Below are 108,144 nucleotides of genomic sequence, written 5' to 3'. Positions count from 1 at the left end.
CGCCCCCCCCCGCCCGCCGCCGGGGGGGGGGGGGGGCCCCGCCCGCCGGCGCACGCGGCGCGGATGAGGACGTCGAGTCTCAGCCGACCTTGAGGACGCGGGTGTCCGCGAGCTGGTCGTGCCACCCGCGACGGCCCACGGTGTCGTTGCTGATGGTCACCGCGATCATGATCACGGCGGCCAGTTGAGCCAGGCCGCCCAGGAACGTGCCGACGAACGGCACGATGAAGGCGAGCTGGATCAGGTAGAAGCAGTTTCGCTTCACCGACTGCTCAGCGGTGATGAGACCGTCGCCGTCGGCCCGGGTGACCTGCAGCTTGAGTGCCTTCTTGCCGATGGTCGCACCCTGGCTCGACTCCAGGTAGGCGAAGTAGCCGATGGTGAGCCCGACGTTCACCGCCGAGACGAAGATCCAGTAGAGGAACCACTCGCCGGTGCTGTAGCGGAACCCGTGCAGGAACAGCACGTTCCCGATCGTGCTGATCACGAAGAAGGGGACGGCCAGGATCAGGCCGTCGATCAGGCGGGCCAGGAACCGGTCGAGCAGCTCAGCCGGACGGGGCAGGCCCGGGGCCGGCGGCGGAGGGGGCGGGGGATAGGACTCGGTCATGCCGACAGCCTGACGTAGTTCGGTCGGTCGTCGGGGCTGTTTCGTCGCAGATCGCGCAACTCCGGTTCCGCGATCAGGCAGCGGCCTTCTTGCGCGCCCGACGCGACGGCTTCTTCTTCACGCGCAGCCCCAGCAGGCCCGAGACGACAGCGCTGACGGCGACACCGGCGGAGGCGAGCCCGGCGTTGCGGGTGAGCGCCTTCTGCTCCACACCCTGGTAGGCCGTCACGGCGTCGGCGGCGTCGACGGCCATGCCGATCAGGACCAGGTTGCGACGGGACGAGCCGCTGCTCACCAGCGTCGCCAGACCGAGCGCGATCTCCCGGTGACCGAACCACTGGTGGAGAAGCTCCGCGTTCGACCGGATGCCGAGCGGACCGGTAAGGACGTCGGGCTTCGCGATCGCGATGGCACCGACGGCGATGCGTCCGAGTGAGAGGCTCGTCACGGGATTCATGCCGGGAACCTAGCGCATATCCGGTCCCGCGCCGGGGACTCTCACTCGAGGTACGCGCCGAGCCATCGGCCGAGTTCGGCGTGGGCGCGTGCGCGCACACGGGGTTCGGAGAGGAAGACGTCGTGGAGCGCTCCCTCGACGGCGACGTAGGTGACGTGGCGCCCGACGCTGGTCGCCCAGCGGCGGATCTGCCCGACGTCGAGCACGATGTCGGTGCTGTGGACCTCGGGTCCCATCTCCCGCGGCCACGAGCTCTCCGCGGAGGACAGCACGAGAACCGGGACGTCGACGTCGAGCCCGGCCTGGAGGCGGAGGTGGCCCTGCCGGATCGCCCGCAACCAGCCGACCCGCACCGGGAAGGACTCGATCGGCTTCCATGCGAGGTCGAAGTCCCACTCGCCGTCGTGGTCGCGATGCAGGCTCCGGCCGTAGAAGCCCGAGACCGAGCGCGGGATCTCGCGCATCGGTGTGCGCCGGCCGACCCGGTCGACGAGCGCGTTCGCGCCGGCGCTGCGCAGGACCGGAGGTCCCTGCATGTCGAACCAGGGTGCGTTCAGCACGAGCGCACTCAACTGCGACGGCCGACGGACGTCCGCCCACAGGGCCGCTGTCAGGCCACCGGTCGAGTGCGCCGACACCGCGATGGAGTCGTGACGGTCGCGCGTCGCGATCCGCCACCACACGACGTCGAGATCGACGAAGTACGCGGCCAGGTCGTCGACGTAGGTGGGCGACTGATGCGGGAGCAGGGAGCGCCCGTACTTGCGCAGGTCCACCGCGTAGAAGTCGTAGCCGCGGTCCAGCCACCACTGTGCGTACTCGACCTGGAAGAAGTAGTCGGTAAAGCCGTGGACGTGGAGCACGGCCCTTCCGTTCGGTCGTGGAGCCCGACGGCTGACCAGAGTGGTGACGACGGGCCCCTCCGCGTCCGGGGGCAGGGTGATCTGCTCCGCCACCCAGGGTTCGCCGAGAAGATCGGTCGTGAAGGAGGACACGTCACCAGTCTGGCAGTGCCGACCGGTGCAGCGACTGATCGTCGTGCCGACGTGGTCCTCGCCGCGAGCGCACGTCCGCTCGGGGTCAGATCCACGGTTCGCCCGCGCACGGATGCGTGGCTCGGTAGGTTCAGTCGGTGCCGTGGTTGCGTTCGCTCACCGACGGTTGGCGCTCGGGAACCCGGAGGAGCCAACTCGTCGTGCTCGGCCTGCTCGCGGCCGGGGTGCTCGCGACGACCGCGCTCTCCTGGGAGCAGTACGAGCTCTTCCCTCTGGCCGGCTTCTTCCTCTGGCAGGTGATCGGCGCGCAGCTGCTGCGATTCCGTCCCCTCGTGATTCACGTCGTCCTGGTGGTGGCCTGCGGCATCGCCGCGATGACCAACCAGGGTCCCCTCGCTGGGTACCGGATCGCCGCCGTGGCGATGTTCTGCCTCAACGGGGCACTGGTCGTCTTCATGGCCGGTCGACAGCGCAGCGGACTGCCGAGCCCCCTCAGCGGCGCCCTGCTGGCAGATCTGCGTGATCGGCTCAACGCCCAAGGCGCGGTGCCCGTTCTCCCGCTCGGATGGCACAGTCAGAGCGCGATGCAAGCCGCTCACGGCGTGGGCTACGCCGGCGACTTCATGGTGGCCGACCTCGACGAGGAGCAGCAGGTCCTCGACTTGGTCCTCGTCGACGTCGTCGGGAAGGGCGTGAAGGCGGCGCCTTCTGCCCTGCTCCTGGCCGGTGCTCTCGGCGGGCTGATCGGCACGGTGCGGGGAGAGGCATTGATCGAGGCGGCGAACGCCTTCCTCCTGCGACAGGACGGCGACGAGACGTTCGCGACCGCCGTTCACGTCACGATCTGCCTCCGCACGGGCAAGTACAGGATCATCAGCGCCGGCCATCCGCCCGCGCTCCGCTGGGAACCGGGCGCCGACTGGGTCGTCGACAACGCGCGAGGGCTCGCGCTCGGGGTGCTCGCGCACCCGGAGGAGCACGCCAGCGTCGGCGTCCTGCAGCCCGGTCAAGCCCTGCTCTTCTACACCGACGGCGTCGTCGAGTCGCGCGGAGTCGACATCGACGACGGCATCCGCTGGCTCCAGGAGACCGCGCGTCGCGCGTGGCTCCGGGGACCCGACGGCGCAGCCAGACGCATCATCCGTGACGTACCGCGCGGCGACGACGATCGCGCCGTGCTGATTCTCAGCCGCGAGGAGACGACGACGTGAGCGGAACGAGTCCGGAGTCGACGATGGTGCAGCTCGGAGTCGGGGCGCCCGACGCACGCGACTTCGCGATGGCCGTGCGCGTTCACCGCGCGGACTCTGCCATCGAAGCACCGGACGACGTGCCCGTGGTCGCTCTGCACGGTCTCACCGGTGCCGGCACGACGTGGGACGTCCTCGGTACGGCCCTGGCGAAGCGCGGGCGACGTACGATCGCGCCGGACCTGCGCGGGCACGCGGGAACGGACCGTCGCGGTCCTTACACCTTCGAGCAGACGACCGAGGACGTCGTGGCGCTGCTCGACCGTCTCGACGTCCCCCTGGTCGACCTCGTCGGGCACTCGCTCGGCGGGCTCCTCGCCACGCGGGTGGCGATGCAGCAGCCTGATCGCGTGCGCCGTCTGGTGGTCGAGGATCTCCCCGCACCGTGGGGCGGCCCGCCCGAACACGACGGGGACCGGGTTCGACGCTGGCGTGGCCGCAACGCCACCTTGACCGCCTACGCGCTGGCCGCCGGGGTGAAGAACCGTCAACGCCACTACCAGGTCGCGGCCGTCGACCGCCTCCTCGTGGCCTTCGGCCGGCGCGACCCGCAATGGTGGGCGGGTCTTCCGCAGATCAGGGCCTCCACCCTGGTGATCGCCGGTGGCGCCGGCAGTCACGTGCCGCAGTCGCCGATGACGACGATGGCCCGGCTCATCCCGGACGCCCACCTGGAGCTCGTCGACGTCGGTCACCGGGTGCACAGCACCGATCCGGATCGGTTCGCCGCGCTGGTGGTGCCGTTCCTGTGCGGAGAGCCGCGCGACGTCTCGCCCTGATCAGTGCCGGTAGGTGCCGTGCACCATGCCGCGAGCCAGCGTCTTGAACGCCAGGTTGAACGAGACCACGGCTGCCGAGGCGTCGGAGTCCACGCCCAGCTCGGGCACCTTGACCGCGTGGACGACGAAGAAGTAGCGGTGCACCTGGTCGCCCTCGGGTGGCGCTGCGCCCATGAACGCCTTCGAGCCGCCGTCGTTGCGGCACATGAACGCGTTGCCGGGCAGCTCGGCACCTTCGGCGCCGGCGCCGGTGTCCAGCGAGGTGACGTCGGCGGGCAGGTCGACCAGCACCCAGTGCCAGAACCCGGATGGTGTCGGGGCATCGGGGTCGAAGCAGGTGACCACGTAGCTCTGGGCGCCCTCCACGGCGTCCCAGGACAGCTGCGGCGAGGTGTCACCGAGCGCTGCGACCTGGTCGTCCTTGAGGGGAGCGCCGTCGGTCACGTCGGCACTGGTGACGTCGAAGGACGGCACCGGCGCCAGCAGGTCGTAGGGATTGGGGGAGATCGGGCGTTCGAGAGCCATGCCTGCCACGTTAACGAAGGAGCAGGCCTGGGAGGATCCCCCTCGTGAGCGAGAACCCCGTGTACCCGGTCGGTCTGCGCCTCGAGGGACGTCGGGTGGTCGTCGTCGGCGGTGGGCAGGTCGCGCAGCGCCGCATCCCCGCGCTCATCGCGGCGCGCGCCGAGATCGTCGTCGTGGCGCCGACCGTGACGCCGGCGGTCGAGGGTTTCGTCGGGGCGGGCGAGGTGACGTGGCAGTCGCGGGAGTTCGCCGACGACGATCTGGACGGCGCGTGGTACGTCATCGCGGCGACCGACGACGTCTCGGTCAACGAACGGGTCGCCATGTCGGCCGAGGAGCGACGCGTGTTCTGCGTGCGCAGCGACGACGGCTACTCCGGCTCGGCCTGGACGCCCGCGACCGGTCACTCGGACGGCGTCACCGTGGCGGTCCTGGGTCGGCGTGAGCCGCGCCGCACGTCGGCGCTGCGCGATGAGATCCTCGAGGGGCTGCGCGACGGGCGCCTGGGCCGTACGGAGGCGCCGGTGAGGGTGCCGGGCGTCACGCTCGTCGGTGGTGGCCCGGGCCACCCCGAGCTGCTCACCATCGCCGGACGTCGTGCCCTGATGGAGGCCGACGTCGTCGTAGCCGACCGACTGGCTCCCCGTGAGGCCATCGGCGACCTGCCGCCGGACGTCGAGGTGTACGACGTCGCCAAGCTCCCGCGCGGTCGATCGGCCCAGCAGGAGGAGATCAACCGGATCATCGTCGAGCAGGCGCTCGCGGGCCGTCGGGTCGTGCGCTTCAAGGGTGGCGACTCCTTCGTCTACGGCCGTGGCTACGAAGAGGTTCTGGCCTGCCGTGCCGCCGGTGTCCCGGTCACGGTGATCCCCGGCATCAGCACGCCGATCGCGGTACCCGGTATCGCGGGGATCCCCGTCACCCACCGCGGCGTGACGCACGAGTTCACCGTCGTCTCGGGGCACCTCGCGCCGGGCAACGAGCGCTCGCTGGTCGATTGGGGTGCGCTTGCGCGCATGCGCGGCACGATCCTGCTGATGATGGCGGTCGAGCACGGTCCGCAGATCGCGGCTGCGTTGGTGGAGGGTGGCCGGCCCGCCGACACCCCGGTCGCCTTCGTGTGCGACGGCTCGATGCCGACCGAGCGGGTGGTGCTGTGCACTCTCGGCGACGTCGCCGCGACGATCGAGCGGGAGGGAGTCCAGCCTCCCGCGATCATCGTCGTCGGCGACGTCGTGGCGGTCGCCCACCCCCACCACTTCGGCGGCATGCCCGCCGGCGCCGAGAACGCCTGAGGAACTGCACGGCATGGCGGAGCTGATCGAGATCGCCGACCCCGACGACCCTCGGTTGGCGGATTACCGCGACCTGCGCGACGTCTCCTTGCGCAAGCACGTCGAGACCGAGCACGGACTCTTCCTCGCCGAGGGGGAGAAGGTGGTGCGCCGCGCCGTCGCGGCCGGGTATGCAGCGCGCTCGTTCCTGATGGCACCGCGCTGGCTCGACGGCCTGGCCGATGTGGTGGAGGCGAGCGCCGCCCCCTGCTTCGTCGTCCCGGACGCCATGGTCGAGCAGATCATCGGCTTCCACCTCCATCGCGGCGCGTTGGCCTCATTCCACCGGCGCGCACTGCCGAGCGTGGACGACGTCCTCGCCGACGCTCGCTCGGTCCTGGTGATGGAGGAGATCGTCGACCACACCAACGTGGGTGCGATGTTCCGCTGCGCTGCCGCCTTGGGGTTCGACGCCGTCCTGCTCGCGCCTCGTTGCGCCGATCCGCTCTACCGTCGCTCGGTCAAGGTGGCGATGGGCACGGTCTTCGCGCTGCCGTGGACACGCCTGGAGCACTGGCGAGACGCCCTTCCGACGCTCTCGGCGTCCGGCTTCACCACCGTCGCCCTGACCCTGGCCGACGACGCGATCGAGCTCGACCAGGCGGTGGAAGGCCTGGACCGCGTGGCGCTGGTGATGGGCGCCGAGGGCAACGGTCTCTCCGCGCACTGGCAGGAGAGCGCTGACCGGCGGGCGATCATCCCGATGAGCGCGGGTGTGGACTCGCTCAACGTAGCGGCGGCAGCGGCCGTCGCGTGCTACGTCACGGCGCGGCGCTGACGCATCGGCGCGTCGGGGAGGCGATCGTGGCTGCTAGGTCGCGTCGGCGGGCCACGTCGGGGCGTAGTCGTCGGCGACCTTGGCCTGGAGCTTGTCGAGCTTCTTGCGAGCCTTCGTCGCGAGCCGGTCGCCGAACACGGTGCCGAGGGTGTGATCGGTCTCGTGCTGCAGGCAGCGAGCGAGCAGGCCGTCCCCGGCGAAGGTGACCGGCTCGCCGTCCAGTCCGGGACCGGAGACGGTCGCGAAGTCGGGCCTGGCCAGCTCGTGGAAGGCACCAGGGAAGGACAGGCAGCCCTCCTGGTCCTCGTCGAGCTCGCGCTCCTTGCCCTCGGGGAGGGTCAGCACCGGGTTGCAGACCACGCCCACCGTGCGCCGCCCGGACTCGTCGGGGCAGTCGAACACGAAGATCGCCACGTCCTCACCGATCTGGCACCCGGCCAGTCCGACGCCGTCGGCGGCGTACATGGTGGCGACCATGTCGGCGGCGAGGGCCCGCAGGGCGTCGTCGAAGACGGTGACGAGCTGCTGCGGACGATGCATGACCGGGGTTCCCCAGCGGGTGATCGGCCTGGTGGTGCCGCCGGTGGGAAGTGGTCCGTGCGGGGCGAGAGGGGCGTCGTCCGACATGGTCGAGAAGCCTACTGAGGCGTGACCCTCGGCGTGTGACCGCGCCCACGACGGTTGGTGTAGCGCCGAGTGTAACTCCGAGTTACATTATTCCCATGTCCCTGATCAACAGCCTCAAGCCGGGTGGCCGCAACGGCGTTCCGCGCTCGGAGTCGAGCGATCCGATCGGCTACCTCGTGGCCGGTCTCAACCGTCTCGCCCAGAGCGACATCCTCGACCGCGTCAAGCTCCGCAAGCCCGCCGAGCAGGCCGTCTTCACCGTCACCCGCAACGGGTTCAAGACGATGACGGCCGCCAGCCGGACGTTCGCGAAGGCGGGCAGCAAGGACAAGGCCGGCGCGCGCCCGGCCGACGCTCCGCGCCCCGGCGTCTTCGACCTCACACCGAGTGAGGACGAGCAGATGCTCGTCGACGTCGTCGGCGAGTACGCCGCGGAGGTCCTCGTGCCCGCGGCCGCCGAGGCGAACGAGACGTGCCTGGCCCCCGAGGCCGTGCTCAAGGCCAGCCTGGAGATCGGCATCCCGATCCTGGGGATCCCCGAGGCGCTCGGCGGCATCTCCGAGGAGCGCAGTGCGATGGCCGGCACCTTGGTCGCCGAGGCCCTCGCCAAGGGCGACATGGGCCTGGCCGTCGCGGTGCTCGCGCCCGGTTCGGTCGCGACCGCGCTCGGGCTGTGGGGCACCGAGGCGCAGCAGCAGACGTATCTGCCCGCCTTCTCCGACTCCGACGTACCGGCCGCCGCACTCGCCCTGAACGAGCCGAGCGTGCTGTTCGACGTCCTCTCGCCGAGCACGACCGCGACCAAGACGGCCGGGGGGTATGTGCTGAACGGCGTCAAGTCCGCGGTCGTCCGGGGCGCTGAGGCCGAGTTGTTCGTCGTCGGCGCGACGCTCGAGGGCAAGCCGGTGCTCTTCCTGGTCGAGTCCTCCACGCAGGGTCTGGCCATCGAGGGCGACCCCGGCATGGGCGTGCGGGCGGCCTCGCTCTCCACGCTGACCCTGACCGACGTCACCGTGGGATCGGACGCCGTGCTGGGCGCCACCGACGGCACGACGTACGCCGAGTGCGTCCGGCTCTCCCGCCTCGCCTGGTGCGCCCTCGCTGTCGGCACCGGTCAGGCCGTGCTCGACTACGTGACCCCCTACGTCAAGACGCGCGAGGCCTTCGGTGAACCGATCGCGCACCGCCAGTCGGTGGCGTTCATGGTCGCCAACATCGCGATCGAGCTGCAGGCGATGCGCCTGCTCACGTACAAGGCGGCATCGCGTGCCGCTGCGGGCAAGGACTTCTCCCGCGAGGTGGCGCTCGCCCGCAAGCTGTGTGCCGAAAAGGGCATGCAGATCGGCCTCGACGGCGTCCAGCTGCTCGGTGGCCACGGCTTCGTCAAGGAGCACCCGGTCGAGCGGTGGTACCGCGACCTGCGTGCCGTCGGCATCATGGAAGGAACGGTGCTCGTCTGATGGCCATCAACCTCGATGACCCGAAGAAGTTCGGCGCGCTGCGCGACCAGGCTCACCAGGTCGCGATGAACATGCTCCGCCCGATCTCCCGCAAGTACGACCAGGCCGAGCACGAGTACCCCAAGGAACTCGACATGCTCGCGGCGATGATCGACGGCCTGTCGGAGTCCGGGGCCAGCGAGGGTGCCGGCGCCGCCGGCGTCCGCCGCGAGGAGTCCGGCGACGACAAGTCCGTCAAGAACGGGTCGAACCTCGCCTCGGTCATGTCGATCGCGGAGATGTGCTGGGGCGACGTCGGGCTGTTGCTGTCCATGCCGCGACAGGGCCTGGGGAACTCCGCGATCGCCTCGGTCGCCAACGACGAGCAGCTCAAGCGTTTCGAGGGCACGTGGGCGGCCATGGCGATCACCGAGCCAGGCGTCGGGTCGGACTCCGCGAACATCTCGACCACCGCGGTGAAGGACGGCGACGAGTACGTCATCAACGGCGAAAAGATCTACGTGACCTCCGGCGAGCGCGCCGACTCCGTCGTCGTGTGGGCCACTCTCGACAAGTCCTTGGGACGCGCGGCGATCAAGTCCTTCGTCGTCCAGAAGGGCACCCCGGGCATGAAGGTGGAGAGACTCGAGCACAAGCTCGGCATCCGCGCCTCCGACACCGCGGTGATCACCTTCACCGACTGCCGGGTGCCGGCCGAGAACCTGCTCGGTTCACCCGAGGTCGACGTGAAGCAGGGCTTCGCCGGTGCGATGGCCACCTTCGACAACACCCGTCCGCTGGTGGCCTCGATGGCCGTCGGCTGCGCGAGGGCCTCGCTCGACCTCACGCGAGACCTGTTGGAGCAGGCGGGCGTGGTCGTCGACTACGACCGTCCGGCGATCAACCAGTCCGCGGCTGCGGCGAAGTTCCTCCAGATGGAGGCAGACCTCGAGGGCGCGAGGCTGTTGATGCTGCAGGCTGCCTGGATGGCCGACAACCGTCAGCCGAACTCGTTGGAGGCCTCGATGGCCAAGGCGAAGGCGGGGCGCGTGGGCTCCGACATCACGCTCTCGTGCGTGGAGCTGGCCGGTTCGCTCGGCTACAGCGAGAACGAGCTGCTCGAGAAGTGGTCGCGAGACTCCAAGATCCTCGACATCTTCGAGGGCACTCAGCAGATCCAGCAGCTGATCGTGGCGCGCCGGATCCTCGGCCTCTCCAGCGCCGAGCTCAAGTGACGCCTGCCGACCGGCGGTGATCAGCGCACCTGGTCGTCGCCGCTGATCAGGCGAGCGCCAGCGGCCGGGCTTCCTCGACGGAAGTCCGGCCGCTGCCATGTCCGGGCCGCGAACGCCCCGGAGATCGCTCGCCGCAGCCTCGGCGTGTGGTCGCGGGGGACCAGCGCGATCGCGCAGCCGCCGAAGCCGCCCCCGGTCATCCGGGCGCCGAGTGCTCCGGCAGCGAGTGCGGCGTCGACGGCGACGTCGAGCTCGTCGCACGAGACCTCGAAGTCGTCCCGCAGAGAGTGGTGCGACGCGGTCATCAGGAGACCGAAGGCCGCCCAGTCATGGTGTGCGAGCGTGTCGACGGCGTCGCGGACCCGCTCGACCTCCCGGACGACGTGGCGGGCGCGTCGCCGGGCGACGCCGTCGAGGTGCTGCGCGCCGGTGTCCCGCGAGGCGAGCTCCCCGGTCGTGAGAGCACCCAACGGCCGGGCCTGGAGGATGTGCGCTGCGCGCTCACACTCGGCTCGCCGATCTCCGTAGCCGCCATCGGCATGGGCGTGACGGACACGGGTGTCGATGACGACCAGGTCGAGGCCGGCGTCCGCGGGGTCGAACGCGACCTCGGAGATGGCGGGCTCGTCTCCGTTCGCGAAGTCGACCAGCAGCGCGTGGCCGACGCGGGCGTGCAGGACGGCTGTCTGGTCGAGTCCACCGGTCGGGGCGCCGACGACGTCGTTCTCGGCGAGGCGGCACGCACTCACCAGGACGTCGAGGGGGACGCGGCCGACGGTCGCAGCGACGGCGACGGCTGCTTCGAGCGATGCCGAGCTGGACAGACCGGAGCCCGGTGGCACGTCCGCGTCGACCGCGATCTCCAGGGCGGGGACCGCGACGTCGAGCTCGCGCAGCGCCCAGAGCGTGCCTGCGGCGTAGGCCGCCCAACCGTCGATGCGCCCGGGTGCCGCGTCGTCCAGTGATCCCTCCCACGGCTCGGCTCCCGGCATGGTGGACGAGACCCGGTAGCGACCGTCGGGGCGAGGCCGGGCGTGCGCGGTGGTGCCGGCGGGGATGGCGATCGGCAGGCAGAGGCCGCCGTTGTAGTCGGTGTGCTCGCCGATCAGGTTCACGCGTCCGGGGGCTCGCGCCGTGCTCTCCATCGCGCCGAGGCTACGAGATCGCGCGAAGAGGGCAGATGTCGGCCGGGCGCCCCTCTCCGCGCGACCTCTGACGCGGCGGCCCGGCGCCACGGCGGCGGTGGAGGTGGCAGGGTGGCGGCATGAGGAGCACCCACGTCAGTGTCGTGATCGACGCGCCGCCGCAGCGCGCCTACGACATCGCCGGTGATCCGGCGTACCTGCCACGCTGGGCGGCCGGTCTCGCGCAGTCCGACGTCGTCTGGGACGGCGAGGTGTTCGGCGTCCAGTCGCCGATGGGCGAGGTCACGGTGCGGTTCGCCGCCCGCAACGACTACGGCGTCCTCGACCACGACGTCACCCTCCCGTCGGGGGTGACGGTGAACAATCCGCTGCGGGTGCTCGCACATCCGCGTGGATCGGAGGTCGTCTTCACGATCCGCCAGCTGGATCTCAGCGACGCCGACTTCGAGCGGGACGTCGCGATGGTGCAGGAGGATCTGGAGCGGCTCCGCGATCTCGTCGAGCGCACGCAGCACTGACACCGGGCGGCACTGGAGGACCCGTGCTCGCGATCGGGCGTTGACACGACGGCCGTAGGGTCGGTGCGTGCACTTCCTCAGCGACGTCCGGCCCCCGCACGACCTGACCTACGACGATGTCTTCATGGTGCCGGGGCACAGTGATGTCGCGAGCCGCTACGACGTCGATCTCGCCACGACCGACGGCACCGGCGCGACGTTGCCCCTCGTCGTGTCGAATATGACGGCGATCGCCGGCAAGCGGATGGCAGAGACCGTCGCGCGTCGGGGCGCGATCACGGTGATCCCGCAGGACATCCCGGCCGAGGTCGTGCGCGAGGTGGTGGGCTTCGTGAAGTCACGGCACCTGGTGTTCGACACCTCGATCACGTTGCGACCCGACCAGACCGTCGCCGAGGCCTTGGCGCTCATGCCCAAGCGCGCGCACCGCGCGGCCGTGGTCGTCGCCGAGGGACGACCGGTGGGCCTCGTCTCCGAGGCGGACTGCCGCGAGGTCGACCGCTTCGCCCAGGTCGGCGACCTGATGCGCGCCCCGGCCGTCGTGATCGATGCCGATGTCGATCCGCGGACGGCCTTCGATCTGCTCGACACGGCCCGGGCACCGCTGGCGGTGGCGGTGGACGCGGGCGGCCTGCTGCTCGGAGTGCTGACCCGGACGGCGGCCCTGCGCGCCACGCTCTACACCCCGGCGGTCGACGCGCGGGGCGGCCTGCGGATCGCCGCTGCGGTCGGCGTGAACGGCGACGTCGCCGCCAAGGCGTCGGCGCTGATCGACGCCGGCGTCGACTGCTTGGTCGTCGACACCGCCCACGGCCATCAGAGTCGGATGATCGACGCGCTCCACGCCGTCCGGTCGTTGGACCCGCAGGTGCCCGTGGCGGCCGGGAACGTCGTCTCCGCCGACGGCACGAGGGCGCTCATCGAGGCCGGCGCGGACATCGTCAAGGTCGGTGTCGGTCCCGGCGCGATGTGCACGACCCGCATGATGACCGGCGTCGGCCGGCCGCAGTTCTCCGCCGTCCTCGAGTGCGCCCGGGCCGCACGTGACCTCGGTGGCCACGTCTGGGCGGATGGCGGAGTACGGCACCCCCGCGACGTCGCGCTGGCCCTGGCCGCAGGTGCTGCGTCGGTGATGATCGGGTCCTGGTTCGCCGGCACCCACGAGTCGCCGGGCGATCTCGCCCTCGACTCGGAGGGCCGCGCCTACAAGGTGTCCTTCGGGATGGCCTCGGCCCGCGCGGTCGCCCATCGCACGTCGGGCGAGTCGGCCTACGACCGGGCGCGCAAAGGTCTGTACGAGGAGGGAATCTCGTCCTCCCGGATGTATCTCGATCCGGCGCGGCCCGGCGTGGAGGACCTCATCGACCAGATCTGCTCCGGCGTGCGGTCCGCCTGCACCTACGCCGGGGCGACGTCGCTCGCCGAGCTCCACGAGCGCGCGATCGTCGGGGTCCAGTCGGCAGCCGGGTACCACGAGGGCCGGCCGCTCGCGACGAGCTGGTGAGGCCGGGTCGACCTCAGTCCCGCGAGGACCGACCGGTCCGGCCGCGGACGACGCCGACGAAGGCCTGCGTCACGTGGTCGTCGCGGTCGCGCAGCCACACCAGGGCGACGGTAGTCGGCTCCAGGTCGCCCACGACGCGCCACACGACGTCCTTGCGGGCGTGGAGGCGAGCCACCGACATCGGCACGATGGCCACGCCGGTGCCCGCTGCGACGGTCTCGATGGCCGTGGCCGGGCTCATCGCGGGCCAGACGAGCTGATCCACCCGGGGAGTCCAGCCCGAGGTGTGGGGGAGGACGAGCTGCTCCTCGGCGAGGTCGTCCACACTGATCTCGTCAGCCTCGTCGGTCGCCGCGATCAGGTGCTCGTGCGAGGCGATCACGACGGGCAGTTCTTCGTAGAGCCGCACGGAGTGGGCGCCGTCGAGTTCGACGGGAAGCCGGACGATGGCCATGTCGAGCGTCCCGTCGCGCACGCCGTCGACCAGATCGACGTCATCGAGCGGCACCAACTCCAAGGGCCCACGCCGCTGGTCGCGCCAGGCGCGAGCCCACTTGTCAGGGGTGGCGCCGGTGACGAAGCCGACCCTCAGGCAGGGGGCGGCGCCGGACGCGTTCAGTTGAGCGGCCGCATCGAGTCGGGCACGCCGCCGCCCTCGTGCACAGCCTCCACGAGCTCGGCCAACGCCGTCAGTGCGACGCGCTGGGACATCGGTCCGTAGGAGACCCGCGCGACGCCCAGCTCCTGCAACCGCGCCAGAGAGGGCGTGCCCGGCAGACCGATGGTGGTCAGCCGCTGCGGGCCGAAGGCGTCGACCAGCGTGGCGACCTGCTCCTCGCCGAGCTTGGCGGGCACGAAGACCACCGGTGCACCTGCCTCGAGGAACGCCTTGCCGCGGGCGACGGCCTCCTCCAACGCGTTGTCGACACCCTTGACGAAGGCATCGGTGCGCGCGTTGAGCACGAAGTCGGGCACACCCTCCGCCGCCGCGGCGCTCATGATCGCCTCGACCTGCGCAGCCGCCTGGTCGAGCGGCTTCATCTGATCCTCGATGTTGGCTCCGACCACCCCGACGCCGATCGCGCGACGGACCGTCTCGGCAGCGTCGCCGTAGCCGCCCTCGAGATCGGCGGTGACCGGGAGGGTCGTCGCGACGACGATCCGCCGGACCTCCTCGATCATCTCCTCGACGGGGATGTTCTCTCCGTCCTCGTAGCCGCGGGAGGCGGCGATCGAGTGGCTCGCGGTGGCCAGCGCCGTGGTGCCCGGGATGTCGGCCACCACCTGGGCCGAGATGGCGTCCCACACGTTCACCACCGTGAGGAGTGCGGGGTCGCGGTGCAGTCGGAGGAGCTCGCTTGCTGCGGTCGCTGTCATGTCGTCGAGCATGCCACGGGTCGTCGCCTACCCCGTCACCCTCAGGTGCGCGCGAGCAGTCGGCCGACACCGTTGGTGAGCCGGACGGCGTAGAAGCCGGTGGCGGTGTCGGTGAACCAGATCGCCCGCCCCGCGACGTCCCACGCCGGCTGCGCCATGACCGACGAGCCCTCGCCGGCCACCGGTGCATTGAAGTAGGCGACTTCGCGCGGTCGGCGCAGGTCGCTGATGTCGAAGACGCGCAGGCCCGAGCCGATCATCGAGCACGCGGCCAGGCGCGGGTTCTTCTGATAGGGCAGCGAGCAGTAGTGCGCGGTGTAGCCGCCGAACGGATTGGTGGCGCCGGGATCGCCGATGCTCGCTCGCCGTCCGGTGGGTTGGTGCACGTCCAGTCTGAGGTTGGAGACGACGGCAGGGCGGTCCGCGTCCTCGACGTCGATGATCCGCGCGGCGCCGACCCGCCAGTTCTCCGGACGGTCGGCGCCGACGGTCGAGAACTCGTCGACCTGGAGCACATAGGCACGCCCGTTGCGCGTGAACGGCTGAGCGACCTGGGGGATGGAGCGTTCGGGCCAGACCAGGTCGGAGACGGTCTTGAACTCAGGCCGACGTGCTCGGTCCTGGATCGAACTGACGTCGAGGATGCGGAGACCTTCGCCCGGTAGGGCGGGGCCGGTGAACTTGTTGCTGATGTTGGCGGCGTAGAGCGTGCGGCCGTCGGGAGAGAGTCGCAGGCCGTGGTAGTTCACGCCGTAGGTCTCGAGGACCTTGCGCGGGCGGCGCGGGTCGCTGACGTCGATCGCGGTGAGTGACTGTCCCCCCGAGCTGCTGGCGTAGAGCGTTCGCCCGTCGGGGGACCAGCCCGACTCATGACCGAGCAGTGCGCTGTGGGTGGTCGAGAGCAATCGGGGTCGCCGGCAGTCGGTGCCGATATCGTAGAGATCGAGGATGCCCACGTTGGCGAACGCGTTGCCGAGCACGCCGGCGAGCAGCCCGCGGCCTGGATGCACGAGCAGCGACTCGTGCGGGCTCAGCATGGCCGCGCTGGTCAGCGTCGTGGTGACCCGCGGCCGCGACGGGCGTGACATGTCGAGCACGATGACGCCGAAGCCGGTCCGCATCTGCATCGCCAGGTCGGTGGGGAAGAACCGGGTGGAGTCGTAGTACGCGCAGGTGCGGCCCGAGCGGTCGGTGTACCGGAAGACCTTGAAGCCCCCCGTGCCTGACCGGTGGGAGATCAACCGGGTGTTGCACCGGTAACCCCTCGCAGCCCGACCGCTCTCGTGATCGGCCGTCGGCACGCGGCCCTGCATGCCGGTCTCCGGCAGCGAGCCAGGCCCGCAGGTGGCCGGCGGGGTCGCGCGGACCGGAGCAGCGGGCGCGCTCGCGTCGACGCCGGGGAGGGCGAACACGCCGAGCGTGAGCGCGATCGCGGCGACGGCCACCAGAAGATGACGATGGTGCGGTGTGACCCTGCTCATACCCATGCCCGGACAACCCGCGATCGGCTGCTTGGTTACGGGGTGCGGCCTGCCAGGCTGCGTCCATGCCGATGACCGAGCCCGTGCCGGAGACCTCGTCGATCCTGATCGTCGCGGCCACACGCGCTGAGGCCGCCCACGCGCCGCCTCACCTGCCGGTGGTCATCACCGGGATCGGCAAGACCACGGCGGCGATCGCCGTGACGCGCGCGCTCGCGGCGCACCCTGATCCCTCAGGCGTTCGCGTTCTCAACATCGGCACCGCCGGCGCATTGCGTGACGGAGTCGCAGGGCTCCACCTGCCGGGGGTCGTGCTGAATCACGACGTCAACGCCGAGGCGATCCGGTCGCTCGGCTACGACCCCCGCGAGCGCTTGGACGTCGACGGGGACCCCACCGTGACGTTGGCCAGCGGCGATGTGTTCGTGGCCGACCCGCTCGTTCGTGAGCGCCTCGCTGAGACAGCTCAGCTCGTCGACATGGAGGGCTACGCCGTCGCGCTGGCGGCGGCGTCCTTCGGTGCGCGCGTGACGCTGGTCAAGCATGTCTCCGACAACGCCGACGAGACGGCGTGGGAATGGCCCGACGTGGTGGCCGCGAGCGCCGTCGTCCTGGGGGAGTGGCTGCGCGCCCACGTGGACTGAGCGTGGATCCAGGCCGAGCCTCGGCGGGCATCACCAGTCGCAGGCGATCGGCACGTACCGACGCAGAGCAGCGCGCTGGTCGTCGTCCAACGGCAGGTAGGGCGCCGCACCCTCGGGCAGCCCGCGTGCACGGAGTCGTATCGGGAACAGCGTGCCGACCTTGTCCTCGGCGAGCGCATGCGGATCGCACCGGGCCGGCACGATCTGAAGCACCAGTGACACCGGCGGATCGTCGGCGCCGAGTGGGATCGCCCGCGAAGGCACCGAGTCCGGCAGCAGGCGGAAGAGCACGGTGTCGTCGAACCCGAGCAGCGCAGCGCCCCCGTCGCCCCGCCCTGACGGCGTGATCGTGACGGGCAGGTGCAGAACGGCTGCGGAGCGATCGCCGACGACCGCCGGTGCACCGACGTCGACCGAGGCGGCCGAGTCGAGCGTCGCCTGGGCGCAGTCGCGGTCCAGGAAGAGACCGAAGGCGCCGTAGCGGTCGGCGGCGGTCGTGCTCGAGTGTCGAAGGGTCCCGTCGTCGACGCGGTAGGTCAGGCCCACCGTGACGTCGGAGCCCGTGCCGCACCGCGCCGGCGGGAGCTCGAACTCCAGGTCGATTTCGTTCCCGAAGTGTTCGGGACCCGACCAGGTGACCGAGGCGAAACGCGGCGAACTCACGGTCGCCGTCTCCACGGTGTAGGTGCTAGGGGAGCCGTCCCGTGGCTCGTGGACGAGGCGGACGAACGCCGTGCGCCCGCTGCGCTGCATCCGAGACTGGTCGATCCAGGCCGTGAGATCCCTCGGCCACGGAGTCGGCTCCGCGCTCACCACGGATGCGGACTCTCCCGGCGTCCGGGATTCGTCGTCCGGACCGCACGCGACCAGCGCCGCGACGGCGAGGATGACGACCCCCGCGGTGCGCATCATCGTCCGAGTGTGACGGATCCGCGCTGCTGCGGACAGACCACGACCCCGTGCCTGATCTGCAGGCACGGGGTCGTGGATCGATCAGACGTCGAAGCGGTCGGCGTCCATCACCTTCGCCCAGGCCGCCACGAAGTCGTGCACGAACTTCTCCGCGGCGTCGTCGCTGGCGTAGACCTCGGCGAGCGCGCGCAACTCGGAGTTCGAGCCGAACACGAGGTCGTTGCGGGTGCCGGTCCAGCGCACGGTCCCGTCGACGCTGCCCTCGAACGTCTCCGCGTCGCCGTCGACCGAGGACCAGGTCGTGCCCAGGTCGAGCAGGTTGACGAAGAAGTCGTTGCTCAGCGTGCCGACCCGGTCGGTGAGGACGCCGTGCGTGGAGCCGCCGCTGTTGGCGCCGAGCACCCGCAGGCCACCGACGAGCACGGTCATCTCGGGGGCACTCAGACCGAGCAGGTTCGCGCGGTCGACGAGGAGGAACTCCGCCGGCAGGCGCTGGCCCTTGCCCAGGAAGTTGCGGAAGCCATCGGCCTTCGGCTCGAGGTAGCTGAACGACTCGACGTCGGTCTGCTCCTGGGTCGCGTCGCCGCGACCCGGCGTGAACGGCACGGTGACGGTGACCCCACCGGCGGCTGCCGCCTGCTCGAGAGCAGCACCACCCGCGAGGACGATCAGGTCGGCGAGCGAGACCTGCGAACCGTCGCCGTTGAACGCCGTCTGGATCTCCTCCAGAGCGCCGATCACGCGCGCGATCCGGTCAGGGTCGTTGGCCTCCCATGAGCTCTGGGGCTGCAGGCGCAGCCGGGCGCCGTTGGCCCCTCCACGCAGGTCGCTGCTACGGAACGTGGACGCCGAGGCCCAGGCGGTGAAGATCAGGTCCGAGCCGTCGATACCGGCGGCGAGCACCTGCTGCTTGAGCGCGCTGATGTCGGTGTCGGTGAGCGCCGGCTGCGGAGCGGCCGGGATCGGGTCCTGCCAGATCAGCTCCTCGCTGGGGACCTCCGGGCCGAGGTAGCGCTGGATCGGGCCCATGTCGCGGTGCGTCAACTTGAACCAGGCGCGGGCGAACGCGTCGGCGAACTGCTCGGGGTGCTCGAGGAAGCGTCGCGAGATCTCCTCATAGACGGGGTCGAAGCGCAGGGCGAGGTCGGAGGTGAGCATCCGGGGCTCGCGCCTACCGTCGCCGAACGCCTCGGGCACCATGTCGGCTCCGGCGCCGTTCTTGGGCCGCCACTGGTTCGCGCCGGCGGGCGACTGGGTCAGCTCCCAGTCGTAGGCGAAGAGGATGTGGAAGAACTCGTTGTCCCAGCGAGTCGGGTGGTAGGTCCAGGTGACCTCGAGACCGCTGGTGATGGCGTCGGCGCCTGCACCGGTGCCGTAGCTGCTCTTCCAGCCCAGGCCCTGCTCGACCAGCGCGGCCGCCTCGGGCTCGGGGCCGACGTGACCGTCGGGGGTCGCGGCGCCGTGGGTCTTGCCGAAGGTGTGACCACCGGCGATGAGGGCGACGGTCTCCTCGTCGTTCATCGCCATCCGGCCGAACGTCTCGCGGATGTCGCGAGCCGAGGCGACCGGGTCCGGGTTCCCCTCGGGGCCTTCGGGGTTGACGTAGATCAGACCCATCTGGACAGCGGCGAGCGGGTTCTCCAGGTCGCGGTCGCCGGTGTAGCGCTGAGCACCGCCCTCCTCCCCGCCGAGCCACTCGGTCTCCGGGCCCCAGTAGACGTCCTCGTCGGGCTCCCAGACATCGGGGCGACCGCCGGCGAAGCCGAACGTGGTGAAGCCCATCTCCTCCAGCGCCACGTTGCCGGCGAGGATCATCAGGTCGGCCCAGGAGATCGCCTGGCCGTACTTCTTCTTGACCGGCCAGAGCAGACGGCGCGCCTTGTCGAGGTTGGCGTTGTCCGGCCAGGAGTTCAGGGGAGCGAAGCGCTGCATGCCCGCGCCCGCGCCGCCGCGGCCATCGCTCACCCGGTAGGTGCCGGCGCTGTGCCACGCCATCCGGATCATGAAGGGGCCGTAGTGACCGAAGTCGGCGGGCCACCAGTCCTGGGAGGTGCGCAGCACCTCGGCCAGGTCGCCCTTGAGCGCCGCGAGGTCGAGTGCCCCGAAGGCGGCGGAGTAGTCGAAGGTGTCGCCGAGCGGGTTCGCCACGGCGTTGTGCTTGGCGAGGATCTTCAGGTTGAGCCGGTTGGGCCACCACCCGCGGTTGCCGCCGGCGCCCTCGGTGGGGTGGGTGGCGCGGCCGGGAGCGAACGGGCAGCCGCCGTCGCTCTCGTCGTTCATCTCGCCGACGACGGCATTCGCGTGATCAGACACTGAGGGTCCTTCCGGTGGGGTGCTGGCGCAACGGGTGGGTGGGGCGTGCGATCAATCAGACAGGGAAGAGGAGCAGGTGGGGCAGGTGCCCCAGTAGATGACCTCGGCCTCGTCGATGGTGAAGCCGTGGTCGGTCGAGGCGGTGAGGCACGGCGTCTCGCCGACGGCGCAGTCGACGTCGCCGATCGCCCCGCAGCCACGACACACGACGTGGTGGTGGTTGTCACCGACGCGCGTCTCGTAGCGGGCCACCGAGCCCAGCGGCTGGATACGGCGCACGAGACCATGGACGGTCAGGGCGCGCAGGACGTCGTAGACGGCCTGGTGCGAGACGTCGTGCAGCGTGGTGCGTACCGAGCCGATGATCGTGTCGGTATCGGCGTGGGGGTTCGCAGTGACGGCGTCGAGGACGGCCAACCGCGGACGAGTGACACGCAGCCCAGCCTCGCGCAGCAGCGCTTCGCCGGAGATGGTCATGGCCCGACCCTGTCACCAGAACTGGATCGATTCAAGTTTTCGTCTCGGCAGGCGAGTCGCCGAGACCGGGCCGTCCGGAGACGGCGACAGCCCCACCCGACCTGGGTCGGATGGGGCTGTTCCTGTGTCCGAGGGGGGACTTGAACCCCCATGCCCAATAAGGGCACTAGCACCTCAAGCTAGCGCGTCTGCCAATTCCGCCACCCGGACGAGTGCGGAGGGAACACTAGCAAAGGGTGCGGTCAGGTCCCGCATCGGGCCGGTTCGCGACGGCCGGTCCGTGAGGTCGTGGTTCGCGTCGCCGCACGGGGGTTGCCGCGACGCCTCTGGATGCCACCATGGGCGCATGAGCGAGGCAGCGGCGAGGTCCGGGACGAACCGCAGCGATCCGGCGTCCGAGGTCGTCGACATCTGTCGCGACCTGATCCGCATCGACACCTCCAACTTCGGCGACGACTCGGGCCCGGGGGAGCGGAAGGCCGCAGAACACGTCGCCACGTTGCTCGACGAGGTCGGCATCGAGTCGCGCATCGTCGAGGGCGCGCCCGGGCGTGCGAACGTGATCGCCCACTGGGGTGGCGCCGACGCCTCACGCGACGACGCCCTGCTCCTCCACGGCCACCTCGACGTCGTGCCCGCGGCCGCCGAGGACTGGCAGATCGATCCCTTCGCCGGCGAGGTCCGCGACGGCTACGTCTGGGGTCGCGGGGCCGTCGACATGAAGGACTTCGACGCGATGCTGCTCGCCACCGTGCGGGCCCGTCAGCGCGACGGTCGGATGCCCGCTCGTCCCGTCGTGCTCTGCTTCACCGCCGATGAGGAGGCGGGCGGGCACCGCGGTGCGGAGATCCTGGTGCGCGACCACGCCGACGAGTTCGACGGCGTCACGGATGCGGTCGGCGAGGTCGGCGGATTCAGCACCACCGTGCGGGGTCGTCGTCTCTACTTGATCGAGGCGGCCGAGAAGGGCATGGCCTGGATGAAGCTCACTGCGCGTGGACGCGCCGGACACGGGTCGATGATCAACACCGACAACGCCGTCACCCGTCTCTCGGCCGCGGTGGCGCGGATCGGGGCACACCGGTGGCCGGTGCGACTCACACCCACGATGGAGGTGCTCCTGGCAACGGTCGCCGACCTCGCGGGAACCGAGGCGACGCCGGAGAACGCACCGGCCCTCATCGAGGAGTTCGGCGGGGCGGCTCGGATGCTCGGAGCGGTCATCCAGAACACCGTGAACCCCACGCAGCTCGGCGCCGGTTACAAGGTCAACGTCGTGCCGACCGAGGCGACTGCCCACCTCGACGGCAGGTTCCTGCCGGGGTTCGAGGAGGAGTTCTTCGACACCCTGCGAGAGCTGTGCGGCGACGGCGTCGACTGGGAGTTCCTCTCCCACCAGCAGCCCTGGGAGACGCCGTACGAGGGCGACCTGGTCGCCGCCATGAGTCGATCGATCCTCGCCGAGGACCCCGACGCGCTCGTGGCCCCGTACACGATGAGCGGTGGCACCGACGCCAAGCACTTCCGCAACCTGGGGATGAGGTCGTTCGGCTTCGCTCCGCTGCGCCTGCCCGCCGACCTCGACTTCACCGCGCTCTTCCACGGCGTCGACGAGCGGGTGCCGGTCGATGCGCTCGAGTTCGGCGCCCGCGTGTTCGACCGGTTCCTCGACGACGTCTGAGCCTCGGTCGATGCCGCGGCCGGGCCCAGCGATCGGTTGCCCGGGGGTCAGGCGGTGCGCACGGCCCGGATGATCTTGCGACGCAGGACGACGCGACGCACGCCGTCGTTGCCGATGCGTACGCGGTCGAGCTCCCAGCCGCCGTACTCGGCGCGCTCGGTGAGCAGCTTGGTGACCACGGAGCGGGAGAACTCGCGCGAGAACGCGATCGAGTCGAACTCCCACTCCACGCCGGGGCGCGGGGGACGACGCTGGATGCGGGTCACGAGAGCCTCCTCGGTGGGGTGCTGACGGTGGTCGGACGGCGCCGAGTGGGGCTCAATGTGCGCCGACGTCGCCGGAGACGTCGTCCAGTGCGGCGACGAGTTCGGGGGGCAGGGACTTGTCCTCGACGTTGAGGGAGGTTCGCAGCTGGGCAGCCGTGCGGGCGCCCAGGATCGGGGCGGTCACGCCGCGGCGGTCGCGCACCCAGACCAGCGCAACCTCGAGTGGCGTCCACCCCAGGCCGTCGGCGGCCCGGGCGACCGCCTCGACGATACGACGGCTGTCGTCGTCGAGGTAGGCGCCGACGAATCCGGCGTAGGTGCGGGACGCCGCGCGGGAGTCGGCAGGAGTTCCGCCGCGGTACTTGCCGGTCAGCACTCCACGACCCAGCGGCGACCATGGCAGCACGCCGAGCCCCAGGGCCTCGGCTGCGGGAAGCACCTCACGCTCCACGTGGCGGTTGAGCAGGGAGTACTCGACCTGCGTCGAGGCGATCGGGGTGCGCCCCGGAACGGCGCGCTGCCAGGTGGCAGCCTGCGCGGTCTGCCATCCCGAGTAGTTGGAGATGCCGACGTAGTGCGCACGTCCGGTGCCGACCGCCTGGTCGAGCGCGGCGAGCGTCTCCTCCAACGGGGCGCCGTCGGACCAGACGTGGACCTGCCACAGGTCGACGTGGTCCACGCCGAGTCGCGTCAACGAGGCATCGAGCCCGCGGAGCAGTCCTCGGCGGGAGGTGTCGACGACGCGCTCGCCTTCGCGTCGCGAGATCCCGCCCTTGGTGGCGAGCACGATCTCCTCGCGTGCGACGACGTCGCCGATCAGTGAGCCGAGCAGAGACTCGGAGTCGCCGTTGCCGTAGCCCGCCGCGGTGTCGACCAGGGTGCCGCCGGCCTCGGCGAAGGCGATGAGCTGGTCACGCGCCTCGTGCTCATCGGTTTCGCGGGCCCAGGTCATCGTGCCCAGGCCCAGCCGGGAGACGCGGAGGCCCGTGGTGCCCAACGACCGCTGCTGCATGGGCGCCACGGTAGTGGCCGGCCCCGTCACGACCACGCACGGCGCGCCCGAGACCGCGAGCCGCGCTGGCCACTATCCTCGGCACTCGTGTGGGAACTGCTTCAGGCGATCGTCCTCGGCACCATCCAGGGACTGACGGAGTTCTTGCCGATCTCCAGCAGCGCCCACCTCCGGATCTACCCGGAGATCTTCGGCTGGGAGGACCCCGGCGCGGCGTTCACCGCGGTGGTCCAGATCGGCACCGAGGTCGCGGTCCTGGTGTACTTCCGCCACGACATCTGGCGGATCGGTTCCACCTGGGTGCGTTCGCTGTTCCGCCCGGAACTGCGCGGCCACCTGGACGCCCGGATGGGCTGGTTCATCATCGTGGGATCGCTCCCCATCGTGATCTTGGGCATTGCGCTGAAGGACACCATCGAGTCCGGCTTCCGCAACCTGTGGATCGTCGCGACGATGCTGATCGTGATGGGCCTGGTGCTCGGTCTCGCCGACCGGTTCGGCGCGCACCGCAAGGAGATCAAGGACCTCACGCTCCGCGACGGCGTCCTGATGGGTCTCGCGCAGGCGATGGCGCTGATCCCGGGCGTGTCCCGGTCGGGAGCCACGCTCTCGATGGGCCGGGCCCTCGGCTATCAGCGGGAGGCGGCCACCCGCTACGCCTTCCTCCTGGCCATCCCGGCCGTGGTCGGCGCCGGCATCTTCCAGCTCAAGGAGATCCCCGGCGGCGACAACCCCTACGGCTGGACACCGACCATCGTCGCGACCGTGGTGAGCTTCATCGTCGGCTACGCCGCCATCGCGTGGCTCCTGCGCTACGTGTCGACGCGGTCCTACACGCCCTTCGTGCTGTACCGCGTGGTCCTCGGCGGCGCCACGATGATCCTCCTCGGCGCCGGCGTCCTCAGCGCGACCTGATCAGCGAGGTCCGCCGGCCGACGCCCGAGGGGTCGCTCAGAGCCAGCCGGACTTCTTGAAGAACCACCACAGCACACCGGACGACGTGCCCATCAGGGCGAGCGCGAACGGATAGCCGAGGGTCCAGTGCAGCTCGGGCATGACGTCGAAGTTCATGCCGTAGACCCCGGCGATGAGCGTCGGGACGACGACGATCGCCGCACCGGCGGAGATCTTGCGCATGTCGTCGTTCTGCTGGACCGAGATGGCGGCCAGGTGTGCGTCGAACGCCGTGGAGAGGAGTTGGTCGAGGGTGTCGACCTCCTCGGAGGCCTGGGCGAGGTGGTCGGTGACGTCGCGGAAGAACGGCGCCGTCTCCGGCGAGATGACCGGCACCATGCCCGACGCCAGGCGACGCATCGGCTCGCGCAGCGGCAGCACCGCCCGGCGCACCTCGGCGATCTCCCGCTTGAGGGTGTAGATGCGAGCAGAGTCGCGGGTGCGCTCGTCGGAGAAGACGGAGGACTCGACCTCGTCGACGTCCTGCTGCAGGGCGGTCAACACCTCGGCGTAGGCATCGACGACGGCGTCGCAGATGGCGTAGACCACCGCCGAGGGGCCGTGCGTGAGGACGTGCGCGGCGTGCTCGAGCGACGTGCGCACCTCGCGCAGGTCTCCGCCACGCCCGTGGCGGACGCTGATCAGGAAGTCCGAGCCGACGAAGACGTTGATCTCACCGGTCTCCACGGCGTCGTCCTCGTCGACGTACCAGAGCGTCTTGGGCACGAGGAAGAGATCCTCCTCATACTGCTCGAGCTTCGGACGCTGGTGGGCGCGCACCGCGTCCTCGACGGCGAGTCGGGGCAGTCCGAACGCGTCGGCGACCTCACCGAGCTCGGTGTGGCTCGGCTGGTACAGCCCGATCCAGACGAATCCGTCCTCCTGGGCGGCTCGTCGTCGCAGTTCCGCGTAGTCGTGCGCGGGGCAGTCGACCGTGAGCCGGGTACCGCCTCGGTAGACGGCGCTGTCGACGATCACCTGCTGACCGTACTGCCGATAGCGTCAGCGTCATGGCAACCGTGATCCTCGTGCGACACGGCCGCACGACGGCCAACGCCTCGGGTGTGCTCGCCGGCCGCCTCGCCGGGGTCCGACTCGACGACGTCGGCGAAGGTCAGGCGTCCCGTGCGGCGGCGAGGATCGCTGCGGTTCCGATCGCCGCGCTCGTGTCGAGCCCGCAGGAGAGATGCCAGCAGACCGCCCAGTACGTCGCCAAAGCCTCGCCCACATCGTTGTCGATCGCCACCGAGGACGGGATCGCGGAGTGCGACTACGGCGAGTGGCAGGGACGTCCGCTGAAGGACCTGGCCCAGGAGCCGCTCTGGAAGGTCGTCCAGACCCAGCCGTCGGCGGCGAGCTTCCCCGGTGGTGAGGCGATGTCGACGATGTACTCCCGCGCGGTCGCGGCGATCCGTGGTCTCGACGCCCAGATCGCCGCAGATCACGGCAAGGACGCCGTGTGGGTGGCGGTGAGTCACGGCGACATCATCAAGGCCGTGCTGGCCGACGCCCTCGGCATGCACCTGGACCTCTTCCAACGTCTCCATGTCGATCCTGCGTCGATCTCCATCGTGCGTTACACGGCGACCCGGCCCTACGTCATGGTGTCGAACTCCCACGCCGGTGATCTGGACTGGCTGGCGCCGAAGCCCGCCGACCCGGAGGCAGCAGGCGAGCCCTCGGGAGCCGACGCCGACAGCACCGCGGACGACGCCGTCGTCGGGGGTGGCGCCGGCCCTCGGAGCGGTCAATAGGGTGGGGTCCATGCCGATCGTCCATTCCTACGACCCGCCCGAGCGCTTCGTCGCCGGCACCGTGGGGGAGCCCGGTTCGCGCACCTTCTTCCTGCAGGCCCGGTCCGGCGCCCGGCTGACGAGCGTCGCACTGGAGAAGCAGCAGGTCGCCGCCCTGGCCGAGAGAGTCGACGAGCTGCTCGACGAACTGATGGTGCAGCACGGCGGCCAGGCGGCGAACGAGCCGGTGATCCCCGCCGTGGCGCCGCTCGGCCTGGACGACGCCGCGCCGCTGGAGCAGCCCATCGAGGAGGAGTTCCGCGCGGGCACCATGACCCTGTCGTGGGATCCAACCGACGCACGGATCGTGATCGAGGTCTTCCCCTTCACCGAGGCGGCCGTGGTGACTCCCGACCAGGTCGACCAGGACTTCGAGGAGCCCGAGCCCGACGAGCTGTTCGTCGTCCGACTCACACCGGCCGCGGCGCGCTCGTTCGTCAAGCGTGCCGAGCAGGTGCTCGACGCCGGGCGCCCGAGTTGCCCGTTCTGCGCGCAGCCCGTCGACCCCGACGGACATCTCTGCGTGCGTGCGAACGGCTTTCGTCGGCGCGATCCGTGACCGCCGGCCTGACGCTGCACGGTCGGGTGATGCCGGCCTCCAACGCCACGTTCGTCGGTGATCTGGACGGCGTACGGGTCGTCTACAAGCCGGTGGCGGGCGAGCAGCCGCTGTGGGACTTCCCCGACGGGACACTCGCCGGGCGGGAGGTCGCCGCCTATCTCGTCTCCGAGGCCTTCGGCTGGGACGTGGTCCCGCGCACGTGGCTCGGCGAGGGCCCGCACGGTCTCGGCATGCTGCAGGAATGGCAGGAGTCGGATCCCGAGCAGGCGGCGGTGCGCGTCGTCCGACCGGGCAAGGTCGAGCCGGGCTGGCGGGCGGTCGTCGAGGGTGTCGACGACCGTGACCGCACGGTCGTCCTGGTGCACGAGGACGGCGCTGCGCTGCGTCGCATGGCCGTGTTCGACGTCGTCACCAACAACGCCGACCGCAAGGGCGGCCACGTCCTGGAGATGCCCGGCGGGCACCGCTACGGGGTGGATCACGGTCTGACGTTCCACTACGAGCCGAAACTCCGCACCGTGCTGTGGGGGTGGCACGGTGAGAGCCTGACCGACGATGAGCGGGACGGCGTCCAACGCGTGCTCGGTGGCCTGTCCGACGGTCTGGCCGACACGCTCACCGCACATCTGACCGACCTCGAGATCGAGTGCCTGGTGAACCGGTGCGAGGACCTGCTCGATCGCGGTGTGCTGCCGGCACCCGAGGGCTCGTGGCCGGTCATCCCGTGGCCGCCGTTCTGAGCAGCAGGGTTCTCGTTAGGCTTCGAACATGCGTGCCTGGGAAGCTCCGGAGATCCCCGCCCTGCCGATGGTCGGGCCGGCGGTCCGCCTCCACGACACCGCGTCCGGCGCCCTCGTCGCGGCGACGCCGTCCGGCGACGCCGGCCGGCTCTACGTGTGCGGCATCACGCCCTACGACGCCACCCACCTGGGTCACGCGGCGACCTACCTCGGCTTCGACCTCCTCAACCGCGCCTGGCGCAACGCCGGACACGCCGTCACCTATGTGCAGAACGTCACCGACGTCGACGATCCGCTGCTGGAGCGCGCCGACAGGGTCCACGTCGACTGGATGGAGTTGGCCGAGCGGGAGACCGAGCTCTTCCGTGCCGACATGCAGGCGCTGCGAGTCGTCCCGCCAGCGCACTACATCGGTGCCGTGGAGTCGATCCCTCTGGTGGTGGAGATGATCGAGGCGCTCGACGCGGCCGGCGCGATCTACCGCGTCGAGACCGATCTCTACTACTCCGTCGCCGCCGACCCGGCGTTCGGTGACGAGTCCGGCTATGACCGCGACACCATGCTCACCCTGTTCGGCGAGCGGGGCGGCGACCCCGACCGCCCGGGCAAGCGCGACCCTCTCGACTGCGTGGTCTGGCGCGGTGAGCGTCCTGGTGAGCCGTCCTGGCCCAGTCCCTTCGGCCCGGGCCGCCCCGGATGGCACATCGAGTGTGCAGCGATCGCCCGGCAGTACCTCGGCTCAGGGTTCGACGTCCAGGGCGGCGGCAGCGACCTGGTGTTCCCCCACCACGAGATGTGTGCCGGGCACGCCCAGGTCCTCGACCGCGACGCGCCGTTCGCTCGCGTTTACAGCCACGCCGGAATGGTGGCCTACGACGGCGAGAAGATGTCGAAGTCGCGCGGCAACCTGGTCTTCGTCTCGGCACTGCGCAACAGCGACATCGATCCGATGGCGATCCGGCTCTCGCTGCTGCGGCACCACTTCCGCAGCGACTGGGAGTGGGCCGACGCCGAGGTGTTCACCGCCCTCGACGACCTCGCCGAGTGGCGTCGCGCGATCGCCCTCGGTGCGGGCGCCCCGGCCGAGCCCGTCGTCCACGAGGTGCTGGCAGCCCTGGCCGACGACCTCGATGCGCCGCGCGCGACCGCGGCCATCGATCGCTGGGTCGCGGCGACGCTCGGGGTCGACGGGCTGGCCGACAACTCCGATCCTGCTGCAGCAGCCACCATCCACCGGGTCGTCGACGCCGCACTCGGCATCGCGCTCTGACGGCCGGTCTCCCGGGCGTGGCCGGGGTCGCGCTCAGCCGCCGTCGAACCCGTCGCCGCGCCGCTTGAGGTACCGCTCGAACTCCGCGGCGATGGCGTCGCCCGAGGCCTCCGGCAGGTCGGTGGTGTCGCGCGCCTCCTCCAGCGAGCGCACGTAGTCGGCGATGTCCTCGTCCTCCTGCGCCAGTTCGTCGACGCCGCGCTCCCACGCGCGGGCGTCCTCGGGCAGATCGCCGAGCGGAATCGTGGTCTCCAGCAACTCCTCCAACTGCTGGAGCAACGCCAAGGTGGCCTTGGGACACGGTGGCTGCGCGACGTAGTGGGGGACCGCGGCCCAGTAGGAGACCGCGGGCATGTCGACGCGCACGCACGCGTCCTGCAGCACGCCGACGATGCCCGTCGGCCCTTCGTACGTCGAGGGTTCCAGCGCGAGCCGATCGACGAGGTCGGGCTCGGTCGCGGTGCCGTTGACCGGGATCGGACGGGTGTGCGGCGTGTCGGCCAACAACGCCCCGAGGGTGATGACGAGCTCCGCTCCGAGGTCGTCGCAGGTGGCGAGCAGCTCGGCGCAGAACTGTCGCCACCGCATGCTCGGCTCGATCCCGCGGATCAAGATGACGTCGCGGTCCAGATGAGGCGGCTGGGCGATCGCGATTCGGGTCGTGGGCCACGTCAGCCGGCGATGACCGTTCTCGTCGAGGCCCACCATCGGGCGGTTGACCTGGAAGTCGTAGAAGTCCTCGGGGTCGAGGGCGGCGACGATCCGGGCATCCCACACCTCGATCAGGTGATCCACGACCGACGAGGCGGCGTCGGCAGCATCGTTCCAACCTTCGAAGGCCGCAATCACCACGGGGGAGACCAATGCGGGCGCTTCCTCGACCTCGATCACTTCGCCAGCGTAGTCAGCCGGCGAGGCTCGCCAGCACAGCGCCACGGCTCCCTGAGCCGGCGGTGTCGCGTCGGTCCGCGGAATCGAGCGCGCCGGGATTTCGTTGCACGGCGAGGCCGGTGACACGATTCCGGTCTCGACGTCCACGTGATGGACGACGGTCCTGACCTGTGAGACAGCCGTCCACCAGGCTGAGCATGAGGAGCACGCGTTGCCTGATCTGCGCCCCGACGTCACCGAGGAGCTGACCGCGCTGCTGCGCGAGCGGATCGTGGTGCTCGACGGCGCAATGGGGACGGCGATCCAGCGCGACCGGCCGTCGGAGGAGGGGTACCGAGGCGAGCGGTTCGCCGACTGGCCGAGCGACCTCCAGGGCAACAACGACCTGCTCACACTGACCCAGCCCGACATCATCGCCGGCATCCACCGCGAGTACCTCGAGGCCGGCGCCGACATCATCGAGACCAATACGTTCAACGCCAACGCCGTCTCCCTCGCCGACTACGGCATGGAGGACCTCGCCTACGAACTGAACTTCGAGGCCGCGCGTCTGGCACGGCAGGTCTGCGACGAGGTCGCCGCCGCGACAGGCGTTCCGCGCTACGTCGGTGGAGCGCTGGGTCCGACGACCCGGACCGCCTCGATCTCGCCCGACGTGAACGATCCCGGCGCCCGCAATGTCTCCTGGGACGGTCTGGTCGCGGCGTACGTCGAGGCCACGAACGGGTTGGTCGACGGCGGCTCGGACCTGATCTTCATCGAGACGATCTTCGACACGCTCAACGCCAAGGCGGCGATCTTCGCTGTCGAGCAGGTCTTCGACGCGCGTGGCCGACGGTGGCCGGTGATCATCTCCGGAACCATCACCGACGCCTCGGGCCGCACGCTGTCGGGGCAGGTGACCGAGGCGTTCTGGGCAAGTGTGCGACACGCCAAGCCGCTGGCGATCGGCCTCAACTGCGCCCTGGGGGCGAAGGAGATGCGGCCCTACATCGCCGAGATGTCGCGCATCGCGGAGAGTTTCGTCTCCTGCTACCCCAACGCGGGACTGCCGAACGCCTTCGGGGAGTACGACGAGTCGCCGGAGGAGACGGCCGCCATGGTGGCCGAGTTCGCGGACGCCGGGTTCCTCAACCTGGCCGGTGGTTGCTGCGGCACCACACCCGCGCACATCGCCGCGATCGCGCGTGCCGTGGCCGACAAGCCACGTCGCGAGAACGTCGCGCTCGAGCCGGCGATGCGGCTCTCGGGCCTCGAGCCCTTCACGATCGCTGCGGGCTCGCTGTTCGTGAACGTCGGCGAGCGCACGAACATCACCGGCTCGGCCCGCTTCCGCAAGCTGATCAAGGACGGCGACTACGACACGGCGCTGTCGGTGGCCTCCCAGCAGGTCGAGAACGGCGCGCAGGTCATCGACGTCAACATGGACGAGGGCATGATCGACGGCGTCGCGGCGATGGACCGCTTCACCAAGCTCATCGCCAGCGAGCCCGACATCAGCCGGGTGCCGATCATGGTCGACTCCTCGAAGTGGGAGGTGATCGAGGCCGGTCTCAAGAACGTCCAGGGCAAGGCCATCGTGAACTCGATCTCGCTCAAGGAGGGCGAGGAGAAGTTCCGCGAGCAGGCCGCGCTGGTCAAGCGCTACGGCGCGGCGGCCGTGGTGATGGCCTTCGACGAGGACGGTCAGGCCGACAACCTCGAGCGCCGCAAGGCCATCTGCGAACGTGCGTACCGGATCCTGGTCGACGAGGTCGCGTTCGACCCCGAGGACATCATCTTCGACCCGAACGTGTTCGCGGTCGCGACGGGCATCGAGGAGCACGCGAGCTACGGCGTCGACTTCATCGAGGCCGTGCGCTGGATCAAGCAGAACCTGCCCGGCGCCAAGGTCTCCGGTGGCATCTCCAACGTGAGCTTCTCCTTCCGGGGCAACAACCCGGTGCGCGAGGCGATCCACGCTGTCTTCCTCTTCCACGCGATCGAGGCCGGGCTCGACATGGGCATCGTCAACGCGGGCGCGCTGGTGATCTACGACGAGGTTGAGCCGGAGCTACGCGAGCGGATCGAGGACGTCGTCCTCAACCGGCGTCCGGATGCCGCCGAACGACTGCTCGAGATCGCCGAGGCCCACAACCGGTCCGGCGAGCAGGTCGAGGCCACCGCCGAGGAGTGGCGCTCGCTGCCCGCAGGGGAGCGGATCACCCATGCTCTGGTGAAGGGCATCGACGCCCACGTCGAGGCCGACACCGAGGAGCTCCGCGCCGAGCTCGCCGAGCAGGGTCGCCGTCCGATCGAGGTGATCGAGGGTCCCCTCATGGACGGGATGAACGTGGTCGGCGACCTCTTCGGCGCAGGGAAGATGTTCCTTCCCCAGGTCGTGAAGTCCGCTCGGGTGATGAAGAAGGCCGTGGCCTACCTGATCCCGTTCATCGAGCAGGAGAAGCTCGACAACCCCGAGTTCGCCACCGCCAAGGAGACCAACGGCACGATCGTGATGGCGACGGTGAAGGGCGACGTGCACGACATCGGCAAGAACATCGTCGGCGTGGTGCTGCAGTGCAACAACTACGAGGTCATCGACCTCGGGGTGATGGTGCCGGCGCAGAAGATCCTCGACACGGCGGCCGAGGTCGGCGCGGACATGATCGGCCTGTCCGGCCTGATCACGCCCTCGCTCGACGAGATGGTCAACCTCGCCACCGAGATGCAGCGTCAGGGCTTCAGCATCCCGCTGCTGATCGGTGGCGCCACCACCTCGCGCGCCCACACGGCGGTCAAGGTCGATCCGAAGTACCAGGGCCCGGTCGTCTGGGTCAAGGACGCCTCCCGTTCCGTGCCCACGGCCGCGGCGCTGCTGCACGAGACCCGCCGAGACGAGCTGATGGCCGACATCGAGCTCGACTACGAGGCGCTGCGCACTCGTCACGCCGGCAAGGGCGAGCGGAAACTGCTCCCATACGAGGCGGCACGGGCGAACTCCTCGCCGATCGACTGGACCGGCTACACCGCGCCGAGCCCGAAGGAGCCCGGGCGCCACGTGCTGGAGGACTACGACCTCGCCGAGCTCCGCGACTACATCGACTGGCAGCCCTTCTTCAACGCCTGGGAGATGAAGGGCAAGTTCCCCGACATCCTCAACAGCCCCACCCAGGGCGAGGCCGCGCGGAAGCTGTACGACGACGCCCAGGCGATGCTCGACCAGATGATCGCCGAGAGATGGGTGACCGCTCGCGGTGTCTACGGGTTCTTCCCGGCTGCCGCCGACGGCGACGACACCCTGGTCTACGCGGACGACTCCCGCAGCGAGGTCGCGACGAGGTTGCACCACCTCCGTCAGCAGGGTGAGCACCGCGAGGGCATCCCGAACCGCTCGCTCGCCGACTACATCGCCCCGGTCGGCTCCGAGATCGCCGACTACGTCGGCGGTTTCGCGGTGACGGCGGGGATCGGCCTGCCCGAGCGCGTCAGCGCGTTCAAGGAGGCGCCCGACGACTACAGCGCGATCCTGCTCGAGTCGCTCGCGGACCGACTCGCGGAGGCCTTCGCGGAGCGTCTCCACCAGCGCGTCCGTACCGAGTTCTGGGGTCACGTGCCCACCGAGCAGCTCTCCAACGAAGACCTGATCGCCGAGAAGTACACCGGGATCCGCCCCGCGCCCGGCTATCCGGCCTGTCCCGACCACACCGAGAAGCTCATCCTCTGGGACCTCCTGGACGTCGAGGCCGGTACCGGCATCGAACTGACCGAGTCGATGGCGATGTGGCCCGGCGCCTCGGTCTCGGGCTGGTACTTCTCCCACCCACAGGCCCAGTACTTCGTCGTGGGCCGTCTCGGGCGCGACCAGGTCGAGGCGTACGCGGCCCGCAAGGGCTGGACGATGGCTGAGGCCGAGCGGTGGCTCTCGCCGAACCTCGGGTACGAACCGGAGGACTGACGATGCGTGCCGACGCCCGGCCGGCCGCCGTCCTGTGGGACATGGACGGCACGCTGGTCGACACCGAGCCCTACTGGATGGCGACAGAGGTCGCGCTCGCCGAGCAGCACGGCACGACCTGGACGCACGACCAGGCGATGCAGCTGGTCGGAAGCGACCTGCTCGTCTCGGGACAGATCATCCGCGACCAGATGGGTCTGGAGATGACGCCGGCCGAGATCGTCGAGTACCTCCTCGACGGTGTGACAGCTCGTGTCGAGAAGGCCGTGCCGTGGCGTCCGGGCGCGCGCGAGCTGCTGGCCGAGCTCGCCGAGAGCGGTGTGCCGACGGCCCTGGTGACGATGTCGTACCGGCGTTTCGTCGACCCGATCCTCCTCGCGCTCCGCCCGCTCGAGTTCGACGCGATCGTGACCGGCGACGCCGTCGCGCGAGGCAAGCCGTTCCCCGACCCGTACCTGGAGGCGGCGCGGCTCCTCGACGTCGACCCTGCCGCCTGCCTGGCGATCGAGGACTCGGTGACCGGGTGCGACTCGGCCGAGGCCGCAGGCTGTGTCGTCCTGGCGGTGCCGTGTCACGTCGACGTCCCGCCGAGCCCGCGACGGGTGCTGCGCGAGAGCCTCGCGGGCCTCGACGTAGCCGATCTCCCTGGCCTGATGGCGGAGGCCCCCTCGGCCTGAGCGGCCCCCGCGACCGGTGGTCGAGGAGCGAGCTCAGCGAGCGTCTCGAGACCCCGTCGGTCAGGGCAGACGCCTGGCTCACCGGGTGTCGAGACGACCCTCGTTCCTCGGGCCTCCTCAACCACCGTGACGGACCGCTAGCCGAGGAGCGCGCCAGGCCCCCATCGCTCGTGATCCGCCTGTCCGCCACCACCGGCGTACCGGAGGATCTCCGGCGCCTCCCGGCTCACGCGCCAGATCGTTGCGAGATCGCGACCCGCGGACGCCGCGACGAGGGTGGTCAGGCCCCGGAGCCGGGAGTACGTTGCCGAGATCCCTGCCCCATCGATGGAGGTATCCCTGTGATCCGAGCACGACGCGCGCTGGCCCTGACGGGCGTCGCGATCCTGGCCACCGGCCTCGCCGCTTGCGGTGAGAGCTCGCGCGACAAGAGCGACGGGGGAGGCGGCGGTGGATCGGCCAGCGGCTCCTGGACGCTCGGCACGACCGAGGTCATCACCGCGATGGATCCCGCCGGCGCGTACGACGTCGGCTCGTGGAACATGCAGTACAACATCTTCGAGCAGCTGGTCACCATCGAGGCGAACGCCGAGGAGCCGACCGGCGACGCCGCCGAGTCGTGCGAGTACACCGACGCCCAGACAGTCACCTGCACGTTGCGCGAGGGCCTGACCTTCTCCAACGGCAACGAGCTCACCTCCTCGGACGTGAAGTTCTCCTTCGAGCGCAACATCCGTATCGCCGACCCCAACGGCTCCTCGGTGCTTCTCGGCTCGATCAGCAACGGCGACGACGAGAGCCCCGCACTCGCCGAGGGCGCGATCGAGACTCCCGACGACCTCACCGTGGTGTTCAACCTCAACATCCCGGACCAGACCTTCCTGAAGGTGCTCTCGACCGCCACCGGATCGATCGTCGACGAGGAGACCTTCCCGGCCGACAAGCTGATCGGCGACGCTGACGTGATCGGCTCGGGCCCCTACACACTCGCCTCCTACGCCGACGGCGAGCAGGCGACCCTCGAGGCCAACGAGAACTACGACGGCCCCCGCGCGCCGAAGACCAAGACGATCTTCGTCCAGTACTTCAACGACCCGACGCCGTTGCGCACCGCGATCGCCTCCGAGCAGATCGACGTCGCCTGGCGCACCCTGACTCCGACCGACCTCAACTCTCTGGAGGAGGAGGGCAAGGTCGAGGTGCTCGAGGGCGAGGGCTCCGAGTTCCGCTACTGGGTCTGGCAGCTCGGCGCCGGCCCCGGCAAGGACCAGGCGGTGCGTCAGGCCGCCGCGCAGATCATCGACCGCGACGCGATCGCCGCGAACGCCTACGACGGCACCGTCACGCCGTCCTACTCGATCGTGCCGCCGGGGTTCGGGGGCCAGCGCGACTCCTTCGAGGCGCGCTACGGCGACCCGTCGTCCGACGCCGCCGCACAGATCCTTCAGGACGCCGGTATCGCCACCCCGGTGAAGATCACACTCGGCTACACCCCCACCCGTTACGGCACGAACGCCGTCGATGAGGCGACCGAGTTCGAGGAGCAGCTCGAGGCGCAGGGTCTCTTCGACGTCACGCTCGCGGACGCCGAGTGGGAGGAGTACCAGAACCTCTACAAGGAGGGTGCCTACGACCTCCACATGCTCGGCTGGTACCCCGACTTCCTCGATGCCGACAACTACCTCACTCCGTTCGTGCGCGACGGCGGCTTCTTCGCCAACGGCTACTCCAGCGACGAGGTGAACACCCTGCTCGACGCCGAGCTCGGCGAGACCGACACCGCAGCGCGCGAGGAGATCTTCGGCGAGTTGCAGGACATCGTGGCCGAGGACGTGCCGGTGATCCCGTCGTGGAACGGCCGCAACGTCGCCGTCGCCACGGACCAGATGGAGGGCGTGGCCGACACGCTCGACCCGACGTACATCTTCCGGTTCTGGATGATCAGCAAGTCCGAGTGATCCAACCGTCGCGGCGGGGCGGCGTCATGGTCGACGTCGCCCCGCCTGCGGCTGCTCGACGTCCGGGAAGGCGGGGGATATGAGCACGGTGACGGCGTCCGGCTCGCTGCCGCGCTACATCGCGGTCCGGCTGATGCTGGTCATCCCGATGATGTGGGTGCTGCTCACGATGGTCTTCGTGCTGCTCCGCATCGCTCCGGGGGATCCGGTCTCCGCGGCGGTCGGCGACAAGTTGAGCGAGGACGCGCTCGACGCGCGCCGTGCTGCGCTCGGCCTGGACCGGCCCCTCATCGTGCAGTACCTGGACTACCTCGGCGACGTGTGCCGGCTCGACTTCGGCACCACGATCAGCAACGGCAGGCCGGTGCTGGACATCATCGCCAACCAGGGCGGCGCCACGTTGACCCTCACGCTCGGGGCGTTCCTCTTCGCGCTGGTGGTCGGCCTCCCGCTGGGACGGCTCGCCGGTCGACGTCGCGACAGCGCGCTCGACGCGGGGATCCGGATCTTCGGCATCGTCACCTACGCGGCGCCGATCTTCTGGGTCGGGCTCATGCTCGTCCTCTTCGTCGTCAGGTTCGTGCCGAGCTGGCCGACCTACGACATCGCCACCGCCGAGACGAAGTACCTCGTGCCCGACCGCACCGGGATCCTGCTGCTCGACGCGGCGCTGGACAACGACTGGGTCGGCGTCCGCGACGTCCTCCAACACCATGTGCTGCCCTGTTTCACCCTCGGTCTGCTGATCTGCGGCGTGATCATCCGACTCGTCCGGGTCAACGTCATCCAGTCGCTCAAGGGCGACTACGTCGAAGCAGCGCGCGCCCGCGGCATCCCCGAGCGCCGCGTCGTCCGCTTCCACGCCTTCCGCAACGCCCTGGTCCCGGTCGTGACCGTCATCGGTCTCCAGTTCGCCCTCACCCTGTCGGGCGCGATCCTGACCGAGCGCACGTTCAACTGGCCGGGGCTGGGCACCGAGCTCGTCGCCTACGTCACCGCGCGCGACTACGTGGCGGTTCAAGGGCTGGTGACCTTCTTCGCGATCGCCGTGGTGCTGGTGAGCCTGATCGTCGACATCGTCAACGCCCTGATCGACCCGCGAGTGAGGTACTGACATGGCACGCCGAGTGCGCACGCCGCGGGTGTTCCAGACGATCTGGAACACCCAGGGGCTGGCCCGCTACCTGTTCCTGACCGGCGTCCTGATCACCGGCGTCTTCGTCGTCTTCGCGCTGCTCGCTCCGTGGATCGCGCCCTACGACTTCGCGCAGCGCTCGGTCGACGGCGTCCGGTTCCCCAAGCTCGCGGGCGCCTCCGGCGAGCATCTGCTCGGTACCAACGACCAGTTCTACGACATCTTCTCCCGGGTGATCTGGGGAGCCCGGACGGCGTTGCTCGTCGTGGGCCTCTCGATCCTGCTGTCCGCGGTGGTCGGGGTGCCGCTCGGGATCGTGTCGGGCTACACAGGGGGCTGGTTCGACCGGATCACCGTGTTCCTGATGGACGCGCTGTACTCCTTCCCCTCCCTGCTCCTGGCGATCGTGTTCTCGTTCCTGCTGCGCAACGCGATCGGCGGGGGCATCCTTGCCGCCGCGTTGTCGCTCACGGCGATCTACATCCCGCAGTACTTCCGGGTCGTGCGCAACACGACGGTCGCGGCGCGGGAGGCGACCTACGTCGAGGCGGCGCGCGCGATCGGCGCTCCGCCGGTGACCGTGATGCGCAAGTACGTCTTCGGCAACGTGGTGCAGTCGGTGCCGGTGATCGGCACCCTCAACGCCGCCGACGCACTCGGCACGCTTGCTGCGCTCGGGTTCCTGGGCCTGGGCATCCAGCCGACCGAGGCGTCGGAGTGGGGATACGACCTGAGCCGGGCCCTCGACGACGTCTCAGCCGGCGTGTTCGCCCCGGCGTTCTGGCCCGGTCTGGCGATCATCGCGCTGATCACGGGGCTCACCCTGGTCGGCGAGGGCCTGAACGAGACGCTCAACCCGGCGCTACGACGTCGACGGTTGCGTCCCGTCGTCCTCACCCCGCGGGAGGAAGCGTGATGACATCTGTTCCGGGAGATCCGAGCCAGCCACGCGAGGTGGTGCTCGAGGCCGAGGACCTCAGGGTCTGGTACGGCACCGAGCGGGGTCCGGTACGGGCCGTCGACCGCGTCAGCTTCGACGTACGACGCGGGGAGATCCTCGGCCTGGTGGGGGAGTCCGGGTGCGGCAAGTCCACCCTGGGTCGAGGGTTGCTCGGCCTGCTGCCGGACGGCGCCGCGCGCGACGGGGCGCTGCGCTTCGAGGGACAGGACATGCTGTCGATGCGTCCCCGCGACCAGTACGCCATGCGTGGCGCCCGTCTCGGGATGATCTTCCAAGAGCCGCTCACCCGGCTGAACCCGCTGATGCGGGTCAGCGACCACTTCACCGAGACGCTGCGTGCCCACGAGCAGGGACTCTCGGGAGCGGAGGTCGAACGGCGCTCGCTGGAGGCGCTCCGGGTGATGGGCATCCCGCCGACGCGCTACCGCGCCTATCCGCACGAGTTCTCCGGGGGCATGCGGCAGCGGATCATGATCGCGCTGACGTTGGTGCTCCGCCCGGCGTTCGTCGTCGCCGACGAGCCGACCACGGCTCTCGACGTCCTGGTGGAGGCGCAGATCGTGCGCACCCTGCACGACCTGCGTGCCACCTACGAGACGGCGATGCTGCTCATCACCCACAACCTCGGCATCGTCGCGGAGGCGTGCGACCGCGTCGCCGTGATGTACGCCGGGAGGATCGTGGAGATCGGCGAGGCGCGCGAGGTCTTCGCGCGGCCACGCCACTCCTACACCCGCGAGCTCCTGCGCTCCACGATCACCCTGTCCACCGAGGGCCTGGAGTTCATCGGCGGGTCGCCGCCCGACCTCTCCGAGCCGCCGCCGGGCTGCTCGTTCCATCCACGCTGTCCGGATGCGATGCAGATCTGCGCGACCCGGGCGCCGCGTGCCCGGATCACCGATGCCGGCTCGCGTGTGTCGTGCTGGGCGGCCGACATCGCGGACGGCGCCCCGGTCGCTGCCGATCTCTCGGCGGAAGACCGGTCGCCCCTGACGACCGAGGAGGTGCTGGTCGCCGATGAGGCCTGATCAGGATCCCGTCATCGAGGTCGAGGATCTCGCCGTCCACTATCGCCTCCAGGGCGGTGCGCTCGCCCGGCTGCTCGGGCTGGAGACCCGCACCGTGAAGGCGCTCGACGGCGTGAGCCTCCAGCTCGGACGGGGCGAGGTGCTCGGTGTCGTGGGGGAGTCCGGCAGCGGGAAGTCGACGCTGGGCCGCGCGATGCTCGGGCTCGCGCCCGCTACCGCGGGATCGATCCGCTATCGCGGGCACGACGACGCCGAGGCGCAGCTCGTCTCGGCGATGAGCCCTCGCGCACTCCGCGGCCTCCGCACCGACGTCCAGATGGTCTTCCAGGATCCGGGCGCCGCGCTGAACCCGTCGATGACCATCGAGCGCGCGGTCGGCGACCCACTCGTCGTGCACGGTCTCGCGTCGGGCGCGGAGCTTCGGCGCCGCGTTCACGAGGCTCTGGAGCGCGTCGGCCTCAGTCCGGTGGAGCGGTTCGCCTCGAAGCTGCCCGCTGACCTGTCGGGCGGTCAGAAGCAGCGGGCTGTGATCGCCCGGGCGATCATCATGGGACCGCAGGTGCTGGTCGCCGACGAGCCGATCTCGATGCTCGACATGAGCGTCCGCGCCAAGATCCTCCAGCTGATGCTCGACCTCAAGAGCGATCTCGGGCTGACCTACCTCTACATCACGCACGACCTCGCGAGCGCGAAGTACTTCTGCGACCGGATCGCGATCATGTATCTGGGCCGGGTCGTCGAGATCGGTCCGACCGCGGAGATCTTCGCTGCGCCTCGCCATCCCTACACGCAGGCGTTGCTCGCCGCCGTCCCCGACCCGGATCCGACGCGGATGTTGCCTCGGGACCTGCCGCGCGGCGAGGTCCCCGACGCAGCCGAACCGCCGTCGGGATGCGCATTCCACCCACGCTGCCCCGCTGCGTTCGCCCCCTGTGGGTGGGAGGCCCGCGACCTGCGTGATCAGCTCGAGCGCTACTGGGCCGGTTCCGGCCTCGCGGACTACGAATCCGACGCGCGCGTCGTCGGCGACCTCGGTGCGGTCGGTACCCACCGTGACGGGGGCTTGCGCATCTCGACCCGCGATCCGGATGCTGCGGCCGCGCTGCTCGATCGTGCGCGGGCCGCCGATGTGACGGATCCCTTCTGGCGTGGAGTCACGGGCTGGCGCACCGAGTCGGACGGCGTCAGGATCGACCTGGCGCCGGGCCAGGAGCCTCGCCTCCGCGTCGCACCGGGTGGCGAGGGCAGGGTCGAGGTGGCGTGCCACCTCCACGACCCGTCCGTCTCCCACGCAGACACCCCGGGGCCGTGAGTCGCGACGGGCGGTACTAGTACCAACGGACAACTTCCTGAGGCTTTCCTGAGACCTCGATACTGGTCCTACGCGGAGATGCGGCAGTCTCCGTGGCTAGTAGGAAGCAGGTCCACATGTCATCCCGTCGCGGGCTCATCGCCACACTCGGCATCACGCTGGGTGCAGCGGCGCTCGTCTCCCTCCCTGCGGGGGTTGCGAGTGGCGATGATCCCGGACGGGATGACTGTGCCCGCACCTCGGACTTCCGCCTGCGTATCTTCGAGGCGTCGAACAACAACTCCCGCCTCACGGTCGTCGGCGTCGTCTGGAGCGACGACAACGACGTGTGGGAATGGCGGATGAAGCATGACGGCGATGTCTCCGCCGAGGGCAAGCTCCGGGCCAAGGACGCCGACCGGTCCCTGCGTATCGAGCGATCGATGATCAATCTGCCAGGCCCCGATACCATCCTCTTCATGGCCAAGAACACCGCGACGGGCGAGGTCTGTCGCACGGAGCGGCAGTTCTGAGGGCGCTCGTCGCGAATCCGGTCGCCCGTTTCCTGGCGATCGGCGCGCTCACGCTGCTCGCCCTGAGCATCGGCACCGGTGTCGTGGCGCGTCAGGCGGCCGACCGTGAGGCTCGGGCCGAGGCGCGCTCGATCAACGAGGTGCTCGCCGAGTCGGTGGTCGCACCGGCCGTGAGGGCCGACTTCGTCGACGGCAACACCGGCGCGCTGGACCGGTTCGACCGTGCGGTGAAGTACCGGCTCGAGGTCGGGTCGGTCACGCACGTCAATATCTGGGGCCGCGGCGGCAAGTTGATCTACACCACCGCCTCCGGTGAGGCGCGGGAACGACTCCGTCTCGGAGTCAAGCTTCCGTTGACCGGTGCGCAGCAGCGCGTGCTGCGCGACGGCGGTACCGGCGAGGTCGTCCTCGGCGACGACGTCCCCTTCGCGAAGAACCCGACCGGCGCGGCGTCGGGCACGGTGCAGATCTTCACGAAGCTGATCGCCCGCAACGGCACCCCGCTGCTTTTCGAGGCCTTCTACTCCCTCGACGACCTCGAGCAGCGACGCCAGCAGATCTACCAACCGTTCCGATGGATCACCCTCTCCGCGCTGGCGCTGCTGCTCATCCTGGTCACGCCCATCATCTGGGTCCTCACCCGCGACGTCCGCCGAGCCGGCGACGAGCGCGAGCGTCTGCTCCAGACGGGCCTCGACGCCTCCGACGCCGAGAGGCGGCGCATCGCCCGAGACCTGCACGACGGCGTCGTCCAGGATCTCGCCGGCACGTCCTTCCACCTCGCGGGTCTGGCACGCGACGACTCCGTCGCTCCTCAGGTGCGTGCGCAGATGACCGCCGCCAACGACTCCCTGCGCGACTCGCTCAAGGGCCTGCGCGCGCTGCTCGCCGAGATCCATCCGCCCGAGATCCAGGCTGACGGGCTCGGGGCCGCGCTGGGCGACCTGATCGCACCCGCCGCCGCCGTCGGCGTGTCCGCATCGGTCAGCGTCATCGGCGCCGACGGCGCCTCGGACGAGATCGCCTCGCTCGTGCTCCGCGTCGCGCAGGAGGCCGTCCGCAACGCTCTCCGCCACGCCCAGGCCTCCACGTTGGCGGTCACGGTGCGCAGCGATGGGAGGATCCTCACGCTCGAGGTCGTCGACGACGGCGTCGGGTTCACCCCCACGGCTCCGCGCTCGGCCGAGCACTACGGGCTGAAGGGGATGAGCAGCCTCGTGCGCGACCGTGGCGGCGAGTTGACCGTGACATCGGCGCCGGGAGAGGGCACCGAGGTGAGACTGGAAGTGGAGCAGGATGACTGAGGAGTCGACGTCGGGGTCCGCAAGCGCGGCGATGCCGATCCGCGTGGTCCTGGTGGACGATCACGCCGTCATCCGCGCGGGTATGGGCCAGCTGCTGCGGGCCGTCGGCGACATCGAGGTCGTCGGTGAGGCCGCCGACGGCGCCCAGGCCGTCGACGTCGCGCGCACCACCCGCCCCGACGTCGTGCTGATGGATCTCCAGATGCCCGGCGTCGACGGCGTCTCCGCGACGCGGCAGATCGTCGCCGAGGGGCTCGCAGATGTGCTGGTGTTGACCTCCTTCTCCGACAGCGAGCGGATCTTCGGCGCGCTGGAGGCGGGCGCGGTCGGCTACCTGCTCAAGGACGCCGACCCCGACGACGTGCTGAACGGGATTCGTGCCGTGCACCGCGGAGAGTCCCCCATCCACCCCCGTGCGGCGCGCACGCTGATCGGGCCGCGGAGCAGCACCACGACCGTCCAGCTGACAGCGCGCGAGACCGAGATCCTGACCCTGGTGAAGGACGGTCTCACCAATCGTCTGATCGCGCGGCGCCTCAACATCAGCGAGCGCACCGTGAAGGCGCACCTGACGTCGGCCTTCGCCAGGATCGGCGTCTCCGACCGCACCCAGGCCGCGATCTGGGCTGAGCGCAACGGCCTGTGAGCTCCCGAGCCTGATCTATCCGGACTGCTGCTGGGGACGCGCAGACTCCTCGGTCCGCTCGGGCAGCGGTGGTGGTGTGCCACCCCACTCCGGACACAGCGCCTGGTGCGCGCACCAACCGCAGAGCGGACCCCGCCGCGGCTGCCACGCACCGGAGTCGCGGGCGGTCTCGATGGCCTGCCAGATCGCATGCGCCTTGCGCTCGGTCGCGCGCAGGTCCTGCTCGTCGGGGGAGTAGCGCAGCACCTCGCCACTGCCCAGATAGACGATCTGGAGCATCGCGGGGATCACGCCGTGCAGGCGCCACCACACGAGTGCGTAGAACTTGAGCTGGAAGAGCGCCTTCGCTTCGAACCCCTCGCCGGGAGCGCGGCCGGTCTTGTAGTCGACGACGCGCACAGCACCGTCGGGCGCCACGTCGACGCGATCGACGATGCCGCGCAGGAGCAGGCCGGACTCGAGCAGCGTCTCGACGTACAGCTCGCGGCCCGCGGGCTCGAGTCGGCGGGGATCTTCCAAGGAGAAGTACCGCGCGAGCACGCGATGGCACGACGTCAACCACGCCTGCTCGGCATCGGCGGCCACGGCCTCGTCCGACCCGAACATGGAGACGACGTCCGGCTCGGCTGCCCGCAGCTCCTCCCACGCGGGTTCGATCATCGCCGCGGCCCTGTCGGCGTCGCGGTCGTCCGCAGGCAGGTCGTAGAGCAGTTCCAACACCCGGTGGACGACCGTGCCGCGCACGGCGTCGCGCGACCAGGGCTCGGGCAGGCGGTCGACACTGCGGAACCGGTAGAGCAGCGGACACGCCAGGAAGTCGCCGGCGCGACTCGGGGACAGCGCCGCCAGGACGCGCTCGCCGTCGATCTCGCTGCGCTCGGGTGTGCGCTCGGGGGCGATCGGGGCGGGGGACGACATGGGGAGGACACTACGGAGCGCCACCGACAACGTTCCCAGAGCACCGCCCGACGTCCTTGCCAGGAGCGCAGGTCGCTGGTGCGGCCAGCGCCCGAGGCGACGAGGGTCGAGCACGGTTGTCCCCGTCCGACACCTCGCACACGGGCAGCCGGGACGGGATAGCGTGCGCCCGTGCCTGCGGATTCCTCTGAGTACCCGTCTCCCGAGCCGACGAGCGAGCCCCGGAGCGAGGACGTCGCCCCGCAGGCCTGGTCCGGGGTGCATCGCGGCCCGCTGCGCGTGGGTGAGTGGGTCCGCCTGACCGACGCGAAGGGTCGTCGCCACAACTTCTGCCTCGAGGCCGGCAAGCGGTTCTTCTCCAGCCGGGGTCACCTGGAGCACGACGACCTCATCGGGCGGGAGGAGGGCTTCACGGTCACCTCGTCCGCCGGCGGCGAGTACCTGGTCTTCCGGCCCCTGCTGTCGGAGTTCGTCGTCTCGATGCCCCGCGGCGCTGCCGTCGTCTACCCCAAGGACGCCGCGCAGATCGTTGCGCTGGCCGACATCTTCCCGGGCGCGGACGTCGTCGAGGCGGGCGTGGGCTCGGGGGCGCTGACCTGCTCGCTGCTGCGAGCGGTGGGACCGTTCGGACGGGTGATGTCGTTCGAGCGGCGCGAGGAGTTCGCGGATGTCGCTCGCCGCAACGTCTCCCAGTTCTTCGGCGCGCCTGACGGCGAGACGCACCCGGCATGGTCCTTGACGCTCGGGGACCTCGCCGAGGCGCTGCCGGCCTCGGGCGAACGGTGCGACCGGATCATCCTCGACATGCTCGCACCGTGGGAGTGCCTGGATGCCGCGGCAGACGCTCTGCGTCCCGGGGGGATCGTGTGTGCCTACGTGGCGACGACGACCCAGCTCTCCCGCTTCGTCGAGACGGTCCGCGTGCACGGTGGCTTCACCGAGCCCTCGCCGTGGGAGTCGCTGGTGCGGGACTGGCACGTCGAAGGTCTCGCCGTCCGCCCTGGGCACAAGATGATCGGCCACACGGCCTTCTTGGTCACGGCTCGACGGATGGCGCCGGGGCAGCGGCCGCCGTTGAAGAAGCGCCGTCCGGCCCCGGGTGCCTACGGACCGGACTACACCGGCCCCCGCCCACCGGGCGTTCCCGTCGAGGCACCCGGCGACGCCGACCCCGCACCGGTCGTCGACCATGACCGGACCGGGGACTGATCAGCACCCTGATCCGGCCGGTGACGAAAACGTGACCGACACCTGACCTGGATGCACCGTCTCCCCGCCGATGGCAGGGGTAGGGTCGTCAAGACAGGAGGTGCACCGAATGTCGAACATGAACACCGGTCCGGGCGCCGGCTCCCACGGGTGGGACGCCGAGGAGCTGATAGCGCAGGTTCGCTTCCTGGAGGGCGAGGTCGTCGACCTCCGCCGCCGACTGGCCGAGTCGCCGGCCGGCACGGGATCCCGGGGGCTCGAGTTGCGTCTCGCCGACGCGCAGCGGTCACTGGCCGCCGTGTCGTCGCAGAACGAGCGACTGGCCAGCACGCTGCGTGAGGCTCGCGATCAGATCACCAAGCTGAAGGAGGAGGTCGATCGGCTCGCCCAACCGCCGGCGGGCTTCGGGACCTTCCTGCACCGCAACGACGACGACACCGTCGACGTGTTCACCGGTGGCCGCAAGCTGCGCGTCAGCGTCAGCCCCGCCGTCGAGCTCGACGAGCTGAAGCGTGGCCAGGAGGTCATGCTCAACGAGGCTCTCAACGTCGTTGCCGCGCTCGAGTTCGAGAGTGTCGGCGAGGTCGTGATGTTCAAGGAGCTGCTCGCCGACGGCGACCGCGTCCTGGTGATCGCCAACGCCGACGAGGAGCGGGTCGTACGGCTCGCTCAGCCGTTGCGCGAGATCACCCTGCGGGCCGGCGACTCGCTGTTGCTCGACTCACGATCGGGCTACGTCTACGAGGTTGTGCCGAAGTCCGAGGTCGAGGAGCTCGTCCTCGAAGAGGTCCCCGACATCGCCTACGAGTCGATCGGCGGCCTGGGCAACCAGATCGAGATGATCCAGGACGCCGTGGAGCTCCCGTACCTGCACCCCGAGCTGTTCGCCGAGCACGAGTTGAAGCCGCCCAAGGGCATCCTCCTGTACGGCCCGCCGGGGTGCGGGAAGACGCTGATCGCCAAGGCCGTCGCGAACTCCCTGGCCAAGAAGGTCGCCGCGAAGACCGGGGCCGAGGGGAAGTCCTACTTCCTCAACATCAAAGGCCCCGAGCTGCTCAACAAGTACGTCGGTGAGACCGAGCGGCACATCCGCCTGGTGTTCCAGCGCGCTCGCGAGAAGGCGTCGCAGGGCACACCGGTCATCGTGTTCTTCGACGAGATGGACTCGTTGTTCCGCACCCGTGGATCCGGCGTCTCCTCCGACGTCGAGAACACGATCGTGCCGCAGCTGCTCAGCGAGATCGACGGCGTCGAGACGCTGGAGAACGTGCTGGTCATCGGCGCCTCGAACCGCGAGGACATGATCGACCCCGCGATCCTGCGTCCCGGCCGGCTGGACGTGAAGATCAAGATCGAGCGTCCGGACGCGGAGTCGGCGCGCGACATCTTCAGCAAGTACCTGACCTCCTCGCTGCCGCTGCACGGTCACGACGTCGCCGAGTTCGGCGGCAACCGCGACGCATGCGCGGCCGGGATGATCCAGGCCACCGTCGAGCGGATGTACTCCGAGACCGAGGAGAACCGCTTCCTCGAGGTCACCTACGCCAACGGCGACAAGGAGGTCCTCTACTTCAAGGACTTCAACTCCGGCGCGATGATCCAGAACATCGTCGACCGGGCGAAGAAGATGGCGATCAAGGACTACTTGAACTCCGGTCTCGACGACGCGCAGAAGGGCCTGCGGGTCTCGCACCTGATGCAGGCGTGTGTCGATGAGTTCAAGGAGAACGAGGATCTCCCCAACACCACCAACCCCGACGACTGGGCGCGCATCTCGGGCAAGAAGGGCGAGCGGATCGTGTTCATCCGCACCCTCATCACGGGCAAGCAGGGCACCGAGCCCGGCCGCTCGATCGACACCGTCGCGAACACAGGGCAATACCTCTGACATCGGGCCGTGGTCGCGCCGGGCGATGTGCTCGGTTCGACCACGGCTGCTCGGCCTCACCATCCAGGGGTGTGGTGGAGCACCGCGTGCGTCGCGATCATCTGGACATGCTGAAGTTCCTGATCGCGATCCTGGTCATCCTCGCCATCATCTACGTCGCCCAGATGCTGCTGAAGCGCCGCTGAATCGTCGACGCGCCGGCGGGGTGCGGCCGGGCCGTAGGCTCAGGTCATGAGCGTGCGCCGGGTGATGGGGACCGAGGTCGAGTACGGCATCTCGGTGGTGGGGCAGCCCGGCGCGAACCCCATGGTCGCCTCCTCCCAGGTCGTCAACGCCTACGCCTCCGCGACGGTACGAGACCGGCGTGCACGCTGGGACTTCGAGGAGGAGTCGCCGCTGCGTGATGCGCGCGGCTTCGACATGTCACGCCAGGTGGCCGACCCCTCGCAACTCACCGACGAGGACCTCGGTCTCGCGAACGTCATCCTCACCAACGGAGCGAGGCTCTACGTCGACCACGCTCATCCGGAGTACTCCACGCCGGAGGTGACCACCCCGCTGGACATCGTGCGGTGGGACAAGGCCGGGGAGCAGGTCATGCACGACGCCGCGCGGTGGGCGGCGCAGTTGCCGACGGCGCCGCAGATCGTGCTGTACAAGAACAACACCGACAACAAGGGCGCTTCCTACGGGGCGCACGAGAACTACCTCATGCGGCGTTCGACCCCGTTCGCCGACATCGTCCGTCACCTCACCCCGTTCTTCGTCAGCCGCCAGGTGATCTGCGGGGCGGGTCGGGTCGGTCGAGGGCAGGACGGACGGGGCGAGGGGTACCAGATCAGTCAGCGCGCCGACTTCTTCGAGGTCGAGGTCGGACTGGAGACGACGCTCAAGCGGCCGATCATCAACACGAGGGACGAGCCGCACGCCGACCCGGAGAAGCACCGACGGCTGCACGTGATCATCGGCGACGCGAACATGTCCGAGATCTCCACCTACCTCAAGATCGGCACCACGGCGCTCGTGCTCGCGATGATCGAAGAGCGCTTCATCGCTGCCGACCTCAGCGTGGACGGGCCGGTCGCCGCCCTGCGCGCGGTCTCCCACGACCCCACGCTCCGAGAGCTCATCACGCTCGCCGATGGTCGTACGCTCACCGCCGTCCAGCTGCAGCTGGAGTACCTGGACCTGGCGCGCAAGTTCGTGGAGGACCGCTACGGCTCCGACGTCGACCCGCAGACGGCCGACGTCCTGGCGCGCTGGGAGTCGGTGCTCACGCGACTCGAGCAGGATCCGTTCAGCTGCGCCCGGGAGCTCGACTGGGTCGCCAAGCTCAAGCTGCTCGAGCAGTACCGCAGTCGCGACGGCCTGGCCTGGGACGACGCCAAGTTGCAGGCCATCGACTACCAGTACACCGACATCAGGCCCGAGAAGGGCCTCTACCACCGCCTGCTGGCCGCGGGTCGGATGGATCGCCTCCTCGACGACGCCCAGATCGAGGAGGCCATGCACGAGCCGCCGGAGGACACCCGGGCGTTCTTCCGAGGGCGCTGCCTGGAGCGGTTCCCGGAGGCGATCGCGGCGGCGTCCTGGGACTCGGTGATCTTCGACCTCCCCGGCCGCGAGTCGCTCCAGCGCGTGCCGACGATCGATCCGCTGCGCGGGACTCGAGCCCACGTCGGTGACCTGATCGACCGGTCGGACACCGCCGCGGCGCTCGTGGCAGCGCTGACCGGCTGATGACGCAGGCGAAGCCGCCGAGAGTCGCTTCGCCGGACCGCCTGTCGTCCACCACCGAGGTCGTGGTCACCGGATAGGGTCGAACCATGGCCCAGGAGCAGAAGCAGCCGCGGAAGTCCTCAGAGACTGAGGAGGTCACCGAGGTCGCGCCGGAGACCGATGTCGCCGAGCGCAAGGAAGCCCTCGACGCCGAGGTCGACGACATCCTCGACGAGATCGACGAGGTGCTGGAGTCCAACGCCGAGGACTTCGTGAAGTCGTTCATCCAGAAGGGCGGTCAGTGACGCCGGTGAGCGCTCAGAACGATCCCCGACTGCCCGCTGCCTACCTGCAGCCCGGCACGTCGTCCTTCGCGGACTTCCTCGCCGCGCAGGCCCCCGACCTGCTGCCGGGACGCCGGGTCCTCCCCGAGACACCGATGGGGGCGGGCGCGCTGGCGCCGCACGCCACCACGATCGTCGCGGCCACGTTCCCCGGTGGTGTCGTGATGGCCGGTGACCGCCGGGCCACGATGGGCAACATCATCGCCCAGCGCGACATCGAGAAGGTCTTCCCCGCGGATGAGTTCTCCGCCGTCGGTATCGCCGGCACCGCCGGTCTCGCCGTCGAGATGGTGCGACTGTTCCAGACCGAGCTCGAGCACTACGAGAAGATCGAGGGCAGCACGCTCTCGATGGACGGCAAGGCCAACCGGCTCGCCGCGCTCATCCGCGGCAACCTGCCGATGGCGATGCAGGGACTCTCCGTGGTGCCGCTGTTCGCGGGATACGACCTGCGCGCCGACCAGGGCCGGATCTTCAGTTACGACGTCACTGGTGGCCGCTACGAGGAGACCGCCTTCCATTCGGTGGGCTCGGGATCGCTCTTCGCGCGAGGGGCGTTGAAGAAGCTCTACCGCGAGGACCTGTCCGCCGAACACTGCGTCGAGGTCGTGATCCAGGCGCTCTACGACGCGGCCGACGACGATTCCGCGACCGGCGGCCCCGACCTGACTCGCCGGATCTTTCCCGTCGTCCACGTGATCACCGCCGACGGCGGCGCCCGGTTGCCGGAGTCCGAGGTGGCTGCGATCGCCGACCGGGTGATCTCAGGTCGGATGCGACGGCCTGACGGACCGGCAGCGCCCGTCGAAGGAGACACCGCATGAGCACCCCACGACCTTCTTCGCCTCCTCCGCTTCGCTCCTCCGGCGAACAAGCCCGCAGGGACCCCGCATGAGCGCCCCGTTCTACGTCTCGCCCGAGCAGTTGATGAAGGACCGCGCGGACTTCGCCCGCAAGGGCATCGCGCGCGGGCGCTCGGTGGTCGCCGTCCAGTACGAGCACGGCGTGCTGTTCGTCTCGGAGAACCCGTCGCAGGCGCTGCACAAGGTCTCCGAGATCTACGATCGAATCGCCTTCGCGGCCGTCGGCCGCTACAACGAGTTCGAGAACCTCCGCATCGCCGGGGTCCGACTCGCCGACATGCGCGGGTACTCCTATGACCGACGCGACGTCACCGGCCGGGGCCTGGCCAACGCCTACGCCCAGACTCTCGGGACGATCTTCTCCAGTGGCGGCGAGAAGCCCTACGAGGTCGAGATTTTCGTCGCCGAGGTCGGCGACACCGCGGCCGACGATCAGATCTTCCGCCTCACCTATGACGGGCAGGTGGCCGACGAGCACGGATTCGCCGTCATGGGCGGCCAGGTCGACTCGGTGAACGCGAGCCTCGAGGCCGCCTACGTCGTGGGAGCGCCGCTGGAGCAGGCGCTCAGAGCAGCGGTGACCGCGCTGGGGGCACCGGACCCGGCGCAGTCCGATGCGGCGGCGCGTGTCATCGCCGCGAGTGACCTCGAGGTCGCCGTGCTCGATCGCACGCGTGCGCAACCACGCAAGTTCTCGCGGATCTCGGAGTTCCGGCTCGACTCCCTCCTCGGCGAGCGCGCGTAGGGGCACGGCGCGTCATGGACCGGCGGATCTTCGGGATCGAGAACGAGTACGGCGTGACGTGCACGTTCAAAGGACAGCGCCGCCTGAGCCCCGACGAGGTGGCGCGCTATCTCTTCCGCAAGGTCGTCAGCTGGGGCCGCAGCAGCAACGTCTTCCTCCGCAACGGTGCCCGGCTCTACCTCGACGTCGGCAGCCACCCGGAGTACGCGACACCGGAGTGCGACGACGTCATCGATCTCGTCACCCACGACAAGGCCGGCGAGCGGGTGCTCGAGGGGCTCATGGTCGATGCGGAGCAGCGCCTGCACGACGAGGGCATCGCGGGCGAGATCTACCTGTTCAAGAACAACACCGATTCGGCGGGCAACTCCTACGGCTGCCACGAGAACTACCTGGTCAGCCGGGCGGGGGAGTTCAGCCGTCTCGCCGAGGTGCTCATCCCGTTCCTGGTGACCCGGCAGATCGTCGTCGGCGCGGGAAAGGTCACCCAGACCCCGCGGGGCGCCGCCTACAGCGTGAGCCAGCGAGCCGAGCACATCTGGGAGGGCGTGAGCAGTGCGACGACGCGCAGTCGCCCCATCATCAACACCCGCGACGAGCCGCACGCCGACGCCGAGAAGTACCGCCGTCTGCATGTGATCGTCGGTGACTCGAACATGAGCGAGACCACCACGATGCTCAAGGTGGCCAGCTGCGACCTGGTGCTGCGCATGATCGAGGAGGGCGTGGTGATGCGCGATCTCACGCTCGAGAACCCGATCCGAGCGATCCGCGAGATCAGCAACGACGTCACCGGACAGCGGAAGGTGAGGTTGGCGAACGGCCGCGAGGCGAGCGCGCTGGAGATCCAGTCCGAGTACCTGGCCAAGGCGCGCGACTTCGTCGACCGGCGCGACATCGCCACCCCGGTCATCGAGCGCACCCTGGACCTCTGGGAACGAGCGCTCAAGGCGGTCGAGAGCGACGACCTCGGTCTCGTCGATCGCGAGATCGACTGGGTGATCAAGTGGAAGCTGATCGACGCCTACCGGGCGCGCCACGGTCTCCCGCTCGGGCATGCGCGGATCGCCCAGCTGGATCTGGCCTACCACGACATCCACCGCACGCGCGGTCTCTACTACCTGCTCGAGAAGCGCGGTGCGGTCGAACGCGTCACCAACGACCTGGCCATCTTCGAGGCCAAGTCGGTACCGCCCCAGAACACCCGCGCACGGCTGCGCGGCGAGTTCATCCGCACCGCCCAGGAGCGCCGTCGCGACTTCACCGTCGATTGGGTGCACCTCAAGCTCAACGACCAGGCCCAACGCACCGTGCTCTGCAAGGACCCGTTCCGCGCTCACGACGAGCGCGTCCAGCGCCTCATCGACGGTATGTGAGGTTGACCCGTCTTTACCTGGAGACGGGTCAACCTCGCTGAGGGCGTTGACCCGTCTCCAGGTAAAGACGGGTCAACGCCTTCGCGGGTGGGCCGGGCGGGCCTTGTAGGCTTCCCGGCGGTCCGGGTGATCTCCGCCGGGCCGTGAACTGCCGGGTGGTCCCTGCCGCACGGCGCCCCCGTTGGTCTCCCACCTGATCGAGGTCTCACCGTGTCTCTTCGACGTCTCCGACGCCCGGTCGCGCTGGCCGCGCCGCTTCTGCTGCTCTCCGCTCTCGCGACCGCCTGCGGAGAGAAGACGGTCGAGAGCTCTGAGCGCGACCGCCTGGACGCCGTGGAGATCTCCGGCGACGTCGGGAGCGTGCCGGAGGTCGAGTGGAAGAGCCGGATGGACGCCGGCAAGGCCGAGACCGAGACCCTCGTCGAGGGCGACGGCGAGAAGCTCGTCGCCGACCAGACCGTCCTGGTCAACTTCTGGGTCGGCAACGGGTACACCCGCAAGCCGGTGCTGAACACCTACGCCGACGACACCCCGGCGCTCAGCTTCGAGGTAGGGGGCGAAGCCACCCCGCCGATGACCCAGTCGCCCACCGAGGCGCAGGTCGCTGCGTACCTGCTGGAGAACTTCGTCGCGGGCGAGGTGAAGGCCGGTGACACCATCGGTACCCGCAAGACCGTGACGGTCGACTCGGCAGACGTCGTGGGCTACGGCGGAGGCGCGCTCGACATCGGCAACGCCGACGGGCTGCTCTTCGTGATCGACATCGCGGCCACCGCGCTCGACAAGCCGACCGGAACCCAGCGACCCAAGCCCGCCTGGGCGCCGTCGATCCAGCTGGTCAAGCAGAAGCCGGGCTCGCTGAACTTCGCCGGCGTTCCGGCGCCGACCAAGCAGCTGCGCACCGCGACCCTCGTCGAGGGCGACGGCGAGAAGGTCGAGTCCGGAGACGTGGTCATCGTCAACTACCTCGGCCAGACCTACCGGGGCAAGAAGCCGTTCGACGGCAGCTACGAGCGTGGCGAGACCTTCACGGCCACGCTCGGCCCCAACCGCACCGTGATCGAGGGTTGGGACCGCGGCCTGGTCGGCGTCCCCGTCGGCAGCCGCGTCCTGCTCCAGATCCCGCCGGATCTCGCGTACGGCGAGCAGGGTGCCGGCGAGGACATCCCGCCGAACTCGACGCTCTACTTCGTGATCGACGTCCTCGGCGCGGCCTGATCACGCCACGACACGACCTGGCACCTGAGCCCGGGGGAGCATCATGAGCGCCGCGAAGACCGAGCGGTTGATGAACCTGCTCATCATGCTGCTCGTGCAGCGTCACTTCGTCGCGAAGTCGCGCATCCGCGAGATCCTCTACGCCGACGCCTCCGACGACGCCTTCGAGCGGATGTTCGACCGCGACAAGGAGGAGCTCCGGAGCATCGGGGTGCCGATCGAGCTCGGCTCGATCGACGCCTACTTCGACGACGAGCCGGGCTATCGGATCCAACCGGACGAGTTCGCACTCCCCGAGATCTCCCTCGAACCCGACGAGGCGGCGGTCGTCGGCCTCGCGTCGCGGGTCTGGCAGCACCAGCGCCTCGCCCGTGCGACCACCGAGGCCGTGCGCAAGCTGACGGCGAGCGGTGCCGACATCGACGTCACCGCACTGGAGATCGCGCAGCCGCGGCTCTCCGCGGACGAGCCGACCTTCGACGTCTTCTTCGAGGCCGTCATCGAGCGACGTGAGGTGCGCTTCGACTACTGGCGCACGGGCCAGGACGCGCCGAGTCGGCGTCGACTCCAGCCCTGGGGGGTCACGCGCTACTCCGGCCGCTGGTATGTCGTCGGCTTCGATCTGGACAGGGCCGACGAGCGGATCTTCCGTCTCTCGCGGGTTCAGGGCGCGGTGAGCAAGGTCGGCGAACCCGGCGCCTACGAGGTCCCGGCCGATCTGGACGCGGCGGCCGTCGCGCGCAGGCTGGCGCCCACTCCGCACCGGGTCCGGGCCGTGGTGCTGGCCCAGGTCGGCGCAGCCACGCCTCTACGTCGTGACGCCGTCTCCGTGGAGACGGGGGTGACCGGACCGGACGGGTCGGACGGCTGGGATCGGTTGATCATCGACCGCGCCGGCGGGGGGATCGCCGATGAGATCTGCAGTTTCGGGCCAGCGGTGTACGTCGAGGCGCCTCCGGAGCTGCGGGAATCGGTGATCGAGCGCATGGCCGCCAGCGTCGAAGGGCTCGCCCGGTGAGCGCCGTGCCGGGAGGTGCAGCGACCTCCAAGGAGCAGGTGGCCCGGCTGCTCGCGCTCGTGCCGTACTTCCACGCACGTGAGTCCGTACGCCTCGCGGAGGCGGCAGCCGACCTCGGCGTGACACCCGAGCAGGTGGTCAAGGACCTCAAGGTGCTCTTCATGTGCGGTCTTCCGGGCGGGTATCCCGACGACCTGATCGACGTCGATCTCGACGCGCTCGTCTCCTCCGACGGGAAGCTCGTGCGCGACGGCGTCGTGCGCATCGGCAACGCGGACTACCTCACCCGGCCGATGCGTCTCACGCCGACCGAGGCGTCCGCGATGATCGTCGCGCTGCGTGCACTTCGCGCCGGTGCGGACGGTGAGACCACCGAGATCGTCGACCGGGTGCTGGGCAAGCTGGAGTCCGCCGCTGCCGGGGGTGGTGCGACGACCGCCGTGGCCGTCCATGCCACACCCGACGTGGAGCCCGACCCCCGCGAGCAGACGATGCGGACGACTCTCGCCGAGGCGATCAGTCACGGGGTCCAGGTCACGCTCGACTACTACGTGCCCGCGAGGGACGAGGTCTCCCGCCGTGTCGTCGACCCCCACGAACTCTCGCAACGTGCCGGCTACACCTACCTCGATGCGTATTGCCATGCCGCCGAGGCGCCCCGCTCGTTCCGTCTCGATCGGATCGCGGAGATCGAGGTCAGCCCGACGCCGATCAGCACCGAGCGGCAAGGTCCGCGGTCGCTGGAGGACGGCCTGTTCTCCGGCACCGACAACGCGACGCTGGTGACGTTGCGACTCCAGGCACCGGCCCGCTGGGTCGTGGAGTACTACAGCGTCGAGGAGGTCCGCCCAGCGCCGGAGGGCGGTGGTGCGATCGACGTCGACCTCCGGGTCGCCGACGAGCGCTGGCTGACCCGGCTCCTGCTCCGGCTCGCGCCGCACGCTGAGGTCGTTCACCCGACCACGTTCGGCGCGGAGTTCACAGCCGCTGCACAGGCCACGCTCGCGTGGTACCGACCGGGTAGCGCGTAGGATCGTCTCGTACCGGACGAGCACGCCTCCCAGAGACGAAGGAACCATCGTGAACCCGCTGATCGGAATGCCCCAGGGCGCGGAGTGGCTCGTGATCCTCGCCATCGTGGTGCTGGTGTTCGGAGCGGCCAAGTTGCCCGACCTCGCTCGCGGCACCGGCCAGGCTCTGCGCATCTTCAAGGCCGAGACCAAGGGTCTCAAGGACGACGACGACACCGACGGTGCCGAGCCCCCCGTGCCGCCGGCTCTCCCGCCGGTCCAGGAGGCTCCGCCGGCTGCGCCGCAGTCGAGCGAGCAGGCCGACAAGGCCAACGGCTGACGCCGCGCGTCGTCGACTCGTTCCTCCGCTCGATCCTTGGCACTGGTGAGATCCCTCGCGGGGATCGTCAGACTCTTCGCCGGCTCGCCGGTGCACCCCGTCGGCTCCGACGGCCGGATGGCCCTCAGCGACCACATGCGCGAGCTGCGCGCGCGCGTCCTCAAGGTCGGCCTGGTCATCATCGTCGGCCTGATCGCCTCGCTCTTCTTCTTCAGCGAGCTGTTCGACCTCGTCGTCGGGCCCTACTACGACGCCCAGGACCAGTTGCCCAATGGCAGCACGGAGCTGATCACCCAGGGCGCCGGCGCCGGCCTGATGCTGCATCTGAAACTCTGCGGTCTCGCGGCGCTCGTGCTGACCTCCCCCTTCTGGCTCTACCAGATCTGGGCGTTCATCGTCCCCGGTCTGCACCCTCGAGAGCGGAAGTGGACCCGACTCTTCGCCGCCATCGCCGGCCCTCTCTTCATGGTCGGAGTCTGGTTGGGCTACACGACCCTGCCTCTGGGCCTGGAGATCCTGATCGGTCTCAACCCGGGCGGGGTCAGCAACCTGGTCGAGTTCAACGAGTACCTGCAGTTCTTCTCCCGCACCCTGCTCGTCTTCGGCATCGCCTTCGAGATCCCGCTCTTCGTCGTGCTGCTCAACCTCGCCGGAGTGGTGAGCGGCCGCGCTCTCGGCGCCTACCGGTCCTGGATCATCGTCGGCGTGTTCGTGTTCGCCGCCGTCGCCACGCCCTCCGGTGACCCGTTCACCATGACCCTGATGGCCGTACCGATGGTGATCCTCTTCGGCATCTCCGAGGTCATCGCGCGGTTCAACGACCGCCGCCGCGCTCGGCGCGACCCGTTCAATAACCTCGACCCCGACACGGCCTCGCCGCTGTGACTCCGGGCGACCCGGTAGGGCGAGCGGTCGGGTTCGTCGACATCGATCCCTTCGACCTGCCCGAGGAGCTCGGCACCGAACCGGTCACCTGGTGCGCGGTCGACGGCCTGCGCAGCAGCCACCTCGTGCGCGGCGAGCTCCGCACCCCGAGTCGCCTGGTCATCGCGTGCGACCTGCTCGCCGTCGACGACGCCTATCCCGCCGTGGTCGCACCGGACGGCGTCCGGGTGCGCGTGCACCAGGCGTGGCGGCACGGGCAGGTCCTTCTCAGCGAGCGGGACGGCGACCTCACCGTGCTCGTCCCCGGCCAGCGCGCCGACCTCGAGGTGGTGCTGGAGGCGATCACGCGGCTGGCGCGGGCCGTCGGCGCTTCGCCGTCGTCCTATGCCGTGCAGATCCGGCTCGACGGGTGAACTCACCGACCCGCGAGCGCGAGGTCGTCGTGTTCGCGAATCCGGCCGCAGGGCAGGGGGCTGCCGACAGGCGCCGCAAGGGCGTGACGGCGGTCCTCCGCTCCGCGGGCATCACGGTTCGATCCGTCGCGGGTCGAGACGCCGACGAGGCGAGCGACCTGCTGCGCGGCGAGCTCGACCGCGGGGCCGACGGTCTCGTGGTCGTGGGCGGCGACGGGTCGGTCCACCTCGCGCTCCAGGAGCTCGCCGGGACCGGTGTCCCTCTCGGCCTCGTCCCATGCGGCACGGGCAACGACGTCGCACGCTACCTCGGCCTTCGACCGGACGACCCGGTCACGGCGGTGCGACGCATCGTGGCGGGACGCACCAGGCGCATCGACCTCGCACGCAGTGCGGGCCGGTACTACGCGACGGTGCTCGCCGCCGGTTTCGACGCCATCGTGAACGAGCGGGCCAACGCGATGCGGTGGCCCCGTGGACAGATGCGCTACAACCTCGCGACCCTCGCCGAGCTACGGGTGCTCGAACCCCGGCACTACGTGCTGGACGTCGACGGTCGCACGCTGCAGTTCGAGGCGATCCTCGTCGCGGTCGGCAACGGGCCCTCCTTCGGCGGAGGCCTGCGGATCACCGAGGGCGCGGTACTCGATGACGGCCTGCTCGACGTCGTCGTGATCAAGCCGATGGGACGCGCCGAGCTGGTACGCACCTATCCGCGGCTGTTCACCGGCACCCACACCACGCATCGGTGCTACGAGCATGCGCGGGGCACACGGATCACCGTGGCGGCGCCTGGCATCGTGGCCTACGCCGACGGTGAGCGGTTCGCCCCGCTGCCGCTGACGGTGCAGTGCATCCCTGGGGCGTTGGAGGTGTTCGCGTGACCCGGCAGTCCGACAGGCCCGACCAGAGCGTGCAGCGCGACGAGCCGGACCAGCAGAGCGCGGCCGAACGGTACGCTTCGTTCCGGCGCGGCCAGAGCCATCCGGTCGTGACCGACTTCTTGGCACACTACGACTTCGCGCTCGATGACTTCCAGGTCCGGGCCTGTCGCGAGATCGAGGACGGCCGCGGCGTGCTGGTGGCGGCTCCCACGGGTTCGGGCAAGACCATCGTCGGCGAGTTCGCGATCCACTTGGCCCTGAGTACCGGCCGCAAGGCGTTCTACACGACGCCGATCAAGGCCCTCTCGAACCAGAAGTACGCCGATCTGGTCGCCCGGTACGGAGCCGATCAGGTCGGCCTCCTCACTGGCGACGTGACGCTCAACGGCGAGGCGCCGGTGGTCGTGATGACCACCGAGGTGCTCCGCAACATGATCTACGCGCGTTCACGGACTCTGGGCGGACTCGGATTCGTGGTGATGGACGAGGTGCACTACCTCGCCGACCGCTCGCGCGGCGCCGTGTGGGAGGAGGTGATCATCCATCTTCCGGAGTCGGTCACCGTCGTCTCGCTGTCTGCGACGGTCTCGAACGCCGAAGAGTTCGGAGAGTGGCTTGCCACCGTCCGCGGCGAGACGACGACGATCGTGGAGGAGCGTCGTCCCGTACCGCTCTACCAGCACGTGATGGTCGGCAAACGCCTGTTGGACCTCTTCGCCTCCTCCGACGTCGACGCTGCGGCCGGCTTCGTGAAGGAGGGCGCGCCCGTCAACGAGGAGCTGATGAAGCTCGCTCGCGACGACTGGGCCGCGGGCAGAATGAAGGACCGACGCTCGCCGAAGGGTGCGCGTCAGCGTGGCGGTCCGCGCCAGGTGGGCAACGGTCGGCGGATCTGGATCCCGAGCCGCCACGACGTCATCGACCGACTCGACCGCGACAGGCTGCTCCCCGCGATCGTCTTCATCTTCAGCCGTGCCGGCTGCGATGCCGCCGTCCAGCAGTGCCTGGCCGCCGGACTGCGGCTGACCACCCCCGAGGAGCGCGACGAGATCTTCGTCTACGTCGAGTCGGCGTGCCGCGACCTGCCGCCCGACGACCTGCACGTGCTCGGCTACCACGACTTCCTCGACGGGCTCACTCGCGGACTCGCCGCGCACCACGCCGGCATGCTGCCTGCGTTCAAGCGCATCGTGGAGGAGCTCTACCTCCGCGGACTGTGCAAGGTCGTCTTCGCCACCGAGACCCTCGCCCTCGGCATCAACATGCCGGCTCGGACGGTCGTCCTGGAGAAGCTGTCGAAGTGGAATGGCGAGACGCACGCCGACATCACGCCGGGGGAGTACACCCAGTTGACCGGCCGCGCCGGGCGACGCGGGCTCGATGTCGAGGGCCACGGCGTCGTTCTCTGGCAGCCCGGCATGAACCCGCGCGAGATCGCCGGTCTCGCCTCGACCCGGACGTATCCACTCCGGTCCTCCTTCCGGCCCTCCTACAACATGGCCGTCAACCTGGTGCACCAGTTCGGTCGTGAGCGGGCTCGCGAGCTCCTCGAACAGTCGTTCGCCCAGTTCCAGGCGGACCGTGCCGTCGTCGGCCTGGCCCGGCAGCTGACCAAGAGCGACGACGCGCTGGCGGGTTATGCCGAGGCCGCCACGTGCCACCTGGGCGACTTCATGGAGTACGCGGCCATCCGACGCGAGATCGGCGAGGTCGAGAAGTCCGCGAGCCGCGAGCGACGCAGCGATCAGCGCGACGAGACCGTGGAGTCACTGCGCGTCCTGCGTGCCGGGGACGTGATCTGGGTGCCGCAGGGCAAGTTCGCCGGGTGGGCCCTGGTCATCGACCCGGGGTGGGCGGAGATCGCCGACGGCGGCCCGCGACCACTCGTCGTCACCATCGAGCGTCAGGCCCGGCGCCTCGCGCTGATCGACTTCGGTACGCCGGTGGAGTCGCAGGCCCAGGTCAAGGTGCCGCGGTCGTTCAACGCGCGCGATCCCCAGGCTCGCAAGGGGCTCGCCATGGCGTTGCGCGCGAAGACGGCGTCGCTGACCCCGCCTGCCGGACGCGGGCGGCGCTCCGGCGGCCGTCCGAGCGAGGTCGACGCCCAGATCGCCGACCTCCGCGCGCGCCTGAGGGCACACCCCTGCCACGGCTGCGCCGATCGGGAGGACCACTCCCGCTGGGCCGAGCGCTACGCCAAGCTCGACCGCGACGCCGCCACGCTGCGCCGTCGGATCGAACAGCGCACCAACACGGTCGCGCGCCAGTTCGACCGTGTCTGCGAGGTGCTGAGCTCGCTGGGCTATCTCGACGCCGCATCCGGCGACGTCACCGACGACGGCCGGCATCTGATGCGTCTCTACGGCGACCTCGACCTGGTGGCTGCCGAGGCGATCCGGCACGGCGTCTGGTCCGGGCTAGGACCGTCGGGCCTCGCAGCCGCGCTCTCGACGCTCGTCTTCGTCACCCGGCGTGCCGACGACGGCGCCCCACCACGGGTGCCGGGCGGTGCGATCAAGGAGGCGATCGACGAGACCCGGCGGATCTGGGTCGGCCTGGATGCGCTCGAGCGCGACCACAAACTCGACTTCCTGCGGCCGCCGGATCTCGGCTTCGCCTACATCGCCTACCGCTGGGCCGAAGGCGACGACCTCGACGACCTGCTCGGGCCTACCGATCTCTCGGCGGGCGACTTCGTCCGGTGGATGAAGCAGTTGCTCGATCTCGCGGGCCAGGTCGCCGATGCCGCAGGTGACTCCGCGCTGCGGGGGACGGCGCGGCGACTCATCGACCAGGTCAAACGGGGTGTGGTCGCCTACTCCGGGCTCGCCGAGTAGGCGCGCCGCCTCAGGGACGGAGCGAGGCGAGCGCCTCGGTGATCGGGGTGTCACCGCCGACGACCTCGAACTGAGCACCGATCGTCGTCGGGATGTCGAGCACCGCGGCGACCACGGCGGCGACATCGGCGCGGGTGATCGCGTCCCGGTCGACCTCGGCGCCGGCCCGGACGGCCCCGGTCGGGGCATCGTCGGTGAGCGCTCCGGGCCGCACGATCGTCCAGTCCAGCCCGGAGGCGCGCAGCGCGACGTCGGCGTCGCGCTTGGCCTCGACATAGGCACGCCAGACCGGCTCCGCGTCATCGGGCAACGCGTTGTCGACCCCGATGGCCGAGATCTGCACGAACCGCCTGATCCCGGCCAGGCGAGATGCCTCGATCGAGGTGAGCGAACCTCCCAGGTCGACGGTCCGCTTCCGCTCGATGTCTCCGTCAGGTCCGCCACCGGCGGCGAAGACCACGCCGTCGCACCCGGTGAAGGCGGTGACGAACGCCTGGACGTCGTCGCGCTCGAGGTCCAGCATCCGCACCCGGGCGCCGAGCTGCTCCAGCTCGGCGCGGTACTCCTCCCGGCGTACCAGCGCCACGGGTGTGTGCCCCGCGCGGACCAGGTCGGTGATGAGGTGTCGGGCCACCTGTCCGTGGCCCCCGACGATGGCGAACGTGCTCATACTCTCGACCGTACGGGGCGCGGCGGGACGGCAGGCCACCCGTTCGACGTGATGCCGCTCAGCTGCGAGCCGCGAGCACGGCCGTCAGCCGGGCGACGGGAGACTCGAGGCCCCACCGGGCCGCGAGCTGGTCGACCAGCTCGGGATCTGCCACGGCCGCGGGGACGTCGTGACCGGTACGCGGGAGGTCGATGTCGCGGGCGACCGCCACGACCAGCGGCGCCACGGCCAGGTAGTCCAGGGACGCCTGCACCTTGCTCCGGACTCCCGGCGCCATCTCGGCCGCCGGGTCGGCCGAGGCCGCGATGACGCTGTCGAGGTCGCGGAATCGCCGCAGCAACGTCGTCGCCGTCTTGTCGCCGACGCCCTTGATGCCGGGCAGACCGTCGGAGGAGTCGCCGCGCATCGTCGCGAAGTCCGCGTACTGCGCCGCCGTCACGCCGTACTTCTCCTCGACCCAGGCCTCGTCCACGCGTTCGTGGCGGCCGACGCCCTTGGCGATGTAGAGCACCCGTACGCCGGCGGAGTCGTCGACCAGCTGAAAGAGATCTCGATCACCGGTGACGACGTCGACATGCCGACCTGCGCCGGTCGCGAGCGTCCCGATCACGTCGTCGGCCTCGTAGCCCGCCGCTCCGACGACGGAGAACCCGAACGCCTCCAGCACCGCCCGCAGGATCGGCACCTGCACTTCGAGAGGGTCGGGCACCTCCTCGACGTCGGGCGCGCCGGCGACCTCGGTCACGACTCGGTGCGACTTGTAGGAGGGGATCAGGTCGACGCGCCACTGCGGTCGCCAATCGTCGTCCCAGCAGCACACCAGCGCGTCGGGGCGGTACTCCTCGATGAGACGGCTGAGGTAGTCGAGCATGCCGCGGACGGCGTTCACGTTCGTGCCGTCGGGTGCGCGGTACTCCGGCATGCCGAAGAACGCACGGAAGTACATCGAGGCCGCGTCGAGAAGCAGCAGGCCGCCGGGCTCGGCCGGCGGCCGCTCGACCATCTCGGGGCGGGCCGGGGGGCCCTGCTCGCTACGGGGAGGGGTCACTGCCGCATCCTGCCACGCACGTGCGTCTACCCTGTGCGCGTGACCCGGGGCGAGATCGAGGACAAGGACCGACAGATCCTGGAGCTGCTCGCAGCCGACGGACGGATGTCCTTCACCGACCTGGGCAAGGCCACCGGGCTCTCCACCTCGGCGGTGCACCAGCGCGTCAAGCGGCTCGAGCAGCGCAACCTCATCCTCGGCTACGGCGCGACGGTGAACCACGCGGAGGTCGGGCTGCCGTTGACGGCGTTCATCTCCATCCGGCCGATCGATCCCTCCCAGCCCGACGACGCACCCGGCCGGGTCAAGGATCTGCCCGAGATCGAGTCGTGCTGGTCGGTGGCCGGCGAGGAGTCCTACATCCTCAAGGTCCGTGTCGCCACCCCGGCGGATCTGGAGGAGCTCCTGGCGCGAGTCCGCGCGGCCGCGAACGTCTCCACCCGCACCACGATCGTGCTCTCGACCTACTTCGAGAACCGACCGGTCTCCGGAGCGGAACCCGCCTGAACGTCCCCGCCGTCGTCGACCCGTCGTGATGTAGAGATGGGTCGACGCATCAGCGACGGGCGGTGAGGTTCTGTTCGGCCCACCACGCCTGGCCCTCGGCCGGGAGCGTGTGGATCGGGTCGTAGTAGGGGTAGGTGCGGGTGAGCGCCTCGGCGTCGTCGGCCTCGATGGTGGTGCGGTAGTTCTTGGTCCAGGAGGAGATGCCGCGCACGTGGTCGTACTCGGCGACCTGGTGCACCCACCGCTTGCCGACGAAGGGGACGTCGCACACGATGCGCGGCGTGGCGAAGCCCGGGAGGTATCCCATGATGTGGTGCTGGAGCCGCTGAGCGTCGCGCACCGAGATGCGCCAGTGCTCCGCGGACGGGATCATGTCGCAGAGGTAGAAGTAGTACGGCATGATCTGCGCGCCGTCGAGCAGGCGGAAGCAGAGGTCGAGCAGCGCGTGCGGGTCGGCGTTGACCCCGTCGAGGAGCACCCCCTGGTTGCGGACATCGCGCACACCGGCGGACAGCATCGCCCCCGCCGCCTCGGCCACCATGGGCGTCACGGAGTGGGCGTGGTTGGCGTGGGTGTGGATCGCCAACGAGACACCACGATCGCGTGCGAGGCGCCCGACCCGCTCGACGCCGGCGCGGACGTCGTCCTGCAGCCAGTGCTGAGGGAGGCCGATCAGCGCCTTGGTCGCGAGCCGGATGTCGCGAATGTTCTCGATCGCGAGCAGGTCGGTCAAGAATGCCTCCAGGCGGGGCCACGGCATGTTCGCGACGTCGCCGCCGGAGACGACGACGTCGCGCACCGACGGCGTGCGGCGCAGGTAGTCGAGCATCGCCGCGTGCCGGTCGACCGGCTTGACGAAGAACTTCAGCTTCTCCACGGCGGGGGTCGAGTTCCCGACCAGATCCATCCGGGTGCAGTGACCGCAGTACTGCGGACACGTCGGCAGCATCTCGGCGAGGACCTTGGTCGGATACCGGTGCGTCAGCCCCTCGGCCACCCACATGTCGTGCTCGTGGAGCGAGTCGCGGCTCGCGTGCGGGTGGGAGGCCCAGTCGGTTCGTCGGTCGCTCGCGACCGGGATCATGTAGTGCCGCACCGGGTCGGCGTAGAGCGCATCCGTCAGGCTGCCCGGGCCGAGCGCACGTCCGTCGAGCCCGGCATAGGGGACCATCGTGTTCAACATCTGCGGGGGAACGAGCATCGACATCGTCGCCTGCTCGGCCTGGTCACGCGTCAGGTCTTCGTAGAAGCGGTCCTCCACGAGATCGCCGAACACCTCACGCAGCTGCGCGACGTTCTTGACGCAGTGCGACCGCTGCCACTGAGCCGATCGCCACTCGGCCTCCGTGACGTCGCTCCAGCCAGGGAGGCGTCGCCAGTCGGGTTCGACGAGCTCCACGCGGCGGTACGGGTAGGGCTGCCCGGTCTCCAGGCCGATGGACGTCTCGATACTCATGGCGGCATTGTACGCAATGATCTTTCGTAACGCGACGCTCTAGCAGGAGGATTTACGGCACAAGGATTCCTGATGCGCGGAGTGTGTCGACCACCAGAGCATCAGACGCAGGAACTCCGTAGCGCCAGAGATACACGCCGGTGACGATGGCCTGCAGGTCTGGCTCGGCATCGGCGAACGCGTTGGACGCATCCAGCCGCTGATCCATCAGCAGCAGCGGCGGCGCACCGATCTCGCCGTCGTGCGGCGGGGCGTAACCGCGCACGGGCAGGAGCCGTGCCCCAAGCCGTTCGTAGAACCCGATCCGACGGCGGTGGACCTCCGCCTCGTGTGTGTCGATGCCGGGCTCGTCGGGATCCTCGACATCCCAGACCAACCGTGTCGTGCCTTCCGCAGCCAGCCGGTCGGTGAGCTCGCGCCACATGGTCGTACCGAGACCACCGCCCTTGGGCCCCACCGCGTAGTAGCGCAGGAACATCCACGAGGTGGGTCCGAGGGCCCGGACGAGCGCGAAGCCGACAGGCCGGCCGTCGTGGAGGAGGACGAGGAGTCGATCGACCAAGAGGTCCTCGAACGGCACCCGGAGGGATTCGGGGAAGGCATCGAGATAGATGCTCTGCACGCTGGACAGCTGTGACTCGTCGAGCGCCGACGAGTCGACCAGCCTCATCGCTCCCATGCCAGCTCTCCGCCCACGAAGGTGCGCAGCACCTGGATCTCCGCGATGGCGTCGGGTGCGCAGGCTGCCGGGTCGTCGCTGAGCACGGCGAGGTCGGCCAGCTTGCCTACCTCGATCGTGCCGCGATCGCGCTCCTGGTGGGAAGCGTAGGCAGAACCCAGCGTGTAGGCCGTCAGGGCCTCGAGTCCGGTGATCCGCTCGCCCGGCCCGAAGTCGGCGCCGTCGGCGGTCGTCCGGTTCACGGCATCCTGCATGCCGAGCAGCGGACGCCCGTCGACGACGGGGCGATCCGAGCTCGCCGGCACGATCAGACCAGCATCGAGCAGCGATCGGCCCCGATAGGCCCCCGGCGCCCGGTCAGGTCCGAGCGCGGCGATCATCCCGTCGCCGATCTCTCCGACGAACCGAGCCTGCGGCACCGGGACGACGCCGAGCGCCGCCGCGCGCAGCACCTGGTCCTCACGTGAGACGCCGAAGTGCTCGATCCGGTGACGGACGTCGGCGCGCGGCCACCGCCGTTGGGCCTCGTCATAGGCGTCCAGCACCAGGTCGATCGCGGCGTCCCCGATGGCGTGGGTGGCGACCCGCCACCCCGAACGGTGGGCACGGATGATCAGTGCGCGCAGCCGATCCGCGTCGTCCTGCAGGTAGCCGGAGTTTCCGGGGGAGTCGGCGAAGTCGTGACACATCGCAGCGGTGTGGCCGATCAGTGATCCGTCGCTGAAGACCTTGACCGGGCCCAGGCTCAGCCGGTCGTGCCCCCATCCGCTGCGGATCCCGAGGTCGATCCCGAGTTCCGCGTCGTCGCGGTCGTGCCGGTCGAGGTCGTGGAGCACGTCGGATGCCACCATCAGCTCCACCCGCACCGGGAGGCGGCCGGTGTCGAGCGCCTGATGGTAGGCGGCAGCCTCGATCGGGCTCTTGCCGATCCAGCCGCCGCCGATGCCGGCCTCCACGACGCTGGTGATCCCCTCGCTGAGGTAGTGCCGTCCGGCGCGCTCGATGGCGGCCACGAGATCCTCGGTCGCGTAGGGCAGCACGAGTGGGTCGAGGAGCCGCTGCGCCTGTTCCTGCAAGAGTCCCGTGGGGCGGCCCGCCGCATCGGTGACGACCCGACCACCGACAACCTCAGGGGCACGTTCGCCGATGCCGAGCTGAGCCAGCACGGGGGAGTTCACCACGCACATGTGTCCCGAGGCGTGCTTGAGCCACACCGGGCGTCCGCCGGCGATCGCGTCGAGAGCGTCCCGATCGGGATGGGCGCCGGTCTTGTTCTCGTCGTACCCGGCACCGACCAGCCACGCACCGCGCGGCAACGTGGCGGCATGCGCCTCCACACGCGCGTAGAGCTCGTCCAGCGACGGCGTGCGCAGGTCGACCTCCGCGAGCGTCAGACCGAACCACGCCATGTGCTGGTGGGCGTCGTGGAACCCGGGCGTCACGACGGCGCCATCGAGGTCGACCACGCGGTGGGCCGGCACCTCCTCGAGCGCGACGACGCGGTCGCGCCAGATCGCGATCGCGTCGACGACGTCCCCGTGCCCGGGGCCGGCCACGGTGCGCACCCGCGCGTTGCGCAGCACCAGGTCTGCCTTCACGCGCTCGCCTCATGTGGGGTCGGGGCCGACTCGCGCAGCAGGGCCTTGGCGACCCGATGCGACGGTGTCATCGGCAACTCCTCCCTGAACTCCCACCAGCGTGGCACCTTGAAGGGCGCGAGTCGCTCGCGACACCAGGACTCCAAGGCCTCGACGTCGGCATCCGGGGCGACGACGAACGCCTTGACCTCCTCACCACGCAGTTCGTCGGGAACACCGATGACTGCGACGACCTGCACGGCCGGGTGTTCGATCAGCACCTGCTCGACCTCGGCCGCGGCGATGTTCTCGCCGCTGCGCCGGATCATGTCCTTGAGGCGACCCGTCAGGTAGTAGCGACCCCGGTCGTCGGTGCGAGCGAGATCGCCGGTCGCGAACCACCCGTCGTCGTCGAACGGGGAGGGGTGGCCGTGGTAGCCGAGCATCATTCCGGGGCCGCGGAGGAACAGCTGGCCGTCCACGATCCGCGCCTCCCGGTGGGCGGCGGGTCTCCCGAGGCAGCCGGTGCCGACCAGCTCGTCGTGCTCCTCCGCGCCCACGCGGATGTCGGCTCCGGTCTCGGTCATCCCGAAGGCCTCGAACCAGGGGACGCCCCAGCGGCTCTCGATCTCGGCGTGGCGGGAGGTCGGGATCGCCGAGCACTGCACCGCTCGCACGCGGTGTTCACGGTCGTGGGTGTCAGGCGGCATGGCGAGCAGCAGGCCGGGCATCGCGGCCAGGCAGTAGAAGTAGGTCACCTGATGAGACCGCACGCGCTCCCAGAACGTGGACGGATGGAAGCCGTCGAGCACGACGACGTGCGCGCCGGCGAGGAGACCGGCGATGACGTTCCACTGCGGATCGACGTAGTGGAACGGCTGCGCGGTCAGGAGCACGTCGTCGGCATGGAGTCGAGGAAAGCCGTCGACCAGCGAGCCGGCGAGCCGCAGCCAGTAGTCGTGGGTGAGCAGACACGCCTTCGGCGCACCGGTGGTGCCGCTGGTGTACTGCAGGTTGACCACGGTTAGCCCCGTCGGGGCGGGCTCGACGGGCTCGTCGTGATGGTCGGAGTCACCTTCGAGATCGGCGGGCGTCACGCCGTCGGCCAACGACTCGAGACGGCCGAGATCCTCGGGCCACACGACCACCAGTCCGGCTCCGGAGTCGTCGAGCACGTGGGCGAGGTCGCGCGGGCCGTAGTGCGGGTTGAGCGGCACCATCGGTGCGCCGAGGCGCATCAGGGCGAACCAGGTCAGGGCGAACTCGGCCCTGTTTCCCAACATCACCCCGACCGGAGTACCCGCGGCGACACCCTGGCGCGCGAGCGCCGAGGCGACGACGCGCGAGCGCCGAGCGACATCGGCGAACGTCACGACGTCGAGGCTCCCGTCGCGTGCCTCGAAGGTCCACGCCGGCCGCTCGCCGTCGCTGAGAGCGCGCTGGTCCACCAGCGTCACGATGTCCGAGACCGCAGGACCGGGCGACGTCACGGGATCCGACATCGCGCTGGAGCGTCGATCAGCGTTCGTCACCGGAGAACCCCTGACGTGCGGTCTCCCCGGCCCCTGCCTCGGCGGTGAGCATCGCGTGCTCGACCTCGCGCTCCAGGGAGGACTCCATGGATGCGTCCAGGCCACGGTCGAGCACGCGCTTGGCCAGGGCGGTGGAGAGAGCCGGCCGGGACGCGATCCGCGCGGCGAGCTCGGCGGCGACGTCTTCGTGGTGACCCGGGCTCGCCGTCCGGGCGACGAGCCCGATCCGCTGGGCTTCGACGCCGTCCACGCGATCGCCGAGCAGCAGCAGATCCTTGGCCTTGGCCCATCCCACGAGGACGGGGAGGAGCCGTGACACGCCGCCGGTCACGGAGAGGCCCACGCTCACTTCCGGGAAGCCGAACTCGGCGTCCTCGGCCGCGACGACGATGTCGCACGCGAGGGCGAACTCACAACCGGCGCCGAGCGCGTAGCCGTGTACGGCCGCGATCACGGGCGCGTCGAGGGCGCGGATCCCGCGGGTGACGTCCTGAATGCGTTCCAGGCGGCCTCTGGTCTGCAGGGCTGTCTCGACCGGCACGGGCTCCTTGAGGTCATGGCCCGCGCAGAAAGCGCGACCGCGGCCGGCGAGCACGACGGCACGGACCCCGTGCGCTCGCGCCTGGTCGAGCCCGGCGAGCAGGTCGTCGGTGAGCGTCGTGTCGACGGCGTTGAGTCTGTCCGGACGGTTGAGATGGAGCCAGCCGACTCCGTCGCTGGCGCTGAACTCCACCGTGGTGCCCATGGTGCCTCCTCTAGTGCCGTTCGACCGCCGCTCATTGCGTCAAGCGGCTGCTTGGAGGAAAGTATTGCGCCCAGAGCGGCGAGACGCCGAATGATCTCCTGGCAGGCGATACGCAGGACGATCGGGGTCCGACCACCGCGTCCGCGCCCGGGTTCGGCGCGTCGTCGGCGACACGCCGAACCAGCCGCAGAAATCTGGATTGATTTCATGTCTGCCGGACCCCGCTCTGACCTGCGGTTTCGTCTATCTGTGCAGGTCAGCGGGCGGTTGACACTCCCGGTGGTGCGCGCGAATCTGTGCCGTCCGCTCGTGCAGGTCGTGGCAGGCGGACCGACGTCCGAGTGGCCGAGGAACCCAGGTGTAGCGCCAACATCTGAGGAGCCGTGGTTCGCGGAGGTCGGTTCGCACCGCGAGAGCGACACGGGAGAGTCGGCTCGGCCCTTAGACAACGACCACGTCATGACAGCCCGTCATGAGCGTGGGCGGCCGAAGGCCGGGACCGGCTCTCCCGGTGCCTGAAAGCGGGGTGCGGTCCACCGGTACGGTGTGTCCTCGTGAGCGGACCCGGGTCACCGATCGTGCGCTTGGCACTTCGTCTCCTCGCGGCCGGACTGGCGGGATACCTGCTCGCACTGGCGTATGAGCCGGTCGCGTTCGCCTACGTGATCCCGGTGTCGCTGGCGGTGTTCGGAGTGGTCACACGCGGGGTGCGGATGCGCACCGGTTTCGTGCTCGGCCTGGTCTTCGGCACGGCTTTCTACGCTGTCCACATCCGGTGGATGGCTCCGTCGATCGGGAGTGACGCCTGGGCGGCGCTCTCGGGGATCGAGGCCGCGTTCTACGGACTGCTCGGCGCGGCGGCCGCAGTGATCCACCGACTGCGTGCCTGGCCGTTCTGGTTGGCGTGCGCCTGGACTGCGATGGAGACCGTACGCAGCACGTGGCCGTTCAGCGGCATGCCCTGGGGGCGACTCGGCTTCGCGGTCGTGGACACACCGTGGGCGCCCGCACTGGCCTATGTGGGCGTGACGGGAGTGAGCCTTCTGCTAGCGGCCATCGGATTCCTAGCTGCCCGCGTGGTGGTCAGCCCGTCGCGGATGGACGGTCGCTGGGCGGCCACGGGCCTGATCGCCGTCACGGCGCTGACGGCGTTGCCGGCAATGGCACCGTGGAGCCTCGGGTCGTCGGGCGAGATCACGGTTGCAGCCGTGCAGGGTGACGTCCCCGGACCTGGCAACGACATCCTGGCCGACTATCGCGGGGTCACCCAGAACCATGTCGACGCGACGATCGAGCTCGCAGCCCGCGTGCGAGCAGGCGACGTCGCACCCCCTCGCTTCGTGCTGTGGCCCGAGAACTCCACCGCGGTCGATCCGTTCAACGACTACTCGACCGGCGAGCAGATCGAGGCGGCGGTCTCCGCGATCGACGTTCCGCTCGTCGTCGGGGCGATCGTCGACGCGGGGGAGGAACATGTCCTGAACCAGGGGATCGTCTGGGATCCCGTGACCGGTGCCGGCGATCGCTACACCAAGCAGAACCCTGTGCCGTACGGGGAGTACATCCCGTTTCGCAAGCAGCTCTCGGGGCTCTTCGGACGCCTCGACCGCATCCCGCGAGACATGCTGAGTGGCACGCGGCGCACACCCTTGGACGTCGCGGGCGTCCCCGTCGCCGACGCGATCTGCTTCGACATCGCCTACGACGCGGGCCTCGCCGACCAGATCGAACGCGGCGGCGAACTGCTGGCCGTGCAGACGAGCAACGCCAGCTTCATCTTCACCGACCAGGTCGAGCAGCAGTTCGCGATCACCAGGGCGAGGGCCATCGAGACCGGGAAGTATGTCGTCGTCGCCTCCACGAACGGTGTCTCGGGCGTCATCGCGCCGGACGGCGCCGTGGTCGCGCGCACGGAGCGTCGGACCCAGGATGTGCTCGTGGAGTCGGTCGAACTCCGACCGGGCGTCACGCCGGGCCTTCGCGTCGGTGCCGCCCTGGCGCTCGGCACGCCGTTGGCTGCCGGTCTCGCCGTGCTCCTTGGCCTCGTGGTCGGCTGGCGAGCGCGGCGCTTGTCACGTCGCAGCACCGCGGAGGAGGTGTCGTGACCCGCCGTGCCGGCCCGTATCGCGTGGTGATGGTGCTGCCGACCTACAACGAGGTCGACAATCTCGCCTGGATCGTCGGGAGACTGCGTGCCGCCGCGCCCGACGTCGACGTCCTCATCGTCGACGACCAGTCGCCCGACGGCACCGGTGATGTCGCCGACGAGCTGGCGCGTGGAGACGAGCGCGTCCATGTGCTGCATCGCGAGGCCAAGGGCGGGCTGGGAGGTGCCTACCTGCACGGGTTCGCCTGGGCGCTCGATCGTGGCTACGAGGTCGTCGGCGAGATGGACAGCGACGGCTCCCACCAGCCCGAGCAGTTGCCCGATCTCATCGAGATGCTGCCGCGGGCCGACCTGGTCATCGGCTCTCGGTGGGTGCGCGGCGGCAGCGTGGTCAACTGGCCGCTTCGTCGCGAGATGCTCTCTCGAGGTGGCAACCTCTACGTGCAGCTGCTCTTGGGCCTGCGGGTTCGTGACGCCACGGCCGGCTTCCGGCTGTATCACCGCCATGCCCTGGAGGCGATCGGACTGGCCCAGGTGCGCTCGACGGGCTACGTGTTCCAGACCGACCTCGTCGCCCGAGTTCTGCGGGCCGGGATGGAGGTCACCGAGGTGCCGATCGAGTTCGTCGAGCGAGTTCGGGGCGACTCCAAGATGAACGGGGCCATCGCCGTGGAGTCCCTGCGTCGGATCACCGCGTGGGGAGTCCGCGAACGCCTCGAGCGGATACGCGGCCGCTCCGTAGGGTAGTGACATGGCACGTCGACGACGCCGGTTCGCACTGGTCCTGCTGATCGCACTCATCGCAGTGCCGGTGGTCGAGATCTACGTGCTGATCCAGGTCGGTCAGGTCATCGGGCCGTGGTGGACGGTCGGTCTCCTGCTGCTGGCGAGCGTGGTCGGAAGCTGGTTGATCAAGCGTGAGGGGGCACGCGCCTGGCGTGCACTGCGCTCGGCGGTCGATGAGGGGCGGATGCCCGCACGTGAGATCGCCGACGGCGTCCTGATCGTCCTCGGGGGTGCGCTCATGCTCAGCCCCGGGTTCGTCACCGACGCGGTCGGGGTGCTGCTGATCCTCCCCCTCACGCGGCCGCTGCTCCGACGGATCCTCACCGGGGTCCTCGAGCGCCGGATGGTCGTGGTCCCAGGAGGCTCTGACGCGACTCGCCCCGGAGCCGGCCCGCAGGGGCCGATCATCCGGGGCGAAGTGGTCGATGACGGGATGTGAGCCGGCGTCGCCGAACTTGTCTCGATCAGGAGACGGAGGGGTCAGGCGCCCGTAGCCGCCTTGCGCTTCTTCCCGGCCGGCCGGTGCAGGTGCGCCGGGCCGATCTCGCCGCCGCGCAGCAGTTCCAGCCGCTCCTTGAGGATGTCCTCGAGCTCGCTCTCCGAGCGTCGCTCGAGAAGCATGTCCCAGTGGGTACGGACCGGCTTCTCAGCCTTCTCCTCCGGCAGGATGCCCGCGGTACTCAGGGCTTCGCCCCCGCAGCGGGGGCACTCCCAGATCGCCGGGATGTCGGCCTCGACCGACATCGTGATCTCGAAGTCGTGGCCCAGCTGACAGCGATAGCCGACCTGCTGACGGGCGGCGAACTCGATACCTCGCTCGTCCTCGAAGCTCTGGCCGCCCAGCCGGGCTCCACGCAGTGTGCGCTCTGCCATTTCGGGGGCACCTCCACCATCGTTGATCGGTCTGCGACGGAGTCCCTCGATCCGTCACTGAACTTCAACCGTACCCGGCTCGCCAAGATTCCACGCTCGGCCGATCGGGTCACATCCGCGTGCCCGAAAGGGCAGTTCGAGGCGCCTACGGACCGCGCCGCAGCGAGGCAGGCACCGTGTTGCCGGCCTCGCGGATGCCCCTCTCGGGGTCGAGCCTCAGCAGAAGCGCGATGCCCAGGGCGAAGAACACGATGAGTACCAGGATCGCCGGGCGGTAGGAACCGGTGAGTTGGAAGGTGACGGCGAACACGAAGGTTCCGAGCCAGGACGTTCCGCGCTCGCACGCGTTGTAGAGCGCGAAGTACTCACCCTCCCTGCCGCGCGGGATCAGCAGGCTGTAGAACGACCGAGACAGCGCCTGGGTGCCGCCGAGCACGATCCCGATCGCTACGGCGACCAGGAGGAACAGCGCGACGTTCTTCTCCGGCAGCGTGAACGCCGCGATCACGATCGCGATCCAGGCGACCGTGCCCCACAAGATCGATCGGTAACCGCCGAAGCGGGCGGCGAGGCGGCCGAAGATGAGCGCACCGCCGAAGGCCACGAACTGGATGAGCAGGATCGTCCCGATCAGCACGCTGTCCCCGAACCCCAGTTGCTTGGATCCGTACGTCGACGCGGCATAGATGACGGTCTGGATGCCGTCGTTGTAGAAGAGGTACGCCGCGAGGAAGGTCAGCGTCATCGGGTAGGAGCGCAGGTCCTTCAGGGTTCGCCACAGCTGGCCGAAGCTGCGATCCCACAGCGTTCCGGTTGGGAGCTCGCCGAGCGTCGGCTGCTGGTCCCGCAACCGCAGGAACGGGATGAGCGTGAACCCCGCCCACCAGACCGCTGCGGAGAGAAGCGAGATCCGTACCGAGGACTCGGTGGAGAGTCCGATGGCGTCGTTGCCCAGCACCATGGCGAGATTGATCGCCAGCAGGGTCCCGCCGCCGAGATAGCCGAACGCCCACCCCCGCGAGGAGACGCGGTCACGCTCCTCCTCGGTCGCGATGTCGGCCAGGATCGCGGAGTAGGGCACCAAGGAGCACCCGGCGAGCACGCTGCTGAACACGACAGCGACGGCGCCGACCTGCCACTGGTCCTCGCGCATCCAGAACAGCAGCGACCCGAAGGCGGCGCCGGCCCACGCGAACCCGGCCATCAGACGCTTCTTGTGGGGCGAGCGATCGACGAAGGCACCCACGATCGGCAGGACGAAGGCGCTCGCGATCGTGGCGAAGCTGGTCAGGTAGAACGGCAGCGAACCCGCGGCGAGGTCGAGACCGAGCAACGACACCGTGCGCTCGCAGGTCTCGTCAGGGTCGACACAGCCGGCTGCTCGCCCGGCCACCTCGATCATGTACGGCGCGAAGAGGACCGAGAGCACGGTGGTGAAGTAGGCGCTGTTCGCCCAGTCGTACCAGTACCAGGCGCGCTGTTGGCGGGCGCGGGAGACGGGCTCGAGGTTCGCGATCATCAGCCTGCATCCTCCGTCTCGTCCAGGCCGGGGAGGGCCCACTGGCCGCGGGCCAGTAACACATCCTTGAGGACGTCGGTGCGATCGGTGAAGAGCCCGTCGACACCGAGGTCGAGCAGGTCGGCCATCTCGGCGGCATCGTCGATCGTCCAGACGTGGACGTGTTTGCCCAGGGCGTGGGCGCGGGCGAGCAAGCCCCGGGTCAACACCGCGAGCCCACGCCGAGCCGGGGGGATCTGGACCGCGTCGAAGTTCCGGGCCAGGCGCCGGACGAGTCGAGCCCGCGGAGCGGCGCGGAGCGCGGCGATCTCGAGCGGAGATGCCGACGTGGCGACCCCTCCGTCGGTCAATCGGCGGAACTCGCGCAAGCGCTCGTGGGAGAAGGACCCGACCAGGACGCGATCTTCCAGCCCGCGAGCCACGACGAGATCCGCGAGCGGCCTCACGGCGCCGTCGGCCTTGAGGTCGATGTTGAAGCGTGCTCCCGGCAGCGCGTCCACGAGGGCGCTCAAGGTGGGGATGGGCTCCAACCCTCCGACCAACACGTCGCGGATGACCTCGTACCGGACCGCGGCCACGGCGCCGGAGGAGCCGGTCAGCCGGTCCAGGACGTCGTCGTGGAAGGCGAGCAGCACACCGTCGGCGCTGACGTGCACGTCGGTCTCCAGGTAGCGATACCCAAGGCCCCAGGCGTGGCGGAACGCCGCGATCGTGTTCTCGCGGCCACCGAGCTCGGGGTGGTGCACGCCACCGCGGTGCGCGAACGCGAGCACGGCAGCGCCGTCCGTGGCATCGCCGTCGGGCAGGACGGCGTCCAGGTAGGGACGACCGGTGCGTGGAGTCACGGCCCGAGTATGCCGACCGCGTGCTGCCGTCTCACCCTCGCCGACTCCGCGGAGGTCAGCTCAGAACGAATCCTCGATGACGACCTCGGTCCACCCTGGAATGAAGTCGTCCGTGCTGAAGCACCCGGCCGTACCGACGGAACCGGGGTTGATGTCGGACGTGCTGCAGCTCGCCGTACCGAGGATGCGGGTGCCCTTGAGGATCGTCACGGTGAAGATGCCGGAATCGACCGCCTCGCCGATGTTGCGCACCCGCAGGACCACGTCGTAGTCGTCGAGTCCGTCTTGGTCGACCTGGATCTTGCCGACGACCTCCCAGTTTCCCCAGGTCAGGGCGCCGTCGCCCGGGGAGCTCGGGACCGGCGGGGTGTCGACCGCCTCGACGGCCTCGTCGGTGACGGCTGGCGCGGGGTCCGGAGTCGGCACCGTATCTGTCGTCGGGGGAGCGGCAGGCGGGCTCGCGGAGGTCGCCGGGAGCGACTGCGCCTTCGAGAAGGACGTCGTCGACGTCGAGCACCCGGACGCCGCGGCGAGCGCCACGACCAGAGCCGCCACGACCTGGGCTCGCCCGGACGTGCGCGTGGTCGCGCGAGTCGCGCGGGATGGATCCGATGGCGAGCGGCGGGGGCGAGTGGTCATCCTCAGTCCTCGGATTCGATGGTCGGGTGTGCGTGAGTCCACGCGCGGTCCGGCGTGGGGAGGCGCCATCGTCGGCACCTCCCCACGCGAACGTCGGCGCGGGACGCGACTAGAAGGCGTCCTCGATCGTGACTTCGGTCCAGCCGGGCACGAAGTCGTCGGTGGAGAAGCACTCGGCGGTGCCGACGGATCCCGGGTTGATGTCCGAGGTGCTGCACGTGGCCGTGCCGACGATGTCAGTGCCCTTGAGGATCGTCACGGTGAAGAAGCCCGAGTCGACCGAGTCGCCGATGTTGCGCACGCGGGTGACCACGTCGTACTGGTTGAGGCCGTCCTGGTCGACCTGCAGCTTGCCGACGACCTCCCAGTTGCCCCACGTGAGAGCGCCCTTGCCGTTCGACGAGTTGTCGGCCTGGGGCTTGGTGCCGCCATCTCCGTCATTGGACTGACCCTGCGATGCCGACGTCGGCGGGTCGTCGTCGTCGGAGCCGCTGCTCGTGGCGGCCGCGATGACGAAGATGCCGACGATCACGAGGAGCGCGATCCACCGCTTCTTCTTGTACCAGGGACGCGACGCCTTGGCGTAGGCCTTGGCAGCGGCTGCCGAAGCTCGCGGGTCGTGCTGGGCCGGCCAGGGGGCTGGCGGTTGCTGCTGATCGGTCACGAGAGAGTCCTCACGTCGGGGGCGATGCCGCCGCAAGGTACTACACATAGATGGGCATACGCGGGGTTATCGGCATATCCGCAAGGCACGCCGGTCGCCCGCGACGCTAGGAGACCAGTTGCCATCCCGGCGGGAGCGGCGTGTAGTCGCGGAAGCACTCGATCTCCCCGCTCTGCCGGCGCTCGATCACCACCCACCCGTCACGCCCGGAGCAGTCGTAGGGGCGATTGCCGAGTGGATCCCACGTCGCGCCCGCGGGCAGCGACGCGGTCAGCGGAGCGCAGAAGTAGCCGCCGTCCGAGGTCGTCGCCGGGGCCTCGTCACGCGAGCACACCCACTCGTCGTAGAAGGTCAACTCGCCGCGCATCGCGGCCGAGGCGAGGAACCCGGCGGCGACCCCGATCATGAGCCCGGCAGTACCGACGCCCAGCAGCAGCAGGACGCGAGCACGACGACGCGGTACGGACGTGTCGGGCATCAGATGTCGCGGAAGGTCTCGATCGAGGCGCCCAGCAGATTGAGACGTTCGGCGAGGTCTTCATAGCCCCGGTGGATGACGTAGGTCGACCTCAACACCGAGGTGCCCTTCGAGGCGAGCATGGCCAACAAGATGACGACGGCGGGGCGCAGCGCCGGGGGACAGACGAGCTCGGCGCCCGAGAACGACGTCGGGCCCTCGATCATGACCCGGTGCGGGTCGAGGAGCTTCACGTGCCCGCCGAGCTTGGTGAGCTCGGTGAGGTAGATCGCGCGGTTCTCATAGACCCAGTCGTGCAGGAAGGTCTGGCCCTCCGCGACTGCCGCGATGACGGCGAAGAACGGCAGGTTGTCGATATTGAGGCCCGGGAAGGGCATCGGGTGGATCTTGTCGTGCGGGGCTCGCAGGTCGGACGGGCGCGTCTGGAGGTCGACCAGACGGGTGTGCCCGTTGAGCGCGGTGTACTCCTCGGACCGGCTGTAGTGGAAGCCCATCTCCTCCAAGACGGCCAGCTCGATCTCGAGGAACTCGATCGGGACGCGGCGGATCGTGATCGAGGAGCGTGTCACGATCGCAGCCGCGAGCAGCGACATCGCCTCGATCGGATCCTCGGCAGGCGCGTAGTCGACATCGACGTCGATCACCTCGCGGCCGGTCACCGTGAGGGTGGTGGTGCCGATGCCCTCGACGGTGACGCCGAGCTTCTGCAGGTAGAAGCAGAGATCCTGGACCATGTAGTTCGACGATGCATTGCGGATCACGGTCGTGCCCGGGTGCAACGCTGCCGCCATCAGTGCGTTCTCGGTCACCGTGTCGCCGCGTTCGGTCAGCACGATCGGACGAGTCGGGTCCACCGCGCGATTGACCTGCGCGTGGTAGCTGCCTTCGGTCGCCTTCACCTCCAGCCCGAAGGGACGGAGCGCGGCCATGTGCGGCTCGACCGTGCGCGTGCCCAGGTTGCACCCGCCCGCATAGGGCAGCTCGAACGACTCGGCGCGGTGCAGCAGGGGCCCGAGGAACATGATCACCGAGCGGGTGCGGCGCGCTGCGTCCTCGTCCATGTGGTCCAGGTCGAGCTCGACGGGCGGAACGATCTCGAGGTCGTTGTCGTCGTTGAGCCATCGGGTCTGCACTCCGAGGCTGTTCAGCACCTCCAGGAGGCGATTGACCTCCTCGATCCGAGCGACCTTGCGCAACGTCGTCCGCCCGCGATTGAGGAGCGAGGCGCAGAGGAGGGCGACTCCCGCGTTCTTCGACGTCTTGACGTCGATGGCCCCGGCGAGCGTGGTGGGACCCTGGACCCGTAGGTGCACCGGTCCGGATCCGACGGAGACGAGCTCGGAGTCGAGCGCCTCACCGATCCGCGCCAGCATCTCCAAGGACAGGTTCTGCTGTCCCTTCTCGATCCGGTTGACCGCGCTCTGACTCGTGCTGAGCAGATCGGCCAGCTGCATCTGCGTCAACCCGCGGTGCTGGCGAGCATCGCGGATCAGGGCACCGATGCTGCTCTTGTAGTCCTGGGGCATTCCGTCACGGTAACTCATATGTGAGATATGAGCACAGGGCTGCCTGGGTGAGTCGTACGGCGGTCGGAGCGGTCGGACGCCTTCCGCCGAGAGGCCTGCTTGGATGGGGAGCATGCGCGCGACGATGATCCATGCCCCGGGCGACATCCGTTTCGAGGAGGTGCCGGATCCTCGGATCGAGGCACCCACCGACGCCATCGTGAAGGTCGTGGCCGGCTGTATCTGCGGCTCCGACCTGTGGCCCTACCGCGGGGAGAACGACGTCACCCCGGGCACGATCGGACACGAGTGCGTCGGCATCGTGGAGGAGATCGGTTCCGAGGTGTCCCAGTTCACCGTGGGCGACTTCGTGGTGGTGCCGTTCGACCACTGCGACAACACCTGCGCCCACTGTCGCGCTGGCGTCCAGTCCGCCTGCGTGAATCTCGGCATGACCACGAGCGGCCAGGGGGAGTACGCCCGGGTGACCCAGGCCGATGGCAGCCTGGTGAAGACCGACGGAACTCCCGAGGCATCGATGATCCCCTCGCTGCTCGCGCTCTCCGACGTGATGCCGACGGGGTGGCACGCCGCCGTCTCAGCCGACGTCCGGCCGGGCGGCTCCGTCGTCGTCGTGGGCGACGGCGCGGTCGGACTCTGCGGCGTCCTGGCCGCGTCGGCGATGGGCGCCGAGACGATCATCGCGATGTCGCGCCATGAGTCGCGCCAGCAGATCGCCCGCTCTTTCGGCGCAACCCACATCGTCGCCGAGCGCGGTCGCGAGGGCGCGGCGGCGGTCAAGGAGATCACCGGGGGAGTAGGAGCGGACGCCGTGTTGGAGTGCGTCGGCACCGACGACGCGATGGGTACGGCGTTCGCGGTCGCTCGACCGGGGTCGATGGTCGGATTCGTCGGCGTGCCCCACGGCGTGGAGTTGCCGGTGCGCCGGATGTTCCAGAAGAACGTCGGACTGCGCGGAGGCATGGCGCCGGTGCGTCGCTACCTGCCCGAACTGCTCGACCTGGTGACCGCGGGGCGGATCGACCCCGGTCAGGTCTTCGATCTCACGCTGCCGATGAGCGAGGCAGCGGAGGGCTATCGAGCGATGGACGAGCGGCGGGCAATCAAGGTGCTCCTGGAGCCCTGAACCGCGCTCGCCCGAGGCGGGTCATCCGGCGAGCAGCCCCTGGGCCGTCGTCCGGCAGTCGCAGGCGTCCGAGCACGCGAGGTAGGTGTGCATGGCGTGACCGCAGTGCACGCACAGCCTGTCGTGGGAGAGGTGGTGGCTGGTCTGCAGTTGCTCGATCGTGTCGTACATGGCGAGTCCTCGGAGTCGGTCGGTTCACTCGATACTGCGACCGTTCGACCGGCTTCGGGCCCGATCTGAGGCGGTCTGGTCACATCGGGCCATCAGGTCTGGCCGAGCGTCCTCGCGAAGCGCGCGCCACGCACCGACGCGCGCTACTTTCGTCGGGGGCTCGGGTAGACCGCGGTCCGATGCGGCGTCGCTCGGCCCACCGCAGGCTGGATGGCATGGAAGAGACGACGCGGCTCGGGATGACGCGCGAGGATCGCATCTGGGTCTACGTCCTGTTCGCCGGAGGCGGAACCGCATTGGGCCTGATCGCGCCGTTACTGGCGCGCTGGCTGGCCGACGTGCCCGTTCTGCCGTTCGGTGACGTGCTCGCATGGCTCGGCGGATTCGACCAGTGGTGGTCGTGGATCGCCCGGCCCGTGGGTGGTCTGGTGGTCGGTGCGGTGGCCGCTGCCGTCGTGATCGACAACGAGTACGCGATCGAGGTGGCCGACGACGCGCTGTTCATCGTGCGCGGCCGGGACCGACGACGTCTGGAACGCACCCAGATCGTCGGGATCCACGCCGAGCGCAAGCGGATCGTGATCGACGGGCACCAGGGACGCGTGCTCTTCGACAAGCCCGTGGACGTCAAGCGATCGACCCTCGCCGCCGCCTTCCAGGAGCGCGGCTACCCCTGGGAGGGTTGATCGACCGACGCCGACTCGCCGGCCGAACCCACGCCGGCGGCAGGTGTCGCCTGGCCGGAGAGGATCGCCAACTGTCGACTGGTCGCGATCAGCCGCCCCTCGGCATCCCAGAGCTCGACCTCCTCGTCGTGGTAGCCGTCGATCACGTGCCGTGTACTCACGTGCATCAGCGCCCAGCCCGTCATCGCCCGACGGCGGAAGTGCACGGTGAGCTGCACCGTGGCCGAGGCCAGCCATCCGAGATCGGCGGTCACCGGCGGATAGGCATCCACGATCGCGCCGGCGGCGAGCGAGTCGATCGGACGCCCGTCGACCGGCCGGATCCAGAGAACCTGGTCGCTGGTGCCGGCGGGCGTGCCCGCGAGCCAGCCCGGCATCGCCGCGATGCGCGTCTCGTAACGGCCCGAGATGGGCGCGAACTCCACCGGAATGACGCCGGTCAGGCTGCGGCACTCCGCCGGCGGCGGGAACGGCGGTGCGGCCTGCGGTGTGTGCTGGTGCTCGCCCGTCTTCGCTGCGTCGTGCAGGCTGATGACGCCGTGCACCACGACGTCGTCGGCCTGCAGGAGCCGGACCTCGTGGACCGAGATCCGTCGCCCGGAGCGGACCGTGGTGACCGCCACCTCGGCGGGACCGGGGGTCGGCGGCTTGAGGTAGCTGATCGACGCCGTGAGCGGGTCGGGGTGCATCGGGCCCGCCTGTTCGGCGTGGTCGAGCACGCCCCTCAGGAGGACGGCCAGGACGTACCCACCGTTGGCAGTCCCGTTGGGAGTGTTCCAGTCGGCGGTGAGCGTCAGCGTGCGTCGCCCGTCGTGGTCGGTCAGGGCGATCGCGCGGTCGAGCTCGAAGACTTCGGTGGTCACGGACACGACCGTAGGTGACGCGACCACGACCAGGAGCGCGGGCGTCGGCGATGAGTTCGCCGGGTTGCGACGGTCGATCCTCCGGCGACGCTAGTGTCGCCGCGCCGGACCGCACACTCCGGTGACCTCGACGAGACGGGAACCCTGTGGCCACCTCGCCCCGCACCCATGCCGCTGACACCCACGACCTGATCCGGGTTCATGGCGCCCGGGTGAACAACCTCAAGGACGTCAGCGTCGAACTGCCCAAGCGGCGCCTCACCGTCTTCACCGGTGTCTCCGGCTCCGGTAAGAGCTCGCTGGTGTTCGGCACCATCGCCGCGGAGTCGCAGCGGCTCATCAACGAGACCTACAGCGCGTTCGTGCAGGGCTTCATGCCCACCATGGCGCGGCCCGACGTCGACGTGCTCGACGGTCTGACGACGGCGATCATCGTCGATCAGGAGCGGATGGGGACCGACCCGCGCTCCACGGTCGGCACCGCCACCGACGCCAACGCGATGCTGCGGATCCTGTTCAGCCGACTCGGGGACCCCCACATCGGGTCTCCCCAGGCCTACTCCTTCAACGTGGCCTCGATCTCGGGCGCCGGCGCGGTGACGATGGAGAAGGGCGGCCAGAAGGTCAAGGAGCGGCGTTCGTTCAGCGTCGTGGGCGGCCAGTGTCCGCGGTGCGAGGGCCGTGGTTCGATCAACGACTTCGACCTGAGCGCGCTCTACGACGAGGACAAGTCGCTCAACGAAGGCGCCCTGACGGTGCCCGGCATCACGATGGACGGCTGGTACGGCCGCATCTACCGCGGGTGCGGGTGGTTCGACCCCGACAAGCCGATCAAGAAGTACACGCAGGCCGAACGCGACGACCTGCTGTACAAGGAGGCGACCAAGATCAAGGTCGAGGGGATCAACCTCACCTACCTCGGCCTGATCCCGCAGATCCGCAAGACCTTCCTGGCCAAGGACGTCGACGCGATGCAACCGCACATCCGCGCCTTCGTCGAGCGCGCTGTCGTCTTCACGACCTGTCCCGACTGCGACGGCACCCGCCTCAGCGCGCTGGCGCGGTCCTCGCTCATCCGCGGGAAGAGCATCGCCGACCTGTGCGCGATGCAGATCAGCGACCTGGCGGCGTGGATCCGCGAGGTCGACGACGTCACGGTCGCCCCGTTGGTGACCGCGCTGGGGGAGACCCTCGACTCCTTCGTGGAGATCGGACTCGGCTACCTCTCGCTCGACCGTCCTGCGGGCACGCTGTCCGGCGGTGAGGCCCAACGCACCAAGATGATCCGCCACCTCGGGTCGTCACTGACCGACGTCACCTACGTCTTCGACGAGCCGACGATCGGACTGCACCCGCACGACATCGAGCGGATGAACCAGTTGCTGCTCCGGCTGCGGGACAAGGGCAACACCGTGCTCGTCGTCGAGCACAAGCCCGAGGCGATCGCGATCGCCGACCGGGTGGTCGACATCGGTCCCCGCGCGGGAACCGAGGGCGGCGAGATCGTCTTCGAGGGGACCGTGGCCGACCTGCGGAAGGCCGACACCCTCACCGGTCGCCACCTCGACGACCGCGCGCGCCTCAAGGACGCCGTCCGTACGCCGTCGGGGTCCCTGGAGGTGCGCGGAGCAGGCACGCACAACCTGCAGGGAGTCGACGTCGACATCCCGCTCGGCGTCCTGACCGTGGTCACCGGTGTCGCCGGTTCGGGGAAGAGTTCCCTGATCCACGGCCACGTCGTGGCAGGACGCGACGACGTCGTCGCGATCGATCAGGGCGCCATCCGGGGTTCGCGGCGGAGCAACCCCGCGACCTACACCGGGCTCCTCGAACCGATCCGCAAGGCGTTCGCGAAGGAGAACGGCGTCAAGCCGGCCCTGTTCAGCGCGAACTCCGAAGGTGCCTGCCCCAACTGCAACGGCAACGGCGTCATCTACCCCGATCTCGGCATCGTCGCGGCGGCGCCCACGCCGTGCGAGGTCTGCGAAGGACGTCGCTTCGACGCCGCGGTGCTCGACTACCGCTTCGGCGGTCTCGACATCAGCGAGGTGCTGCAACTGTCGGCCAGCGAGGCCGCGGACTTCTTCGCACCCGGGGGAGCGGGGGCACTTCCTGCGGCGCACAAGATCCTCGAGCGACTCGTCCAGGTGGGACTGGGCTACCTCCGGATCGGTCAGCCGTTGACGACCCTCTCCGGAGGGGAGCGACAGCGCCTCAAGCTCGCCGTGCACATGGGGGACAAGGGCGGGATCTACGTGCTCGACGAGCCGACGACCGGACTGCACCTCGCCGACGTCGACCAACTGCTCGGACTGCTCGACCGACTCGTCGACGCCGGCAAGTCGGTGATCGTGATCGAGCACCACCAAGCCGTGATGGCGCACGCCGACTGGGTGATCGACCTCGGCCCCGGCGCCGGGTACGACGGCGGACACGTCGTGTTCGAGGGCACGCCGTCGGATCTGGTCGCGTCGGCCTCGACGCTGACCGGCGAGCACCTCGCCGCCTACATCGGCGGGTGAGGCCCTCCGCTGGTCCGGCGAGGTAGACAGGAGGGATGCACACACGCACGATCGGGAACGAGACCGTCGGACGCGTCGAGGTGGGCGCGATCGGCCTTGGGTTGATGACGTTCAGCCAGAGCGAGCCCCAGCCGCGAGCGCAGCTGCTCGACACGGTGCGGGCCGCCCTCGACGCGGGGGTCACGCTCTTCGACACCGCCGACGCCTACGGCTCGGAGTCGCTCGGGCGCGGAGCGCAAGGCGACAACGAGCAGCTGGTCGCCTCGCTGCTCGACGAGCTCGGAGTCCGAGGCCAGGTGTTCCTGGCGACCAAGGCGGGGCACGTCCGTACCGACGGGGGCGGCTGGGATGTCGACTCCTCAGCCCCTCACCTGCGGGCGGCGGTCGATGCGAGTCGGGAGCGCCTCGGCGTCGACGTCCTGGATCTGTGGCAGCACCATCGGCCTGACCCGGCCGTGCCCTACGAGCAGGTTCTCACGACGTTGAAGGAGATTCACCAGGCGGGCAAGGTCCGCATGATCGGGCTGTCGAATGCCGATCCCGGCCAGATCCGGCTGGCGCACGACGTCCTCGGTGAGGCGTTGGTGAGCGTGCAGAACCAGTTCTCCCCGGCCTTCCGCTCCAGCGCACCCGAGATCGACGTGTGCACCGAACTCGGGCTCGCATTCCTCCCGTGGAGCCCACTCGGCGGTCTGGGCGATGCGAAAACGCTGGGGGAGCAGCACCCGGCATTCGCCGAGATCGCGGCCGACCACGGCGTCTCACCGCAGCAGGTCGCGCTCGCGTGGGAGCTCGCGCAGGGACCCACGGTGATCCCGATCCCCGGAGCCAAGCGGCCGTCGTCGATCCAGGACTCGGCCGCAGCGGCCGACCTGGTGCTCACCGACGCCGAACTGGCGCGCCTCGACGCCGGATAGCGGGTCGGCTCGACGCCGGATTCAGGACGGAGTGCGTCGCATCACGATGCGGGGGAGACCGCTTCCCTTCGCGTCGGTGGTGCCGACCTGCTCGAAGCCGGCCTGCTCGAACATCGAGCGGGTGCCGACGAACGCCATCGTCGTGTCGATCCGGGACGTGCCGTCCGCCGCGTCGTTGTCGACCGGGTACGCCTCGACCGCCGGCGCCCCGTGCGCGAAGGCGTGCTCGACGGCCCCGTCGATGAGCGGCGTCGACAGTCCACGGCGCCGGTGCCCGCCACGCACGACGACGCAGATGATGCTCCACACGTCCTGTTCGTCGATCGGACGGATCAATCGAGATGCGCTCAGTCGCGGGTTCTCCGACCGCGGCGTGATGCTGCACCATCCGACGGGCAGCTCGTCGTCGTAGAGCAGCACCCCCGCCGGGTTCGGGCGCGTCGCCAGATCGCGCGCCGCAGACTCGCGATCAGGAAACGCGGCGATCTGTTTCGCCGTGAGCCGGTGGGAGAGGCACCAGCAGTGCGTGGCACGACGATTCGGGTTGATGACGTCGGCCAGGTCGTCGAAACGCTCCGACGTCGCCGGGTGCACCGAGAAGGCCATGACGCCCATGGTGCACCCGTTCTCCGACAGCACGGACGTTTCTTCCTAACGAGGCTGCTTTCTTCCTGATAGGCTGGAACAGTGGCGCTGAACATCAAGGACCCCGAGACCGACCGCCTCGCGCGTGAGTTGGCTGAGGCCACGGGGGAGTCGATCACCGTGGCCGCTCGCGTCGCCTTCTCCGAACGCCTCGCACGCGTCCGCGCGCGCCGTGACACTGCGGCTCAGGGCGCCACGCTGGATGCCATCGTCGCCCGGGGCAGGGCTCGGGCGATGGTCGACGATCGCGCCGCCGACGACGTCATCGGGTACGACGAGCACGGCCTGCCGGCCTGAACGATGACGATCGCTCTCGACACCTCGGCGATTGCGGCCGTCGTCTTCGGCGAGCCCGACGCGACGCGCTTCGTCACGGCGATGCTGGCCAACGCGGGTGACTGCCTGGTCAGTGCCGCGACGTTGGTCGAGGCAGGGATCGTGGTCGAGGCGAAGCAGGGACCAGCGGCGACCCAGGACCTGCGACTCCTTCTCGACCAGATCGGTGTCGAGGTAGTGGCAGTCGACAGTGACGCGGCGTCGGTCGCCGTCGGCGCCTGGCAGCGGTTCGGCAAGGGTCGCCATCCGGCGGCGCTCAACCTCGGCGACTGCTTCGCCTACGCGGTCGCCAAGATCGCGGGAGCACCTTTGCTCTTCAAAGGCGACGATTTCGCCAAGACCGACATCCCTCACGCGATCTGAGACGCACGTACAGCCCTGGGGCATCGTGCGACTCACGTCTCGACAGAGTGCCGATAAGTGACATTATGTCATTCCCGTCAGGCGAGGGCAGCCTCGGATGCGCGGACGCCCCCGAGCATCGGTCGATTACCTCGACCGTCACCGGTCGTTCCAGGCGGCACCGGCACCGCCTCAGGCTGGGACGGCGCCTGTCACTGCGGCATCAGCCTCGCTGGCTCGTCTGGACCAGCGGCGGGTCATCCAGCGCCGAGGGCAACGCGCAGGTGAGCATGTCGTCGGCCGCTCGCAGCGCCTCGACGACGGCGCGCGCCGGGCGGCGGTGCAGGCGGGCGTAGTCCCGCTCCCCCAGAGCCGGGTCGACCGACCATGCCAAGCGCTCTGCCCCCAGTGAGAACTGGGCGTCCACGCCAGGCCTGTTGCCCCGCGGATCCTGGCGGTGCCAGCGCCCTTTCAGGTGCAGCGCAACCAGACCGTGGACGACGAAGCCGTCCTCGCCGAGGTCGTCGTCACGCAGACGCTGATAACAGAGCGCTGTCGGGACTCCTTGACCACGCAGGATCGCCGCCAGCAGATGCGACTTGGCGTAGCAGAGCCCACGGCGCGCGTGCAGCACCTCGCCGGCCGTGAGCGTCACCGTGCCGTCGCCGGCGTCGAAGGAGTGCTGCACCTCGTCACGGACCCAGACGAAGGCGGCGGCCGCGAACCCGATGTCGTCCGCATGCTGCCGTCGCAGTTCCGCGCCGAGGGCGCGGACCCGGGGGTGATCGACATCGACGACCTCGTCCCCCTCCAGGTAGTCCGTCGGCGTGGTTCCGGGCTCGGCGTGCATCGGTCCAGTCTGGTGCACGCGCCGGGCCGGGGACACAGGCGCTGGCTAGTGTCGTCACATGACGACGCGCGCCGGCATCGTGGTCACCGGCACCGAGGTGCTCACCGGCCGGGTGACCGATGCCAACGGGCCGTGGCTGGCCGAGGAGCTGCGGCGCGAGGGTGTCGACGTGGGTCGCATCGTGGTGGTCGGAGATCGCCGTGACGACCTCGCGTCCGCCCTGCGCTACCTCTCCTCCGACCACGATCTCGTGATCACCACGGGGGGCCTCGGCCCGACCGCGGACGACCTCACCGTGGACGTCGTCGCCGAGGTGCTCGGGTGCGAACTCCGACTCGACCATGCATGGGAGCGCCGGATCGCGGCCCGGGTCGACGAACTCTCCGCGGGACGCGGGTGGCAGCTGCCACCGGACGTCGTGGCGCACGGAGTGCGCAAGCAGGCGCGAGTGCCCCACGGCGCGGTCGTGCTCGAGCCCGTCGGCACGGCTCCGGGCATGGTCGTCACCCCGAGCGCAGGGGTCGCGTCGGGTGCGCCTCCCGTCGTCGTACTGCCGGGGCCTCCGAGTGAGCTTCGACCGATGTGGCCTCAGGCCCGCGACACCGACGTCGTGCGCCGAGCGCTCGGCTCCCCGACGAGGTTGAGCGAGAAGACGGTCCGGATCTGGGCGCGGCCGGAGTCCGAGCTGGCGGCCGTGCTCCGTGCTCACGAATCACGTCACGGGCAGGCAGCGGCGGCCGGCCTGGAGATCACCACCTGTCTGCGCGAGGGTGAGCTGGAGATCGTGACACGTTTCGCGCCCGGCGCCGAGCAGGCCTATGAGGACCTCGTCGCAACGCTGCAGCGGGCCTATGGTGCGGATCTCTTCTCCACGGGTCCATCGGTCGACGAGGTCGTCGCCGAGAGCATGCGATCGCGATCGGCGACGATCGCGACGGCGGAGTCGTGCACCGCCGGACAGCTCGCGAGCCGCATCGCCGACATCCCAGGCTCCTCGGCCTATCTGCTGGGAGGTTTCGTCACCTATGCGAACGACGCGAAGACCGCCGAGGTCGGCGTGCCGCCGGAACTTCTCGACGCCCACGGCGCCGTCAGCGCCGAGGTCGCCCGCGCGATGGCAGAAGGAGCGCGGGCCAGGCTCGGCACGACGTACGGCATCGGTATCACCGGTGTCGCCGGGCCCGGGGGCGGCACATCTGAGAAACCGGTCGGGCTCGTGCACGTCTGCCTCGTCGACGGCGAGGGCGCACTCCCCCGGCGCCTCATGCTTCGTGGCGACCGAGCAGCGATCCGACGACGCACGACGACCGAGTGCCTGCACCTGCTGCGGCTCGCTCTCGAGCGGTGACCGCCTGACGCTCGGCGGCGCTCAGCTCGCGAAGCTCGCCTCGGCGGCCGTGACGATGCCGGCCTCCCGCCCCGGGGCGGTGTGGTACTTCCAGTAGAGATTGGTGTGGGCGATCACGAGATCGGGCGTGGGTGCGCCGTACTCGGAGAGATCCTCGGTGGTGTGGGCGTCGCTGATCAGCACGGTGTCGTAGCCACGCGCCAGTGCTCCGTGCAGGGTGGAGCGGATGCAGGCGTCGGTCTGAGCGCCGGCGACCAGCACTCGCCCGACACCGTGGTCGGCGAGGACGTCCTCGAGTTCCGTCGCCTCGAACGCATCGCCGTAGTCCTTGTGGACGACCGGCTCGCCCTCGGCGAACGGCAGCTCCGGCACGTACTCCCACCCGGGCGTTCCCGACTTGCCGTCGAGCGAGTCCTGCACCCAGATCACGGGCACCCCCGCACCACGGGCGCGGTCGACCAGGCCTGCGATGGCCGCCACGACGGCGTCGCGGTCGTGCGCTTGCGCGACGACGTCGTTCTGCACGTCGATCACGAGCAGCGCGGTGTGCGGACGGTCGGTGTGGGTGCTCATGTCGACGACGCTACGCCGCGGCGCCGACATCCGCATCGGGTCACGATCCGACCCGCACGCGGTGGCGCCGTCGCCCGCCCCCACCCCGCTCCCCTACGATCACGGACATGAAGCGACTGCTCGCCGTGCCCGCCGTCCTCACCCTCGCTCTCTCACTCGCCGCGTGCGGCGACGACGAGCCGAGCACGGGCTCCGATGGCGCGGACGGCGTCGCGTGCACCTACAACGAGACCGGCGACGCGGCTCGCGAGGTCGACCTGCCCCCGGGCGAGGCAACGGCCACCGACAAGGTCGAGGTCGTCATCACGACCACGAACGGCGACCTGCGTGCGACGCTCAACGGCGACACGACGCCGTGCACCGTCAACTCCTTCCTCTCCCTGGCCGAGCAGGGCTTCTACGACGACACCCCGTGCCCGCGCATCACCACCACGCCCGGCTTCGAGGTGCTGCAGTGCGGCGACCCGAGCGGGACGACCGCGGGCGGCCCCGGCTACCAGTACGAGGACGAGCTCAGCGGTGGCGAGACCTACCCGGCCGGCACCCTCGCGATGGCCAACTCGGGCCCGGACACGCAGGGATCGCAGTTCTTCATCGTCTACGGGGACACCCAGCTCCGCCCCGACTACACCGTCTTCGGCACCGTCGACGAGGCCGACCTGTCGGTGATCGAGGAGATCGCCCAGGACGGCGACGACGGCACGAACCCCGCCGGCGGCGGCGCTCCGAACACGCCGATCGGCCTGGTCTCGATCACCACCGACTGATCTCACCACCCCCAGAGCCGGGTCGAGCGCCGTCGAGGTGCTGGACCCGGCTCTGGTCTTTCAGCAGACCACGCGACGTCCGGTCAGAGAGGGAAGGTCTCGCCGGTGAGGAGCTCGGACTCCTCCCACAACCGACGGGAGAGCTCGACGTCCAGGGCCGCCGGCGCGCGCCCGACGAGCGTCGGCCAGCCGAACATCTCGCCGGGGCCGTCAGGGCCGACGAACGAGTTGCCCGGCAGGTCGAAGGTCGCGGCGTACGCGACGGGGAGCGCGCCCTTCCACGCCGGCATGCCGACCAATTGGTGGCCCCAGGAGCCCACCCAGGTCTTCCAGCCCGTGCCGGTGCCGCTGGTGATGTTGGACGACGTCGTGCCGGGGTGCGCGCCGACCGAGCGGACCGTGGATCCGGCAGCGGTCAGACGACGCTGGAGCTCACCGAGGAACAGCGTGTTGGCCATCTTGGACTGCTGGTAGGCCGCGAAGGGCTTGTACTCCCGTCGTCGCCACTGGAGGTCGTCGAGGTCGAGCTCGCCGCCGCGGTGCGCCTGGGACGTCACGACCACCACACGGTCACGCACGCGGGGAAGCAACCGGTTCGCCAGCGCGAAGTGGCCGAGATGGTTGGTAGCGAAGTGCATCTCGTGGCCGTCGGCGCTGTGTCGCCATGGCACACCGAGCACGCCGGCGTTGTTCACCAGCACATCGATCTCGCCGTCCAGATTCTCGGTGAAGCGCCGCACGGAGGCGAGGTCGGAGAGGTCGAGGACCGCGACCTCCACGGTGCCGGGGAGCGACGTAGCGCGGATGGTGTCCGCGGCGGCCTCGCCGCGGCGCTCGTCGCGGCACGCCATGACGACGTGGGCGCCGGATTCGACGAGGCGCTCTGCGAGGGCCAGGCCGATGCCGCTGTTGGCGCCGGTGACGACGAAACGACGGCCGGCCTGCACGGGGATCGCGCGACGCGGGTCGTCCGTCCTGCTCGTCGGGCGGTTCAGGGGGTTTCTGCGAGCCACGGCGCACAGCGTCCCATGGCGACCTCGCGGTGAACTCGTGCGATCGGCTGGCAGGACCATCGGCCACCGGAGCACACCTCCGCGGCGGGTGGGACACAGACACGCGACCGACTGGCAGGATCGAGCCGTGAGCGCTCTCGCCTCGTCCTCCTCCGTCAGCCTGCTGCGCAGCGAGGCCGAGGCGCGCGCTGCCCAGCTCACCGTCGCCGGCTACGAGATCGACCTCGACCTCGATGCCGGGGAGGAGACGTTCTCGTCGCGCACCGTGATCCGCTTCGACAGCACCGGCGGCGCCAGCTTCGTCGACGTCAAGCCCGCACAGCTGCTCAGCGTGCGGCTCAACGGGACGCCGATCGACACCGACACCCTCGAGCGCGGCCGCATCCGGATCGCGACGGCGTCGGGTGCGAACGAGCTCGAGGTCGAGGCGACGATGGCCTACCGGCATGACGGCGAGGGCCTGCACCGGTCGATCGATCCCGCCGACGGACATCACTACGTCTACGGCATGTCCTTCATGGACGCCGCGCCGTCGGTCTTCGCCTGCTTCGACCAACCCGACCTCAAAGCCCCGTACACGTTCACCGTCCGCGCGCCGCGCGACTGGACCGTGATCGGCAACTCCCCCGCCGAGAAGGGCGACGACGAGTCGTGGCGATGGGGGCCGACCCAGCCGCTCTCGACCTACTTCGTGACCCTGGTCGCGGGTCCCTACCACCTGATCCGCTCCGCGCACGACGGGATTCCGCTCGGACTCAGTTGTCGCGCGAGCCTCGCGCCGCACCTCGAGCAGGACGCCGAGGAGATCCTCACCCTGACCGGACAGTGCTTCGACGAGTTCCACCGGCTCTTCGGCATCCGTTACCCGTTCGGCGACTACCACCAGGCGTTCGTCCCGGAGTTCAACGCCGGCGCCATGGAGAACCCCGGCTGCGTGACGTTCCGCGACCAGCTCGTCTTCGACTCGCGCGTCACCCGCGGTCAGCGGCTGCTGCGGGCGACCACGATCGCTCACGAGATGGCCCACCAGTGGTTCGGCAACCTCACGACGCCGCGCTGGTGGGACGACCTCTGGCTCAACGAGTCGTTCGCGGAGTACCTGGGCAACCGCGTCACCGCCGAGGTGACCGAGTTCGGCGACGCCTGGGAGCACGTCGCGTGGTCGCGGCGTCAGTGGGGGCTGAGCGCCGACCAGGCTCCCTCCACGCACCCCGTCGCCGGGAACGGTGCCGGGGATGCCCTGACGGCGCTCCAGAGCTTCGACGGGATCTCCTACGCCAAGGGCTCCTCGATCCTCAAGCAGATCGCCACGAGCATCGGCGACGAGGCGTTCTTCGGCGGGGCGATCGACCTCTTCGAGCGGCACCGGTTCGGCAATGCCACCATGGACGATCTCTTCGCATGCTGGCGTGGCCGCGGCGCCGAGGGTCTCGACGACGTGATCGCACACTGGTTGCTCCGCGCCGGAGCCGACGTGATCTCGCTCGATCGCCAGGCCGGACGACTGGTGCGGACGGCTCCCGTCGAACCCGGGAGAGTGCCTGCCGATCGGCGCCATCGGCTGCAGCTCGCCCGGTTGCGCGCCGGTGAGGCCACGGTCGCCCCTGTCGAGCTCGCGGGCGTCGCGGCGCCCGTCGCGGTCGCCCCCGACGACGTCGTGGTGATCGATCCGTACGAGCAGAGCTGGGGGGTCTACGTCCCCGATGCGATCACGGTGCGAGGGCTGGTCAGCGAGCTGCCACGCGTCGTCGACCCGACGCTCCGTGCCGCGATCTGGAACAACCTCAAGAGCGGGTACTCGGTGGCGCAGGTGGCTCCGGACGACATCGTCGAGGTGCTCGTCGCCGACCTGCCGGTCTACGACACCGAGGACACCGCTCGCCACACGATGCCGTGGGTGCTCAGCGAGGTGCTGCCGGCCGCCGCCGACGGGAGTACCGCCCGGGTGCACACCGCTGCCCGGGGGCTGGCGGAGAGCCTCCGACCCGGCTCGGAGACACAGCTGGCCGCGTTCCGGGCCGCCGTCCACACCGCGGTCGACCCCGATCTGCTCCGTGCCTGGCTCACCCAGCCTCCTGCCGGAGTCGAGGCGGACCTCGCCGTTCGCTGGCGAGTCCTGGTGCGGCTCGCCACGCTGGGGGCGGTCACTCCCGAGGAGCTCGACGCGGCGCTCGCCGACGAACCCACGGCGGTCTCGCGGGTCGAGCACACCCGGGCACGGGCCTCGCTGCCCACCGAGGAGGCCAAGGAGTACGCCTGGTCGCGCTTCACCGGCGCGGTCCAGGTCGCCAACTACGAGCTCGAGGCCGCCGGCCTCGGGATGTGGCGCGGTGGCCAGTCGGAGGTCCTCGGCGACTACGTCGCGCGGTACGTCCGAGACCTTCCGCACACCTCGAACGTCCGCAGCGGGTGGGTCCTCGCACTCGCGGCCGCGCAGTTCTTCCCCACGACCATCGTCGATGACGCGACCCTCGCGGCGGTGCGCACGTTGCTCGAGCCCGGCGTGCTCGAACCCGCGGTGCATCGGCGCGTGGTCGACCGGATCGACCAGTTCGAACGTCAGCTCGCCGTGCGCCGCGCCTACCCCCGACGAGTCGCCCGCGATGGCTGAGAACCCTGTCCGACGGCCGGGCCCGACCCGCCGCGTGCGCGTCGTCGAGTTCTCCGCGGTCCGCGACGGAGTCGGCGGCGAGCGACGGCGGGAGGATCGGGTCGTCACCGAGGAACCGCTGGAGATCAGGCTCGGATGGCCCGGACGCGCCGCCGAGCGACTGTGGGTCACGATGCGCACGCCGGGCCACGACTTCGAGCTCGCCGCGGGGTGGCTCCTCCATGAGGGCGTGATCACCGGCGCCGACGACGTCCAGCGCGTCGCGTACTGCACGGACACGGCCTTGGCGCCCGACCAGGAGTTCAACGTCGTGACCGTCACGCTGACCGGCTCGCCGTCGGGAGCGCTCCCCCACCAGCACATCGCACTCTCCGCGGGCTCGTCCGCCTGCGGAGTGTGCGGCCGCGACAGTCTGGACGGCGTCCTGGCCACCCGCCGCGCTCCCGCCTGGACCGATGCCCTGCCGCCACCCGACGTCGTCCGTTCGCTGCCGGATGCACTGCGTGGGCACCAGCAGGTCTTCAGCCGGACCGGCGGAGCCCATGCCGCGGGCCTGGTCGACGCGAGCGGGTCACTGCTCGTCGTGCGTGAGGACGTCGGCAGGCACAACGCCGTCGACAAGGTGACCGGCTCGCGACTCCTGGCCGGGGAGGCTGTGGCGCAGGCCTGCCTGGTCGTCTCCGGGCGCGCCGGTTTCGAACTGGTCCAGAAGGCCGTCGTGGCCGGCATCGGGAGTCTCGTGGCCGTGGGGGCCCCGACCGGGCTGGCCGTCGAGCTGGCGAGCCGCAGCGGCTTGGCGTTGTACGGCTTCGCCCGGGAGAACCGCGTCGTGCGCTACGCATGAGGGGCGCTTCCCGACGGTGGTGGGCTTGTCGAGACACTCACCCGGTTTCGAGGCAGTTCGCTAGCGCGAACAACACCTCAACCACCGTGGTGACCGGCGTGGGTCACCGGCTGTGTCGGCGGCGGCAACTACCGTCACTCGCGTGCGCATCCTCCACACCTCCGACTGGCATCTGGGCCGGTCGTTCCACCGGGAGGGAATGCTCACGCACCAGGCCGCCTACCTCGATCACCTCGTCGAGGTGATCGACGGCGAAGAGGTGGATCTGGTCGTCGTCGCAGGTGACGTCTACGACCGCGCCCTGCCGCCTGTCGACGCGGTCACGCTGGCCGGTGAGACGCTCGAGCGACTGGCGGCCTCTCGCGCCCGCGTTGTCGTGACCAGCGGCAACCATGATTCCGCGCGCCGTCTCGGCTTCGGCTCGCGACTGATCGATGCCGCGGGCGTGCATCTGCGCACCGATCCCGCCGGGGTCGGTGCACCGGTGTTGCTGGAGGATGCCCACGGCGCCGTCGCCGTGTACGGCATCCCGTTCCTCGACCCGCACGCCGTCTCGTCCGCGTGGGCGCTGGAGGCAGCGTCGCATCAGACTGCTCTCGGCGAGGCGATGCGCCGGATCCGGGCCGACCTGGCGCAGCGGGCCGGCGCACGATCGGTCGTGCTCGCCCATGCGTTCGTCGCGGGCGCGGCGCCCTCGGACTCCGAGCGCGACATCAGCGTCGGCGGCGTGGCTCGCGTCCCCGTCTCGCTGTTCGACGGCGTCGACTACGCCGCGCTGGGCCACCTCCACGGGGCCCACGTCCTGAGCGATCAGGTCCGCTACAGCGGATCGCCGCTGGCCTACTCCTTCTCCGAGGCGGGTCATCGCAAGGGCTCGTGGTTGATCGACCTCGCTGCCGACGGCGTCCGCGCGTCCGAGTTCGTCCCGGCCCCGGTCCCGCGTCCGTTGGCCCGGCTCCACGGCTCGCTCGACGAGCTGCTCGGCGACCCCTCTCTGGACGAACACGAGGCGTCCTGGGTGGAAGCCACCCTCACCGACGTACCGAGGCCCGCCCACGCGATGGATCGACTGCGACGACGCTTCCCCCACACGCTCGTACTCGGCTTCGACGCGGTGGCGACGCCGTTCGATGTCCGGGCCGTCGCCGATCACGGACGTGACGATCGTGCCGTGGCGGCGGACTTCGTGCTGCAGGTCCGCGGCGTCCCTGCGACGTCGGAGGAGCTCGCCCTGCTGGGCGAGGCGGTCGACGCCTGCTGCGACGACACGTCGACCGACGCCGAGCCCGCGGTCGTGGGCGGTGCCGTGCCGTGAGGCTGCACTCCCTGCGGATCGAGGCGTTCGGGCCGTTCGCCGGAGTCGTCGACATCGACGTCGACGAGCTCTCCGACGCCGGACTCTTCCTCCTCTCGGGCGCCACGGGAGCCGGCAAGACCAGCGTGCTCGACGCGGTCTGCTTCGCGCTCTTCGGCGACGTGCCCGGCGATCGCAGCGCTGCCAAGCGGTTGCGAGCCGACCAGGCGGACGACGGCGCCGTGCCCCGCGTGAGCATCGAGGCCACGCTGGGGGGACGCCGGTTCCATCTCGTCCGCTCACCCGCCTGGGACCGACCGAAGAAGCGCGGCACGGGAACGACTCCGCAGCAGGCCAGCGTCTCGGTGTCGGAGTGGCTCCCCCACGACGGCACCTGGCGCCCTGTCACCAACCGCATGGACGAGGCCGGTGACCTCGTCACTCGGCTGCTGGGCATGAACCTGACCCAGTTCACCCAGGTGGCGATGCTGCCTCAGGGGCGATTCCAGGCCTTCCTGCGCGCCAACTCCCACGATCGCCATCAACTGCTGCAACGGCTCTTCCACACCCATCGCTTCGAGCAGGTCGAGCGATGGCTCCGCGAGCACGCCCTCGACCGCGGCAGGGTCAGCGCGCGCCACCGCGAGGCGGTCCTCGGGTTGGTGAGCCGGGTCAGTGAGGCGTCGGATCGCCCACCGCCCGACGGCGTGAGCGATGGCGCCCCCGCCCCGGGCGACCCGGCTGCGCTCGCCGATGCCGTCTCGTCATGGGCCGCCCCGGTGTCGGACGCCCTGCGCGCCGGCGAAGCGACCGCACGCGAGCATGCCCAGACCTCCCGCCGACTCGCGGATGCACTCGGACATCAGCACCATCGCCTCCGCGACCAGATCGAGCGGCAGCGCGAGTGCGCTGCGGCGAACCGCGTCCTCTCCGACCTCGACGCCGAGCATGACCAGGACGAACTCGATCGCGGACGGCTCGACGCCGCGCGCCGCGCCGTCGGCGTGCTGCCCCTGCACGACCGCCTGAGAGCAGACATCCACCAGCAGACGACGACCGCGGATGCTGCGTCCGAGGCCACCGAGGCAGCGGCGATCATGCTCGCCGGCCCGGACGCCGAGGCGACGCTCCCGTTCGTCTCCCGGAGCGAACTGGAGGCGGCTCGGGAGACGAGCCGGGCCCGTGCCGCAGCCGGCAGCGCCGCCCTCCCCCGACTCCAACGCCGCGAGGTGCTCGTGCGCGAGCGCAGCGCGCTGGAGCACCGGGAGACCGAGCTCGAGACTGTGCTGGCGACCCTGCACAGCGACGCCGCTCCGCTCCCGGCGGCACTCGCCGACGTCGAGGCCGCGCTCGCCGACGCGACGTCACGTGCCGCCGTGCTCGTCCGAGATCAGGAGGCGCTGCGCGCCGCCGAGGAGCGGGTCGCCGCTCACGAGGCCGCGCTCAGCCTCACCGACGACCTCGCCGAGGCGCAGGCTGCGTGGTGGGAGAGCCGCGAGCACCTCATGGAGGCGCGCGAGCAGCTCGTCGTCCTCCAGCAGGCACGCATCGACGGGATGGCAGCCGAGCTCGCCGGAGCCCTCGCCGTCGGGGCGTGCTGCCCGGTATGCGGCTCGGCAGAACACCCGCACAAGGCGCCGGGTGCCCCCGGGGCTCCCGATGCGGCACAGGAGAAGGCGGTCCGCTCTCGCGCCGACGACCTGGCGCTCGAGGTCCACGCTCGTGAGGGTCGGCTCCGCGAGGTGCAGGCTGCGCTGGCTCATGCCCGGGGGCGCGCGGGCGAAGGCACGCTCGAGACGGCTCGTGCCGATCACGCCGCGTGCGCAGGGCGACTGTCGTCGTCGACCGAGGCGGCCGACGCGGTCGTTGCCCTGACAGCTCGTCGAGACGCCGTCCGCGAGCACCTCGACACCATCCGGCGGCGCAACGACGACGCGGAACGCGAGCGCGAGCGTCTTCGCACCCGCCGGGAGGCGGTGACAGACGAGACGGAGGCCATCGACCACGATCTGTCCGCCCTGGTGACTGTCGACGACACCGATGATCTCGATCAGGCAGTGCGGGCCCTCATCACCCACGACGACCTGCTCCGCGAGCGGTGCGACCACGCGATCAGCGCCTCCGACGCCGCGGAGTCGGCAGCCGTTCGTGCGGGCGAGACCCGGCGTGAACTCGAGCGCGCCGCTGCGGCGGCCGGCTTCGGCTCACCTCACGAGGCGATCGCGGCCGCCCTGGACGGCAACCAGATCGATGAACTCATCACCCGGATCGCCGATCGCGAGCACCGACGCACGTCGGCCGCGGCGACGCTGGCGCGGTGGGAGGCGGTCTCCGAGGATCCCGCGGCACAGCCCGACCTCGCGACGCTGATCGCTCAGGTCGACGGCGTCGACGTGTCCGTCGAGCCGACGGACGACGAGGAGCTGCTGAGCCGCGTCGGCGAGGCCGCGACGCGGGCCGATTCCACCGCCACCTCGGCCGAAGCTGCCCTGCTCATGGCCACGCAGCGGCTCGCGCGGGTCAACCGTCTCCTCGACGACCTCACCGACGCCCTGGAAGCCTGGGCTCCGGTGCGCACCGAGCACGAGCGTGCTGCCGCACTGGCAGCCCTCGTGGAGGGCAAGTCGGCCGACAACCCCCTCAAGATGAGGCTCTCGGCCTACGTCGTGGCCTACCGGCTCAGCCAGGTCGTCGCCGCGGCGAACGAGCGGCTCGCGCGGATGAGCGACCAGCGCTACTCCCTCGAGCACACCGGCCGACGCGGTGCCGGCGAGTCACGCGGTGGCCTCAGTCTCCTCGTCCGCGACGACTGGTCCGGCGAGAGCCGGGATCCGGCGACTCTCTCGGGGGGCGAGACCTTCGTCGTCTCCCTCGCGCTCGCTCTCGGCCTCGCGGACGTGATCACCGGAGAGGTCGGGGGCGCGACGCTCGACACCCTCTTCGTCGACGAGGGCTTCGGTTCGCTCGACGCCGACACGCTCGACGACGTCATGGACACCCTGGACTCGCTGCGAGACGGCGGTCGCGTGGTCGGTGTGGTCAGTCACGTCGCCGAGATGCGCGACCGGATCCCGGTGCAGCTCGTGGTCACCAAGTCCCGCGCCGGATCGACGGCGGCCATTCGACGTCTCGCCGCAGGCTGAGGCCCCGGCCTCAGGTCGCCGACCGGCTCAGAGGGCCGACTCCCCCGACGCCGCCGCCCCGTGGCTGATCGCCTCGAGCAGAGCGTTGTTGAACGCCGGGATGTCGTCCGGGTTGCGGCTGGTGATCAGGTTCCCGTCGGTGACGACCCTCTCGTCCACCCACTCGCCGCCGGCGTTGCGGATGTCGGTCTGCAGGCTCGGCCACGACGCGATTCGACGACCGTCGACGACACCTGCCTCCACCAGCGCCCACGGGGCGTGGCAGATGGCCGCGACCGGCTTACCCGATGCGACGAAGTCGCGCACGAACGCCACTGCGGAGTCGTCAGCGCGCAAGGCATCGGGGTTCGCGACTCCGCCCGGGAGCACCAGCGCTACGTAGTCGTCGATGGCGGCGTCGGCCACGACCAGGTCGACCGGGTGGCTGTCGGCCTTGTCGAGGTGGTTGAAGAGCTGAGCCTCGCCCCCCTCGGGGGCCAGAAGCACGGGCTCGTACCCGGCGTCACTGACGGCCTGCCAGGGATCGACGAGCTCGACGCGCTCGATCCCCTCGTTGGCGGTGAGGAAGGCGACCTTGCCGCTGGGCTGGTGGGTGGTCTCGGTGGTCTCCGTTGCGGTAGCCATGCCTCGAACGTAGGCACGTCGCTCGCTGCCCGCCATGCACTCAGGGGTGGGCGGAACCCGCCGTCAGACCAGCGAGCGCCACGAGGAGACGTCGAGACCCCAGTCCCGCTGGAGACGTTCGGCCTGCGGCCGATAGAGCGTCTGCAGCGATTCCCGCAGGCCGGGCGTCCAGTCCCAGTCGGCTTTGGAGGAGGATCCCGACTCCTGGTCGACGTCCTGCAGCGCCACCGGGTCGAGGCCGAGCAGGCCCCAGAGGCCGTCGACCATGCGCTGGGGATCGTCGCGGACCTCTTCGAAGACGAAGACGTGGAGGCGGTCGCGGCCGACGGCAGCGGCCCACATGTCGAGCTGGTCGGCGTAGCACCCGGTCCAGGTCTGCACCGTGATCGGAACCGGATAGGGCCAGGACTTCCCTCGAGTCGCCGCGAGGCGCATGGCCGAGCGGAAGCGCTCGACGGGGTCGCGGAGAAGCACCAGGATCGGTGCGTCTGGAACCAGCGAGGCGGCCGCAGCCGGTGTCGAGGCATGACGCAGGTACTGAGGGGTCCAGTCCCCCCGCGCGATCCCGTCGTCGGGGAAGAGGTCGAGATACTCCGCCGCCTCGATCCGCCCGTCGCCGACCTTGTGGAGCAGGTGCTGCTCCTTCTTCCCGTTGGTGCCCAGGCCGACGCCGGGGTGCTGGGTGAGCAGGTCGGTCAGCCAGGTCGTGCCACTGCGCTGTGCGCCGATGCCCAGCCATGCGGGTGTCCCCATGACGCAGGAGGCTACCGAGGCCCCCGGACAGTCGTGAGGAGTAGGTTCGAACGGTGACCAGTCCCGCGTCTCGTCCAGGTGTCGGCCCCGGCGGTTCAGGCTCGTCCGACCGCGTCGATCCGTCCTTCCTCGCCCTTCCCTACCGGGCGCTCGGCGAGGCGGCGCTGGAACGAGCACGGTCGTTGGGGGTGAGCCACGCGGACTTCCGTTTCGAGCGCATCCGCGAGGAGGACGTCGTCGTCCGTGACGGGGAGTTGGACGGCGCCTCGGAGAGCGAGACGCTCGGGTTCGCCGTCCGGGTCGTGCACCGCGGTGCGTGGGGGTTCGCCTCCGGGGTCTCCCTCACCGTCGATGAGGCACGGCGGGTGACCGAGGCCGCTGTCGCGGTCGCCGAGCTGAGCTCGGCGATGACCACCACTGACGTCGAGCTGGCTCCCGAGCCGATCTACGACGACGTCGTCTGGGCGAGCGCGTACGAGATCGACCCGTTCTCGGTCGCACGTGGCGAGAAGGTCGATGTCCTCGTCGACTGGACCGAGCGACTGCGACGGGGCGCGGCGGTGGACCACGCCCGGGCGTTCGTGCATCACGTGCTCGAGAACAAGTACTACGCCGACCTGGCTGGCACCCGCACGACCCAGCAGCGCGTCCGGATCATGCCCGGGTTCGAGGCGATGGGGGCCGGCGCCGACGTCGTCGACTCGATGGCGAGCATCGCGCCACCGGCGGGACGCGGATGGGAGTACGTGCTGGCGGGCCCGCACGACTGGGACGCCGAGCTCGAGGCCGTCCCAGAGCTGTTGGCCGAGAAGCTCAAGGCACCGAGCGTCGAGCCGGGTCGCTACGACCTGGTCATCCACCCGAGCAATCTGTGGCTGACCATCCACGAGTCGATCGGCCACGCGACCGAACTCGATCGGGCGCTCGGCTACGAGGCCAACTACGCCGGCACCTCGTTCGCCACGCTCGATCTTCTCGGCACGCTGCAGTACGGGTCGCCGATCATGCACGTCACCGGGGATCGCACGATCGAGCACGGCCTGGCGACGATCGGCTTCGACGACGACGGCGTCGCCGGCCAGCAGTGGGACGTCGTGCGCGACGGCGTCCTGGTCGGGTACCAGCTCGACCGATCGATGGCGGCCCTCCACCCCGACCTGCACCAGCTCGACGGCGCTCCCCGCTCCAACGGGTGCTCCTACGCCGACTCGCCCGGGCACATCCCGATCCAACGAATGGCCAACATCTCCCTTCAACCCGATCCCGACCCGGGGCCGGGGCCGAGCACCGACGACCTGATCGGTCAGGTCGAGGACGGCATCCTCATCGTGGGCGACAAGTCCTGGAGCATCGACATGCAGCGCTACAACTTCCAGTTCACCGGCCAGCGCTTCCAGCGGATCAAGGGCGGCGAGCTCGTCGGTCAGGTTCGCGACGTCGCCTACCAGGCCACCACGACGGAGTTCTGGAACTCCCTCGACGCGGTCGGCGGACGTCAGACCTGGGAGCTCGGGGGTGCCTTCAACTGCGGCAAGGCGCAGCCGGGTCAGGTCGCCGCGGTCAGCCACGGCTGTCCGACGTCGCTGTTCCGCGGCGTCCGGATCCTCAACACCCGTCAGGAGGGCGGACTGTGAGCTCCCCCGTGACAGCCGTGACGACAGAGGTGGCGCCGTCGCCCCAGGAACTCGCCGAGCGCGGCCTCGCCGCCTCCCGCTCCTCCGACTGCATCGTGCTCGTCCACGTGCGGTCGGCGGCGAATCTGCGATGGGCCGACAACACGCTGACCACGAACGGCGTGAGCCGCGGGTGCGACGTCACGGTCATCGCCGTCGTCCGCACCGCAGACGGCGTGGCGACCGCCTCGGTCAGCGGCGTCGCCACCACGATCGCCGACGTCACGGCGTTGGTCGGACGCGCCGACGAGGCAGCGTCGGCATCGACCGCGGCCGTCGACGCCCACCCGCTGCTCGCGCCCGAGGACGTACGCGACAACGGCGCCACCTGGGACCAGGCCCCCGCCACGACCGACATCTCCGTCTACGGGAGCATCGCTCCTGCACTCGGTGATGTCTTCAGCCGGGCTCGAGGCGCCGGGCGGCGTCTCTACGGCTTCGTCAACCACGAGATGGTGACGACCTACCTGGCCTCGTCGACGGGCGTCCGGCTCCGTCACGCACAGCCCACCGGCCACCTCGGCTGTACCGGGAAGACCGCGGATCTCGGCGCGAGTGCCTGGGTGGGCCAGCCGACGCGTGACTTCGCCGATATCGATCCTCACGCCGTCGACGACGAGCTGACACGTCGGCTCGTCTGGTCCGACCGTCGGATCGACCTCGCCGCCGGGAGGTACGACACCGTGCTGCCGCCCACGGCCGTCGCGGACCTGATGATCTACGCCTACTGGGAGGCCTCGGCCCGCGCCGCGATGGACGGGCAGTCGGTCTACAGCGCACCCGGCGTCGGACCACGCTGGGACGAGCGGATCGCCTCCCCCGGCGTGCAGCTCGGCTCCGATCCGAGCGGCGCCGGGTTTCCTGGCCTGAGCTGTCAGCCGTTCCTGACAGTGGCCTCGTCCGGAGGGGACGTGTCCGTCTTCGACAACGGCACGCCACTCGACGCGACCGCGTGGATCGAGGACGGGCATCTGCGTGCCCTCCACCAGTCACGGCACACCGCGGGCCAGTCGCACCGCCCCCTGACACCGGCGATCGACAACCTCGTCCTGGACGTCGACGGTGGGGCCGGCAGCGTCGAGGATCTCGTGGGCGGCACCGACCGGGGACTCCTCCTGACCTGCCTGTGGTACATCCGTACCGTCGACCCCCAGAGTCTCCTGCTGACCGGTCTGACCCGCGACGGCGTCTACCTGATCGAGGGAGGGGAGATCGTCGGTGCAGTCAACAACTTCCGGTGGAACGAGTCGCCGCTGGACCTGCTGCGGCGATTCAGCCACGCGGGAGAGGCCGCACCCTGCCTCAGCCGCGAATGGGGCGACGACTACTTCTCACGCACCGTGATGCCGGCGCTGCGCGTGCCCGACTTCAACATGTCGAGCGTCTCCCAGGCGACCTAGTGCCGAGACACTCGTCTCTCCTGACATCCGACGACGACAACCGGGGCCAAGACCCGCCCTTCCCGAGATCTGCGATGCCGCGCGGGTTAGGATCCCGCTGTCGCCATCGCCCCCTGCCGATCGGAAGTCTGCTGCTCATGCGTGCTCGCCCCTTCTCGTGGACGACGATGACGCGCGCGGCAGCACTGGCCGTCGGTGCGATCGTCGTGGCGCCGATGATCGGGCCGGTCCCGGCTGCGACCGCCGCCCCGGTCCCGCGCGATGACGCGTACACGGTGATCGCCGGTTCCGAGATCAAGCTTCCCGTGCTCGACAACGACACGACCGTCGGCGGGAGCGGCACGCTGACGGTCTGCGACGTGACGATGTCGTCGTCGAACAGCCAGGTCTTCTACGCGACTGCGCTCGATACCTCGGTGTACGTCGACATCCGGCCCTACACCCGCGGCACGGTGTCGTTCACCTACCGCGCGTGCCAGGGCTCGGAGCAGTCCCGGGCGACGCGGGTGACGCTGAGCATCACCCAGCTCGCCCGGGTGCAGGTGACCAAGCGAAGCGATGCCCGCGGCCAGGTGATCGCGCGCAACCCCAACGACATCGGGCTCGCGGTCCGGTGGGGCTCCACCAAGTCGGGGCGCTCGGACGGCGTCGTGAACGTGCCCGCCAACGGTCAGGTCTTCATCCGGACCAAGCGCACCAGCATCTTCTGGGTCGCCTACCGCCGCTACGGCAACAACGTCGTGCAGGTCGGTTCGGGCGACATCTACAACATCGCGCAGAAGTAACCCCGCACCGGCGGTCACGTCCTCGCGGGACGCATCAGGCGCCGTCGGGGTAGGGCGTCCTGGTGTAGACGAACGTGGCGCACTCCATCGTGTCCGTCCCGACGACGAGACGCTCACCGTGGTGGTAGCCGCTCAGCCCGCGCCACGTCCCGTCGGGCAGTGGCGTGAACGTGTACTGCTCGGCACCGTCATGCAGGGTGGTCGCGACGAGACGGTCTGCACGCCAGGTGAACAGCAGCGCGGTGTTGCCCCAGAACCACAGACCGACGGCGGCCAGCACCGGGGCCGGCACCTCGCCGGAGGGCTCCCACCGCTCTGCCGCGGCGTCCGACGTCGGGCGGTGGTCGTGCCCGTCGAGGAGGAGGGCCGGGACCTGGTCGCTGGGGGGCCCGACGGTCGAGTTCGCCAGTGCGACCGCACCCCGGCCCGAGACCGGGTCGACGAAGAGGCTGGCCTGGAATCCCGGCATCGAGCCGGTGTGACCCACCAGGTCGCGCTCCCCGGCTCGCGTGATCCTCAGGCCCCAGCCGTAGCCGGCGCCGCTGTGGTCGCGCGCCATCTCTGCTGCGGTCGACCGGGAGAGGACGTCGGGTTCGCGGCCCGTCAGCACTCGGGTCCAGCGAGCCATGTCGGCGACGGTGCTCCACAACTGTCCGGCCGGCGCCATCGCACCGGTGTCGGCGTGCGGCTCCCGCGTCAGCTCGCCGGTGACGTGGACGACGCTGTGGCCGCGAGCGTGCCTCGCCGGCGGGTGGTATCCGGTCCGCGTCATCCCGAGGGGGGTCAGCAACTCCTCCTCGACGGCCTGCCACCAGCTGGCGCCGCGCAGGCGGGCCACGACCTCGCCCAGCAGACCGTAGCCGAGGTTCGAGTAGTGGAAACGCTCCCCCACCGCCGCAACGCGCCCCTGCTCCCCGTTGGCGGCGAGCAGAGCGGCGGCGTCGCCACCGTCATGACGTTCCCACCACGGCCCCACCGGCTCCGAGGCGATACCGGAGGTGTGGGTGAGCAGGTCGGCGAGGCGCACACCGTGGAATCGGGCCTCCGGCACGTGATCGCGGACGTCGTCGCTCAGCCTCAACCGTCCCTCGTCCCGCAGACGCAGGATCAGCACTGCCGTCAGTGTCTTGGTGATCGAGCCGACCCGGTACGCCGACATGACGCCGTCCTCGATCCCGGTGCCGACGGCCGCGGTCGCCGTCAGCTCACCATCCGCGAAGACGCCAGCCACCACCGACGGCAGCCGTCCGGCGGCCTGGATCGCTGTCAGTCGCGCCGCCAGCTCGACCGACGAGGGGCTCGAGGTCACGCGAAGGCTTCGGGCGGGGGGCAGGAGCAGACCAGGTTGCGGTCGCCGTAGGCCTGGTCGATCCGCCCCACCGGTGGCCAGTACTTGTCGGGATCGGGTCCGGTCGGGAAGGCCGCGAGGTCGCGTGAGTAGGGCCGATCCCACTCCCCTGCCAGCGCGGCGGTGGTGTGGGGCGCGCCGCGCAGCGGCGACTCCTCCGGAGTCCAGTCGCCGGCGCCGACGCGATCGATCTCGTGGCGGATCGCGATCATCGCGTCGCAGAACCGATCGATCTCGGCGAGATCCTCGGACTCAGTCGGTTCGACCAACAACGTCCCAGCCACGGGGAACGACATCGTCGGCGCGTGGAACCCGTAGTCGACGAGCCGCTTGGCCACGTCGTCCACGCTGACACCGGTGGCCCTGGTCAGTTCGCGGACGTCGAGGATGCACTCGTGCGCCACCAGGCCGCCGTGCCCGGTGTAGAGCACCGGGTAGTGCTCCCCCAGGCGCGCTGCCACGTAGTTGGCCGACAGCACGGCACACGCCGTGGCGCGGCCGAGCCCCTCCGCCCCCATGAGCCGGATGTAGGCCCAGGAGATCGGGAGGATGCCGGCCGAGCCGAACGGGGCGGCGGAGATCGGTCCGATACCGTCGCGGCGATCGGGGTCCGGATGTGCGCCGTGAGTGGGCAGGTACGGCGCCAAGTGCGCGCGCACCGCCACCGGCCCGACTCCGGGTCCGCCACCACCGTGCGGGATGCAGAACGTCTTGTGGAGGTTCAGGTGGGAGACGTCGCCACCGAACTCCCCCGGCTTCGCATGGCCGAGGAGGGCGTTGAGGTTGGCGCCGTCGACGTACACCTGCCCGCCGTGGGCGTGGACGATCTCGCAGAGCTCGGTGATCGTGTCCTCGTAGGCGCCGTGGGTCGAGGGGTACGTCACCATGATCGCGGCGAGCGCATCGGCGTGCTGCTCGCATCGCGCGCGCAGGTCGTCCAGGTCGACCGTGCCGTCGGCCGCGGCCTTCACCACGACGACCTTCATGCCGGCCATCACGGCCGACGCCGCGTTCGTGCCGTGCGCCGAGCTCGGGATCAGGCAGACGTCGCGCTGCTGGTCTCCGCGTGCATGGTGGTAGGCCCGGATCGCCAACAGACCCGCCAGCTCGCCCTGCGAGCCGGCATTCGGCTGGATCGAGACGCGGTCGTAGCCGGTCACCTCCGCCAGCCAACCCTCCAGCTCGTCGATCAGACGGCGGTAGCCCAGGGCGTCCTCGGCGGGAGCGAACGGGTGCAGATCCGCGAAACCGGGGAGGGATACGGGCTCCATCTCGGTGGTGGCGTTGAGCTTCATCGTGCACGAGCCGAGCGGGATCATGCCGCGGTCGAGTGCGTAGTCGCGGGCCGAGAGCCTGCGCAGGTAGCGCAGCATCGCCGTCTCGCTGTGGTGCTGGGCGAACACCTCGTGCTCGAGGTAGGGCGTCGCACGTCGCAGCGCCACCGGCACGGCGTCCGGGGTCTCACCGAGCGCCGCGTCGACATCGTCGATCCCGATGTCGCCCTGCGCCACGCCGAAGGCGCGCAGCACGCCGTCGACCGTCGAGCGGCTGGTGCACTCGGACGTCGAGAGTCCGACGGTGTCCTCGTCGATCAGCCGGAGCTGGATACCGAGAAGGCGCGCGGCCGCGACGACGTCGTGAGCCCGCCCGGCGACCTTCACCGACAGCGTGTCGAAGAAGGACGTCTCCTCAGGTGGGAGGCCCGCGCGGCTCAACGCCGATGCCAGCACTGCCGCGTAGCGATGGGTGCGTTGTGCGATCGTCCGCAGCCCCGCGGCGCCGTGGTAGACCGCGTACATCGAGGCGACGACGGCGAGCAACACCTGAGCGGTGCAGATGTTCGACGTCGCCTTGTCGCGACGGATGTGCTGCTCGCGGGTCTGCAGCGCCAGGCGGTAGGCGGGCCGGCCCGCGGAGTCGACCGAGACGCCGACGAGCCGTCCGGGCAGGTGGCGTTCGAGGCCGGCGGAGACCGACATGTAGCCCGCGTGCGGACCGCCGTAGAACATCGGGACTCCGAAACGCTGTGTCGACCCGATGACGACGTCGGCACCGAGCACGCCAGGAGCCTCGATGAGCGTCAGTGCCAACAGGTCGGCGGCGACGACGGCGAGAGCCCCGCGCTCGTGGGTCGCCTCGATGACAGGGCGCGGGTCGAGGAGTCGCCCGCTCGCCCCGGGGTACTGGATCAGCACGCCGCTGATGTCGCCGTCCGGCAGCCCCTCGGGAGTGCTGAGATCGGCGACGACCACCTCGATCCCCATCGCCTCCGCCCGGGTCAGGACGACCTCGATCGTCTGCGGGAGTGCATCGACGTCGACCACGAAGGCACCCGAGGCGCCGCGCTGAGCGCGGCGGACGAGTGTCATCGCCTCCGCGGCGGCGGTCCCCTCGTCGAGCAGGGGCGCGCTGGCGGGCGGCAGTCCGGTCAGGTCGCTGATCACGGTCTGGAAGTTGAGCAACGCCTCGAGGCGGCCCTGTGAGATCTCGGGCTGGTACGGCGTGTACGCGGTGTACCAGCTCGGGTCCTCGAGCACGTTGCGGCGGATCACCGGCGGGGTCACGGTCGGGTGATATCCGAGCCCGATCATCGCCTCGCCGGGTCGGTTGCTCGCCGCGATCGCCCTCAACTCACGCGCGACGGCGTCCTCGCTCAGCGGCGCGGGCAGGCTCAGCAGCGCGTTCGTGTGGATGCCTCCGGGAACGGCTGCCGCCATGAGCTCGTCGAGCGAGTCGTAGCCCAGGCGCGCCAACATCGTCGCGATCGCCTCGTCGGTCAGACCGATGTGCCGGTCGACGAACGGCATCGCCGCATCGAGGTCGGCCAGCGGGGGCCGGGGGCTGACGGGATCGGACGCGGCGAGGGACACGGGAGTCTCCTGGGCGAGGGTCGGCGGATGCGGGCCCTCCCCCTCTGTCGCGTCGCGGGCTTCGTCGCCCGTGCTCGCTCCACAGTCGCCTCGTCCGCGCGGTCCGGGTGCCTGAGAGGTTCCGGGGAGGAATTGCCCCTTCGGCGCTTGCCACTCCGGACGACGGCGCCCGCCGTCCGGTCAAGACTCTCCCGCGCGGGATCATCAGCGGGGCCAATCTACCCCGCGGGCTGTCACGAGAACGCCACGACCCGTCGTCCGCGGGGGGCCGGGGGGGGGGGGG

At 70.0% G+C, this 108,144-nt stretch carries 100 protein-coding genes, 1 tRNA gene and 1 riboswitch; of the genes, 59 read left to right on the top strand and 42 right to left on the bottom strand.

What is annotated here, in order from left to right; all coding sequences use genetic code 11:
* Nucleotides 1–79: 79 nt before the first annotated feature.
* From KSO97_RS05245 to KSO97_RS05235, 3 genes are all read right to left on the bottom strand, one after another.
* The gene (locus KSO97_RS05245) at nucleotides 80–610 is read right to left on the bottom strand and encodes an RDD family protein (RefSeq protein ID WP_232676930.1); all 531 of its coding nucleotides are present in this window, start codon (nucleotides 608–610) and stop codon (nucleotides 80–82) included.
* Between the two features lie 73 nt (nucleotides 611–683).
* Nucleotides 684–1,067: a hypothetical protein gene (locus KSO97_RS05240; protein ID WP_232676928.1), complete on the bottom strand. Its 384-nt coding sequence runs from the start codon at nucleotides 1,065–1,067 to the stop codon at nucleotides 684–686.
* A 41-nt stretch (nucleotides 1,068–1,108) separates the two neighbouring features.
* The gene (locus KSO97_RS05235) at nucleotides 1,109–2,062 is read right to left on the bottom strand and encodes an alpha/beta hydrolase (RefSeq protein WP_232676927.1); all 954 of its coding nucleotides are present in this window, start codon (nucleotides 2,060–2,062) and stop codon (nucleotides 1,109–1,111) included.
* A gap of 137 nt (nucleotides 2,063–2,199) precedes the next feature.
* Between KSO97_RS05235 and KSO97_RS05230 the strand changes: the two genes are divergently transcribed.
* Both KSO97_RS05230 and KSO97_RS05225 read left to right on the top strand, forming a co-directional pair.
* The gene (locus KSO97_RS05230) at nucleotides 2,200–3,273 is read left to right on the top strand and encodes a PP2C family protein-serine/threonine phosphatase (protein WP_232676926.1); all 1,074 of its coding nucleotides are present in this window, start codon (nucleotides 2,200–2,202) and stop codon (nucleotides 3,271–3,273) included.
* Nucleotides 3,270–4,091 (top strand): alpha/beta fold hydrolase, encoded by an 822-nt coding sequence (locus tag KSO97_RS05225; RefSeq protein ID WP_232676925.1) that lies wholly within the window; start codon nucleotides 3,270–3,272, stop codon nucleotides 4,089–4,091. The genes KSO97_RS05230 and KSO97_RS05225 overlap by 4 nt, the downstream gene beginning before the upstream one ends.
* On the opposite strand, the gene KSO97_RS05220 is transcribed toward KSO97_RS05225, so the two are convergent.
* The gene (locus KSO97_RS05220; protein ID WP_232676924.1) at nucleotides 4,092–4,616 is read right to left on the bottom strand and encodes a YbhB/YbcL family Raf kinase inhibitor-like protein; all 525 of its coding nucleotides are present in this window, start codon (nucleotides 4,614–4,616) and stop codon (nucleotides 4,092–4,094) included.
* Nucleotides 4,617–4,660: 44 nt separating this feature from the next.
* Between KSO97_RS05220 and cobA the strand changes: the two genes are divergently transcribed.
* Entirely contained in the window at nucleotides 4,661–5,911 is a 1,251-nt protein-coding gene (gene cobA, locus KSO97_RS05215) for a uroporphyrinogen-III C-methyltransferase (protein ID WP_232676923.1), read from the top strand.
* A 13-nt stretch (nucleotides 5,912–5,924) separates the two neighbouring features.
* Nucleotides 5,925–6,728, top strand: coding sequence for an RNA methyltransferase (locus tag KSO97_RS05210; protein WP_232676922.1), 804 nt, complete (start codon nucleotides 5,925–5,927; stop codon nucleotides 6,726–6,728).
* Nucleotides 6,729–6,761: 33 nt separating this feature from the next.
* On the opposite strand, the gene KSO97_RS05205 is transcribed toward KSO97_RS05210, so the two are convergent.
* On the bottom strand, nucleotides 6,762–7,355 hold the full coding sequence (locus KSO97_RS05205) for a peptide deformylase (RefSeq protein ID WP_232676921.1): 594 nt from the start codon (nucleotides 7,353–7,355) through the stop codon (nucleotides 6,762–6,764).
* A gap of 95 nt (nucleotides 7,356–7,450) precedes the next feature.
* On the opposite strand from KSO97_RS05205, the gene KSO97_RS05200 reads away from it, so the two are divergent.
* Complete coding sequence (locus tag KSO97_RS05200) at nucleotides 7,451–8,815, top strand: acyl-CoA dehydrogenase family protein (protein ID WP_232676920.1); 1,365 nt, start codon at nucleotides 7,451–7,453, stop codon at nucleotides 8,813–8,815.
* A complete protein-coding gene (locus tag KSO97_RS05195; RefSeq protein ID WP_232676919.1) occupies nucleotides 8,815–10,029 on the top strand; it encodes an acyl-CoA dehydrogenase family protein in 1,215 nt (404 codons plus the stop codon). Before KSO97_RS05200 ends, KSO97_RS05195 begins: the two co-directional genes overlap by 1 nt.
* 20 nt (nucleotides 10,030–10,049) lie before the next feature.
* On the opposite strand, the gene galK is transcribed toward KSO97_RS05195, so the two are convergent.
* Complete coding sequence (gene galK / locus KSO97_RS05190; protein WP_232676918.1) at nucleotides 10,050–11,174, bottom strand: galactokinase; 1,125 nt, start codon at nucleotides 11,172–11,174, stop codon at nucleotides 10,050–10,052.
* A 119-nt stretch (nucleotides 11,175–11,293) separates the two neighbouring features.
* Here galK and KSO97_RS05185 point away from each other — a divergent pair, with 119 nt between their 5' ends.
* Nucleotides 11,294–11,692, top strand: a complete 399-nt coding sequence (locus KSO97_RS05185) for an SRPBCC family protein (protein WP_232676917.1) — start codon at nucleotides 11,294–11,296, stop codon at nucleotides 11,690–11,692.
* A gap of 67 nt (nucleotides 11,693–11,759) precedes the next feature.
* Nucleotides 11,760–13,196 carry a GuaB1 family IMP dehydrogenase-related protein gene (locus KSO97_RS05180; protein ID WP_232676916.1) on the top strand — a complete coding sequence of 479 codons (1,437 nt, stop codon included), beginning with the start codon at nucleotides 11,760–11,762 and terminating at the stop codon, nucleotides 13,194–13,196.
* A gap of 13 nt (nucleotides 13,197–13,209) precedes the next feature.
* Here the strand turns inward: KSO97_RS05180 and KSO97_RS05175 are convergent, their stop codons facing one another.
* The 3 genes from KSO97_RS05175 to KSO97_RS05165 form a co-directional block, all read right to left on the bottom strand.
* Nucleotides 13,210–13,704, bottom strand: coding sequence for a LysR family transcriptional regulator substrate-binding protein (locus KSO97_RS05175; protein WP_232677125.1), 495 nt, complete (start codon nucleotides 13,702–13,704; stop codon nucleotides 13,210–13,212).
* 107 nt (nucleotides 13,705–13,811) lie between these two features.
* Entirely contained in the window at nucleotides 13,812–14,573 is a 762-nt protein-coding gene (locus KSO97_RS05170) for an isocitrate lyase/phosphoenolpyruvate mutase family protein (RefSeq protein ID WP_232676915.1), read from the bottom strand.
* A 41-nt stretch (nucleotides 14,574–14,614) separates the two neighbouring features.
* On the bottom strand, nucleotides 14,615–16,054 hold the full coding sequence (locus tag KSO97_RS05165; protein WP_232676914.1) for an LVIVD repeat-containing protein: 1,440 nt from the start codon (nucleotides 16,052–16,054) through the stop codon (nucleotides 14,615–14,617).
* A 65-nt stretch (nucleotides 16,055–16,119) separates the two neighbouring features.
* Here KSO97_RS05165 and KSO97_RS05160 point away from each other — a divergent pair, with 65 nt between their 5' ends.
* Nucleotides 16,120–16,698: a nucleosidase gene (locus KSO97_RS05160; protein WP_232676913.1), complete on the top strand. Its 579-nt coding sequence runs from the start codon at nucleotides 16,120–16,122 to the stop codon at nucleotides 16,696–16,698.
* 30 nt (nucleotides 16,699–16,728) lie between these two features.
* Here the strand turns inward: KSO97_RS05160 and KSO97_RS05155 are convergent, their stop codons facing one another.
* The 4 genes from KSO97_RS05155 to KSO97_RS05140 all read right to left on the bottom strand — a co-directional run bounded on the left by KSO97_RS05155 (nucleotide 16,729) and on the right by KSO97_RS05140 (nucleotide 20,610).
* Nucleotides 16,729–17,610 carry a hypothetical protein gene (locus tag KSO97_RS05155; protein ID WP_232676912.1) on the bottom strand — a complete coding sequence of 294 codons (882 nt, stop codon included), beginning with the start codon at nucleotides 17,608–17,610 and terminating at the stop codon, nucleotides 16,729–16,731.
* A gap of 81 nt (nucleotides 17,611–17,691) precedes the next feature.
* Nucleotides 17,692–19,890 (bottom strand): catalase/peroxidase HPI, encoded by a 2,199-nt coding sequence (katG, locus tag KSO97_RS05150; protein ID WP_269782047.1) that lies wholly within the window; start codon nucleotides 19,888–19,890, stop codon nucleotides 17,692–17,694.
* An 84-nt stretch (nucleotides 19,891–19,974) separates the two neighbouring features.
* Nucleotides 19,975–20,400 (bottom strand): Fur family transcriptional regulator, encoded by a 426-nt coding sequence (locus KSO97_RS05145; RefSeq protein ID WP_232676910.1) that lies wholly within the window; start codon nucleotides 20,398–20,400, stop codon nucleotides 19,975–19,977.
* Nucleotides 20,401–20,525: 125 nt separating this feature from the next.
* A tRNA-Leu gene (locus KSO97_RS05140) sits at nucleotides 20,526–20,610 on the bottom strand.
* A 136-nt stretch (nucleotides 20,611–20,746) separates the two neighbouring features.
* Here KSO97_RS05140 and KSO97_RS05135 point away from each other — a divergent pair.
* On the top strand, nucleotides 20,747–22,081 hold the full coding sequence (locus tag KSO97_RS05135) for a M20/M25/M40 family metallo-hydrolase (protein WP_232676909.1): 1,335 nt from the start codon (nucleotides 20,747–20,749) through the stop codon (nucleotides 22,079–22,081).
* Between the two features lie 47 nt (nucleotides 22,082–22,128).
* Here KSO97_RS05135 and KSO97_RS05130 read toward each other — a convergent pair whose 3' ends face one another.
* Complete coding sequence (locus KSO97_RS05130) at nucleotides 22,129–22,338, bottom strand: DUF5703 family protein (protein WP_374198464.1); 210 nt, start codon at nucleotides 22,336–22,338, stop codon at nucleotides 22,129–22,131.
* A 61-nt stretch (nucleotides 22,339–22,399) separates the two neighbouring features.
* A complete protein-coding gene (locus KSO97_RS05125) occupies nucleotides 22,400–23,359 on the bottom strand; it encodes an aldo/keto reductase (RefSeq protein ID WP_232676907.1) in 960 nt (319 codons plus the stop codon).
* Between the two features lie 87 nt (nucleotides 23,360–23,446).
* Here KSO97_RS05125 and KSO97_RS05120 point away from each other — a divergent pair, with 87 nt between their 5' ends.
* Nucleotides 23,447–24,274, top strand: coding sequence for an undecaprenyl-diphosphate phosphatase (locus tag KSO97_RS05120; protein WP_232676906.1), 828 nt, complete (start codon nucleotides 23,447–23,449; stop codon nucleotides 24,272–24,274).
* Between the two features lie 36 nt (nucleotides 24,275–24,310).
* Here KSO97_RS05120 and corA read toward each other — a convergent pair whose 3' ends face one another.
* A complete protein-coding gene (corA, locus tag KSO97_RS05115; RefSeq protein ID WP_232676905.1) occupies nucleotides 24,311–25,291 on the bottom strand; it encodes a magnesium/cobalt transporter CorA in 981 nt (326 codons plus the stop codon).
* Nucleotides 25,292–25,323: 32 nt separating this feature from the next.
* Here corA and KSO97_RS05110 point away from each other — a divergent pair, with 32 nt between their 5' ends.
* From KSO97_RS05110 to mshC, 4 genes are read left to right on the top strand one after another with little or no spacing between them, the layout of a single operon-like run.
* Nucleotides 25,324–26,067, top strand: coding sequence for an MSMEG_4193 family putative phosphomutase (locus KSO97_RS05110; protein ID WP_232676904.1), 744 nt, complete (start codon nucleotides 25,324–25,326; stop codon nucleotides 26,065–26,067).
* Nucleotides 26,068–26,077: 10 nt separating this feature from the next.
* A complete protein-coding gene (locus tag KSO97_RS05105; protein ID WP_232676903.1) occupies nucleotides 26,078–26,665 on the top strand; it encodes a DUF3090 domain-containing protein in 588 nt (195 codons plus the stop codon).
* The gene (locus KSO97_RS05100; RefSeq protein WP_232676902.1) at nucleotides 26,662–27,408 is read left to right on the top strand and encodes an SCO1664 family protein; all 747 of its coding nucleotides are present in this window, start codon (nucleotides 26,662–26,664) and stop codon (nucleotides 27,406–27,408) included. Before KSO97_RS05105 ends, KSO97_RS05100 begins: the two co-directional genes overlap by 4 nt.
* A 28-nt stretch (nucleotides 27,409–27,436) precedes the next feature.
* Nucleotides 27,437–28,678, top strand: a complete 1,242-nt coding sequence (gene mshC, locus KSO97_RS05095; protein ID WP_232676901.1) for a cysteine--1-D-myo-inosityl 2-amino-2-deoxy-alpha-D-glucopyranoside ligase — start codon at nucleotides 27,437–27,439, stop codon at nucleotides 28,676–28,678.
* Between the two features lie 33 nt (nucleotides 28,679–28,711).
* Here mshC and KSO97_RS05090 read toward each other — a convergent pair whose 3' ends face one another.
* Complete coding sequence (locus KSO97_RS05090; RefSeq protein ID WP_232676900.1) at nucleotides 28,712–29,569, bottom strand: PAC2 family protein; 858 nt, start codon at nucleotides 29,567–29,569, stop codon at nucleotides 28,712–28,714.
* 211 nt (nucleotides 29,570–29,780) lie between these two features.
* Between KSO97_RS05090 and metH the strand changes: the two genes are divergently transcribed.
* The 10 genes from metH to KSO97_RS05040 all read left to right on the top strand — a co-directional run bounded on the left by metH (nucleotide 29,781) and on the right by KSO97_RS05040 (nucleotide 43,039).
* Nucleotides 29,781–33,506: a methionine synthase gene (gene metH / locus KSO97_RS05085; RefSeq protein WP_269782012.1), complete on the top strand. Its 3,726-nt coding sequence runs from the start codon at nucleotides 29,781–29,783 to the stop codon at nucleotides 33,504–33,506.
* A gap of 2 nt (nucleotides 33,507–33,508) precedes the next feature.
* Nucleotides 33,509–34,183: an HAD family phosphatase gene (locus KSO97_RS05080; RefSeq protein ID WP_232676898.1), complete on the top strand. Its 675-nt coding sequence runs from the start codon at nucleotides 33,509–33,511 to the stop codon at nucleotides 34,181–34,183.
* 341 nt (nucleotides 34,184–34,524) lie between these two features.
* Nucleotides 34,525–36,141: an ABC transporter substrate-binding protein gene (locus KSO97_RS05075; protein WP_232676897.1), complete on the top strand. Its 1,617-nt coding sequence runs from the start codon at nucleotides 34,525–34,527 to the stop codon at nucleotides 36,139–36,141.
* Between the two features lie 79 nt (nucleotides 36,142–36,220).
* The gene (locus KSO97_RS05070) at nucleotides 36,221–37,255 is read left to right on the top strand and encodes an ABC transporter permease (RefSeq protein ID WP_232676896.1); all 1,035 of its coding nucleotides are present in this window, start codon (nucleotides 36,221–36,223) and stop codon (nucleotides 37,253–37,255) included.
* Nucleotide 37,256: 1 nt separating this feature from the next.
* A complete protein-coding gene (locus KSO97_RS05065) occupies nucleotides 37,257–38,192 on the top strand; it encodes an ABC transporter permease (RefSeq protein WP_232676895.1) in 936 nt (311 codons plus the stop codon).
* Entirely contained in the window at nucleotides 38,192–39,265 is a 1,074-nt protein-coding gene (locus KSO97_RS05060; RefSeq protein ID WP_232676894.1) for an ABC transporter ATP-binding protein, read from the top strand. The genes KSO97_RS05065 and KSO97_RS05060 overlap by 1 nt, the downstream gene beginning before the upstream one ends.
* Nucleotides 39,255–40,577: an ABC transporter ATP-binding protein gene (locus KSO97_RS05055; RefSeq protein ID WP_232676893.1), complete on the top strand. Its 1,323-nt coding sequence runs from the start codon at nucleotides 39,255–39,257 to the stop codon at nucleotides 40,575–40,577. The genes KSO97_RS05060 and KSO97_RS05055 overlap by 11 nt, the downstream gene beginning before the upstream one ends.
* Nucleotides 40,578–40,693: 116 nt before the next feature.
* Nucleotides 40,694–41,089, top strand: a complete 396-nt coding sequence (locus KSO97_RS05050; RefSeq protein ID WP_232676892.1) for a hypothetical protein — start codon at nucleotides 40,694–40,696, stop codon at nucleotides 41,087–41,089.
* An 83-nt stretch (nucleotides 41,090–41,172) separates the two neighbouring features.
* Complete coding sequence (locus KSO97_RS05045) at nucleotides 41,173–42,393, top strand: sensor histidine kinase (RefSeq protein ID WP_232676891.1); 1,221 nt, start codon at nucleotides 41,173–41,175, stop codon at nucleotides 42,391–42,393.
* Complete coding sequence (locus tag KSO97_RS05040; protein ID WP_232676890.1) at nucleotides 42,386–43,039, top strand: response regulator transcription factor; 654 nt, start codon at nucleotides 42,386–42,388, stop codon at nucleotides 43,037–43,039. Before KSO97_RS05045 ends, KSO97_RS05040 begins: the two co-directional genes overlap by 8 nt.
* Before the next feature lie 15 nt (nucleotides 43,040–43,054).
* On the opposite strand, the gene KSO97_RS05035 is transcribed toward KSO97_RS05040, so the two are convergent.
* Entirely contained in the window at nucleotides 43,055–43,957 is a 903-nt protein-coding gene (locus tag KSO97_RS05035; protein WP_232676888.1) for a PD-(D/E)XK nuclease family protein, read from the bottom strand.
* A gap of 258 nt (nucleotides 43,958–44,215) precedes the next feature.
* Here KSO97_RS05035 and KSO97_RS05030 point away from each other — a divergent pair, with 258 nt between their 5' ends.
* The 15 genes from KSO97_RS05030 (at nucleotide 44,216) to KSO97_RS04960 (ending at nucleotide 60,706) form a co-directional block, all read left to right on the top strand.
* Nucleotides 44,216–45,166, top strand: a complete 951-nt coding sequence (locus tag KSO97_RS05030; RefSeq protein WP_232677121.1) for a tRNA (adenine-N1)-methyltransferase — start codon at nucleotides 44,216–44,218, stop codon at nucleotides 45,164–45,166.
* A 109-nt stretch (nucleotides 45,167–45,275) separates the two neighbouring features.
* The gene (gene arc, locus KSO97_RS05025; protein WP_374198458.1) at nucleotides 45,276–47,054 is read left to right on the top strand and encodes a proteasome ATPase; all 1,779 of its coding nucleotides are present in this window, start codon (nucleotides 45,276–45,278) and stop codon (nucleotides 47,052–47,054) included.
* 231 nt (nucleotides 47,055–47,285) lie between these two features.
* Nucleotides 47,286–48,794, top strand: coding sequence for a depupylase/deamidase Dop (dop, locus tag KSO97_RS05020; protein WP_269782011.1), 1,509 nt, complete (start codon nucleotides 47,286–47,288; stop codon nucleotides 48,792–48,794).
* A gap of 86 nt (nucleotides 48,795–48,880) precedes the next feature.
* Entirely contained in the window at nucleotides 48,881–49,078 is a 198-nt protein-coding gene (locus KSO97_RS05015) for a ubiquitin-like protein Pup (RefSeq protein ID WP_232676886.1), read from the top strand.
* Nucleotides 49,079–49,083: 5 nt separating this feature from the next.
* The gene (prcB, locus tag KSO97_RS05010; protein ID WP_232676885.1) at nucleotides 49,084–49,941 is read left to right on the top strand and encodes a proteasome subunit beta; all 858 of its coding nucleotides are present in this window, start codon (nucleotides 49,084–49,086) and stop codon (nucleotides 49,939–49,941) included.
* 67 nt (nucleotides 49,942–50,008) lie between these two features.
* The gene (prcA, locus tag KSO97_RS05005; RefSeq protein ID WP_374198457.1) at nucleotides 50,009–50,725 is read left to right on the top strand and encodes a proteasome subunit alpha; all 717 of its coding nucleotides are present in this window, start codon (nucleotides 50,009–50,011) and stop codon (nucleotides 50,723–50,725) included.
* Nucleotides 50,726–50,739: 14 nt separating this feature from the next.
* Nucleotides 50,740–52,101: a Pup--protein ligase gene (gene pafA / locus KSO97_RS05000; protein WP_232676884.1), complete on the top strand. Its 1,362-nt coding sequence runs from the start codon at nucleotides 50,740–50,742 to the stop codon at nucleotides 52,099–52,101.
* A 210-nt stretch (nucleotides 52,102–52,311) separates the two neighbouring features.
* Complete coding sequence (locus tag KSO97_RS18215) at nucleotides 52,312–53,319, top strand: FKBP-type peptidyl-prolyl cis-trans isomerase (RefSeq protein WP_232676883.1); 1,008 nt, start codon at nucleotides 52,312–52,314, stop codon at nucleotides 53,317–53,319.
* 43 nt (nucleotides 53,320–53,362) lie between these two features.
* The gene (locus KSO97_RS04990) at nucleotides 53,363–54,337 is read left to right on the top strand and encodes a YafY family protein (RefSeq protein WP_232676882.1); all 975 of its coding nucleotides are present in this window, start codon (nucleotides 53,363–53,365) and stop codon (nucleotides 54,335–54,337) included.
* Nucleotides 54,334–55,368 (top strand): YafY family protein, encoded by a 1,035-nt coding sequence (locus KSO97_RS04985; protein WP_232676881.1) that lies wholly within the window; start codon nucleotides 54,334–54,336, stop codon nucleotides 55,366–55,368. The genes KSO97_RS04990 and KSO97_RS04985 overlap by 4 nt, the downstream gene beginning before the upstream one ends.
* A gap of 49 nt (nucleotides 55,369–55,417) precedes the next feature.
* Nucleotides 55,418–55,687 carry a twin-arginine translocase TatA/TatE family subunit gene (tatA, locus tag KSO97_RS04980; RefSeq protein WP_232676880.1) on the top strand — a complete coding sequence of 90 codons (270 nt, stop codon included), beginning with the start codon at nucleotides 55,418–55,420 and terminating at the stop codon, nucleotides 55,685–55,687.
* A 45-nt stretch (nucleotides 55,688–55,732) separates the two neighbouring features.
* Entirely contained in the window at nucleotides 55,733–56,572 is an 840-nt protein-coding gene (gene tatC / locus KSO97_RS04975) for a twin-arginine translocase subunit TatC (RefSeq protein WP_232676879.1), read from the top strand.
* Nucleotides 56,569–56,985, top strand: a complete 417-nt coding sequence (locus KSO97_RS18210) for a hypothetical protein (RefSeq protein ID WP_232676878.1) — start codon at nucleotides 56,569–56,571, stop codon at nucleotides 56,983–56,985. The genes tatC and KSO97_RS18210 overlap by 4 nt, the downstream gene beginning before the upstream one ends.
* Nucleotides 56,982–57,869, top strand: a complete 888-nt coding sequence (locus KSO97_RS04965) for a diacylglycerol kinase family protein (RefSeq protein WP_232676877.1) — start codon at nucleotides 56,982–56,984, stop codon at nucleotides 57,867–57,869. Before KSO97_RS18210 ends, KSO97_RS04965 begins: the two co-directional genes overlap by 4 nt.
* Nucleotides 57,866–60,706: an RNA helicase gene (locus KSO97_RS04960; protein ID WP_232676875.1), complete on the top strand. Its 2,841-nt coding sequence runs from the start codon at nucleotides 57,866–57,868 to the stop codon at nucleotides 60,704–60,706. The genes KSO97_RS04965 and KSO97_RS04960 overlap by 4 nt, the downstream gene beginning before the upstream one ends.
* A 10-nt stretch (nucleotides 60,707–60,716) precedes the next feature.
* On the opposite strand, the gene KSO97_RS04955 is transcribed toward KSO97_RS04960, so the two are convergent.
* Entirely contained in the window at nucleotides 60,717–61,376 is a 660-nt protein-coding gene (locus KSO97_RS04955; RefSeq protein WP_232676874.1) for an SDR family oxidoreductase, read from the bottom strand.
* A gap of 58 nt (nucleotides 61,377–61,434) precedes the next feature.
* Nucleotides 61,435–62,424, bottom strand: a complete 990-nt coding sequence (locus tag KSO97_RS04950; protein ID WP_232676873.1) for a 5'-3' exonuclease — start codon at nucleotides 62,422–62,424, stop codon at nucleotides 61,435–61,437.
* A 54-nt stretch (nucleotides 62,425–62,478) separates the two neighbouring features.
* Here KSO97_RS04950 and KSO97_RS04945 point away from each other — a divergent pair, with 54 nt between their 5' ends.
* A complete protein-coding gene (locus KSO97_RS04945; RefSeq protein WP_232677117.1) occupies nucleotides 62,479–62,931 on the top strand; it encodes an Lrp/AsnC family transcriptional regulator in 453 nt (150 codons plus the stop codon).
* Nucleotides 62,932–62,980: 49 nt separating this feature from the next.
* Here the strand turns inward: KSO97_RS04945 and KSO97_RS04940 are convergent, their stop codons facing one another.
* From KSO97_RS04940 to KSO97_RS04920, 5 genes are read right to left on the bottom strand one after another with little or no spacing between them, the layout of a single operon-like run.
* Nucleotides 62,981–64,387, bottom strand: a complete 1,407-nt coding sequence (locus tag KSO97_RS04940) for a KamA family radical SAM protein (RefSeq protein ID WP_232676872.1) — start codon at nucleotides 64,385–64,387, stop codon at nucleotides 62,981–62,983.
* Nucleotides 64,388–64,439: 52 nt separating this feature from the next.
* On the bottom strand, nucleotides 64,440–65,066 hold the full coding sequence (locus KSO97_RS04935) for a GNAT family N-acetyltransferase (RefSeq protein ID WP_232676871.1): 627 nt from the start codon (nucleotides 65,064–65,066) through the stop codon (nucleotides 64,440–64,442).
* Nucleotides 65,054–66,664 carry an amidohydrolase gene (locus tag KSO97_RS04930; RefSeq protein WP_232676870.1) on the bottom strand — a complete coding sequence of 537 codons (1,611 nt, stop codon included), beginning with the start codon at nucleotides 66,662–66,664 and terminating at the stop codon, nucleotides 65,054–65,056. Before KSO97_RS04930 ends, KSO97_RS04935 begins: the two co-directional genes overlap by 13 nt.
* Complete coding sequence (locus KSO97_RS04925; protein WP_232676869.1) at nucleotides 66,661–68,175, bottom strand: AMP-binding protein; 1,515 nt, start codon at nucleotides 68,173–68,175, stop codon at nucleotides 66,661–66,663. The genes KSO97_RS04930 and KSO97_RS04925 overlap by 4 nt, the downstream gene beginning before the upstream one ends.
* A complete protein-coding gene (locus KSO97_RS04920) occupies nucleotides 68,162–68,920 on the bottom strand; it encodes an enoyl-CoA hydratase/isomerase family protein (RefSeq protein WP_232676868.1) in 759 nt (252 codons plus the stop codon). The genes KSO97_RS04925 and KSO97_RS04920 overlap by 14 nt, the downstream gene beginning before the upstream one ends.
* A gap of 554 nt (nucleotides 68,921–69,474) precedes the next feature.
* Here KSO97_RS04920 and lnt point away from each other — a divergent pair.
* The 3 genes from lnt to KSO97_RS04905 are packed head-to-tail and all read left to right on the top strand — an operon-like array spanning nucleotide 69,475 to nucleotide 72,252.
* The gene (gene lnt / locus KSO97_RS04915; RefSeq protein WP_232676867.1) at nucleotides 69,475–71,025 is read left to right on the top strand and encodes an apolipoprotein N-acyltransferase; all 1,551 of its coding nucleotides are present in this window, start codon (nucleotides 69,475–69,477) and stop codon (nucleotides 71,023–71,025) included.
* A complete protein-coding gene (locus KSO97_RS04910; protein ID WP_232676865.1) occupies nucleotides 71,022–71,774 on the top strand; it encodes a polyprenol monophosphomannose synthase in 753 nt (250 codons plus the stop codon). The genes lnt and KSO97_RS04910 overlap by 4 nt, the downstream gene beginning before the upstream one ends.
* Before the next feature lie 4 nt (nucleotides 71,775–71,778).
* Nucleotides 71,779–72,252 (top strand): FxsA family protein, encoded by a 474-nt coding sequence (locus KSO97_RS04905; protein ID WP_232676864.1) that lies wholly within the window; start codon nucleotides 71,779–71,781, stop codon nucleotides 72,250–72,252.
* Between the two features lie 41 nt (nucleotides 72,253–72,293).
* On the opposite strand, the gene KSO97_RS04900 is transcribed toward KSO97_RS04905, so the two are convergent.
* From KSO97_RS04900 to KSO97_RS04870, 7 genes are all read right to left on the bottom strand, one after another.
* Complete coding sequence (locus KSO97_RS04900; protein ID WP_232676863.1) at nucleotides 72,294–72,686, bottom strand: RNA polymerase-binding protein RbpA; 393 nt, start codon at nucleotides 72,684–72,686, stop codon at nucleotides 72,294–72,296.
* 145 nt (nucleotides 72,687–72,831) lie between these two features.
* Complete coding sequence (locus KSO97_RS04895; protein WP_232676862.1) at nucleotides 72,832–74,205, bottom strand: MFS transporter; 1,374 nt, start codon at nucleotides 74,203–74,205, stop codon at nucleotides 72,832–72,834.
* Nucleotides 74,205–75,050, bottom strand: a complete 846-nt coding sequence (locus tag KSO97_RS04890; protein ID WP_232676861.1) for a glycerophosphodiester phosphodiesterase family protein — start codon at nucleotides 75,048–75,050, stop codon at nucleotides 74,205–74,207. Before KSO97_RS04890 ends, KSO97_RS04895 begins: the two co-directional genes overlap by 1 nt.
* 60 nt (nucleotides 75,051–75,110) lie before the next feature.
* Nucleotides 75,111–75,689, bottom strand: coding sequence for a hypothetical protein (locus KSO97_RS04885; protein ID WP_232676860.1), 579 nt, complete (start codon nucleotides 75,687–75,689; stop codon nucleotides 75,111–75,113).
* Nucleotides 75,690–75,798: 109 nt separating this feature from the next.
* The gene (locus tag KSO97_RS04880; RefSeq protein ID WP_232676859.1) at nucleotides 75,799–76,353 is read right to left on the bottom strand and encodes a hypothetical protein; all 555 of its coding nucleotides are present in this window, start codon (nucleotides 76,351–76,353) and stop codon (nucleotides 75,799–75,801) included.
* A 106-nt stretch (nucleotides 76,354–76,459) separates the two neighbouring features.
* Nucleotides 76,460–76,831, bottom strand: coding sequence for a hypothetical protein (locus KSO97_RS04875; protein ID WP_232676858.1), 372 nt, complete (start codon nucleotides 76,829–76,831; stop codon nucleotides 76,460–76,462).
* Entirely contained in the window at nucleotides 76,831–78,357 is a 1,527-nt protein-coding gene (locus tag KSO97_RS04870) for a UDP-N-acetylglucosamine 1-carboxyvinyltransferase (RefSeq protein WP_232676856.1), read from the bottom strand. The genes KSO97_RS04875 and KSO97_RS04870 overlap by 1 nt, the downstream gene beginning before the upstream one ends.
* 112 nt (nucleotides 78,358–78,469) lie before the next feature.
* On the opposite strand from KSO97_RS04870, the gene KSO97_RS04865 reads away from it, so the two are divergent.
* Nucleotides 78,470–79,483 (top strand): zinc-dependent alcohol dehydrogenase family protein, encoded by a 1,014-nt coding sequence (locus tag KSO97_RS04865; RefSeq protein WP_232676855.1) that lies wholly within the window; start codon nucleotides 78,470–78,472, stop codon nucleotides 79,481–79,483.
* 21 nt (nucleotides 79,484–79,504) lie between these two features.
* On the opposite strand, the gene KSO97_RS04860 is transcribed toward KSO97_RS04865, so the two are convergent.
* Nucleotides 79,505–79,654 (bottom strand): hypothetical protein, encoded by a 150-nt coding sequence (locus KSO97_RS04860; RefSeq protein WP_232676854.1) that lies wholly within the window; start codon nucleotides 79,652–79,654, stop codon nucleotides 79,505–79,507.
* Nucleotides 79,655–79,869: 215 nt separating this feature from the next.
* Here KSO97_RS04860 and KSO97_RS04855 point away from each other — a divergent pair, with 215 nt between their 5' ends.
* Entirely contained in the window at nucleotides 79,870–80,340 is a 471-nt protein-coding gene (locus KSO97_RS04855) for a hypothetical protein (protein ID WP_232676853.1), read from the top strand.
* On the opposite strand, the gene KSO97_RS04850 is transcribed toward KSO97_RS04855, so the two are convergent.
* On the bottom strand, nucleotides 80,322–81,203 hold the full coding sequence (locus tag KSO97_RS04850; RefSeq protein WP_232676852.1) for a thioesterase family protein: 882 nt from the start codon (nucleotides 81,201–81,203) through the stop codon (nucleotides 80,322–80,324). The genes KSO97_RS04855 and KSO97_RS04850 overlap by 19 nt on opposite strands.
* 146 nt (nucleotides 81,204–81,349) lie before the next feature.
* Here KSO97_RS04850 and KSO97_RS04845 point away from each other — a divergent pair, with 146 nt between their 5' ends.
* Both KSO97_RS04845 and KSO97_RS04840 read left to right on the top strand, forming a co-directional pair.
* Entirely contained in the window at nucleotides 81,350–83,725 is a 2,376-nt protein-coding gene (locus KSO97_RS04845) for an excinuclease ABC subunit UvrA (RefSeq protein WP_232676851.1), read from the top strand.
* A gap of 35 nt (nucleotides 83,726–83,760) precedes the next feature.
* The gene (locus KSO97_RS04840) at nucleotides 83,761–84,642 is read left to right on the top strand and encodes an aldo/keto reductase (protein ID WP_232676850.1); all 882 of its coding nucleotides are present in this window, start codon (nucleotides 83,761–83,763) and stop codon (nucleotides 84,640–84,642) included.
* Nucleotides 84,643–84,663: 21 nt separating this feature from the next.
* Here KSO97_RS04840 and KSO97_RS04835 read toward each other — a convergent pair whose 3' ends face one another.
* The gene (locus tag KSO97_RS04835) at nucleotides 84,664–85,248 is read right to left on the bottom strand and encodes an N-acetyltransferase (protein WP_232676849.1); all 585 of its coding nucleotides are present in this window, start codon (nucleotides 85,246–85,248) and stop codon (nucleotides 84,664–84,666) included.
* A gap of 81 nt (nucleotides 85,249–85,329) precedes the next feature.
* Between KSO97_RS04835 and KSO97_RS04830 the strand changes: the two genes are divergently transcribed.
* A complete protein-coding gene (locus tag KSO97_RS04830) occupies nucleotides 85,330–85,584 on the top strand; it encodes a type II toxin-antitoxin system VapB family antitoxin (protein ID WP_232676848.1) in 255 nt (84 codons plus the stop codon).
* A 3-nt stretch (nucleotides 85,585–85,587) separates the two neighbouring features.
* The gene (locus KSO97_RS04825) at nucleotides 85,588–85,986 is read left to right on the top strand and encodes a type II toxin-antitoxin system VapC family toxin (RefSeq protein ID WP_232676846.1); all 399 of its coding nucleotides are present in this window, start codon (nucleotides 85,588–85,590) and stop codon (nucleotides 85,984–85,986) included.
* 202 nt (nucleotides 85,987–86,188) lie between these two features.
* Here the strand turns inward: KSO97_RS04825 and KSO97_RS04820 are convergent, their stop codons facing one another.
* On the bottom strand, nucleotides 86,189–86,815 hold the full coding sequence (locus KSO97_RS04820; RefSeq protein WP_232676844.1) for a transglutaminase family protein: 627 nt from the start codon (nucleotides 86,813–86,815) through the stop codon (nucleotides 86,189–86,191).
* Between the two features lie 58 nt (nucleotides 86,816–86,873).
* Here KSO97_RS04820 and KSO97_RS04815 point away from each other — a divergent pair, with 58 nt between their 5' ends.
* Nucleotides 86,874–88,163 (top strand): competence/damage-inducible protein A, encoded by a 1,290-nt coding sequence (locus KSO97_RS04815; RefSeq protein ID WP_232676843.1) that lies wholly within the window; start codon nucleotides 86,874–86,876, stop codon nucleotides 88,161–88,163.
* Nucleotides 88,164–88,184: 21 nt separating this feature from the next.
* On the opposite strand, the gene KSO97_RS04810 is transcribed toward KSO97_RS04815, so the two are convergent.
* Nucleotides 88,185–88,736: a cysteine hydrolase family protein gene (locus KSO97_RS04810; protein ID WP_232676842.1), complete on the bottom strand. Its 552-nt coding sequence runs from the start codon at nucleotides 88,734–88,736 to the stop codon at nucleotides 88,185–88,187.
* A 107-nt stretch (nucleotides 88,737–88,843) separates the two neighbouring features.
* Between KSO97_RS04810 and KSO97_RS04805 the strand changes: the two genes are divergently transcribed.
* A complete protein-coding gene (locus KSO97_RS04805; protein WP_232676841.1) occupies nucleotides 88,844–89,503 on the top strand; it encodes a peptidylprolyl isomerase in 660 nt (219 codons plus the stop codon).
* An 83-nt stretch (nucleotides 89,504–89,586) separates the two neighbouring features.
* Here KSO97_RS04805 and KSO97_RS04800 read toward each other — a convergent pair whose 3' ends face one another.
* A complete protein-coding gene (locus tag KSO97_RS04800; RefSeq protein WP_232676840.1) occupies nucleotides 89,587–90,516 on the bottom strand; it encodes an oxidoreductase in 930 nt (309 codons plus the stop codon).
* Between the two features lie 127 nt (nucleotides 90,517–90,643).
* Here KSO97_RS04800 and pepN point away from each other — a divergent pair, with 127 nt between their 5' ends.
* From pepN to KSO97_RS04780, 4 genes are all read left to right on the top strand, one after another.
* Entirely contained in the window at nucleotides 90,644–93,127 is a 2,484-nt protein-coding gene (gene pepN / locus KSO97_RS04795) for an aminopeptidase N (RefSeq protein ID WP_232676839.1), read from the top strand.
* Nucleotides 93,120–93,971 carry a formate dehydrogenase accessory sulfurtransferase FdhD gene (locus tag KSO97_RS04790; protein ID WP_232676838.1) on the top strand — a complete coding sequence of 284 codons (852 nt, stop codon included), beginning with the start codon at nucleotides 93,120–93,122 and terminating at the stop codon, nucleotides 93,969–93,971. Before pepN ends, KSO97_RS04790 begins: the two co-directional genes overlap by 8 nt.
* Before the next feature lie 142 nt (nucleotides 93,972–94,113).
* Nucleotides 94,114–95,286 (top strand): exonuclease SbcCD subunit D, encoded by a 1,173-nt coding sequence (locus tag KSO97_RS18205; protein WP_232676837.1) that lies wholly within the window; start codon nucleotides 94,114–94,116, stop codon nucleotides 95,284–95,286.
* Nucleotides 95,283–98,408, top strand: a complete 3,126-nt coding sequence (locus KSO97_RS04780) for an AAA family ATPase (protein ID WP_232676835.1) — start codon at nucleotides 95,283–95,285, stop codon at nucleotides 98,406–98,408. The genes KSO97_RS18205 and KSO97_RS04780 overlap by 4 nt, the downstream gene beginning before the upstream one ends.
* A 27-nt stretch (nucleotides 98,409–98,435) precedes the next feature.
* On the opposite strand, the gene KSO97_RS04775 is transcribed toward KSO97_RS04780, so the two are convergent.
* Nucleotides 98,436–99,032, bottom strand: coding sequence for a type 1 glutamine amidotransferase domain-containing protein (locus KSO97_RS04775; protein WP_232676834.1), 597 nt, complete (start codon nucleotides 99,030–99,032; stop codon nucleotides 98,436–98,438).
* Nucleotides 99,033–99,095: 63 nt separating this feature from the next.
* The gene (locus tag KSO97_RS04770) at nucleotides 99,096–99,785 is read right to left on the bottom strand and encodes a sulfotransferase (RefSeq protein ID WP_232676833.1); all 690 of its coding nucleotides are present in this window, start codon (nucleotides 99,783–99,785) and stop codon (nucleotides 99,096–99,098) included.
* A 53-nt stretch (nucleotides 99,786–99,838) separates the two neighbouring features.
* Between KSO97_RS04770 and KSO97_RS04765 the strand changes: the two genes are divergently transcribed.
* The 3 genes from KSO97_RS04765 to KSO97_RS04755 all read left to right on the top strand — a co-directional run bounded on the left by KSO97_RS04765 (nucleotide 99,839) and on the right by KSO97_RS04755 (nucleotide 103,643).
* On the top strand, nucleotides 99,839–101,419 hold the full coding sequence (locus KSO97_RS04765; protein WP_232676832.1) for a TldD/PmbA family protein: 1,581 nt from the start codon (nucleotides 99,839–99,841) through the stop codon (nucleotides 101,417–101,419).
* Nucleotides 101,416–102,858, top strand: a complete 1,443-nt coding sequence (locus tag KSO97_RS04760) for a metallopeptidase TldD-related protein (protein ID WP_232676831.1) — start codon at nucleotides 101,416–101,418, stop codon at nucleotides 102,856–102,858. Before KSO97_RS04765 ends, KSO97_RS04760 begins: the two co-directional genes overlap by 4 nt.
* 137 nt (nucleotides 102,859–102,995) lie before the next feature.
* A complete protein-coding gene (locus KSO97_RS04755) occupies nucleotides 102,996–103,643 on the top strand; it encodes an Ig-like domain-containing protein (RefSeq protein ID WP_232676830.1) in 648 nt (215 codons plus the stop codon).
* Between the two features lie 34 nt (nucleotides 103,644–103,677).
* Here the strand turns inward: KSO97_RS04755 and KSO97_RS04750 are convergent, their stop codons facing one another.
* A complete protein-coding gene (locus tag KSO97_RS04750) occupies nucleotides 103,678–104,952 on the bottom strand; it encodes a serine hydrolase (protein WP_232676829.1) in 1,275 nt (424 codons plus the stop codon).
* The gene (gene gcvP, locus KSO97_RS04745) at nucleotides 104,949–107,798 is read right to left on the bottom strand and encodes an aminomethyl-transferring glycine dehydrogenase (RefSeq protein WP_232677115.1); all 2,850 of its coding nucleotides are present in this window, start codon (nucleotides 107,796–107,798) and stop codon (nucleotides 104,949–104,951) included. Before gcvP ends, KSO97_RS04750 begins: the two co-directional genes overlap by 4 nt.
* Nucleotides 107,799–107,950: 152 nt before the next feature.
* A riboswitch (glycine riboswitch) is annotated at nucleotides 107,951–108,065 on the bottom strand.
* Nucleotides 108,066–108,144 lie beyond the last annotated feature (79 nt).

The organism is Nocardioides sp. R-C-SC26 (assembly GCF_021246465.1).
Taxonomy (GTDB): Bacteria; Actinomycetota; Actinomycetes; order Propionibacteriales; family Nocardioidaceae; genus Nocardioides.
This window is presented reverse-complemented; position numbering and strand designations above follow the sequence as displayed.

Excerpts from the sequence above, each read along its gene's own strand:
- prcA (WP_374198457.1), top strand. The coding sequence starts at position 50,009 with ATGAGCGCCCCGTTCTACGTCTCGCCCGAGCAGTTGATGAAGGACCGC.
- KSO97_RS04955 (WP_232676874.1), bottom strand. The coding sequence starts at position 61,376 with ATGAGCACGTTCGCCATCGTCGGGGGCCACGGACAGGTGGCCCGACAC.
- KSO97_RS04920 (WP_232676868.1), bottom strand. The coding sequence starts at position 68,920 with ATGGGCACCACGGTGGAGTTCAGCGCCAGCGACGGAGTCGGCTGGCTC.
- KSO97_RS05060 (WP_232676894.1), top strand. The coding sequence starts at position 38,192 with ATGACATCTGTTCCGGGAGATCCGAGCCAGCCACGCGAGGTGGTGCTC.
- KSO97_RS05245 (WP_232676930.1), bottom strand. The coding sequence starts at position 610 with ATGACCGAGTCCTATCCCCCGCCCCCTCCGCCGCCGGCCCCGGGCCTG.
- gcvP (WP_232677115.1), bottom strand. The coding sequence starts at position 107,798 with ATGCCGTTCGTCGACCGGCACATCGGTCTGACCGACGAGGCGATCGCG.
- KSO97_RS05220 (WP_232676924.1), bottom strand. The coding sequence starts at position 4,616 with ATGGCTCTCGAACGCCCGATCTCCCCCAATCCCTACGACCTGCTGGCG.
- KSO97_RS05155 (WP_232676912.1), bottom strand. The coding sequence starts at position 17,610 with ATGATGCGCACCGCGGGGGTCGTCATCCTCGCCGTCGCGGCGCTGGTC.
- KSO97_RS05170 (WP_232676915.1), bottom strand. The coding sequence starts at position 14,573 with ATGACAGCGACCGCAGCAAGCGAGCTCCTCCGACTGCACCGCGACCCC.
- KSO97_RS05035 (WP_232676888.1), bottom strand. The coding sequence starts at position 43,957 with ATGTCGTCCCCCGCCCCGATCGCCCCCGAGCGCACACCCGAGCGCAGC.
- KSO97_RS04790 (WP_232676838.1), top strand. The coding sequence starts at position 93,120 with ATGGCTGAGAACCCTGTCCGACGGCCGGGCCCGACCCGCCGCGTGCGC.
- KSO97_RS04815 (WP_232676843.1), top strand. The coding sequence starts at position 86,874 with ATGACGACGCGCGCCGGCATCGTGGTCACCGGCACCGAGGTGCTCACC.
- KSO97_RS05240 (WP_232676928.1), bottom strand. The coding sequence starts at position 1,067 with ATGAATCCCGTGACGAGCCTCTCACTCGGACGCATCGCCGTCGGTGCC.
- KSO97_RS04990 (WP_232676882.1), top strand. The coding sequence starts at position 53,363 with ATGAGCGCCGCGAAGACCGAGCGGTTGATGAACCTGCTCATCATGCTG.
- KSO97_RS05065 (WP_232676895.1), top strand. The coding sequence starts at position 37,257 with ATGGCACGCCGAGTGCGCACGCCGCGGGTGTTCCAGACGATCTGGAAC.
- galK (WP_232676918.1), bottom strand. The coding sequence starts at position 11,174 with ATGGAGAGCACGGCGCGAGCCCCCGGACGCGTGAACCTGATCGGCGAG.
- KSO97_RS05080 (WP_232676898.1), top strand. The coding sequence starts at position 33,509 with ATGCGTGCCGACGCCCGGCCGGCCGCCGTCCTGTGGGACATGGACGGC.
- KSO97_RS04810 (WP_232676842.1), bottom strand. The coding sequence starts at position 88,736 with ATGAGCACCCACACCGACCGTCCGCACACCGCGCTGCTCGTGATCGAC.
- KSO97_RS05055 (WP_232676893.1), top strand. The coding sequence starts at position 39,255 with ATGAGGCCTGATCAGGATCCCGTCATCGAGGTCGAGGATCTCGCCGTC.
- KSO97_RS05160 (WP_232676913.1), top strand. The coding sequence starts at position 16,120 with ATGCCGATGACCGAGCCCGTGCCGGAGACCTCGTCGATCCTGATCGTC.
- pafA (WP_232676884.1), top strand. The coding sequence starts at position 50,740 with ATGGACCGGCGGATCTTCGGGATCGAGAACGAGTACGGCGTGACGTGC.
- katG (WP_269782047.1), bottom strand. The coding sequence starts at position 19,890 with ATGAACGACGAGAGCGACGGCGGCTGCCCGTTCGCTCCCGGCCGCGCC.
- KSO97_RS04885 (WP_232676860.1), bottom strand. The coding sequence starts at position 75,689 with ATGACCACTCGCCCCCGCCGCTCGCCATCGGATCCATCCCGCGCGACT.
- KSO97_RS04775 (WP_232676834.1), bottom strand. The coding sequence starts at position 99,032 with ATGGCTACCGCAACGGAGACCACCGAGACCACCCACCAGCCCAGCGGC.
- KSO97_RS05015 (WP_232676886.1), top strand. The coding sequence starts at position 48,881 with ATGGCCCAGGAGCAGAAGCAGCCGCGGAAGTCCTCAGAGACTGAGGAG.
- KSO97_RS05135 (WP_232676909.1), top strand. The coding sequence starts at position 20,747 with ATGAGCGAGGCAGCGGCGAGGTCCGGGACGAACCGCAGCGATCCGGCG.
- KSO97_RS04840 (WP_232676850.1), top strand. The coding sequence starts at position 83,761 with ATGCACACACGCACGATCGGGAACGAGACCGTCGGACGCGTCGAGGTG.
- dop (WP_269782011.1), top strand. The coding sequence starts at position 47,286 with ATGAGCGTGCGCCGGGTGATGGGGACCGAGGTCGAGTACGGCATCTCG.
- KSO97_RS04905 (WP_232676864.1), top strand. The coding sequence starts at position 71,779 with ATGGCACGTCGACGACGCCGGTTCGCACTGGTCCTGCTGATCGCACTC.
- KSO97_RS05070 (WP_232676896.1), top strand. The coding sequence starts at position 36,221 with ATGAGCACGGTGACGGCGTCCGGCTCGCTGCCGCGCTACATCGCGGTC.
- KSO97_RS05125 (WP_232676907.1), bottom strand. The coding sequence starts at position 23,359 with ATGCAGCAGCGGTCGTTGGGCACCACGGGCCTCCGCGTCTCCCGGCTG.
- KSO97_RS04755 (WP_232676830.1), top strand. The coding sequence starts at position 102,996 with ATGCGTGCTCGCCCCTTCTCGTGGACGACGATGACGCGCGCGGCAGCA.
- KSO97_RS05050 (WP_232676892.1), top strand. The coding sequence starts at position 40,694 with ATGTCATCCCGTCGCGGGCTCATCGCCACACTCGGCATCACGCTGGGT.
- arc (WP_374198458.1), top strand. The coding sequence starts at position 45,276 with ATGTCGAACATGAACACCGGTCCGGGCGCCGGCTCCCACGGGTGGGAC.
- KSO97_RS05040 (WP_232676890.1), top strand. The coding sequence starts at position 42,386 with ATGACTGAGGAGTCGACGTCGGGGTCCGCAAGCGCGGCGATGCCGATC.
- KSO97_RS04940 (WP_232676872.1), bottom strand. The coding sequence starts at position 64,387 with ATGAGTATCGAGACGTCCATCGGCCTGGAGACCGGGCAGCCCTACCCG.
- KSO97_RS04805 (WP_232676841.1), top strand. The coding sequence starts at position 88,844 with ATGAAGCGACTGCTCGCCGTGCCCGCCGTCCTCACCCTCGCTCTCTCA.
- KSO97_RS04835 (WP_232676849.1), bottom strand. The coding sequence starts at position 85,248 with ATGGCCTTCTCGGTGCACCCGGCGACGTCGGAGCGTTTCGACGACCTG.
- KSO97_RS05105 (WP_232676903.1), top strand. The coding sequence starts at position 26,078 with ATGCCGATCGTCCATTCCTACGACCCGCCCGAGCGCTTCGTCGCCGGC.
- KSO97_RS05200 (WP_232676920.1), top strand. The coding sequence starts at position 7,451 with ATGTCCCTGATCAACAGCCTCAAGCCGGGTGGCCGCAACGGCGTTCCG.
- KSO97_RS05205 (WP_232676921.1), bottom strand. The coding sequence starts at position 7,355 with ATGTCGGACGACGCCCCTCTCGCCCCGCACGGACCACTTCCCACCGGC.
- KSO97_RS04770 (WP_232676833.1), bottom strand. The coding sequence starts at position 99,785 with ATGGGGACACCCGCATGGCTGGGCATCGGCGCACAGCGCAGTGGCACG.
- KSO97_RS04820 (WP_232676844.1), bottom strand. The coding sequence starts at position 86,815 with ATGCACGCCGAGCCCGGAACCACGCCGACGGACTACCTGGAGGGGGAC.
- KSO97_RS05165 (WP_232676914.1), bottom strand. The coding sequence starts at position 16,054 with ATGAGCAGGGTCACACCGCACCATCGTCATCTTCTGGTGGCCGTCGCC.
- KSO97_RS04860 (WP_232676854.1), bottom strand. The coding sequence starts at position 79,654 with ATGTACGACACGATCGAGCAACTGCAGACCAGCCACCACCTCTCCCAC.
- mshC (WP_232676901.1), top strand. The coding sequence starts at position 27,437 with ATGCGTGCCTGGGAAGCTCCGGAGATCCCCGCCCTGCCGATGGTCGGG.
- KSO97_RS04870 (WP_232676856.1), bottom strand. The coding sequence starts at position 78,357 with ATGCCCCAGGACTACAAGAGCAGCATCGGTGCCCTGATCCGCGATGCT.
- KSO97_RS04875 (WP_232676858.1), bottom strand. The coding sequence starts at position 76,831 with ATGCCCGACACGTCCGTACCGCGTCGTCGTGCTCGCGTCCTGCTGCTG.
- KSO97_RS04855 (WP_232676853.1), top strand. The coding sequence starts at position 79,870 with ATGGAAGAGACGACGCGGCTCGGGATGACGCGCGAGGATCGCATCTGG.
- KSO97_RS04900 (WP_232676863.1), bottom strand. The coding sequence starts at position 72,686 with ATGGCAGAGCGCACACTGCGTGGAGCCCGGCTGGGCGGCCAGAGCTTC.
- KSO97_RS04825 (WP_232676846.1), top strand. The coding sequence starts at position 85,588 with ATGACGATCGCTCTCGACACCTCGGCGATTGCGGCCGTCGTCTTCGGC.
- KSO97_RS04865 (WP_232676855.1), top strand. The coding sequence starts at position 78,470 with ATGCGCGCGACGATGATCCATGCCCCGGGCGACATCCGTTTCGAGGAG.
- KSO97_RS05110 (WP_232676904.1), top strand. The coding sequence starts at position 25,324 with ATGGCAACCGTGATCCTCGTGCGACACGGCCGCACGACGGCCAACGCC.
- KSO97_RS05145 (WP_232676910.1), bottom strand. The coding sequence starts at position 20,400 with ATGACCATCTCCGGCGAAGCGCTGCTGCGCGAGGCTGGGCTGCGTGTC.
- KSO97_RS05210 (WP_232676922.1), top strand. The coding sequence starts at position 5,925 with ATGGCGGAGCTGATCGAGATCGCCGACCCCGACGACCCTCGGTTGGCG.
- KSO97_RS04895 (WP_232676862.1), bottom strand. The coding sequence starts at position 74,205 with ATGATCGCGAACCTCGAGCCCGTCTCCCGCGCCCGCCAACAGCGCGCC.
- KSO97_RS04935 (WP_232676871.1), bottom strand. The coding sequence starts at position 65,066 with ATGGGAGCGATGAGGCTGGTCGACTCGTCGGCGCTCGACGAGTCACAG.
- KSO97_RS05195 (WP_232676919.1), top strand. The coding sequence starts at position 8,815 with ATGGCCATCAACCTCGATGACCCGAAGAAGTTCGGCGCGCTGCGCGAC.
- KSO97_RS05185 (WP_232676917.1), top strand. The coding sequence starts at position 11,294 with ATGAGGAGCACCCACGTCAGTGTCGTGATCGACGCGCCGCCGCAGCGC.